General features: G+C 60.5%; 83 protein-coding genes, 4 tRNA genes and 3 pseudogenes (1 of these 90 cut by a window edge). 68 read left to right on the top strand and 22 right to left on the bottom strand.

Annotated features, from left to right (window positions below; translation table 11 throughout):
• The 5 genes and pseudogenes from bcsA (JS46_RS18995) to JS46_RS19015 form a co-directional block, all read left to right on the top strand.
• Window positions 1–1,940, top strand: the 3' portion of a protein-coding gene (gene bcsA, locus JS46_RS18995) for a UDP-forming cellulose synthase catalytic subunit (protein ID WP_051563683.1). Its footprint begins 160 nt before the window's first position; only the last 1,940 of its 2,100 coding nucleotides appear in the window; the start codon falls outside the window, past its left edge; its stop codon occupies window positions 1,938–1,940.
• Window positions 1,937–4,534 (top strand): annotated as a pseudogene (gene bcsB / locus JS46_RS22965) (cellulose biosynthesis cyclic di-GMP-binding regulatory protein BcsB). The gene bcsA (JS46_RS18995) and the pseudogene bcsB (JS46_RS22965) overlap by 4 nt, the downstream one beginning before the upstream one ends.
• A 5-nt stretch (window positions 4,535–4,539) precedes the next feature.
• On the top strand, window positions 4,540–8,352 hold the full coding sequence (locus JS46_RS19005) for a cellulose biosynthesis protein BcsC (protein ID WP_152560719.1): 3,813 nt from the start codon (window positions 4,540–4,542) through the stop codon (window positions 8,350–8,352).
• A complete protein-coding gene (gene bcsD, locus JS46_RS19010) occupies window positions 8,352–8,795 on the top strand; it encodes a cellulose biosynthesis protein BcsD (RefSeq protein ID WP_033754483.1) in 444 nt (147 codons plus the stop codon). The genes JS46_RS19005 and bcsD overlap by 1 nt, the downstream gene beginning before the upstream one ends.
• A gap of 12 nt (window positions 8,796–8,807) precedes the next feature.
• Complete coding sequence (locus JS46_RS19015) at window positions 8,808–9,812, top strand: glycosyl hydrolase family 8 (protein ID WP_033754486.1); 1,005 nt, start codon at window positions 8,808–8,810, stop codon at window positions 9,810–9,812.
• A gap of 761 nt (window positions 9,813–10,573) precedes the next feature.
• Here JS46_RS19015 and bcsG read toward each other — a convergent pair.
• Genes bcsG through bcsE form a run of 3 tightly spaced genes read right to left on the bottom strand, consistent with a single transcriptional unit; the run spans window position 10,574 to window position 13,967 of the window.
• Window positions 10,574–12,241: a cellulose biosynthesis protein BcsG gene (bcsG, locus tag JS46_RS19020; protein ID WP_033754489.1), complete on the bottom strand. Its 1,668-nt coding sequence runs from the start codon at window positions 12,239–12,241 to the stop codon at window positions 10,574–10,576.
• Complete coding sequence (bcsF, locus tag JS46_RS19025; protein WP_033754492.1) at window positions 12,241–12,429, bottom strand: cellulose biosynthesis protein BcsF; 189 nt, start codon at window positions 12,427–12,429, stop codon at window positions 12,241–12,243. The genes bcsG and bcsF overlap by 1 nt, the downstream gene beginning before the upstream one ends.
• Window positions 12,429–13,967: a cellulose biosynthesis protein BcsE gene (bcsE, locus tag JS46_RS19030; RefSeq protein WP_033754495.1), complete on the bottom strand. Its 1,539-nt coding sequence runs from the start codon at window positions 13,965–13,967 to the stop codon at window positions 12,429–12,431. The genes bcsF and bcsE overlap by 1 nt, the downstream gene beginning before the upstream one ends.
• 197 nt (window positions 13,968–14,164) lie before the next feature.
• Between bcsE and bcsR the strand changes: the two genes are divergently transcribed.
• The 8 genes and pseudogenes from bcsR (at window position 14,165) to JS46_RS19070 (ending at window position 28,883) form a co-directional block, all read left to right on the top strand.
• The gene (gene bcsR, locus JS46_RS19035) at window positions 14,165–14,362 is read left to right on the top strand and encodes a cellulose biosynthesis protein BcsR (RefSeq protein WP_033754498.1); all 198 of its coding nucleotides are present in this window, start codon (window positions 14,165–14,167) and stop codon (window positions 14,360–14,362) included.
• Window positions 14,362–15,093 carry a cellulose biosynthesis protein BcsQ gene (bcsQ, locus tag JS46_RS19040; RefSeq protein WP_033754500.1) on the top strand — a complete coding sequence of 244 codons (732 nt, stop codon included), beginning with the start codon at window positions 14,362–14,364 and terminating at the stop codon, window positions 15,091–15,093. The genes bcsR and bcsQ overlap by 1 nt, the downstream gene beginning before the upstream one ends.
• Window positions 15,090–17,702, top strand: coding sequence for a UDP-forming cellulose synthase catalytic subunit (gene bcsA, locus JS46_RS19045; protein WP_033754504.1), 2,613 nt, complete (start codon window positions 15,090–15,092; stop codon window positions 17,700–17,702). Before bcsQ ends, bcsA (JS46_RS19045) begins: the two co-directional genes overlap by 4 nt.
• Window positions 17,703–17,706: 4 nt before the next feature.
• Window positions 17,707–19,998: a cellulose biosynthesis cyclic di-GMP-binding regulatory protein BcsB gene (gene bcsB / locus JS46_RS19050; RefSeq protein WP_200879046.1), complete on the top strand. Its 2,292-nt coding sequence runs from the start codon at window positions 17,707–17,709 to the stop codon at window positions 19,996–19,998.
• Window positions 19,991–23,459, top strand: a pseudogene (bcsC, locus tag JS46_RS22970) (cellulose synthase complex outer membrane protein BcsC). Before bcsB (JS46_RS19050) ends, bcsC begins: the two are co-directional and overlap by 8 nt.
• Window positions 23,460–23,574: 115 nt before the next feature.
• Window positions 23,575–25,602, top strand: a complete 2,028-nt coding sequence (hmsP, locus tag JS46_RS19060; RefSeq protein ID WP_033754701.1) for a biofilm formation regulator HmsP — start codon at window positions 23,575–23,577, stop codon at window positions 25,600–25,602.
• Between the two features lie 268 nt (window positions 25,603–25,870).
• Entirely contained in the window at window positions 25,871–27,157 is a 1,287-nt protein-coding gene (locus tag JS46_RS19065; RefSeq protein WP_033754506.1) for a dicarboxylate/amino acid:cation symporter, read from the top strand.
• Between the two features lie 241 nt (window positions 27,158–27,398).
• Window positions 27,399–28,883 carry a pitrilysin family protein gene (locus JS46_RS19070; protein WP_033754509.1) on the top strand — a complete coding sequence of 495 codons (1,485 nt, stop codon included), beginning with the start codon at window positions 27,399–27,401 and terminating at the stop codon, window positions 28,881–28,883.
• A 4-nt stretch (window positions 28,884–28,887) separates the two neighbouring features.
• Here JS46_RS19070 and JS46_RS19075 read toward each other — a convergent pair whose 3' ends face one another.
• Together JS46_RS19075 and JS46_RS19080 are read right to left on the bottom strand one after the other, a co-directional pair.
• On the bottom strand, window positions 28,888–29,760 hold the full coding sequence (locus JS46_RS19075) for an alpha/beta hydrolase (RefSeq protein WP_033754512.1): 873 nt from the start codon (window positions 29,758–29,760) through the stop codon (window positions 28,888–28,890).
• A 334-nt stretch (window positions 29,761–30,094) separates the two neighbouring features.
• Window positions 30,095–31,027, bottom strand: a complete 933-nt coding sequence (locus tag JS46_RS19080) for a sugar kinase (RefSeq protein ID WP_033754514.1) — start codon at window positions 31,025–31,027, stop codon at window positions 30,095–30,097.
• Between the two features lie 280 nt (window positions 31,028–31,307).
• Between JS46_RS19080 and pdeH the strand changes: the two genes are divergently transcribed.
• Entirely contained in the window at window positions 31,308–32,081 is a 774-nt protein-coding gene (gene pdeH, locus JS46_RS19085) for a cyclic-guanylate-specific phosphodiesterase (RefSeq protein WP_033754516.1), read from the top strand.
• Window positions 32,082–32,144: 63 nt separating this feature from the next.
• Window positions 32,145–34,205: an AsmA family protein gene (locus JS46_RS19090; RefSeq protein WP_033754519.1), complete on the top strand. Its 2,061-nt coding sequence runs from the start codon at window positions 32,145–32,147 to the stop codon at window positions 34,203–34,205.
• On the opposite strand, the gene ppiC is transcribed toward JS46_RS19090, so the two are convergent.
• Window positions 34,206–34,487 (bottom strand): peptidylprolyl isomerase PpiC, encoded by a 282-nt coding sequence (gene ppiC, locus JS46_RS19095; protein ID WP_033754522.1) that lies wholly within the window; start codon window positions 34,485–34,487, stop codon window positions 34,206–34,208.
• Window positions 34,488–34,561: 74 nt separating this feature from the next.
• On the opposite strand from ppiC, the gene rep reads away from it, so the two are divergent.
• The 3 genes from rep (at window position 34,562) to JS46_RS19110 (ending at window position 37,256) form a co-directional block, all read left to right on the top strand.
• Entirely contained in the window at window positions 34,562–36,583 is a 2,022-nt protein-coding gene (gene rep, locus JS46_RS19100) for a DNA helicase Rep (protein WP_033754526.1), read from the top strand.
• Window positions 36,584–36,724: 141 nt separating this feature from the next.
• Window positions 36,725–36,979: a type II toxin-antitoxin system Phd/YefM family antitoxin gene (locus tag JS46_RS19105; RefSeq protein WP_033754529.1), complete on the top strand. Its 255-nt coding sequence runs from the start codon at window positions 36,725–36,727 to the stop codon at window positions 36,977–36,979.
• On the top strand, window positions 36,969–37,256 hold the full coding sequence (locus tag JS46_RS19110) for a type II toxin-antitoxin system RelE/ParE family toxin (RefSeq protein WP_033754532.1): 288 nt from the start codon (window positions 36,969–36,971) through the stop codon (window positions 37,254–37,256). The genes JS46_RS19105 and JS46_RS19110 overlap by 11 nt, the downstream gene beginning before the upstream one ends.
• 33 nt (window positions 37,257–37,289) lie before the next feature.
• Here JS46_RS19110 and gppA read toward each other — a convergent pair whose 3' ends face one another.
• Together gppA and rhlB are read right to left on the bottom strand one after the other, a co-directional pair.
• On the bottom strand, window positions 37,290–38,774 hold the full coding sequence (gene gppA / locus JS46_RS19115) for a guanosine-5'-triphosphate,3'-diphosphate diphosphatase (RefSeq protein WP_033754535.1): 1,485 nt from the start codon (window positions 38,772–38,774) through the stop codon (window positions 37,290–37,292).
• 8 nt (window positions 38,775–38,782) lie between these two features.
• A complete protein-coding gene (gene rhlB / locus JS46_RS19120; RefSeq protein WP_033754537.1) occupies window positions 38,783–40,075 on the bottom strand; it encodes an ATP-dependent RNA helicase RhlB in 1,293 nt (430 codons plus the stop codon).
• 117 nt (window positions 40,076–40,192) lie between these two features.
• On the opposite strand from rhlB, the gene trxA reads away from it, so the two are divergent.
• The 18 genes from trxA (at window position 40,193) to JS46_RS19210 (ending at window position 55,769) form a co-directional block, all read left to right on the top strand.
• Entirely contained in the window at window positions 40,193–40,525 is a 333-nt protein-coding gene (gene trxA / locus JS46_RS19125) for a thioredoxin TrxA (protein WP_033754540.1), read from the top strand.
• A gap of 344 nt (window positions 40,526–40,869) precedes the next feature.
• Window positions 40,870–42,129, top strand: a complete 1,260-nt coding sequence (gene rho, locus JS46_RS19130) for a transcription termination factor Rho (RefSeq protein ID WP_033754542.1) — start codon at window positions 40,870–40,872, stop codon at window positions 42,127–42,129.
• 280 nt (window positions 42,130–42,409) lie between these two features.
• Window positions 42,410–43,495, top strand: coding sequence for a UDP-N-acetylglucosamine--undecaprenyl-phosphate N-acetylglucosaminephosphotransferase (gene wecA, locus JS46_RS19135; protein WP_033754545.1), 1,086 nt, complete (start codon window positions 42,410–42,412; stop codon window positions 43,493–43,495).
• Window positions 43,496–43,511: 16 nt separating this feature from the next.
• Window positions 43,512–44,564, top strand: coding sequence for an ECA polysaccharide chain length modulation protein (gene wzzE, locus JS46_RS19140; RefSeq protein WP_033754547.1), 1,053 nt, complete (start codon window positions 43,512–43,514; stop codon window positions 44,562–44,564).
• Window positions 44,561–45,691: a non-hydrolyzing UDP-N-acetylglucosamine 2-epimerase gene (gene wecB, locus JS46_RS19145; RefSeq protein ID WP_033754550.1), complete on the top strand. Its 1,131-nt coding sequence runs from the start codon at window positions 44,561–44,563 to the stop codon at window positions 45,689–45,691. The genes wzzE and wecB overlap by 4 nt, the downstream gene beginning before the upstream one ends.
• Complete coding sequence (gene wecC / locus JS46_RS19150; RefSeq protein ID WP_033754553.1) at window positions 45,688–46,947, top strand: UDP-N-acetyl-D-mannosamine dehydrogenase; 1,260 nt, start codon at window positions 45,688–45,690, stop codon at window positions 46,945–46,947. Before wecB ends, wecC begins: the two co-directional genes overlap by 4 nt.
• Window positions 46,944–48,023: a dTDP-glucose 4,6-dehydratase gene (gene rfbB, locus JS46_RS19155; protein WP_033754704.1), complete on the top strand. Its 1,080-nt coding sequence runs from the start codon at window positions 46,944–46,946 to the stop codon at window positions 48,021–48,023. Before wecC ends, rfbB begins: the two co-directional genes overlap by 4 nt.
• 22 nt (window positions 48,024–48,045) lie before the next feature.
• Window positions 48,046–48,927: a glucose-1-phosphate thymidylyltransferase RfbA gene (rfbA, locus tag JS46_RS19160; protein WP_033754556.1), complete on the top strand. Its 882-nt coding sequence runs from the start codon at window positions 48,046–48,048 to the stop codon at window positions 48,925–48,927.
• The gene (rffC, locus tag JS46_RS19165) at window positions 48,905–49,612 is read left to right on the top strand and encodes a dTDP-4-amino-4,6-dideoxy-D-galactose acyltransferase (protein WP_033754559.1); all 708 of its coding nucleotides are present in this window, start codon (window positions 48,905–48,907) and stop codon (window positions 49,610–49,612) included. The genes rfbA and rffC overlap by 23 nt, the downstream gene beginning before the upstream one ends.
• Window positions 49,599–50,729 (top strand): dTDP-4-amino-4,6-dideoxygalactose transaminase, encoded by a 1,131-nt coding sequence (gene rffA / locus JS46_RS19170; protein ID WP_033754562.1) that lies wholly within the window; start codon window positions 49,599–49,601, stop codon window positions 50,727–50,729. The genes rffC and rffA overlap by 14 nt, the downstream gene beginning before the upstream one ends.
• On the top strand, window positions 50,729–51,979 hold the full coding sequence (gene wzxE / locus JS46_RS19175; protein ID WP_033754565.1) for a lipid III flippase WzxE: 1,251 nt from the start codon (window positions 50,729–50,731) through the stop codon (window positions 51,977–51,979). The genes rffA and wzxE overlap by 1 nt, the downstream gene beginning before the upstream one ends.
• Window positions 51,976–53,043: a TDP-N-acetylfucosamine:lipid II N-acetylfucosaminyltransferase gene (locus JS46_RS19180; RefSeq protein WP_033754566.1), complete on the top strand. Its 1,068-nt coding sequence runs from the start codon at window positions 51,976–51,978 to the stop codon at window positions 53,041–53,043. The genes wzxE and JS46_RS19180 overlap by 4 nt, the downstream gene beginning before the upstream one ends.
• Entirely contained in the window at window positions 53,040–54,383 is a 1,344-nt protein-coding gene (gene wzyE, locus JS46_RS19185) for an ECA oligosaccharide polymerase (RefSeq protein ID WP_033754568.1), read from the top strand. The genes JS46_RS19180 and wzyE overlap by 4 nt, the downstream gene beginning before the upstream one ends.
• Before the next feature lie 34 nt (window positions 54,384–54,417).
• Window positions 54,418–55,158 carry a lipopolysaccharide N-acetylmannosaminouronosyltransferase gene (wecG, locus tag JS46_RS19190; protein ID WP_033754570.1) on the top strand — a complete coding sequence of 247 codons (741 nt, stop codon included), beginning with the start codon at window positions 54,418–54,420 and terminating at the stop codon, window positions 55,156–55,158.
• 159 nt (window positions 55,159–55,317) lie between these two features.
• A tRNA-Arg gene (locus tag JS46_RS19195) sits at window positions 55,318–55,394 on the top strand.
• A 94-nt stretch (window positions 55,395–55,488) separates the two neighbouring features.
• Window positions 55,489–55,564, top strand: a tRNA-His gene (locus JS46_RS19200).
• Window positions 55,565–55,580: 16 nt separating this feature from the next.
• Window positions 55,581–55,667, top strand: a tRNA-Leu gene (locus JS46_RS19205).
• Window positions 55,668–55,692: 25 nt separating this feature from the next.
• Window positions 55,693–55,769, top strand: a tRNA-Pro gene (locus tag JS46_RS19210).
• Between the two features lie 779 nt (window positions 55,770–56,548).
• Here the strand turns inward: JS46_RS19210 and hemY are convergent.
• The 4 genes from hemY to hemC are packed head-to-tail and all read right to left on the bottom strand — an operon-like array spanning window position 56,549 to window position 60,586.
• On the bottom strand, window positions 56,549–57,745 hold the full coding sequence (gene hemY / locus JS46_RS19215; RefSeq protein ID WP_033754572.1) for a protoheme IX biogenesis protein HemY: 1,197 nt from the start codon (window positions 57,743–57,745) through the stop codon (window positions 56,549–56,551).
• 4 nt (window positions 57,746–57,749) lie between these two features.
• Window positions 57,750–58,883 carry a uroporphyrinogen-III C-methyltransferase gene (gene hemX / locus JS46_RS19220; protein WP_033754574.1) on the bottom strand — a complete coding sequence of 378 codons (1,134 nt, stop codon included), beginning with the start codon at window positions 58,881–58,883 and terminating at the stop codon, window positions 57,750–57,752.
• A gap of 24 nt (window positions 58,884–58,907) precedes the next feature.
• Window positions 58,908–59,648: a uroporphyrinogen-III synthase gene (hemD, locus tag JS46_RS19225; RefSeq protein WP_033754576.1), complete on the bottom strand. Its 741-nt coding sequence runs from the start codon at window positions 59,646–59,648 to the stop codon at window positions 58,908–58,910.
• Window positions 59,645–60,586: a hydroxymethylbilane synthase gene (hemC, locus tag JS46_RS19230; protein WP_033754707.1), complete on the bottom strand. Its 942-nt coding sequence runs from the start codon at window positions 60,584–60,586 to the stop codon at window positions 59,645–59,647. The genes hemD and hemC overlap by 4 nt, the downstream gene beginning before the upstream one ends.
• 318 nt (window positions 60,587–60,904) lie before the next feature.
• Between hemC and JS46_RS19235 the strand changes: the two genes are divergently transcribed.
• The 8 genes from JS46_RS19235 to corA all read left to right on the top strand — a co-directional run bounded on the left by JS46_RS19235 (window position 60,905) and on the right by corA (window position 70,492).
• Window positions 60,905–63,463, top strand: coding sequence for a class I adenylate cyclase (locus tag JS46_RS19235; protein ID WP_033754578.1), 2,559 nt, complete (start codon window positions 60,905–60,907; stop codon window positions 63,461–63,463).
• A gap of 131 nt (window positions 63,464–63,594) precedes the next feature.
• A complete protein-coding gene (locus JS46_RS19240; protein WP_033754710.1) occupies window positions 63,595–63,813 on the top strand; it encodes a lipoprotein in 219 nt (72 codons plus the stop codon).
• Between the two features lie 29 nt (window positions 63,814–63,842).
• On the top strand, window positions 63,843–64,667 hold the full coding sequence (dapF, locus tag JS46_RS19245; protein WP_033754713.1) for a diaminopimelate epimerase: 825 nt from the start codon (window positions 63,843–63,845) through the stop codon (window positions 64,665–64,667).
• Window positions 64,664–65,368: a DUF484 domain-containing protein gene (locus JS46_RS19250; protein WP_033754581.1), complete on the top strand. Its 705-nt coding sequence runs from the start codon at window positions 64,664–64,666 to the stop codon at window positions 65,366–65,368. Before dapF ends, JS46_RS19250 begins: the two co-directional genes overlap by 4 nt.
• On the top strand, window positions 65,365–66,267 hold the full coding sequence (xerC, locus tag JS46_RS19255) for a tyrosine recombinase XerC (RefSeq protein ID WP_033754584.1): 903 nt from the start codon (window positions 65,365–65,367) through the stop codon (window positions 66,265–66,267). Before JS46_RS19250 ends, xerC begins: the two co-directional genes overlap by 4 nt.
• The gene (yigB, locus tag JS46_RS19260; protein ID WP_033754586.1) at window positions 66,264–66,980 is read left to right on the top strand and encodes a 5-amino-6-(5-phospho-D-ribitylamino)uracil phosphatase YigB; all 717 of its coding nucleotides are present in this window, start codon (window positions 66,264–66,266) and stop codon (window positions 66,978–66,980) included. Before xerC ends, yigB begins: the two co-directional genes overlap by 4 nt.
• A 98-nt stretch (window positions 66,981–67,078) precedes the next feature.
• The gene (gene uvrD / locus JS46_RS19265; RefSeq protein ID WP_033754590.1) at window positions 67,079–69,241 is read left to right on the top strand and encodes a DNA helicase II; all 2,163 of its coding nucleotides are present in this window, start codon (window positions 67,079–67,081) and stop codon (window positions 69,239–69,241) included.
• A 297-nt stretch (window positions 69,242–69,538) separates the two neighbouring features.
• Complete coding sequence (gene corA / locus JS46_RS19270) at window positions 69,539–70,492, top strand: magnesium/cobalt transporter CorA (protein ID WP_033754593.1); 954 nt, start codon at window positions 69,539–69,541, stop codon at window positions 70,490–70,492.
• A 249-nt stretch (window positions 70,493–70,741) separates the two neighbouring features.
• On the opposite strand, the gene rarD is transcribed toward corA, so the two are convergent.
• On the bottom strand, window positions 70,742–71,650 hold the full coding sequence (gene rarD / locus JS46_RS19275; protein WP_033754595.1) for an EamA family transporter RarD: 909 nt from the start codon (window positions 71,648–71,650) through the stop codon (window positions 70,742–70,744).
• A gap of 47 nt (window positions 71,651–71,697) precedes the next feature.
• Window positions 71,698–72,168, bottom strand: coding sequence for a thioesterase family protein (locus tag JS46_RS19280; RefSeq protein ID WP_033754598.1), 471 nt, complete (start codon window positions 72,166–72,168; stop codon window positions 71,698–71,700).
• Window positions 72,169–72,354: 186 nt separating this feature from the next.
• Here JS46_RS19280 and pldA point away from each other — a divergent pair, with 186 nt between their 5' ends.
• From pldA to rhtC, 3 genes are read left to right on the top strand one after another with little or no spacing between them, the layout of a single operon-like run.
• Entirely contained in the window at window positions 72,355–73,227 is an 873-nt protein-coding gene (pldA, locus tag JS46_RS19285; RefSeq protein ID WP_033754601.1) for a phospholipase A, read from the top strand.
• Window positions 73,228–73,252: 25 nt separating this feature from the next.
• Window positions 73,253–75,082 (top strand): ATP-dependent DNA helicase RecQ, encoded by a 1,830-nt coding sequence (gene recQ / locus JS46_RS19290; RefSeq protein ID WP_033754603.1) that lies wholly within the window; start codon window positions 73,253–73,255, stop codon window positions 75,080–75,082.
• A 12-nt stretch (window positions 75,083–75,094) separates the two neighbouring features.
• A complete protein-coding gene (gene rhtC, locus JS46_RS19295) occupies window positions 75,095–75,718 on the top strand; it encodes a threonine export protein RhtC (RefSeq protein WP_033754606.1) in 624 nt (207 codons plus the stop codon).
• Window positions 75,719–75,927: 209 nt separating this feature from the next.
• Here rhtC and rhtB read toward each other — a convergent pair whose 3' ends face one another.
• Window positions 75,928–76,551 (bottom strand): homoserine/homoserine lactone efflux protein, encoded by a 624-nt coding sequence (gene rhtB, locus JS46_RS19300; RefSeq protein WP_033754609.1) that lies wholly within the window; start codon window positions 76,549–76,551, stop codon window positions 75,928–75,930.
• 115 nt (window positions 76,552–76,666) lie between these two features.
• On the opposite strand from rhtB, the gene pldB reads away from it, so the two are divergent.
• Window positions 76,667–77,650: a lysophospholipase L2 gene (pldB, locus tag JS46_RS19305; RefSeq protein WP_033754611.1), complete on the top strand. Its 984-nt coding sequence runs from the start codon at window positions 76,667–76,669 to the stop codon at window positions 77,648–77,650.
• A gap of 51 nt (window positions 77,651–77,701) precedes the next feature.
• Window positions 77,702–78,502 carry a sugar/pyridoxal phosphate phosphatase YigL gene (gene yigL / locus JS46_RS19310; protein WP_033754614.1) on the top strand — a complete coding sequence of 267 codons (801 nt, stop codon included), beginning with the start codon at window positions 77,702–77,704 and terminating at the stop codon, window positions 78,500–78,502.
• A gap of 33 nt (window positions 78,503–78,535) precedes the next feature.
• Here yigL and glpT read toward each other — a convergent pair whose 3' ends face one another.
• Window positions 78,536–79,879 carry a glycerol-3-phosphate transporter gene (gene glpT, locus JS46_RS19315; protein WP_033754617.1) on the bottom strand — a complete coding sequence of 448 codons (1,344 nt, stop codon included), beginning with the start codon at window positions 79,877–79,879 and terminating at the stop codon, window positions 78,536–78,538.
• A 318-nt stretch (window positions 79,880–80,197) separates the two neighbouring features.
• Between glpT and JS46_RS19320 the strand changes: the two genes are divergently transcribed.
• A complete protein-coding gene (locus JS46_RS19320) occupies window positions 80,198–81,052 on the top strand; it encodes a carboxylate/amino acid/amine transporter (RefSeq protein ID WP_033754621.1) in 855 nt (284 codons plus the stop codon).
• A gap of 180 nt (window positions 81,053–81,232) precedes the next feature.
• Here the strand turns inward: JS46_RS19320 and JS46_RS19325 are convergent.
• Both JS46_RS19325 and metR read right to left on the bottom strand, forming a co-directional pair.
• A pseudogene (locus JS46_RS19325) lies at window positions 81,233–81,697 on the bottom strand (DUF1456 family protein); the annotation flags it as partial.
• Between the two features lie 56 nt (window positions 81,698–81,753).
• Window positions 81,754–82,680, bottom strand: a complete 927-nt coding sequence (gene metR / locus JS46_RS19330) for an HTH-type transcriptional regulator MetR (protein ID WP_033754624.1) — start codon at window positions 82,678–82,680, stop codon at window positions 81,754–81,756.
• A gap of 142 nt (window positions 82,681–82,822) precedes the next feature.
• Here metR and metE point away from each other — a divergent pair, with 142 nt between their 5' ends.
• The gene (metE, locus tag JS46_RS19335; protein WP_033754626.1) at window positions 82,823–85,093 is read left to right on the top strand and encodes a 5-methyltetrahydropteroyltriglutamate--homocysteine S-methyltransferase; all 2,271 of its coding nucleotides are present in this window, start codon (window positions 82,823–82,825) and stop codon (window positions 85,091–85,093) included.
• A 63-nt stretch (window positions 85,094–85,156) separates the two neighbouring features.
• On the opposite strand, the gene JS46_RS19340 is transcribed toward metE, so the two are convergent.
• Window positions 85,157–85,984, bottom strand: coding sequence for a dienelactone hydrolase family protein (locus JS46_RS19340; protein ID WP_033754629.1), 828 nt, complete (start codon window positions 85,982–85,984; stop codon window positions 85,157–85,159).
• 302 nt (window positions 85,985–86,286) lie between these two features.
• Here JS46_RS19340 and udp point away from each other — a divergent pair, with 302 nt between their 5' ends.
• The 10 genes from udp (at window position 86,287) to tatD (ending at window position 95,607) form a co-directional block, all read left to right on the top strand.
• Window positions 86,287–87,042 (top strand): uridine phosphorylase, encoded by a 756-nt coding sequence (gene udp, locus JS46_RS19345; protein WP_033754632.1) that lies wholly within the window; start codon window positions 86,287–86,289, stop codon window positions 87,040–87,042.
• Between the two features lie 63 nt (window positions 87,043–87,105).
• Window positions 87,106–88,374: a lipopolysaccharide assembly protein LapB gene (locus JS46_RS19350; RefSeq protein WP_033754635.1), complete on the top strand. Its 1,269-nt coding sequence runs from the start codon at window positions 87,106–87,108 to the stop codon at window positions 88,372–88,374.
• Window positions 88,375–88,469: 95 nt separating this feature from the next.
• On the top strand, window positions 88,470–89,969 hold the full coding sequence (rmuC, locus tag JS46_RS19355) for a DNA recombination protein RmuC (RefSeq protein ID WP_033754638.1): 1,500 nt from the start codon (window positions 88,470–88,472) through the stop codon (window positions 89,967–89,969).
• A gap of 75 nt (window positions 89,970–90,044) precedes the next feature.
• Window positions 90,045–90,803, top strand: coding sequence for a bifunctional demethylmenaquinone methyltransferase/2-methoxy-6-polyprenyl-1,4-benzoquinol methylase UbiE (gene ubiE, locus JS46_RS19360; RefSeq protein WP_033754641.1), 759 nt, complete (start codon window positions 90,045–90,047; stop codon window positions 90,801–90,803).
• A gap of 12 nt (window positions 90,804–90,815) precedes the next feature.
• Complete coding sequence (locus tag JS46_RS19365) at window positions 90,816–91,421, top strand: SCP2 domain-containing protein (protein ID WP_033754644.1); 606 nt, start codon at window positions 90,816–90,818, stop codon at window positions 91,419–91,421.
• Window positions 91,418–93,055 (top strand): ubiquinone biosynthesis regulatory protein kinase UbiB, encoded by a 1,638-nt coding sequence (gene ubiB / locus JS46_RS19370; protein WP_033754646.1) that lies wholly within the window; start codon window positions 91,418–91,420, stop codon window positions 93,053–93,055. Before JS46_RS19365 ends, ubiB begins: the two co-directional genes overlap by 4 nt.
• 112 nt (window positions 93,056–93,167) lie before the next feature.
• Entirely contained in the window at window positions 93,168–93,422 is a 255-nt protein-coding gene (tatA, locus tag JS46_RS19375) for a Sec-independent protein translocase subunit TatA (protein WP_033754649.1), read from the top strand.
• Window positions 93,423–93,425: 3 nt separating this feature from the next.
• Window positions 93,426–93,968: a Sec-independent protein translocase protein TatB gene (tatB, locus tag JS46_RS19380; protein WP_033754652.1), complete on the top strand. Its 543-nt coding sequence runs from the start codon at window positions 93,426–93,428 to the stop codon at window positions 93,966–93,968.
• Between the two features lie 2 nt (window positions 93,969–93,970).
• A complete protein-coding gene (tatC, locus tag JS46_RS19385) occupies window positions 93,971–94,729 on the top strand; it encodes a Sec-independent protein translocase subunit TatC (RefSeq protein ID WP_033754655.1) in 759 nt (252 codons plus the stop codon).
• 95 nt (window positions 94,730–94,824) lie between these two features.
• A complete protein-coding gene (tatD, locus tag JS46_RS19390) occupies window positions 94,825–95,607 on the top strand; it encodes a 3'-5' ssDNA/RNA exonuclease TatD (RefSeq protein WP_033754657.1) in 783 nt (260 codons plus the stop codon).
• On the opposite strand, the gene rfaH is transcribed toward tatD, so the two are convergent.
• A complete protein-coding gene (rfaH, locus tag JS46_RS19395; protein ID WP_033754660.1) occupies window positions 95,604–96,092 on the bottom strand; it encodes a transcription/translation regulatory transformer protein RfaH in 489 nt (162 codons plus the stop codon). The two genes, tatD and rfaH, sit on opposite strands and share 4 nt — an antisense overlap.
• A gap of 197 nt (window positions 96,093–96,289) precedes the next feature.
• Between rfaH and pepE the strand changes: the two genes are divergently transcribed.
• The 3 genes from pepE to fre all read left to right on the top strand — a co-directional run bounded on the left by pepE (window position 96,290) and on the right by fre (window position 99,322).
• Window positions 96,290–97,015 carry a dipeptidase PepE gene (gene pepE, locus JS46_RS19400; RefSeq protein ID WP_033754662.1) on the top strand — a complete coding sequence of 242 codons (726 nt, stop codon included), beginning with the start codon at window positions 96,290–96,292 and terminating at the stop codon, window positions 97,013–97,015.
• A gap of 79 nt (window positions 97,016–97,094) precedes the next feature.
• Window positions 97,095–98,579 (top strand): 4-hydroxy-3-polyprenylbenzoate decarboxylase, encoded by a 1,485-nt coding sequence (gene ubiD / locus JS46_RS19405; protein ID WP_033754664.1) that lies wholly within the window; start codon window positions 97,095–97,097, stop codon window positions 98,577–98,579.
• Window positions 98,580–98,620: 41 nt separating this feature from the next.
• Window positions 98,621–99,322, top strand: a complete 702-nt coding sequence (gene fre / locus JS46_RS19410) for an NAD(P)H-flavin reductase (RefSeq protein WP_033754665.1) — start codon at window positions 98,621–98,623, stop codon at window positions 99,320–99,322.
• A 64-nt stretch (window positions 99,323–99,386) separates the two neighbouring features.
• Here fre and fadA read toward each other — a convergent pair whose 3' ends face one another.
• Both fadA and fadB read right to left on the bottom strand, forming a co-directional pair.
• Complete coding sequence (gene fadA / locus JS46_RS19415) at window positions 99,387–100,550, bottom strand: acetyl-CoA C-acyltransferase FadA (RefSeq protein ID WP_033754667.1); 1,164 nt, start codon at window positions 100,548–100,550, stop codon at window positions 99,387–99,389.
• 9 nt (window positions 100,551–100,559) lie between these two features.
• On the bottom strand, window positions 100,560–102,743 hold the full coding sequence (fadB, locus tag JS46_RS19420) for a fatty acid oxidation complex subunit alpha FadB (protein WP_033754669.1): 2,184 nt from the start codon (window positions 102,741–102,743) through the stop codon (window positions 100,560–100,562).
• 184 nt (window positions 102,744–102,927) lie between these two features.
• Between fadB and pepQ the strand changes: the two genes are divergently transcribed.
• The 4 genes from pepQ to hemG are packed head-to-tail and all read left to right on the top strand — an operon-like array spanning window position 102,928 to window position 106,908.
• Window positions 102,928–104,259, top strand: a complete 1,332-nt coding sequence (gene pepQ / locus JS46_RS19425; RefSeq protein WP_033754671.1) for a Xaa-Pro dipeptidase — start codon at window positions 102,928–102,930, stop codon at window positions 104,257–104,259.
• Window positions 104,259–104,876: an IMPACT family protein gene (locus tag JS46_RS19430; RefSeq protein WP_033754674.1), complete on the top strand. Its 618-nt coding sequence runs from the start codon at window positions 104,259–104,261 to the stop codon at window positions 104,874–104,876. The genes pepQ and JS46_RS19430 overlap by 1 nt, the downstream gene beginning before the upstream one ends.
• A gap of 25 nt (window positions 104,877–104,901) precedes the next feature.
• Window positions 104,902–106,353, top strand: coding sequence for a Trk system potassium transporter TrkH (gene trkH / locus JS46_RS19435; protein ID WP_033754677.1), 1,452 nt, complete (start codon window positions 104,902–104,904; stop codon window positions 106,351–106,353).
• Window positions 106,354–106,371: 18 nt separating this feature from the next.
• Complete coding sequence (hemG, locus tag JS46_RS19440; protein WP_033754679.1) at window positions 106,372–106,908, top strand: menaquinone-dependent protoporphyrinogen IX dehydrogenase; 537 nt, start codon at window positions 106,372–106,374, stop codon at window positions 106,906–106,908.
• Window positions 106,909–107,265 lie beyond the last annotated feature (357 nt).

Consider the following 107,265-nt stretch of genomic DNA (forward strand, 5'->3'; position numbering starts at 1 on the left):
TGGTGATGGTTATTCTCTCTGCCCTGATGTCCACCCGATATATCTGGTGGCGCACTACGGAGACGCTCCATTTTAATTCCGAAACGGAAGCGATCCTCGGCATCGGCTTATATCTTGCTGAAATCTATGTCTGGCTGATTCTAATTCTCGGCTTTCTGCAAACCACCTGGCCGCTAAAGCGCACCATCGAACCGCTGCCGGACGACGTCACCCTCTGGCCGACCGTTGATGTCTACGTGCCGACCTATAACGAAAGCCTCGACGTGGTGCGCGATACGGTGCTGGCGGCGCAGTGTATCGACTACCCGCGCGACAAGCTGAAGGTCTATCTGCTGGATGACGGCAAGCGGCCGGAGTTTGCGGTTTTCGCCGCCGACGTCGGCGTCGGCTATATTACGCGCGACGACAACAGCCACGCCAAAGCGGGCAACCTGAACCACGCCATGAAGATCACCAAAGGCGAACTGATCTGCGTGTTTGACTGCGACCACGTCGCCACGCGCACCTTTCTGCAGGCCACCGTCGGCCCATTCCTGTCCGATCCGAAGCTGGCGCTGCTGCAGACGCCGCACTACTTCTATTCGCCCGATCCCTTCGAACGCAACCTGCGCGCGGCGCGCACCATTCCCAACGAAGGCGCGCTGTTCTATGGCCCGGTACAGCAGGGCAACGACAACTGGAACGCCACCTTTTTCTGCGGCTCCTGCGCGGTGATCCGTCGCGCGGCGCTGGAGGAGATCGGCGGCTTTGCGGTGGAAACGGTGACGGAAGATGCCCATACCGCGCTGAAAATGCAGCGGCGCGGCTGGGGCTCGGCGTTTCTAGCGATCCCGCTGGCGGCCGGTCTGGCGACTGAGCGTCTGGGTCTGCACGTGGTGCAGCGTACGCGCTGGGCGCGCGGTATGACGCAGATTTTCCGCGTCGACAATCCGCTGCTGGGACGCGGCCTGAAGTGGCAGCAGCGCCTCTGCTACCTCAACGCCATGCTGCACTTTCAGTTCGGCCTGCCGCGGGTGGTGTTCCTGACCGCGCCGCTCGCCTATCTGCTGTTCAATCTCAATATCATTCACTCGTCGGCGTCGCTGATCTTCGCCTATGTGCTGCCGCACCTGGTGATGTCGCTCTACGTCAACTCGCGCATGAACGGCCGCTTTCGCTACACCTTCTGGGGCGAAATCTACGAAACTGTGATGTGTTTCCACCTGGTGATCCCGACGCTGCTGACTCTGCTGTCGCCCAGGCACGGCAAATTTAACGTGACCGACAAAGGCGGCCTGCTCGATCAGGGCTTCTTCGATTTTCACATTGTGCGTCCGCACGTCATCGTGGCGGCGCTGCTGGGCATCGGCATCGCCGCAGGCGTGGGGCGCGCGGTGATGCACGACTACTTCGGCGTCGACCCTTACGTGATTGCCCTGAACGTCGGCTGGGCGCTCTTTAGCCTGATTATCCTGATGGCGGCGATCGCGGTGGCGCGTGAAACGCGGCAGGTGCGTAAAACCATCCGCATCGAGGTAGAGATCCCGGCGATTATCCACTACGCCAGCGGCATTTCGTCGCGTACCCGCACCAGCGATCTCTCCATGGGCGGCGCGCAGCTGGATGCGCCGGATAACCGTCATGAAACCGATGAGATTGAAGAGATCGATCTGCTGCTGCAGTCGGGCGCTATTACCATTCCGGTGAGCAAAATTTCCGGCGACGACAAGTCGATTCGCCTGCGCTTCGCCGCGATGCCGCTGGCGCGTCGGCGCGAGCTGGTACGCGTTGTGCTGGCGCGCGCCGACGCCTGGCTTCAGCCGGAGTACAAAAAAGACAATGCGCTACTCTCGCTGGGCACCATTATTCGCACCGTGTTCGAGCTGTTCTGGCTGACCTGGAAGGATCGACGCGCCAAAGGCCGCGCGCCTGCCGCGGCAAAAGAGGACGGCGCAGCATGAAAATCATGACTCACTCTCTGCTGGCGTCATCGCTGGCGGCAGCGCTGTGGCTGAACGCAGGCTGGGCGGAAGCGCCCGATAATTCTGCCGCGCCGGTCAACAGCGCCGCGCCCGCCGCGCCGGAGCCGGCTGTGCCTGTCGCGCCGCAATTGAGCGCGCCTGCTGCGCCGCAGCCGACCGCGCCTGCTGCACCGGAACCGACCGCGCCCGCTGCGCCGCAATTGAGCGCGCCTGCTGCGCCAGAATCGAGCGTGCCTGCTGCACTGGAACCGACCGTGCCCGCCATACAGCAGGAGAGCGCGCTGACGGATCTGCCGCCGCCGGCGGGACTGGAGCAGGCCGATCCGCAGCTTTCGTCCGCCGCCGCCGCCGCGCCCTTTGTGCCGGGCCAGCCGGTAATTGCGCCTGCGCCAGCCGCAGCGCTGAACCAGCCGATCAGCAGCACCATTTCCGTCGCGCAGATGGGCCAGCAGCAGGGCATTATCCTGAGCGGCGGCCAGCTGCAGTCCGGCATCGTTTTTACCCTGCCGGGTGATGAGGTAATCACCAACGCGCACCTCAACTTGTCGCTGCGCGTCTCTCAGGCGCTGGCGGCGCGCAACACCTCGCTGCAGCTGATGCTCAACGGCCAGCCGCTCGGCACGCTGCCCCTTGGCGCCAGCGATAGCGACGTCAGCGACTAGCAGCTGGAGATCCCCGCCGCGATGGTGGTTGCCAGCAATAACCTCAGCTTTAAAATCAACGATGCGGATAAGCTGCTGTGCGAGAAAGAGAGCGCGCAGAACTATCAGGTCACGATCCTGCCGCAGACGACGCTGAGCCTGGAAGGGCAGCAGCTCAATATCGGCACGCGCCTGCGCAACTTCCCGCGTCCGTTTATCGATCCACTGCGCATGACGCCCGCGTCGGTCGCCATGGGCTTCGCCAGCAACGTCGCGCCGGACGCGATTAGCGCCGCCGCGCTGGTGGCGTCGTGGCTCGGCATTCAGAGCGACTACCGCACCATCCGCTTCCCGGTATCGCGCGGCGAGCTGCCCGAGCAAAACGGCATCCTGTTTGGTCATCCGGGCGATCGTATCGGCGCTCTGACTCTGCCGCAGGCGAGCGGCCCGCAGCTGACGCTAGTGGATAACCCTAATAACCCGGTCTATAAGCTGCTGCTGGTGACGGGCGAGGATGACGCCCAGCTGCGTCAGGCGGCGCTGCGCCTCACCACGCAGCCGCTGAATACCGACGCCAGCAGCCTCGCCGTTCAGCCGCAGCCTCTCGCCAGCCGCAAACCCTACGACGCGCCGCGCTGGATCAACACCAGCCGCCCGGTGCGTCTCAACGAACTGCTGGACCCGAATCAGAGCCTGACGTCGACCGGCCTCTGGCACGACGCGCTGCGCGTTAATTTTCGCGCCGCGCCGGATCTCTTCCTGTGGGACGGCGATACCGTGCCGGTAAACCTGAACTATCGCTTTCCGTCAGAGAGCTGGATCGACGAGAACAGCTCTTTCCTCAACGTGATGCTGAACGGCACCTTCCTGCGCAACCTGACGGTAAACAAAGTCGGCCTGCTCGAACAGGCGTGGCACCGTCTGGGCGGCGACGCGCGTCAGGAGCAGTATCAGCTGCATCTCGATCCCTGGCTGATCTACGGCGATAACCAGCTCTCGCTCTACTTCAATATCCGGCCGAAAGCGGACGCGCCCTGCGGCGTGCTGCTCAGCAACAACATCAAAAGCCGCATTGAAGAGGCGTCATGGATCGACCTGAGCCACACGCGCCACTTCACGCTGCTGCCAAATCTCTCCTACTTCGTCGGCGCTTCCTTTCCCTTTACGCGGCTGGCGGACTTCAGCCAGACCACGCTGCTGATGCCGGAGAAACCGAGCAATGCCGAAATCGCCACGCTGCTCGATCTGGCGGCGCGCGCGGGCAACGCCACCGGCGCGGCGCTGACGCAGAACCAGGTGATGTTCGGCCTGCCCAGCGGCGGCACTCACCTGGCGCGGCTGGCGAAGAGCGACGTGCTGGCGATCAGCACCACCGGCGACAGCCGCTTTAACCAGCAGATGCTGGCGCGGTCGCCGTTCGAGGCTAACGGCGCCACCTTCGGCGTGAAAACGCCCTCTACCCTGGACAACGTGCGCAGCTGGCTGACCGGCGACTGGTATCGCCAGCCGCTGGATGCCGATCGCTACTTCTCCTCGAACGAGGCGTGGCGCGGCTTTGTCAGCTACCGCTCGCCCTGGAATCCCGATCGCACCGTGGTAATGACGGTTGCGACCAGCGACGAACAGCTGCTGCGGCTGCATGGCGATTTGAACTCGGCGCGCATTAACGCGGCGATCCGTGGCGATACCGCCATCATCACCGACGAGAACGGCATTCGCAGCTTCCGCGTCGGCCCGCAGTATCCGAGCGGCGAGATGCCCTGGTACATGATGGTGGTGTGGTACGCCAGCCAGCATTCGGTGCTGATGGCGCTGGCGGCGCTGATCCTTGCCGGGCTGGCGGGCGCGGCGATTTTCGCCATGCTGCAGCGCCATGCGCGGCGTCGACTTACCCCGCCCAACGCGCGCGACTCCGGTAAGAGGTCAGGATGAACACAATGAAAACAACGATAAGCACCGGTATCCGTCGCGCGCTGCTGCTGGGCGGCGCGCTTTCTCTCTCTCTGCCGCTGCTGGCGGCGGAAAGCGCCAATCCGGCGCTGCAGGCGCTGTTCGATCAGGCGGCCTACTGGCATCAGAAAGCGCATGACGATTTAGCGAAATCCGCGCTGCAAAAAGTGTTGATGGTGGAACCGAGCAACGCGCAGGCGCTCTATCTGCTGGCGCTCTACTCGCAGCAGGGCGGCGACGTCGAAGGCGCGGCGCGCTACCGCCAGCAGTTGAGCAGCGTCTCGCCGCAGGACGCGCGCCTGAGCGAGCTGGATAACGCGCGCCAGCTGCAAACCATCCCGCAGGCGCAGCTGTCGCTGGCGCGTCAGCAGGCGCGCAGCGGCAATATCGCCGCGTCGCTGCAGACGTGGCGCAACACCTTTAACGGCAACGAGCCGCCCGCCAGCGTGGCGGCGGAGTACTACCTGACGATGGCGGGCGACCGCACCCTGCTGCCGCAGGCGGTCGACGCGCTGCGGCAGTTCTCGGCGGCGCATCCGCAGGATGTCAGCGCCAGGCTGGCGCTGGGCAAAGCCCTGACCTATCAGGACGCCACGCGCCGCGAGGGCGTGGATCTGCTCGGCACGCTGGCGGACGGCAGCGCGGAGGCCGATCGTTCGCTGCGCCAGGCGCTGCTGTGGCTCGGCCCGCAGCCGTCGGACGCCGCGCGCTATCAGAGCTGGCAGCAGCGCCATCCGCAGGACGTGGCGGTAATGGATTACTACCGTAAAAATGTCGGCGGCGCCGAGAAGGGCGCGGGTTTTAACGCGCTTAACAGCGGCGACGTCAGCGGCGCGCAAAACAGTTTTGAGAAAGTGCTGAGCGCCAGTCCGCAGGATGCCGACGCGCTGGCGGGCATGGGCTACGTCGCGCAGCGCGGCGGCCGCTACGGTGAAGCGGCGGACTACCTGCAACGCTCGGCCCAGCTTGGTGGCGAGCGCGGCGCCGAACGGCAGCAGCAGGCCAACGATGCGCGCTTCTATGCGCAGCTGGCGGCGGCGCAGCAGGCGCTGAAAAACGGCGACAGCGTCCAGGCGCTCTCGCTCAGCGCGCCGCTGACGCAGGCTGACGGGGAAAAAGGCGTCGCCGCGCAGCTGTTCCGCGCCGACGTGCTGCGCCGCGGCAGCCAGTTCAGCGAGGCGGAGCGCGCCTATCGCGCCATCCTGCAAAACGATGCGGATAACCGCAGCGCGAAAGAGGGGCTGTTCTATGTTCTGCGCCAGCAAAACCGCAGCGCCGAGGCGAGTACGCTGCTGGCGTCGCTGCCCGACAGCGTGCGCCAGAGCGTGGCGCCGCGCGTCAGCAATGGCGGCAGCGATCCGATTCGCCAGCAGGCGAAACGCGAGCTGAAGGCAGGCGACGCCAGTGCGGCGATCGCCACGCTGCAGCAAGGCATTCAGCGCTACCCCAGCGACGGCTGGCTGCGCCTGGACCTGGCGCGCCTCTACCGCGCGCAGGGCGACACGCCGCAGGCCGCAGGCGTGATGCAGTTTGCGATGCGCGATGGCGCGGGCGTCAGCGAGCGCTACGCCGCCGCTATCAACGCCAGCGAGAGCGGCGGCTGGCAGCAGGCCAGCGCGCTGCTGGCGCGTATTCCCGCCAGCGCCCAGACGCGCGACATGCGCGAGCTGGCACAGCGCGTTAACTTCAATCTGCAGATGGCGACCGCCGACAGCTATCTGGCGCAGGGCGCGAACGCCGCCGCTGTTAACACGCTAAAAGCGCTGGCGCAGACGCCGCCCGCTAATCCGGCGGATGCAGGCAATCTGGCGCAAAAGCTCGCCAGAGCGGGCGACGTCGCGACAGCCGTCGCGATCGTGCGCGGCAACATGCAGCGCGGCGTGCAGGGCAATGCAGGCGACTACGCGGCGCAGGTCGCCGTGCTGAACCAGGCGGGACTGGCCAGCGAAGCGCAGCGCTTCCTCGACGCGCCAGAGCTGCAGGCGCGCAGCACGCCGACGCAGCTGGCAGGTATTCGCAACGGCTACGTGATTAACGAGGTAGATCGCCTGCGCGAGCAGAAGCAGTACGCCGCCGCCTATGACAAGCTCATCGGCGCCCTGCAGCACGACCCGCAGAATCGCGATCTGATGTTCGCTATGGCCCGTCTCTATCAGGACGGCAAGATGAACAAAGAAGCGGGCGTGGTGTATGACTACCTGTTGACCCAGGACACCGCGACCCAGGACGCGCGCGTCGGCGCGATTAACGTGGCGCTGGCGCAGAACAACCTGGCGCGCGCCAACGATCTGTCGCGCGGTCTGCAGGCGCAGCAAACGCCAGAGCGCTTGCTGCTGCTGGCGCGCGTCGCCGATGCGAACGGCGATCGCGCCCAGGCGATGCGCTACCTTCGCAGCGCGCGCGGACAGCTGACTGGTTTGCAGGGCGCACAAAACGGCGAGACGCCGACCGTCGGCGGCCTGGCGCTGGCGGACAATCCCTTTATCGACCGCAGCGCCTCGCCGGTGGGACGCTCGCCATCCAGCTACGGCAGCGTGCTGCCGTGGCAGAGCGCACCGGCTGGCGTGACCAGCAGCGCCGAAGGCGTCGTCCTGGCGAGCGGCGATAACCTGCCGCTGCAGCAGGCGCGCACCCTGCATCAGATCGACAGCATGATGGAGGGGCTGCAGGAGAAAACCGGCACCTGGACGCAGGGTCAGGTGCAGGTGCGCGCGCGCGACGGCGAGTCGGGCCTCAGTAATCTGACCGAGGCGAAAGCGCCGCTGACCTTCTCAACCGTGCCCTTCGGCGACGCACGCTTCGATTTTATGATGACGCCGCTTTCGCTGACGGCGGGCAGCGCGGCAGGCGATGCATGGCGTCGCTTCGGCAGCAACGCGCTTGAGCAGGCGAAGGTGGTTGCCGCCGGCGGCGCGAAGGCCACCGACGTGCCGAGCGCCTCGACCGATTCGCAGCGAGCATCCGGCGTGGAGCTGAACCTGGCGCTGAAAGGCGACAGCTATAAAATCGACCTTGGCAGCACGCCGCTGGGCCAGGATCTCAGCACGCTGGTGGGCGGGGTGCAGTGGTCGCCGAAACTCACCGACTTCCTGACGCTGATCCTTACCGGAGAGCGCCGCGCGATGACCGACAGCCTGCTCTCTTACGTCGGCGTACAGGATAAAGCGAGCGGCAAACGCTGGGGCGGCGTCACTAAAAACGGCGGCAATGCGCTGCTGAGCTATGACAACGGCGATGCGGGCTTCTACGTCGGCGGCGGCGCCTACAGCTATATCGGCGAGAACGTGGCGAGCAACGACAGTCTCAACGCCACGGCGGGCGCTTACGTACGGCCTTTCCACCGCGACGACCGCGAACTGAAGGTCGGCATGAGCCTGTCGTGGATGGATTTCTCGAAAAACCTCAGCTATTTCAGCTACGGTCAGGGCGGCTACTTCAGCCCGCAGAACTATACGGCGGTGTCATTTCCCATCGATTTTACGCGCAAGTTTGATGACCTGAGCGTAAAGGTCGGCGGCTCGGTCGGCTATCAGTCTTACAGCCAGGATCGCAGCGCATACTTCCCGAACGATCCCGCTATGCAGGCGCAGCTGGAATCCTATGCGGCGAGCGGCGCGGTAAAGAGCGCTTACTATAGCGGCGACAGCAAAAACGGCATCGGCTACAACCTGCACGCCGGCGCGGATTACAAAGTGAATAAAGCGGTCACGGTCGGCGGCCAGCTGGGCTACGACACCTTCGGCGACTACAGCGAAAGCACGGCGCAGCTCTACTTCCGCTATCTGTTTGGAGACAACTAATGAGTGAGCATACGGGCGCGGCAAGCCATACGCATCAGCCGGGCTGGTTCGATCTGGTCAGCGTGATGATGGAGGGCATGCTCGCCAATGCGGGCAAAGAAGAGGCGGAGGCGTTTCTCTACGACATGGGCGATTCGCTGGCGGCGCGCTATCCTTTGCCTGACGCGCGCACCGTGCAGGATCTGGAGCGCGAAATGAATTTGCAGCTGGCTCGCTTTAACTGGGGTTTTGTTCAGCTGCAGCCGCAGGACGCGGCGATTTTACTGAAGCACCATGCGCTGCCTGCGGGCGACGGCGCGCTGGATGCGAAAAGCTGGCAGTCGGCGCTGGCCGCCGTGCTGGCGGGACTTTACGGCGGCTGGCTGCGCGCGCAGGGCGGCGGCGCGGCGGTTGCGGTGGCGCTGGAGCTTAACGACGGCAATACGCTGCACTATCGGTACTAACGGAGCGATAAGATGACAAAGCCAGCCTGGCTCAGATGGGTGATTTTTTTCATGGTGATGATGGTAAGCGCGCAGGCGTCGGCCGATGGCTGGAGCACCTTCAAGAGCCGCTTTTCAACGCCGGAAGGACGTATTGTCGATAACGCCAACAATAACGTCAGCCATACCGAAGGGCAGGGCTACGGCATGCTGCTGGCGGTGGCGAACGACGATCGCGCGACCTTCGATAAGCTGTGGAGCTGGACGCGCCAGCATCTGCTGAATACGCAAAACGATCTCTTCTACTGGCGCTATACGCCGGACGTCGCCGAACCGGTGGCAGACAAAAACAACGCCTCCGACGGCGACGTGCTGATTGCCTGGGCGCTGCAGCGCGCGGCCGATAAGTGGTCGTCGCAGGCCTATCAGCAGGCGTCGGATCGCATTCAGCGCGCCATCGTGAAACACAATGTGGTGACCTACGCGGGACGTACGGTGATGCTGCCGGGCGTGCAGGGGTTCAACAAGACCAGCTATGTAGTGCTGAACCCCTCCTATTTTATTTTCGAGGCCTGGCGCGAATTTGCCGAACACAGCCATCTCAAGGTGTGGAACGCCCTGATTGACGACGGCATGGATCTGCTGGGCGAGATGCATTTCGGCAAAACGGGCCTGCCGCTCGACTGGGTGGCGCTGAACGCGGACGGCTCGGTGGCGCCCGCGGTGGGCTACTCGAACCGTTTTAGCTACGACGCGGTGCGCGTGCCGCTCTATATCTGGTGGTACGACCCGCAGAGCCTGCGTCTGGTGCCGTTCCAGAACGTCTGGCAGCGCTACGGTCGCCTGACGACGCCCGCCTGGTTCGACGTGCTGGGCAACAGCAACGCCCCTTATAATCTCGATGGCGGCCTGCTGGCGATCCGCGATCTGACGCTGAACGAGACCGGCTATATCAGCGATCGGCTTGCGCCGGACCAGAATTATTTTTCCGCCAGCTTGCAGTTGCTGGTGTGGCTGGCGCTTCAGGAGAAGCGTTGACGGGTGAGGTTCGCCGCGGCGAACGTTCACCTGACAGCGGTGCGGGTTTCGTTCGCCTGACAGCGAGGGAGTTTCATTTCGCCCGCTGCGGGCGACCGAGCAGGGCCGGTAGGCGCCGGCCCTGCACCCGCGCCCCGGGCCAGCTCACCCGCCCGCTGCGCGGGTCCCTTCGCTCTCTCAGGATTTCTGACGGACCGGCTGGATTCGCCATCCCTGGCTCATGCCAGCCTCTTCGCGGCATCCCTGCCGCTCGTCCTGAAATCCTTCCTCCGCTCAGCGGCTGCGATGGCCCCCACAACCCCGCTGTACGTCCCGATTCCTGAAGGCGCAACTTCGTCGCTGAAAGCATGAGACATGCATTCAGACGACGCCGTCGTTAATAAAAAACAAGGGAACTCACAGGCGGGCAGTCAGAGGCATCCGACACGCTGAGGCGCGCACGGCGGCCAGGACGAGCCGACAGGACGTCGGCGAGAGCGCGGCATGAGACAGGATGTCGAATCCGCGCGGTCCGTGCGGCCGACGTAAGCAACGAAGGGACCGCGCGGAGCGCGGCGTGGAGGCTGCCGGAAGCCGGGATTGTTAAGGGGCTGGCGAGCCCCTTAACACGCACGCCAGCAGCGGAGCGGCTGAAACTCCCTGCCGCCTGGCGGGCGGAACCCGCTCAGAGCCCATTCGCGCAGCGAACCTTGCCGCCTGGCGGGCGGAAACCGCTCAGAGCCTGTTCGCGCGCTCAGCGCCGCCTGCGCAGCAGGCAAAACCTACTGCGGATAAGCAACCCAGTCGCCGCCGTTCAGCCGGATCCACGGCTTGCCCTGATACATCATCACCACGGCATTGTCATTCTCCGACACCACCGGCGTCTGCGGCAGCTTGTCCGCCAGCACCGACATATTGACGTTTGGCGCGTTAAACACCTGCCCATCCACCACGCGGGAAACCAGCTCGGAAATCGCCAGCAGGCTGGTCGGCGCGTCGATGGCCAGCGGCTGGCCCTGATGCGGCGCTTTCATGCCGACAAACTTAATGCCCACCGGCACATGCGTAATGCTCGGGCTGGGAATATCACGCAGGCCCGACATCTGCATCTTGTCGCCCTGCAGCGCCGCGCCGTGCTCCGGCACCACCAGCACCATCACGCGTCGACCCGACTTCTCCAGATTAGTCAGGAACGCGTCGAGCTGGTCGAACAGCAGCTGCGCGCGCGGCTTCCACGGCGCGGTTTTGGTGCTGCCAAGATCGCGCGTGCCATCATGCAGCGGGATCAGGTTATAGAACGTGGCGCTGCGCGCGTCGCTGCTCTTGCTGCGGTCATCCAGCCAGCGCTGCATCAGCTGCGCATCGTTAAATACCGGCGAGCCGTCGAACGAGGTCAGCTCCGGCGCAATGCCCGCCTGCGACATCAGCGGCGCCTGCATGTCACCGTCATCACGCAGCTCCTTGAGATAGTTACCAAACACACCGGTATGGTCCATCATCAGCTGCTCTTTAAAGCCCAGCTTCGCCAGATTTTGAAACAGATAGCAGCTTGTGTCGGTCGGTTTATAGAGATCGCTGTGCGACGTCTGGCCGCAGCTGGCGCGCAGCAGACGAATCCCCGCCGGGCCGCTGTAGCCGGTAGCGGAGTTGTAGTTGTTCAGCACGATATCGAAGTGGCGCCACAGCGGATGGCTGCGCAGTTGCGAAACGTCGATATCGGACCAGGCGAGTGAACAGATATTCACCACCAGAATATCGAACGGCTGCGAATCTGCAGGCAGGCTGTCGGGAAAATGGGTCACGCGCTTGCGTTCGCTGTCGTAAAAACGGTTCAGCCAGGCGGTCAGGTTGGCGCTGGTGGGCGGCGCCGACTGATCGAGGCCGTCCGGCGCGGCGGCGGCCGGGCTCTGTCCGGCCGCTGGCGTCTGGTTAAGCACCACCTCCGGCGTGGCGGCTTTGGTCGGCAGCAGCGACAGCGCGGGGCCGGCGATGGTCAGCACGTTAAGCCAGATCAGCATCAGCGAGACCAGCACCGTTACGCGGATCCACTGCGAAACAAAGAGATAGAGCACCAGCAGCGCAAAGGCGGCGCCGACCATCTGCCAGTTAATGAAGCGGTTAACCAGATCGAGCAAATAGGCGCCGGAGAAGCCCGCCAGCTGGTCGCCCTGGCTGAGAATGCTCTCCAGCCCTGGCAGCCAGGTGTCGTGCCAAAAGAGGCCGAAGCCGATGGGAATCGATATCCAGCTGCGCAGGCGGTGCAGGCGCGGCGAGGGCAGCGGGAACAGCAGCCAGGCCAGGAACACCAGATTGCTCAAGGCGTGGAAGTTGAGATAGCCGTACCAAAGCAGGCCGAACTTGAGCAAAAAGTAGAAGTTCCAGCCGCCCAGCCCGCGCCAGTAAGACCATAAGCGGGAAGAGTGAGCGGAAGTCGGTTGATCGTTATTCATTAATGATTTGCATCCTTTTTCGAGGATTTACGCTGCCAGTGGCCTTCAGACTTTAACGCGCGCGCAGGCAGCAGGCGATTCAACATGCCGTTCCAGCGACGCGGCAGCCATTGCCGATATAACGGCTTTAGAAACAGTAAGATGACTAACGTCAGCAGCGCAATCTGCACCCAGTCCATCAGGTTCATCAGCTTTTCATCTCCGGCAGTAAAGTAATCGGCTGCGGCGCGCTGCGTTCGCGCGTTTCCGCCGGTTCGTCAGCGCTCTGCGTCGGCTGGATCTGCGGTGTGATATCCTGCAGCGCATTCGGCGTCAGATTTTTTATGTTATTGATTTCGGCGAGAATTTGATTGTCCTCAAACCAAACCATCCTGTTTGCGAAAAGCTCGTCGTGCGGCAGCGAAAAGATAAATTTCAGCGCTTTATCGAGATCGTTATAGCGGCAGGAAGAGAGAAACAGGATGACGCGATCGTCCAGCACCGTCACCAGATCGCCGAAGCGGCGCGGCTTGCACAGCGTCAGGATCTGCTGCGGTCTGAGCTGCGGCACCGGCCGCAGCGCCACCAGCAGACCTTTGTCGTTATCCGGCAGCAGGGTGTTGCCGATCAGCTGTCCCACCGCCTGACAGAAGGCGTCGAGGCGCAAATAGCCTTTCTCATGCAGCGGCTGCAGCGCGGCGGTCAGCGCGTCCAGGTTAGCCGGCACGCGGCGGTTGAAAACCTGGCCCTGCAGGCCTTCCAGCGTGGTCAAAAAGCGCGACATGGTGGCGCTGGCGGAGACGATGGCGCTGACGCCGCACGCCAGCAGCAGACGTTCGTCGCTGTAGCGCAGGCTGGTGCCCATTTCGCGCACCACGATTTTTAAGCCGTTGCCGCGCGCGCGGCGCAGGCTGTGCACCATTTTCGCCAGCTCGCCGATCAGGTCGCTGCGGCTCAGGCTGAAAATCACCGTCGCGGCGCTCGCCTGCTGGGCGCGCAAAAAGACCTGTTCATTATCGTCAAACAACTGCCACTGACGCGAAAGGGGCGGTGCGCCCTCCAGCACTATTTTATCGGCAAGATATTGTTGCTCGTCGTTTAAGCTGAGCGGCTCCTGCTTTTCATTTTCATTTACGGCGTAAAAGCGATCGTCTTTGCAGTCAAGACGAATGGCGCGGTCGGCGAGCAACCGATCGCCGGCATACCACCAGTTAATTCGATATTGCCAGCTATCCTGTTGAAAGGCTAAATGCGCCAGGCCGTCAAGCTGTCGAAAATAACGCTGAAGATTATTACGCAGGTTAATTATCGTGGCGCCAGAGGTGACCATTAAAAGCGTCATCTGTTTTTTAATCAGCACCCGGCGCATGCGCTTTATCCACGAGGTTAACTCGGCGTCGTCGAGTTTATCCCACTGCGCCGCGCTGCTGTTAAAAATCACCAGCCCGTTTTTACTGCCGAGCTTGCGGGAAAAGTCGCTCTCCAGATGCAGCAGGCTGCTTTTGTTTTTAGGCAAAGAAAACAAGGGAATACGGTCAGGCCCGCCCGCCGGGTCAGGCGTCAGCAGATCGCGCGGCTTTTCATCTGCGCTGATAAGGGTGACGGATTGCTGCGCCAGGATCGCCTGACGAATAAAAGCGCGCGCATCTTCCTGACGCGCGCAGGTTACCCAATAACAGCCGGGCGTTTGCAATACCGTTAATTCAGGCTGAACCTGCAACAGCCCCAGCGCAAAGGAATTTTTCATATTGAATTCGCGATTTGTTCAGTCCAGGCTAGCTTATTATAGACAGGGCAAGATGCAACCTGAGAAATTTAAAAATACGTTATGACAGACGGGTTCGCATTGATCTATCATCGCGCCGATTCAGGCAGCGTCGATTTAACGCCTGCGTGAATATAACCACCTTTTACCCGACGTTGTTTTATCCGTGGCGAAAAGTAATGAAAAATGAAAATGCTTATACTCTGGTCGCGTCCGACGGCCAACGTCAGGATGATATTAGCGCCTTGCGCGACGCTTTTTCTCTACAGGCTTTTCGCTATATCGACATCGCTCGCGAAGAGCGGCTGGCGAACATTGTCGCGCGCTGGCCGCTGTTAGCCGAAACGTCGGCGGAACAGCCGGGACGGTCGCGCTAATGCCGCTGATCGCGCTGCAAGGCGTACGCGGCGGTACGGGCGCCACCTCTATCGGCGCCGCGCTCGGCTGGGCGCTGACGGCGCTGGGCGAAGGCGTACTGCTGATTGACGGCTCTCCGGTGAGCCAGCTCGGCGCGCACTTTAATCTGCCCGCGCTGCCGGAAAAAGGCTGGATGCAGGCGCTGCTCGGCGGCGACGCCTGGCAGGGCGCTGCGCTGCGCTATCCCGATGGTCCTGATCTGCTGCCTCATGGCTCGCTTACTCATCAGAAAGATTTTACTTTGCTGCGTCAGGACGCCGCGATCGCCGCGCCGCTGCTCGACGCGCTGGCGGATCTGCAGCGCCGCTATCGCTGGATAATTTTTGATCTGCCCGCGGATTCGTTGCCCTGGCATGAGGCTCTCTATCCGCGGCTCGATGGCGTAATGCGCGTGCTGACACCTGACGCCAACTGTCATCTCCGTCTCTGTCAGCACTCTTTTACGCCGCATACGCGCTTTCTGATCAACCAGTTCAACGCCAACAGCCGGCTGCAGCAGGATCTGCATCAGCTATGGGTCGCGTCGCTGAATAACCTGATCCCGCTGCTTATCCATCGCGACGAAGCGCTGGCGGAAGCGCTGATGATGAAGCAGCCGGTAGGGGAGTATCGTCCGCATGCGCTGGTCAGCGAAGAGATCACCACGCTGGCGAACTGGCTGCTGCTCCATTTGAACGGAGAACAGCCGTGAATCCGCTGCGCTGGCTGCTGACCGCGCCGGTCTGGCAGGCGCTGCGTTCGCGTTACGTCACGGCGCGCGAGCGCGGCGCGTCCCGCTTCGCCAGCGGCCTGAATCTGTTCTGGTGCGCGCTGGGCTGGGCGCTGCTGCGTTTTGAGACGCCGGGATGGCAGCGCATTATTCAGGATCGCCGCCGTCTCTATCCGCATATCTCGCCGGAGCGCCCGCGCCCGCTGGATATTGTGCGCTATCTGGTGCAGACGCTGTGGCTGGTAGTTATTCTGCCGCAAGATGACAGCGGCCGCAGCGAGCGTCAGCGTTTTAAAGGCTTCCTGCCGCTGTTTCGCTGGCGGCAGCGCGGCTATCAGTGGCTCGATACGCTCTCCGCGCGAGTTCAGAATGGCAATGTCGACGCGCGTCTCGAACAGCGGCTGCAGCGGCTCTCGCCGCTGGCGCGTCGCCTCTTTTTTATCGGCGCGGCGCTGTTCGCTTCACTGCTGGCGCTGCTCTGTATCAGCCAGCCGTTCGGGCTGCTGACGCAGTTTATCTTCGTGGTGCTGCTCTGGAGCCTGGCGATGCTGGTGCGGCGCGTGCCGGGCCGCTTCCCGACCATGATGCTGATCGTGCTGTCGCTGACCGTCTCCTGCCGCTATCTGTGGTGGCGCTATACCTCGACGCTCAACTGGGACGATCCGCTTAGCCTGATATTCGGGCTACTGCTGATTGTGGCGGAAACCTACGCCTGGGTGGTGCTGGTGCTGGGCTATTTTCAGACGCTGTGGCCGCTTAACCGTCAGCCGGTCTCGATGCCTGCCACGCTCGATCAGTGGCCGAGCGTCGATCTGCTGGTGCCGACTTACAATGAGCCGCTCAGCGTGGTGAAGCCGACCATCTATGCGGCGATGGGCATCGACTGGCCGAAAGATCGTCTCAATATCTATCTGCTCGACGACGGCAGCCGCGAAGAGTTTCGCGAATTCGCCGCCAGCGTTGGCGTGAACTATGTAGTGCGACCGACGCACGAGCACGCCAAGGCGGGCAATATCAACCATGCGCTGAAAACGCGCTGCCGCAGCGAATTCGTCTCGATATTCGACTGTGACCACGTGCCGACGCGCGCCTTCCTGCAGATGACCATCGGCTGGTTTATCAAAGATCCGAAGCTGGCGATGCTGCAGACGCCGCACCACTTCTTCTCACCCGATCCCTTTGAACGCAACCTGGGCCGCTTCCGCCGCACGCCGAATGAAGGCTCGCTGTTTTACGGCCTGGTGCAGGACGGCAACGATACCTGGGATGCCACCTTCTTTTGCGGCTCCTGCGCCGTGCTGCGCCGCAGCGCGCTGGATGAGATCGGCGGCATCGCGGTGGAAACCGTGACCGAAGATGCGCACACCTCGCTGCGCCTGCACCGGCGCGGCTACGCCTCCGCCTATATCCGCATTCCTCAGGCGGCGGGGCTGGCGACCGAGAGCCTGTCGGCGCATATCGGCCAGCGCATCCGCTGGGCGCGCGGCATGGTGCAGATTTTCCGTCTTGATAATCCCTTGTTCGGCAAGGGGCTGAAGTGGGTGCAGCGCCTTTGCTACGCCAACGCCATGCTGCACTTTCTCTCCGGCATTCCGCGCCTGATCTTCCTGCTGGCGCCGCTGGCGTTTTTGCTCTGCCACGCCTACATCATCTACGCGCCCGCGTTGGCTATCGCTATCTACGTGCTGCCGCATATGCTGCACACCAGCCTGACCAACTCACGCATTCAAGGGCGCTGGCGTCACTCTTTCTGGAGCGAGGTGTATGAAACCGTGCTGGCCTGGTATATCGCCCGGCCGACCACCGTGGCCCTGTTCAATCCGCACAAAGGCAAATTCAACGTGACGGCGAAAGGCGGCCTGGTAGAAGAGCACCATCTCGACTGGGTGATCACCAAACCCTATATGTTCCTGGTGCTGCTCAACCTGGCGGGCGTGGCGATGGCCTTCTGGCGCATGAACTACGGCCCGGCCAACGAGGTGCTGACGGTCTGGGTGAGCCTGGTGTGGGTCATCTACAACATGGTGATCCTCGGCGGCGCGGTGGCGGTTTCCGTCGAGGCGCGGCAAATCCGCGAGGCGCACCGCGTGGAGATCGCCATGCCCGCCGCTATCGCGCGCGAAGATGGCCATATGCTGCCCTGTACGCTGCGCGACTACTCCGACGGCGGCGTCGGCGTCGAAATGCGTGAATCGAATGCGTTGAAGGAAGATGAAAAAGTCTGGCTGCTGCTGCGCCGCGGCCAGCAGGAGTTCAGCTTTCCGTGCCGCGTGCAGCGCGTCTTCGGCCTGCGCGCCGGTATTCGTCTGCATCAGCTGACGACCCAGCAACATATCGAATTTATCCAGTGCACCTTCGCCCGCGCCGATACCTGGGCGCTGTGGCAGGACGGTTTCCCGGAAGATAAACCGGTGCAGAGCCTCGCCGATATCATGATCCTCGGTTTTAAAGGCTATCTGCGCCTGGCGGAATATGGTCCGCCGCAGTTACGTCGGCTGTTTAACCTGCTTACCGCTGGGGTGAGCTGGCTGGCCTCGCTGTTGCCGCAGGGCATCGGGCGGACGCCCGCTTCAAAAAACGTATTGAGTTGATGATATGACGATGACGAGAGTGAACGGTTGGTTTACCGCCCTGCTGCTGGGCACCGCAACGCTAAGCTGTGCCGCCGCGCAGGACGCCGCGTCGGCGAATCCTGTCGATGCGGCGCTGGTTCAGACCGCACCGCAGGATCCCGGCGCGCCGGTGCGCGACAGCCGGCTCGACTTTACCAGTCTGGCGCCGCCGCCGGGCAGCATGACGCTGCGCGGCTCGCAGCCGAGCGGCCAGATTGAGTTCGGCGTGCGCAGCGACGAGGTGGTGACCCGCGCGCTGCTGAATCTCAGCTATCGTCCTTCGCCCGCGCTGCTGCCGACGCTATCGCAGCTTAAGGTCTATCTCAACGACGAGCTGATCGGCCTGATTACCGTTACGCCGGAGCAGCTCGGCAAAGAGACCCAGACCCAGCTGGCGATCGATCCCCGCTTTATCAGCGACTTCAACCGCGTACGCTTTGAGCTGGTGGGCCACTACACCAACGTGTGCGAGAACCCCGCCAACAGCACGATCTGGCTCGATATCGGCAAAGAGAGCGGCCTCGATTTAACGCTGCAAAAGCTGCCGCTGAAAAACGATCTGTCGCACTTTCCCGAGCCCTTCTTCGACGCGCGCGACAAGCGTCCGCTGACGCTGCCGGTAGTCTTCGCCGCGCAGCCGGACGTGGCGCAGCAGCGCGCCGCTGCGATGCTCGCCTCCTGGTTCGGCAGCAAAGCCGCGTGGCGCGGCCAGAACTTCCCGGTGCTCTACAACAAGCTGCCACAGCAGCAGCACGCCGTGGTGTTCGCCACCAACGACGCTCGTCCGGACTTTTTGAAAGATCTGCCGCCGGTGAACAAGCCCACGGTGGAAATCGTCAGCCAGCCCGACAATCCCTATGAAAAAATGCTGCTGATTTTGGGACGCAACGATGAGGATCTGCTGACGGCGGTGCAGGGCATCGCCCAGGGCGAACTGCTGCTGCGCGGCGATACCTCGACCATCTACAGCGTCAACCTGCAGGCGCCGCGTAAAGCCTACGACGCGCCAAACTGGGTGCGAACCGATCGACGCACCACTTTCGCCGAGCTGACGCAGTATGAAAACCAGCTGCAGTCCGACGGCATGCAGCCTAACCCCATCGGCCTGACGCTCAACCTGCCGCCCGATCTCTTCCTGGTGCGCGCGCGCGGCATCGATATGGATCTGAGCTATCGCTACACCGCGCCGTTCCAGGCGGACGGCTCGCGGCTGGCGGTCAACCTGAACAACCAGTTCATCCAGGACTATCCGCTGCCGCCGAAGAATACCGCCGGCCAGCAGCTGCTGCGTATTCCGCTGATTCAGGGACTGCAGGACAACAACCGTCAGCTGACGATTCCGGCGCTGCGTCTCGGCGTGGTTAACCAGCTGCGTTTCGACTTCGACTACGCCAACACTATCATCAGCGGCACCGCTGACGGGCGCTGCGAGAACGTGACGCCGGTCAGCCATCACGTGGTGGTAGACGACAGCTCCAGCGTCGATTTCTCCGGCTACCGTCACTATATCGAAATGCCGTCGCTGCGCGCGTTCGCGGGCGCGGGCTTCCCCTTCACGCGCTACGCCGATCTGGCGCAAACGCTGGTGCTGGTGCAGCCGAAACCTGACGCGCAGCAGGTCGGCACGCTGCTGAACGCGCTGGGCAATATCGGCGCGCAGACCGGCTATCCGGCGCTGCGGGTGCAGTTCAGCGACGACTGGAGCAAGGCGAAGTCGCAGGACGCCGATCTGCTGATGATCGGCGACATCCCAAAAGATCTGCAGGATGACCGCCGGATCGCTGCGCTGGTCGACGCCGCGGGCAGCTGGATAAAAACGCCGAAGCGCCAGGCGGCCATTGATGCCGGCAGCGTCAGCGAAGGCGATCGCGCGCCAGAGAGCACCACCGCCATCGGTTCGCGCGGCCCGCTGGCGACGGTGATCGGCTTCCAGTCGCCGTTCAACGATCAGCGCAGCGTGGTGGCGCTGCTGGCCGACGGCAGCCCTCGCAGCTGGCAGCTGCTGAACGAGGCGCTGACCGACAGCGGCAAGCGCGCCGCGATTTTCGGCTCCGCCGCCATTATTCGCGAGTCGGGCGTCAACAGCCTGCGCGTCGGCGACAACTATTTCGTTGGCCATCTCCCCTGGTGGGAGCGCCTGTGGACGATGCTGGCGACCCATCCGTTCTGGCTGGCGCTCTGCGCGGTGTTTGTCGTGGTGCTGTTTGCGCTGATGACCTGGCGCCTGATGCGCATCATTACGCGCCGCCGTCTGCTTGACGATGAAGATGAATAAAGCGAGCGCGCTGCGGGCGAGCCTGTTGCTGAGCGGCGTGCTGGGCGCGCTGCCGTGTCTGGCCGCGCCCGGCGCCGGACCGGAAGTCTCGCCGGTAGAGTGGCTGCTGTCGCAGGTCCGTACCGGCGAATCGACCAATAAATACGATCTGGTGCAGCAGGCGCTCTACCGGCTGGAGAAGATCGATCCCGATAATCCGCAGGTGCTGGCGGCGCGTCTGCGCCTGGCATTGCATCAGGGCGACGTTGCCGCCGCACAGACCCTGCTGACGCAGCTGCAAAAGGTCGCGCCCGATTCGGCGGCGACGCGCGAGTCCGCCGTCGGCCTGGCGCTTATCTCCGCTGAGGGACGGCAGAAGCTGCAGGAGGCGCGCCTGCTCGCCACGTCCGGCCGCCTCGCGGAAGCGAAAAGCGCCTACGACGCGCTGTTCAACGGCGTCTTTCCCGATGCGAATATCGCGCTGGAGTACTGGCGGCTGCTGGCGCGTATCCCGGGCCAGGACGGCGTGGCGTATCAGCAGCTTCAGGCGCTGGAACAGCGCTATCCCGGCAATATCGGCGTTGAGCTGCAGCTGGCCCGCATGGCGTTCGATCGCCAGCAGCCGGCCCAGGCGGTCGAGCAGCTGAAGCAGCTGGCGAAAAGCAGCGCCGGACGCGACGCCGCGGCAGAACTCTGGCTACAGCAGATCAATAATCAACCGGTGAGCGATAGCAGCGTGGCGCAGCTGAAAGCCTATCTGGAGGTGTTCTCCGACGGCGACGCGCAGAAGCAGGGCCAGGAGGCGCTGGCGAAGCAGCAGGCGCTGCTCGCCGATCCCGCCTATCGCGAGCGTATGCGCGGCCTGGCGCTGGTGGATGCGGGCGGCGGCGCCGAGGCTATCGCAGCGCTGAACGCCGCGCTCAAGGCGAACCCCAACGATGCCGACTTGATGGGCGCGATGGGCCAGGCGCAGGCGCGCGCCAATAACCGCGCTGCCGCCGTTCTCTGGCTGGAGCGCGCGATTCAGGCGGGTCAGCAGAGCACGCAGGTGGGCAAGTGGCAGTCGCTGCTGCAGAGCAACCGCTACTGGCAGGCGATCGACGAAGGCGACAAAGCGCTGGCGCAGCACGATCTCGACGGCGCGGAAAGGCATTATCGCGAGGCGCAGGCGCTCGATAGCAGCGACAGCTACGCCCTGATCGGCCTTGGCGATGTGGCGCTGGCGCGCAACAACGCGGAGAGCGCCGAGCAGCTCTGGCAGCGCGCGCTGCGGCTCGACGCCAGCAACACTACCGCGGTTCGCCGCCTGGCGGGACTTTATCAGACCCAGTCGCCGGCGCGCGCCATGGCCTTTATTAACGGTCTGCCCGCCGCGCAGCAGCGCGCGCTGGCCGACACGCTGCGATCTTTGCGCAGCGACAGCCTGCGCGCCGAAGCTGACGCGCTGGCGCAGCAGAGCCGCTGGCGCGAGGCGGCGGAGAAATATCGCCAGGCGCTGTCCCTGTCGCCGGACGACGTCTGGCTCAGCTACCGTCTGGCCGGCGCGCTGCGCAACGGCGGCGCGCCGCAGCAGGCGGACGCGGTTATAGCGACGCTGCAGCAGCAGCATCCGCAGGACGCGACCGCGCTCTATGCGTCGGCGCTCTATCTTTCCGGCAATGATAACGACGAGGCGGCGCTGGCGACCCTGCACCGTCTGCCGGAGGCGCAGTGGAGCAGCAATATGCGCGAACTGGCGGATCGCCTGACGCAGAATAAGCTGTTCGCGCGCGCCGAGGCGCTACGCGCGGCAGGGCAGGAGAGCGACGCCATCGCGCTGCTGCGCCAGCAGCCCGCCTCCAGCCGCCGCGACTTGACGCTGGCTGACTGGGCGCTGGCGCGGCGACGCGCAGCAGGCGCTTGAGGCTTATCAGCAGGTGCTTGAGCGGGATGCCGACAACGGCGACGCGTCGCTCGGGCGTATCGAAGCGCTGGTGGCGCTGAAGCGCAACAGCGAGGCGCGCACGGCGCTGAAGGCGCTGCCGCCCGCGCAGGCAAGCCTGAACGGCGATCGCCGCGTGGCGCTGGCGTGGCAGGCAGTCGGCGACGTCACGCAGGCCGCCGCGCAGTTCACGGGCCTGAAGCAGCGCGCCGCGGCGCAGCCGCCTTCGCAGGACAAAGCGCTGGTGTTTCGCGATGCGGCGCGGCTGGAACGCATGCAGCGGCAGCCTGACGCCGCGCTGGCCGATTATCAGCAGGCGATGGTCGCCAGCGGCATCGGCGACAGCAAGAACATCAGCCGGTTGACGCGCAATAATTCGCAGGATGACTGGCTGAAGCGCAGCATCCGCAGCGACACTGCCGATCTCTATCGCCAGCAGGACACCACGCTGATGCTGGAGCAGGATTATTCGCGCAACAAGGGCACCGCCGGCGTCTCCGATTTTACCGCGCATACCACCATGCTGCAGGCAGAAACGCCGCTTGCCGACGGGCGCGGCTTCTTCCGGCTCGATCGCGTTCAGATCTCGGCGGGCACCTTCTCTACCACCAACGGCACCTTTGACGAAACCTTCGGCAGCTGCGACGACGCCAACTCAGGCGGCTGCAGCCGCTACGCCAGCCAGCGCGACGAAGGCACCGCGCTGGGCGTCGGCTGGGGCAACGACGTCTGGTCGGCGGACCTTGGCACCACGCCGCTCGGCTTCGAGGTCACCAACTGGGTCGGCGGCGTCAGCTGGAAAACCGACGTTAAAGAGCTTGGCGTGACGCTCACCGCCTCGCGGCGCCCCATCTCCAGCTCGCTGCTCGCCTATGCGGGCGCACGCGATCCGGCGGCCAACGGCGGTAAAACCTGGGGCGGCGTGGTGGCGACCGGCGGCAGCGTCGGGCTGAGCTACGATCGCGGCGGCGCGCACGGCGTCTGGGCTGATATCAGCGCGCATCAGATCACCGGCGAGAACGTGGCGGACAATAGCCGCGAGCGGCTGATGGCGGGTTATTACTATAAGGTGATCAATAGCGATAATCGCCGCGCCACGGTGGGCCTCAACACCATGCTCTGGCATTATCAGAAGGATCTCAGCGACTACACCTTCGGCCAGGGCGGCTACTACAGCCCGCAGGAGTATCTCGCGCTTTCCGTGCCCGTTACCTGGCGGCAGCGCACCGAGAACTGGTCGTTCAATCTGGGCGGCTCGGTCTCCTGGTCGCACTCGAAAACTGACGCGCAGCAGCGCTATCCGGTTAATCCCGGCTTTGCTCTGGCGAGCAATCCGACCTCGGCGAGCAGCAGCGGAGGCGGCGTCGGCTATACTGTACAGGCCGTGGTCGAGCGCCGCGTGACGCCGCACTGGTTTATCGGCGCAGGCGTCGATATTCAGCAGGCGAAGGACTATACGCCAAGCCACGGACTGCTCTATGTGCGCTACTCTGCCGCCGGCTGGGACGGCGATCTCGATATGCCGCCGGAGCCGCTAATTCCTTACGCAGATTTCAAATAATCGTCGGCCCGCGCAAAACTCGGACTCTGACAGGCAGTAAAAAAAGTGAGTTCCAGGATATACTTGCTGCGCATTTTCCTGTCTGATAGCTGTGCTTTTTAGCCTGGAGAAGATTTTGCGCGTCAGCCGTTCACTTACGATAAAGCAAATGGCGACGGTATCCGCGGTGGCGCTGATTACCGTTTCTATCTTTATCGTCATTCAACTGTTTCATTTTGTGCAGCAGCGCAGGATCGACTATGCCCAGCAGATGGAGAATATCGCTCATACGGTGCGCCAGCCGCTCTCCGAGGCGGTGTTAAAGGCGGATATCGCCCAGGCTGAGCGGATTCTGCAAACCCTGAAGCCCGCCGGCGTCCTGTCGCGCGCCGACGTGGTGCTGCCCAACGCCTTTCAGGCGCTGCACGCCAGTTTCGAAAACGAAAAGCCGATCCCGCTGTTTATCGCCCGCCTGTTCGAACTGCCGGTACAGATCACCCTGCCGCTCTATTCGGTGGAGAGCAGCGGCTCGCCCAAGCCGCTCGCCTATCTGGTGTTGCAGGCGAATTCGACGCGCGTTTACCAGTTTATCCTCAGCACCGTTTCCACCATGGTCACTACCTATCTGCTGCTGGCGCTGATCCTGTCGGTGGCGATCAGCTGGTGCATCAACCGGCTGGTGGTTCATCCGCTGCGCAGCATCTCGCGCGAGCTGCAGGAGCTGCCGCCGCAGGCGATCCTGACTCACAAACTGGCGCTGCCCGCCAGCCATCGCGACGATGAAATCGGCATGCTGATCCGCAGCTATAACCGCAACCAGCAGGTGCTGGAGTCGGTGCATGACGAGATGAGCCGGCTGACCACCCATTATGCCGTTACCGATCTGCCCAATCGCGCGCTCTTTCTGGCGCTGCTCGACCAGCATATCCGCAGCCACAGCAAAGGGTTCGGGCTGATGGTGATCCGCATTGAAACGCTGCAGGAAGCCAACGGCGTACTGAGCGACGAGCAGCGCGATACTCTGATGCTGACGCTGGTCGAGAAGATCCGCAGCACCGTCGACGACCATACGCTGCTGGCGCAAACCGGGCCGAGCGACTTCGCGCTGCTGATGAAGCGCGCCGGTACGCCGTTTCGCGCCATGCGCCTGGCGCGCAATCTGATGATCCGTCTGAATCAGCCGGTGACGCTGCACCAGCTGCAGCTGCGGCCCAACGCCAGCATCGGCCTGGCGCTCTATGACGAAGAGCCGCTTTCCGCCAACGAGCAGCTCGACCGCGCTACCTCGGCGATGATGTCGGCGCGCCATTTAGGCAAGAACCAGATCCTCTTTTTCGACGCGGCGCTCACCGAGCGGGCGCAAAAGCGCCTGACGCAGGAGCATGACATTCTGCAGGGGCTGCAGGACGAGCAGTTCCGGCTCTTCCTGCAGCCGCAAATCAATATGCAGACCGGCGAACTGGCCGGCGCCGAGGCGCTATTGCGCATGCGCATGCCGGACGGCAGCTACGGCCTGACGGAAGAGTTTATCGCCAGCGCTGAAGAGATCGGCGTTATCGCCGCCATCGGACGCTGGGTGTTCGAAGAGGCGTGTCGCATTCTCGCCGGCTGGCAGAAGCGCGGCATACTTATCCCGCTCAGCGTTAACATCTCCGCCGTGCAGCTGCGCGACGCCAGCATGGTGCATCATCTGCAGGGCCTGCTGCAGCGCCATCAGATTGCGCCCGGCAGCTTTGTGCTGGAGATTACCGAAACCGCGCAGATGGGCGATGCCGAAATGGCGATGGCGCTGCTGCGCTCGCTGCAAACGGTGGGCGTTGCGGTGGCGCTGGACGATTTCGGCATGGGCTACTCCAATCTTAACTACCTGCACCAGTTTAAATCGCTGCCGGTCAGCAAGCTGAAGATGGACCGCAGCTTCGTCGCCGCGCTGCCGGATGACGACACCATGGTGCGCATCGTGGCGGCCATCGCCGAGATTATCGATCTCGACGTCATCGCCGAAGGGGTCGAGACCGCCGAGCAGCGCGACTGGCTGCTGGCGCGCGGCATTCATATCGGTCAGGGCTATCTCTATGCCGAGGCGCTGTCGCTGGAACGCTTTACTCAAACCTGGCTGCCGGCGTCGGTCGACAGCGAGGATGCGCCCGCAGCCGAAGAGTAGCCGAACTTTTGTCCCCTTTCTACCCACTCACTCGCGGGCGTAGATCACCCTCTGATTCATTGATTTTTCGCGTTTTTTAGTTACAAAAGGTCGTGCTGAAGCGTTTCAGTTCATAGTTGCGTTTCCAGAAATCCCCCGGCCTTTGTAAGCCTGTATTAATCCCGTTAACAGGGTGTTATTTTTTGCCAACCGCCAGCGCCGGGGCGCGCGCTGCTTGCGGACACAATAAAACGACAACCTCACAACCCTGTTGTAGTGGACACCTGTTATGAAAACCTCACTGTTTAAAAGCCTCTATTTTCAGGTGCTGTTAGCCATCGGCATCGGCGTTCTGTTAGGCCATTTCTATCCGGAGTTAGGCACGCAAATGAAGCCGCTTGGCGATGGCTTCGTCAAACTGATCAAGATGATCATCGCGCCCGTGATTTTCTGTACGGTCGTGACCGGGATCGCCGGCATGGAGAGCATGAAAGCGGTGGGGCGTACCGGTGCGGTCGCGCTGCTCTATTTTGAAATCGTCAGTACCATCGCCCTGATTATCGGTCTGGTGGTGGTCAACGTTCTGCAGCCGGGCGTCGGCATGAACGTCGATCCGGCGACGCTGGATGCGAAAGCGGTCGCGGTCTATGCCCAGCAGGCGGAACAGCAGGGCGTCATCGCCTTCCTGCTGGACGTTATCCCAGGCAGCGTTATCGGCGCCTTCGCCAGCGGCAACATCCTGCAGGTGCTGCTGTTCGCAATTCTGTTCGGCTTCGCGCTGCATCGCCTCGGCAGCTCCGGCACGCTGATCTTCAACGTGATTGAGAGCTTTTCGAAGGTGATCTTCGGCATCATCAATATGATTATGCGTCTCGCTCCTATCGGCGCGTTCGGTGCCATGGCCTTCACCATCGGTAAATATGGCGTCGGTTCGCTGGTGCAGCTCGGCCAGCTGATTGTCTGCTTCTATATTACCTGCGCACTGTTCGTCGTCATCGTGCTTGGGCTTATCGCACGCGTCGCCGGCTTCAATATCTTCCGCTTCGTCGCCTATATCAAAGAGGAGCTGCTGATCGTGCTCGGCACCTCTTCCTCTGAGTCGGCGCTGCCGCGCATGCTGGATAAGATGGAGAAGCTGGGCTGTAAGAAATCGGTGGTGGGGCTGGTAATCCCGACCGGCTACTCGTTTAATCTCGACGGCACCTCGATTTATCTGACTATGGCGGCGGTGTTTATCGCCCAGGCGACCAACGCGCACATGGACATCTTCCATCAGATTACCCTGCTGGTGGTGCTGCTGCTCTCGTCGAAGGGCGCGGCGGGCGTGACCGGCAGCGGCTTTATCGTGCTGGCGGCGACGCTGTCGGCGGTGGGCCATCTGCCGGTGGCGGGTCTGGCGCTGATCCTCGGCATCGACCGCTTTATGTCCGAAGCGCGCGCGCTGACCAACCTGATCGGCAACGGCGTGGCGACCGTGGTCGTAGCGAAGTGGGTTGGCCAGCTTGATGAAAACCAGCTGAAAGCGACGCTTTCCAGCAAGGCGAAAGCGAAAAAACTGCCGGAAACCTCCGCTTAAGTACAGCTTTACAGCAAAATCCCTCTAAATGCCCGCTGTCGCTTGCCCTGACAGCGGGCATTTGCATAATAATGCCCACTTATTTTTTTCATGGTTTTTCACTTCGTTGCGCGACTTCCTGGCCTTCACGTGGTCAAAGACTCTGTTGTCGAAAAACGACGCGGCTAAAACGAGAAAAACTCACCGCGTATTACAACGGCGAAACGTGCCAGTGATAACGACTTTTAGATTAGAGGTTCACATGCAGGGCACCAGAATTCGGCTTTTAGTTGGGGGGTTAGCGTGGGTGGCCGCCAGTTTTGGCGCCTGGGCCGAAACGCTGCAGCCCGATCCAGCCTGGCAAGAAGGGAAACTGGATAACGGATTAAGCTGGCAGCTGCTGACAACGCCGCAGCGCCCCAGCGATCGCATTGAACTGCGTATGGTGGTGAATACCGGCTCGCTGGTAGAGACTACCCAGCAGACCGGCTTCAGCCACCTGCTGCCGCGTCTGGCGATGGTGCATAACGCCGCGCTCGACACCAACCAGCAGCGCGCACTGTGGCAGCAGGCCATGGACCCGCAGCATCCGCTGCCGCCCGCCATCGTTTCCTACGACTTTACCCAGTACAACCTTAGCCTGCCCAACAACCGCCCGGAGCTGCTGAAAGAGGCGCTTAACTGGCTGGCAGCGACGGCGGGCAAAATGTCCATTAACGAGCAGGTGGTCAGCACCGCGCTGAGCGCCTCCGATCCTGCCGCGACCTGGCCCGCCAATACCCAGGATGTGCTGTGGCGCTATCGCCTGAAGGGCTCGACCCTGCTGGCGCACGACCCGGCCGAGCAGCCGCGCGCGCCGATCGACCTCAACGCGCTGAACGCCTTTTACCAGCAGTGGTATACGCCGGACGCCATGACGCTTTATGTGGTGGGCAACGTCGAGAGCCGCAGCCTGGCGGAGCAGATCAACAAAGCCTTCTCCTCGCTGACCGGCAAGCGCAGCAATCCCGCGCCGTTGCCGACGCTGTCGCCGCTGCCGCATCAGCCGATTAATCTGGTCAACGGCGCGATGAGCCAGGATCGCCTGGCCCTGATTTGGGATACGCCCTGGCAGCCGATTCGCGATTCGCAGAATCTGCAGCGTTACTGGCAGAGCGATCTGGCGCGCGAGGCGCTGTTCTGGCATCTGCAGCGCACGCTGGGTGACAGCAAAGCGCAGAACCTGCAGATCGGTTTCGACTGCCGCGTGCTCTACCAGCGCGCCCAGTGCTCGGTTAATCTCGACGCGCGCAACGACGCGCTGGAGTCAGGCCTGAACCTGGTGTCGCGCGAGCTGGCTGTGGTGCGCGACAAAGGGCTGCCGCAGGAGGAGTTTGACGCGCTGATGGCGCAGAAGCTGCTGGAGCTGAACAAGCTGTTCGCCACCTATGCGCGCACCGATACCGATGTGCTGATGAGCCAGCGCCTGCGTTCGCAGCAGAACGCCGTGGTAGATATCGCGCCGGAGCAGTATCAAAAGCTGCGTCAGGCGTTTCTGAGCGAGCTGACACGCGATCGGCTGAACCAGGAGCTGCGTCAGCAATTGTCGCAGGAGGTTACGCTGGTGCTGATGCAGCCGGAAGGCGAAGCGGAGACCAACGTGAAGAGTTTGCAGGCGATATGGGACAAGGTGATGGCGCCGCCAGCGGCCGCCGACGCCGCGCCGCAGGAGAGCAGCGCCAGCGACAGCGCGCCGCCTTCCTCCTGATCCGTCAGGTTTTCGCCCTGAGCCACTCGGTCACCAGCATCGGCCAGCTGGCAAGGGGCAGATCCGCCACGCCGCGGATGCCGAATCCGTGGCCGCCTTTCTGATAAAAGTGCAGCTCCGCGGGCACCTTGTGTTCGCGGAGCGCGCTGAAAAACGCCATGCTGTTGTTTACCGAGACCGTTTCATCATCCGCCGCGTGGATCAGCAGCGTCGGCGGCGTCTGCGCGTGTACGCGCGTCTCCAGCGAATAGGCTTCGATGGTTTTCGCATCGGGCCAGGCTCCGAGCAGGCGCGTGCGGGAACCCTCATGCGCCACGCCGTCGCGCATGCTGATAACCGGATAGACCAGCACCATCGCGTCGGGACGCGGCGAGAAGCTATCTGCGGCGTCCTGCACCGGGTAGATTTTTTCGCCAAAGCGCGTGCCCAGGCTGGCGGCGACGTGACCGCCCGCCGAGAAGCCCGTCATCACGATATATTTGCCGTTCAGGCCGCGCTGGGCGCGATCGCGCAGCACGCGCACCGCACGCTGCGCGTCGGCCAGCGGCGCGTCCGCGCCTTCGTGATGGCCGTCGTAGGGCAGGCGATAGGTCATTACCGCCAGGGTGTAGCCCATCGCAGTGAAAAAGGTCGCCAGCGCGCTGCCTTCGCGGTCGATCAGTACGCGCTGATAGCCGCCGCCCGGCGCCACCAGCAGCGTGATGCCGTTGGACTCTTCGGGATGCCAGATGGCGATCTCCGGACAGCGCACGCCGGTCGCCGCGCGATCGTAAGGCTCATACTCTTTCGCCAGATCGACGATTTGCGGCTGCGCGCGCGAATCGCTGGCGCCTGGCGCGTCGCCATTGGGCCAGATATTGATAATTTCTGTGTGCATAAAACGGTCCTGATGCGAGGAATGTTGTCGTTTTTTTATCGCGGCCGGCTAAACAGCGTCCTGCTGTTATTGAGGAAAAGATGGTCTTTTTTGCGGCGGTCGTCCATCCGAAAAGGGCCCTGAGCGGCGGATTCAGACTATGCCTGGAGTAAAGAATAAGCGGGATTTCAGGTGCAGAAAGCAGCCTGATACAGGCATGGAAATCAGTGCCAGCGTTAATTTTTCTCTTAACGGCAACTGGTCGTAGACTGTCAGGCGTTAAGGCAAATTTAAGGCGGTTTCGGCCATGCGTTCGCCGGGGAGAAATCGCACGCCCCGCAAAGCGGGGCGGACGTTATGCCGGCATCGCCTCCAGCGGAATAATCGCGCCGCGATGCTGGATCACCGTGCTGGCGGTCAGGTGGCCGCGCTCGGCGGCGGCCTGCGGCGAGCCGCCCGTCAGGCGCTGCGACAGATAGCCGGCGCTGAAAGAGTCGCCCGCCGCGGTGGTGTCGATGATACGCGCCGCATCGAGACGCACCGCTGGCACGTCAATCAGCGCGTCGTCACCGATCGCTACCAGACAGGAGTCCGCGCCGCGCTTAATCACGATTTCGCTGGCGCCTGCGGCGTGGGTGCGCTCAATCACTGCGCTTAATGGATGCTCGCCCCATAGCAGATGTTCGTCATCCAGCGTCAAAAAGGCGATATCGGTGCGCTGCAGCATCGCCCGATAGGCCTGCTGCGCGCTCGCCTTGTCGGCCCACAGGCGCGGACGATAGTTATTGTCGAAAATGACCTGGCCGCCGTTGGCGCGGCAGCGATCCAGCAGCGCCATCAGCTTATCGCGACTGTCGTCAGGCAGGATCGCCAGCGAAATGCCGCTCAGGTAGAGATAGTCATAGCGCGCCAGCTCGTCGACGATAGCGGCGGATTGCGGAGCATCTAGCCAGTAGCGCGCGGCGGCGTCGCTACGCCAGTACCAGAAGGTGCGTTCACCTTTATCATCGGTTTCAATGACATACAGGCCGGGCATTTTGTTTTCCAGCCGCTGGATTAGGCGGGTGTTTACCTTCTCCTGCTGCCAGGCGGCGATCATCTGATCGCTGAAGGAGTCGATGCCCAGCGCCGTCACATAGTCGACGCTGAGCTGCGTCTCATCTACCTGCCGCGCCAGATAGACCGCCGTGTTCAGCGTATCGCCGCCGAAGCCGCGTTTAATGCTCTCACCCTTCTCGGACAGCTCAATCATGCACTCGCCGATAATGGCTATTTTTTTATGCGTCATGGTCTTTGGCCTGTAGTGAAATAGTGCCTTAGTCTCGCGTCTGGTATGGCAGACGTCAATGATTTTTAAAACGGTGTTTTAATTCCACTTAAGGTGAAAAAAGCCTGTCTTCGCGGCGATTTAACGGACAAAGGCGGGCTTTTTTTCACGATTGCGCCCGATACGGATTGGTACACTCTGTAGTCTTATGTGACCAGCAGGCGGACAGAGATAGGGCGGGCACAGCTGACACTCGCCGCCGCGCTGACACATGGCACTTGCCACCAACCAGGAAAAAACCATGGTGATGAAGAATATTAGTCATCGGCTACCTTCTTCAACTGACATCAACCCACAACAGGAAGCGCGTCTCTTCTGGCAGCAATGCCAACGATTCTACACTTTCCAGCCGATATACCAGGTATCGGGCCGGTTGCTGGCAATTGAAATCCTGACCGCGGTCACGCATCCGACCGCGCCGGAAAAGAAACTCTCGCCGGAGGAGTACTTTGAGGCGCTGGCGATTAATCAGCGTCTGCACGTAGTCCATGAGCAGCTGGCGCTGCTAAAAGAGTGGCAGCCCTTTTTTTGCGACAACCAGATCGTGGCGTCGGTGAATATTGACGGGCCGACGCCGATGGCGATTCAGCAGCATCCGCCGATTCGACGCCTGATTACCGAGCTGCCGTGGGTGCGCTTCGAACTCACCGAACATCACGCGCTGCCGCAGGAAGAGATGATCGCGCAGATGCCAGAGCTGGGGCCGCTGTGGCTGGACGATTTCGGTTCCGGTATGGCTAACTTTTCCGCGCTGACGGAGCTGAAGTACGACTACATCAAGCTGTCGCGCGAGCTGTTTATCCTGCTGCGCCGCACCGAAGAGGGCCAGGCGCTCTTCTCGATGCTGCTGGCGTTGATTAACCGTTACTGTAACGGCGTGATCGTCGAAGGCGTCGAGACTGAAGAGGAGTGGCGGCAGGTGTGCTGTTCGCCCGCAATGGCGGCGCAGGGTTACTTTTTTTCAAGGCCGGTCCCCTTTTCGCAACTTAATCATCTGCCGCTTCAGCTTGTCTGATGCCGTTCCACAACGTCTCGACTATCTTTAACGGAGACTGTGGACAGGCAAGGAGGAAGCGAGATGTCGCGCACGGGAAAAGTTGTTAGCTGGATAGTCGGGATTTTTTTGTTGCTGATCGTGGTGGTGGTGATCATCATCGCGACCTTTGACTGGAATCGTCTCAAGCCCACCATCAACCAGAAAGTCTCGACGGAACTGAATCGCCAGTTCGCGATTCGCGGCGATCTGGGCGTCGCCTGGGAGCGCAACCGCGATGAGCCGGGCTGGCGTAGCTGGATACCCTGGCCGCATGTGCATGCGCAGGACATTATATTAGGCAATCCGCCCGAGATGGCGGAGGTGACGATGGTGCATCTAGAGCGCGTCGACGCTACCCTGTCGCCGCTGGCGCTGCTGCATAAAGAAGTTTACCTGCCGTGGATCAAACTTCAGCAGCCCGATGCGCGGCTGATTCAAACCGCCGACAAAAAGAACAACTGGACCTTCAATCTCGCCGACAGCAAAAATCCTGATGCCAGTGCGGCGCCATCCGCCTGGTCATTCCGCCTCGACAATATTCTGTTTGACCAGGGCCAGCTGCGCTACCGCGATGCGGTCAATAAAGCTGACGTGACGGTAAAAATCAATCCGCTCGGCAAGCCGGTGCCTTATGGGCAGATTGCCGGCGGCAGCGACGCGCAGAAAGGCGCGGGCGACTTTGTTTTCGGCTGGGAGGCGCGCGGCACCTATAACAACGAACAGCTGGAAGGGGAAGGCAAAACCGGCGGCATGCTCTCGCTGCGCAGCAAAAACACGCCGTTCCCGATTCAGGCCGATATACGTAACGGCTCTACGCGCGTGCAGGTCACGGGCGGCATTCAGGATCCGATGAATCTTGGCGGCGTGAACGTGCGGCTGCGCTTCTCCGGCGATACGCTCGCCAATCTCTATGGGCTGACCGGCGTGCTCTTGCCCGATACGCCGCCCTATGAAACCGACGGTCACCTGACCGCCCGCTTCACCGGCAAAAAAGGGCCCGAATACCACTACGAAAACTTCAACGGCCATATCGGCGACAGCGATATTCACGGCACGCTCACTTATACCCAAGGCAAACCACGTCCGGCGCTGGTGGGCGAGCTGAGTTCGAAACAGCTGCGTATGGCGGATCTAGGGCCGCTTATCGGCGTCGACTCCGGCAAAGGCAGCGCGAAAACCGCGCAGGCGAAGGCGAAGCGCGGCGAAAAAGCGGCGCAGCCCGCCGATCGCGTGCTGCCGCATGACACCTTCGATACCAAAAGCTGGGACGTCATGGACGCCGACGTGAAGTTCACCGGCAAGCGCATCGAACATGGCAATTCGCTGCCGTTGAGCGATCTTTATACCCACTTACAGCTGAAAAATGGCGACCTGCTGCTCGATCCGCTGCGCTTCGGCATGGCGGGCGGCACGCTGAACAGCACGATTCGTCTGGAAGGGGATAAGTCGCCGATGCGCGGTCGCGCCGACATCCACGCGCGTCGTCTGCATCTGCGTCAGCTCTTCCCTAATGTCGAAGCGATGCAGCGCAGCCTGGGCCAGCTAAACGGCGACGCCAGCTTTACCGGCAGCGGCAACTCGGTGGCCGATCTGCTCGCGACCAGTAACGGCCAGCTGAAACTGCTGATGAATAACGGCTTAATCAGCCGCAGCCTGATGGAGATCGCCGGGCTGAACGTCGGCAACTATGTGGTTGGCAAGCTGTTTGGCGACGATGAGGTGCGTATCAACTGCGCCGCGACCGACGTGAAGCTGCAAAACGGCGTCGCGACGCCGAACCTGTTCGTGTTTGATACCGAAAATGCGGTCATCAACGTCACCGGCAACGCCAACTTCGCCAGCGAGCGTCTGGATCTCTCGATCAATCCAGAGAGCAAAGGCATCCGCATCGTGACGCTGCGTTCGCCGCTTTACGTTCGCGGCACCTTCAAAAATCCTGACGCCGGCGTTAAAGCCGGGCCGCTGCTGGCGCGCGGCGCGGCCGCCGTTGCGCTCGGCACCGTGGTCGGCCCTGCCGCCGCGCTGCTGGCGTTGATCAGCCCAAGCGACAATGAAGATAACCAGTGCAGCAACGTGCTGCAGCAGATGAAAAGTAAAAAGTGATCAGCTGCGGTAGAGCACTTTAATGATGTGATAGCCAAATGCGGTTTTCACCGGCCCGAAAGGTTTTATCAGCGGGCAGGTGAAGACCGCTTTATCGAAGGCCGGCACCATCTGGCCCTGTCGAAACTCGCCTAAATCGCCGCCGTTGCGTCCGGAAGGACAGGTAGAGTGTTTCTTCGCCAGCTGCTGAAAACTGGCGCCCTTTTCCAGCTTCGCCAGCAGCTCGTTAGCCAGCGCTTCCTCTTTCACCAGGATGTGTAAAGCCGCCGCGGTTTTCGCCATGATAGTCCTCTGATTGTGTATACTGACCGCCCATTATTTCATCCTCCTCTCTTTTTACTGAGCGATTTTTTACTATGCGTCTAAACCCCAGCCAACAACGCGCCGTCGAGTTTGTTACCGGCCCCTGTCTGGTGCTGGCGGGAGCGGGATCGGGCAAAACCCGCGTCATCACCAATAAGATTGCCCATCTGATCCGCGAGTGCGGCTATCAGGCGCGCCATATCGCGGCGGTTACCTTTACCAATAAAGCCTCGCGCGAGATGAAAGAGCGCGTCGCCCAGACGCTGGGAAAAAAAGAGGCGCGCGGCCTGATGATCTCCACCTTCCATACGCTGGGACTGGAGATCATTAAGCGCGAATACGCCGCGTTGGGCATGAAGTCCAACTTCTCGCTGTTCGACGATACCGACCAGCTGGCGCTGCTGAAAGATTTGACGCAGCCGTGGCTGGAAGAGGACAAGACGCTGCTGCAGCAGCTGATCTCGACCATCTCCAACTGGAAGAACGATTTGATCGATCCGCCGCGCGCCGCCGCGCTGGCGCGCAGCGAGCGCGACAATATCTTCGCTCACTGCTACAGCCTCTACGATCAGCATCTTAAATCGTGCAACGTGCTCGACTTCGACGATTTGATCCTGCTGCCGACGCTGCTGCTGCAGCGCAATCAGGAGGTGCGGGAGCGCTGGCAGCAGCGCATTCGCTATCTGCTGGTGGATGAGTATCAGGACACCAATACCAGCCAGTATGAGCTGGTGAAGCTGCTGGTGGGCGCGCGGGCGCGCTTTACCGTGGTCGGAGATGACGACCAGTCGATCTACTCCTGGCGCGGCGCGCGGCCGCAGAATCTGGTGCTGCTGAAAGAGGATTTTCCGGCGCTGGAGGTGATCAAGCTGGAGCAGAATTACCGCTCGTCGCAGCGCATCCTGAAAGCGGCGAATATCCTGATCGCCAACAACCCGCACGTATTCGAGAAGCGGCTTTTCTCCGAGCTCGGTCTCGGCAGCGAACTCAAAGTGCTGACCGCGAACCATGAGGATCATGAGGCGGAGCGCGTAACGGGCGAGCTGATCGCGCACCATTTCATCAATAAAACGCAGTATAAAGATTACGCAATTCTCTATCGCGGCAATCATCAGTCACGCGTGTTTGAAAAGATGCTGATGCAGAACCGCATTCCCTATCGCATCTCTGGCGGCACCTCGTTTTTTTCGCGGCCCGAGATTAAGGATCTGCTCGCCTATCTGCGCGTGCTTACCAACCCGGACGACGACAGCGCCTTTTTGCGCATCGTCAACACGCCGCGTCGCGAGATTGGCCCGGCGACGCTGCAAAAGCTGGGCGAGTGGGCGAACCTGCGCAATAAAAGCCTGTTTAACGCCAGTTTCGACGTCGGCCTTGGGCAGACGCTAAGCGGGCGCGGCCTGGAACATCTGCAGCGCTTTACCCACTGGCTGCAGGAGATCGTGCAGATGACCGAGCGCGAGCCGGTCAACGCGGTGCGCGATCTGATCCGCGGCATCGACTATGAAAGCTGGCTGTTCGAAACGTCGGGCAGTCCGAAAGCGGCCGAAATGCGCATGAAGAACGTCAATACGCTGTTTCAGTGGATGACGGAGATGCTTGAGGGCAGCGATATCGACGAGCCGATGACGTTGACGCAGGTGGTCACGCGCTTTACGCTGCGCGACATGATGGAGCGCGGCGAGAGCGACGAAGAGCTCGATCAGGTGCAGCTGATGACGCTGCACGCCTCGAAAGGGCTGGAATTTCCCTACGTCTTTCTGGTCGGCATGGAAGAGGGGTTGCTGCCGCATCAGAGCAGCATCGATGAGAACAACATCGAAGAGGAGCGCCGTCTGGCCTACGTCGGCATTACCCGCGCGCAGAAAGAGCTGACCTTTACGCTCTGCCGCGAGCGGCGCCAGTATGGCGAGCTGGTGCGTCCGGAGCCGAGCCGCTTTCTGCTGGAGCTGCCGCAGGATGATGTGGTCTGGGAAACCGAGCGCAAGGTCGTCAGCGCCGAAGAGCGGATGAAAACCGGGCAAACGCGGGTCGCCGGCCTGCGGGCGATGCTGGAGAAGGCGAAAAAGGGCTAAGCGTTCCGTTGCTTTGATTTGCTTTACCGGATGGTCACTGGCTAAATAAGATACTATTAGTAGTGCTTTTAAAGGTGCTATTATTAGTATCTTTAGAATTATCCTCTTTTAGTCCATGCTATTAGCTCAAGGGGTCAAACGATGCCTTTTACTATTCTGACCAATACAGCAGCCAGTATCACCGATTTGAAACGTGATCCTATGGGAACAATCCGTTCCGCTGAGGGCGAAACCATTGCCATACTCAATCGTAATGAACCTGCTTTCTACTGCGTACCGCCTGCTGTCTACGCTTATTTGATGGAGCTGGCGGAGGATGCCGAACTAGGACGTCTGGTTGACGAGCGATTGGCTGAGTTGCCTGATGCGAAAGAGATTTCGCTCGATGACTTATAAACTTAAATTCATTCCCTCCGCTGAAAAGGAGTGGAAAAAACTGGGTCATACCATTCGAGAGCAGTTCAAGAAAAAGCTGGCCGAGCGGTTAGTAAATCCGCGCATTCCTGCTGCTCAACTTCATGGCCGTAAAGATCAGTATAAAATTAAACTCAGGGCTACCGGTTACAGGCTAGTTTATTTGGTTGAGGATGAAACCATCACGGTCATCGTTTTGGGCATAGGGAAAAGGGATGGCGGCCAGGTCTATCTGAATACTGCAGATCGCTCAGTGTAAACGGCTATTTTGAATAACCGTAATAGCCATGCCTTAAGATATTTGCAGCAGCCAGTGCACGTAGGACTGGTAATGGCTCTCCTGACCCAGCAGCTCGGCGCGCAGCGGATGCGCTTCCAGCCAGCCTGCCGGCAGAGTGAGATGCAGCGTATCGTCGTCAGCCTGTAAGCGCACCGCAGGCAGCGTATCGTCGCGACGACGGCTGGAAAAGATGATCGCCAACCGCAGCAGACGGCAGAGGCGTTCGGCAAGACGCGGCGGAAGAGCGTTTTGCTGGGTCAGCAGTGCTAAATCGATGCTGCCGCTCTGGTTCTGCAGCAGGCAGGCCAGCAGTTTTTTCTGCGCGGGCGTAAAGCCGGGGAGATCGAGATGGCGCACCAGATAGGCGGCGTGCTGTGGAGCCTGGCGGAAATCGACGCTAAGGCCGATTTCGTGTATCGCGCTGGCGCTGAGCAGCAGCTCGCGGCAGCGCTGATCCAGTTTCCATACCGCGCTCACCTGACGGAAAAACACGTCGGCCAGCTGACGCACGCGCGCTGCCTGTTCCACATCGATAGAGAAACGACGCTGAACGTTGTGCAGCGTGCGGCTGCGGATATCGCGATCGACCGGCAGATGCAGCATGCCGTAAACCAGTCCCTCGCGCAGCGCGCCGCCGGCCAGCGTCATGCTTTCGATGCCGAGCTCCTGGAATACCGCAATCAGAATGGAAAGGCCGCTGGGGAAAACCAGCGCGCGCTCCAGCGTTAAGCCTTCGATCTCCAGCTCTTCCAGCTTGCCGCACTGAATGGCGCGCTGTTTGAGCTGCTGCAGCTTACTCAGGGTGATGCGTTCGTCCATGCCCTGCGCCACCATAATCTCCTGCAGCGCCTGGACGGTGCCGGAGGCGCCGACGCAGGCTTCCCAGCCGTGAGCGCGCAGCGGCGAGGCGATAGGGCGGATCATGTCGATCGCGGCCTGCTCGGCGGCGTCGAAATTCTCTTTTGCCAGATGACGGTCGCTGAAGAAGCGTTCAAGCCAGGTTACGCAGCCCATCGGCAGGCTAAACAGCACGGAGGCGTGCGAGCCGTCGCCGGTGGCCAGCTCGGTGCTGCCGCCGCCGATATCGACCACCAGCCGCTTGTCCGAGCCGCCAGTGGTATGCGCGACGCCCTGATAAATCAGGCGCGCTTCCTCTTCGCCGCTGATAACGTTAATCGTGCAGCCCAAAATCTGCTGTGCGGTAAACAGGAATTCGCTGGCGTTAGCCGCCAGGCGCAAGGTGGCGGTCGCGACCACGCGGATCTGTTCGGAAGGAATATCCTGCAGCTGTTCGGAGAAGAGCTTCAGACACTCCCAGCCGCGCGTCATCGCCTCGACGGAAAGATGGTTATTTTTGTCCAGGCCGGCAGCCAGACGCACCTTGCGCTTAATGCGCGCGACGGTCTGAATGCTTCCGGAAACTTCGCGCACCACCAGCATATGAAAGCTGTTGGATCCCAGATCAATCGCAGCATAAAGTGACGATGCGCTTAGCATAATGTGGATTAACCCGAACGTTTACGGTTGTTGTTACGCGGCGCTCCACGACGATTCGCGTTGTTGCCGCCGCGGCGCGGACCGTTGCCGGTACGGGCGCGAGCCAGACGCTTCGGCGGCGGCAGGTCGTCCATCAGCGCGTCGCTGTTGTACTTGCTCACCGGAATGCTGTGGCCGATATACTCTTCAATCGCCGGCAGATTCAGCGCGTACTCTTCACAGGCCAGGCTGATAGAGTGTCCGCTGGCGCCCGCGCGGCCGGTACGGCCGATACGGTGAACGTAATCTTCGCGATCGTCAGGCAGGTCGTAGTTAAAGACGTGCGTGACCGCAGGAATATGCAGGCCGCGCGCCGCCACGTCGGTCGCCACCAGGATATCGACGTCGCCTTTGGTGAAGTCGTCCAGAATGCGCAGGCGCTTCTTCTGCGGCACGTCGCCGGTCAGCAGGCCGACGCGATGGCCGTCCGCCGCCAAATGGCCCCAGATATCTTCGCAGCGATGCTTGGTGTTGGCGAAGACGATAGCGCGATCCGGCCACTCTTCTTCCAGCAGCGTCTGCAGCAGGCGCATTTTTTCTTCGTTCGACGGGTAGAAAAGCTCTTCTTTAATGCGATGACCCGTTTTCTGCTCTGGCTCCACCTCAACGTACTCGGCGTTGTTCATGTGTTCGAAAGCCAGTTCGCGCACGCGCCAGGAGAGCGTGGCGGAGAAGAGCATGCTCAGGCGCTGCGTCGCAGGCGGCATGCGGCGGAACAGCCAGCGGATATCTTTAATAAAGCCGAGATCGAACATGCGGTCGGCTTCGTCCAGCACCAGCACCTGAATCGCGCCGAGGTTAATGTGGTTCTGTTTCGCGTAATCGATCAGACGGCCGGTGGTGCCGACCAGGATGTCGACGCCGTCGGCCAGCACTTTTAGCTGCTTGTCGTAGCCGTCGCCGCCGTAAGCCAGGCCCAGCTTCAGACCGGTGGCCTGCGCCAGCGGTTCGGCGTCGGCGTGGATCTGCACCGCCAGTTCGCGCGTCGGCGCCATGATCAACGCGCGCGGCTGATTGATCTGACGGCCTTCCTGGGCAGGGTGAGTGAGAAGATGATGAAACGTCGACGTCAGAAACGCCATCGTTTTGCCGGTACCGGTTTGCGCCTGGCCTGCGACATCACGCCCTGAGAGCGTAAAGGGCAGAGCTAACGCCTGAATAGGCGTACAGTGATGAAAGCCTTTTTTATCAAGGGCTTCCACGACCAGAGGGTGCAGGGCGAAGTCGGAAAACTTCTGTTCTGTTAAGTGTGTTTTGCTCATAGTGTGGTAGAATATCAGCTTACTATCGCTTTACGAAAGCGTATCCGATGAAATAAAGTCAACCTTCGTTGGTAAACTTTACGCCAATTCGCCAGGCATAATCTTGTGGAGTAATACATGAGCAGCGATAAAATCGTTCACCTCACCGATGACAGTTTCGATGCAGACGTTCTGAAAGCAGAAGGTGTCACACTGGTAGATTTCTGGGCTGAATGGTGTGGTCCTTGCAAAATGATCGCCCCGATTCTCGATGAAGTTGCCGAAGAGTACGACGGTAAGCTCACTATCGCCAAGCTGAACATTGACGATAACCCGGGCACCGCGCCGAAGTACGGCATCCGCGGCATCCCGACGCTGCTGCTGTTCAAAAACGGTGAAGTCGCCGCGACGAAAGTCGGCGCGCTGTCTAAAAGCCAGCTGAAAGAGTTCCTGAACGCCAACCTGGCGTAAGGACGAGAACGTTCGGCGGTGGCGAATTTTCTTCCACTGCTGGACGTTCGCATTTTAGCGTGCTAAGTTACTTTCACTGCATTACGCACTTACCTTGTAGTTTGCATCTTAAAGATTTCCTTTGTTAAACCCTGAAGCACGTTCCGTATACAGCGGTTTAGCAATTCTGACGGTTAGCACCAACTTTGGCATCGCATTTCAACCGTCTCTCTCGCTTCCAGTCGCCATCCCTGACGATGATCGTCGAGAAGAGTTGAAAGCGCCATTAACAGGCATGGAATATTAAGCCATACCATTCACGACCAACATTTCGAGAATTACCCCGAGTTTAAGAACCCATCACTATGAATCTTACCGAATTAAAGAACACGCCGGTTTCTGAGCTGATTACCCTCGGCGAAAATATGGGGCTGGAAAACCTGGCGCGCATGCGCAAACAGGATATTATTTTCGCCATCCTCAAACAGCACGCGAAAAGCGGCGAGGACATCTTCGGTGATGGTGTGCTGGAGATATTGCAGGACGGATTTGGTTTCCTCCGCTCCGCAGACAGCTCTTACCTCGCCGGTCCCGACGACATCTACGTTTCTCCCAGCCAAATTCGCCGTTTCAACCTTCGCACTGGTGACACCATCTCCGGCAAAATCCGTCCGCCGAAAGAGGGCGAGCGTTACTTTGCGCTGCTGAAGGTTAACGAGGTTAACTACGATAAGCCTGAAAACGCGCGTAATAAGATTCTGTTCGAAAACCTGACGCCGCTGCACGCCAACAGCCGTCTGCGCATGGAGCGCGGCAATGGTTCGACGGAAGACCTTACCGCACGCGTGCTGGATCTGGCTTCGCCGATCGGCCGCGGCCAGCGTGGTCTGATTGTCGCGCCGCCGAAAGCGGGTAAAACCATGCTGCTGCAGAATATCGCGCAGAGCATCGCCTACAACCATCCAGACTGCGTGCTGATGGTGCTGCTGATCGACGAACGTCCGGAAGAAGTGACCGAGATGCAGCGTCTGGTCAAAGGCGAAGTCATCGCCTCTACCTTCGACGAACCGGCTTCACGCCACGTTCAGGTTGCCGAAATGGTAATCGAGAAGGCAAAGCGTCTGGTTGAACACAAGAAAGATGTGATCATCCTGCTCGACTCCATCACTCGCCTGGCGCGCGCCTACAACACCGTAGTGCCGGCATCAGGTAAAGTGCTGACCGGTGGTGTTGACGCCAACGCCCTGCATCGTCCGAAGCGCTTCTTCGGCGCCGCGCGTAACGTGGAAGAGGGCGGCAGCCTGACCATCATCGCGACCGCGCTGGTTGATACCGGTTCGAAGATGGATGAAGTGATTTACGAAGAGTTTAAAGGCACCGGTAACATGGAGCTGCACCTCGCACGTAAAATCGCTGAAAAACGCGTCTTCCCGGCGATTGACTACAACCGCTCCGGTACGCGTAAAGAAGAGCTGCTTACTTCCCAAGAAGAGCTGCAGAAGATGTGGATCCTGCGCAAGATTATTCACCCGATGGGCGAAATCGACGCGATGGAATTCCTCATCAACAAACTGGCGATGACCAAAACCAACGACGAATTCTTCGATATGATGAAGCGCTCGTAATTCCGCGCTGGCTAATCGAGACGGCGAAACCGACTTTTTTAGCCTAAATGCGCAGGAATTCGCCCTAACGCCACGTCTTAACGTGGCGTTTTTTATTTGTGCGCATTAGGATTACCGCTGGCAGGAGCATTTATAATGACTGCGGCGGCAGTGCGCAAAAAATAACCATGCGCGCGTGGTCGGAAGCAGAATTCGGACTCGGGATGAAAGGCAAAAACATGCAGTTTGTTTATCCTGTCCCTGATTTTAGCTGAGAGCGTTAAACGTGAATTTACTCACTATGAGTACTGAGCTGGGCCTTACTTTTCTATTTTCTTTAGTCTTTATCTTTTTTGCGCGCAAAGCGGCTAAAAAAATAGGTCTGGTCGACACGCCTAATTCCCGTAAACGTCATCACGGCGCCATTCCACTGGTCGGCGGCATTTCCGTATACGCCGGCATCTGTTTTATGTTTCTCATTACCCGCTTCTACCTGCCGCACGCCACGCTTTATCTTATCTGCGCCGGTCTGCTGGTGCTGGTCGGCGCGCTCGACGATCGTTTCGATATCAGCGTAAAAATCCGCGCCGTGGTGCAGGCCGCGGTAGCGGTGGCGATGATGGTGGGCGCCAAACTCTATCTGCTCAGCCTCGGCTTTATTATCGGCCCGGTTGAGCTAGTGGTCGGGCCGTTCGGCTACGTGCTGACGCTGTTCGCCGTCTGGGCGGCGATTAACGCCTTTAATATGGTGGACGGCATCGACGGCCTGCTGGGCGGCCTTTCCTCGGTCACCTTTGCGGCGATGGGCATTATTCTCTGCTTCGACGGGCAGTACAGCCTGGCCGTCTGGTGCTTCGCCATGATTGCCGCCACCATACCTTATATCTTGTTGAATCTTGGTTTTCTCGGTCGTCGCTATAAAGTCTTTATGGGCGATGCCGGCAGCACCATGATTGGCTTCACCATTATCTGGATCCTGCTGGAAACCACGCAGGGATTGAGTCATCCGATTACGCCCGTGACCGCGCTCTGGCTGATCGCCATTCCGCTAATGGATATGGTGGCGATTATGTATCGTCGCCTGCGCAAAGGCATGAGCCCTTTCTCCGCTGACCGGCAGCATATTCATCATTTGATCATGCGCGCTGGCTTCACCTCGCGCCAGGCGTTTGTGTTGATCACCGTAGCGGCCGCGATTCTCGCCGGCATCGGCGTGCTCGGCGAGTACCTCGCCTTTATCCCCGAGTGGGTGATGCTGGTGCTGTTTATGGTGGCGTTTATGTTTTACGGGTATTGCCTGAAACACGCCTGGCGCGTGGCGCGCCTGATCCGTCGTATAAAGCGTCGTTTGAACGCTCATCGCGACGCTAAGAAAAAATTACCCTGATAAGGATTGCCTTGTGATGACCTCTGAGGTTGCAGATAACGAACTGGATATTCGCGGCCTGGGCTGCGCGTTATGGCGCGGCAAGCGCTGGATTATCGGTCTGGCGCTGCTTTTCGCGCTGGTCGCGTGGCTGGCTTCGCTGCTGATGAAACAGGCGTGGAGCACCACGGCGATTACCGATCGTCCTACGGTGAATATGCTCGGCGATTACTACGCGCAGGAGCAGTTTCTGAATAATCTCGACGTGCGCAACAATACGCTCAATCTGGCGGCACCCTCGCCGACCATTATGGATGAGGTCTATCAGGAATTTATTATGCAGCTGGGCGCCTGGGATACGCGCCGCGACTTCTGGCAGCAGACGGAATATTACAAAAGCCGTCGCTCAGGCAACGCCCATAACGACGCCGCGCTGCTTGACGATATGGTCGCCAATATCCAGTTTCTGCCCGCCGACGCGGCGCGCAACACGCGCGACAGCGTTAAGCTCATCGCGGAAACCGCCGGGGACGCCAACAACCTGCTGCGCCAGTATATAGCCTTCGCCAGCGAGCGTGCGGCGCGCCACCTTAACGGCGAGCTGAAAGGCGCATGGCAGGCGCGCAGCGAGCAGCTGCAGGCGCAGGTGAAGCGTCAGGAAGATGTGGCGAACGCCGTTTTCCAGCGTCAGCAGCATCGTCTGCAGCAGGCGCTGAAGGTCGCCAGCCAGCAGGGCATCCATGAAAACCGCTCGCGCGACGCGCGCGAACCGATCGCCGACAGCGACCTCTTCCTGCTGGGCGAGCCGCAGCTGCAGGCGCAGCTGGAAACCCTGCAGGCGACCGGACCCAGCTACGATATCAGCTATGATCAAAACAGGGCGATGCTCACCACGCTGAGCGCCGGCCCGACGTTGAACCGCACCTTCCAGACCTACCGCTACCTGCGTACGCCGGAAGAGCCGGTTTCGCGCGACAGCCCGCGTCGCCTGTTTATGATGGTTATGTGGGGCGCGTTAGGCGCATTGACGGGCGCAGGCGTGGCGCTGGCGCGTCGTTCCGGCGTCAGATCAGCGAGAGAAACCGCGTGAAAGTGCTAACAGTATTCGGGACTCGCCCGGAGGCGATAAAAATGGCGCCGCTGGTGCAGGCGCTGGCGCAGGATCCTGCGTTTGACTCTCGCCTGTGCGTCACCGCGCAGCACCGCGAAATGCTCGATCAGGTTCTGCGCCTCTTTGCGCTGCAGCCCGATTATGACCTGAACGTGATGCGTCCTGAGCAAGGATTAACGGAGATCACCTGCCGCATTTTACAGGGCATGAAAACCGTGCTGCTCGACTTTAAACCCGACGTGGTGCTGGTGCATGGCGACACCACCACCACGCTCGCCGCCAGCCTGGCGGCATTTTATCAGCAGATCCCGGTCGCCCACGTCGAGGCGGGACTGCGCACCGGCGATTTGACGTCGCCGTGGCCCGAAGAGGGCAACCGCAAGCTGACCGGTCATCTTGCCCGGTTGCACTTTACCCCGACCGAGCGCTCGCGCCAGAATCTGCTGGCGGAAAATTTGCCCGACGCGCGTATCTTCGTCACCGGCAATACGGTGATCGACGCGCTGCTGTGGGTGCGCGATCGGGTTATCGCCGATCCCGGCCTCAACGCGCAGCTCGCCGGCCGCTATCCCTTCCTCGACAGCGAGAAGAAGCTGGTGCTGGTCACCGGCCATCGTCGCGAAAGCTTCGGCGAAGGTTTTGAGCGTATCTGCAGCGCGTTGGCGCGTATCGCCCGTCAGCATCCCGACGCGCAGATCGTCTATCCGGTGCACCTCAACCCCAACGTCAGCGAGCCGGTTAACCGCATCCTCAGCGGCATCGACAATATCGTGCTGATCGAGCCGCAGGAGTATCTGCCTTTCGTCTGGCTGATGAACCGGGCCTGGCTAATCCTCACCGACTCCGGCGGCATTCAGGAAGAAGCGCCTTCGCTGGGCAAACCGGTGCTGGTGATGCGCGACGCGACGGAACGGCCTGAAGCGGTCGACGCCGGCACCGTGAAGCTGGTCGGCACCGACGTAGAGAAAATCGTGGCTGAAGTCGGTCTGCTGTTGACCGACGAAACGGCCTGGCAAACCATGAGCCGCGCGCACAACCCTTACGGCGACGGCAACGCCTGTCAGCGCATTCTGCAAGCCTTAAAAGATACCCGAGTTGACCTATGAGTTTTGACACCATTTCCGTGATTGGACTGGGCTACATTGGGCTGCCGACCGCAGCCGTTTTCGCGTCGCAAAAGAAAAAGGTCGTGGGGGTCGATATCAACGCCCACGCGGTAGAGACCATTAACCGTGGGGCGATCCATATCGTCGAGCCCGCGCTGGACAAAGTGGTCCACGATGCCGTTACCCAGGGTTTTCTGCGCGCCACCACGCAGCCCGAAGCGGCCGACGCCTTTCTGATCGCCGTGCCGACGCCCTTTATGGCGGACCATCAGCCCGATTTGCGCTTCGTTAAGGCGGCGGCGGAATCGATCGCCCCGGTATTGAAGAAGGGCGATCTGGTGATCCTGGAATCGACCTCGCCGGTCGGCGCCACGGAGCAGATGGCGGAGTGGCTGGCGGTGACGCGTCCGGATCTGCGTTTCCCGCAGCACGGCGGCACGCCCGATATCTTTATCGCCTACTGTCCGGAGCGCGTGCTGCCGGGCAAAATCATGCAGGAACTGATTCACAACGACCGCGTGATCGGCGGCATGACGCCCGCCTGCTCGGCGCAGGCCAGCGCGCTCTACCGTATTTTTCTGCAGGGCGAATGCGTGGAGACCAACGCGCGCACGGCGGAGCTATGCAAGCTGACGGAAAACAGCTTCCGCGACGTTAATATCGCTTTCGCCAATGAGCTGTCGCTGATTTGCGCCGATCAGGGGATTAACGTCTGGGAACTGATTGCGCTGGCGAATCGCCATCCGCGCGTCAATATTCTGCAGCCGGGGCCTGGCGTCGGCGGGCACTGCATTGCGGTCGATCCCTGGTTTATCGTGGCGCAAAATCCGTCGCTGGCGCGGCTGATCCGCACCGCGCGCGAAGTGAACGACAGCAAGCCGCACTGGGTGCTGAATCAGGTCAAGGCGGCGCTGGCGGACTGCCTTACCCAGAGCGGCAAGCGCGCCGATGAGATTGTCATCGGCTGCTTCGGGCTGGCGTTTAAACCCAACATCGACGATCTGCGCGAAAGCCCGGCGATGCAGGTAGCGCAGATGATCGCCGAATGGCATCGCGGCCAGAGCTGGGTGGTCGAGCCGCATATCGCCGCGCTGCCCGCCGCGCTCGCCGACAAGGCTGCGCTGGTTTCCCGCGAGCAGGCGCTGGCGGAGGCCGACGTGCTGGTGATGCTGGTGGACCACGATCACTTCCGCGCCGTTGACGCGTCGCAGGTTACGCAAAGCTGGATTGTGGATACGCGGGGAGTATGGCGGTGAAACAGTTCTTAATCACCGGCGGCGCAGGTTTTATCGGCTCGGCGCTGGTGCGTTTTCTTATCGAAGAGACGGATCACCGCATCGTTGTGGTCGACAAGCTCAGCTATGCAGGCAATCTCGCCTCGCTGGCGAGCGTGATGCAGCATGCGCGCTTCGCTTTCGAACAGGTGGATATTTGCGATCGTCCGGCGCTGGATGCTGTTTTCGCGCGCTATCAGCCCGACTGCGTTATGCACCTGGCGGCTGAAAGCCACGTCGACCGCTCTATCGACGGCCCGATAGCCTTCGTCGAAACCAATATCGTCGGCACCTATCAACTGCTGGAGGCGGCGCGCAGCTACTGGAACAGACTTGAAGCAGCGCGACGCGAAGCTTTTATCTTCCACCATATCTCCACCGACGAAGTGTTTGGCGATTTGCAGGATCCGCAGGCGTTTTTTACCGAAACCACGCCCTATGCGCCAAGCAGCCCTTATTCAGCGACCAAGGCCAGCAGCGATCATCTGGTGCGCGCCTGGCTGCGTACCTACGGCCTGCCAGTTATCGTCACTAATTGCTCGAATAACTATGGCCCCTGCCATTTCCCGGAAAAGCTTATCCCGCTCACCATCATCAATGCGCTGGCGGGCAAGCCGCTGCCGGTTTACGGCAACGGTGAGCAGATCCGCGACTGGCTCTATGTCGAAGATCATGCGCGCGCGCTCTATCGCGTCGTGAGCAGCGGCAAGGTTGGCGAAACCTATAATATCGGCGGGCATAATGAGCAGCGCAATATCGACGTGGTCAACACTATCTGCGATTTACTGGAGCAAATGGCGCCGGAGCGAAAAGCCGCTGGCCTGACGCACTACCGCGATTTGATTACGTTTGTGGCGGATCGTCCCGGTCACGATCAGCGCTATGCCATCGACGCCAGCAAAATTGCGCGCGAGCTGGGCTGGACGCCACAGGAAACGTTCGACAGCGGCATGCGCAAAACCGTGCGCTGGTATCTGGAAAATCAGGCATGGTGGCAGGCTATTCTGGACGGGCGCTATCGCGGCGAGCGGCTAGGCCTGGCTGCGTCGCGTTCATGACGGCGTCAGAGGAGCGGAAGCGATGAAAGGTATTATTCTGGCAGGCGGCTCAGGCACGCGTCTTCATCCCATTACGCGGGCGATTTCTAAACAGCTGCTGCCCGTGTATGACAAGCCGATGATCTATTACCCGCTGTCGGTGCTGATGCTGGCGGGCATTCGCGACATTCTGCTGATCACCACGCCCGAGGATCGCGATCATTTTGTGCGCCTGCTGGGCGACGGTAGCGAATTCGGCATCCATCTCAGCTATGCGGTGCAGCCAAGCCCGGATGGACTGGCTCAGGCGTTTATTATCGGCGAGCGCTTTATCGACGGCGATCGCTGCTGTCTGGTATTGGGCGACAACCTCTATTTCGGCCAGGGCTTCAGTCCGAAGCTAAAAAAAGTCGCCGCACGCGAGCAGGGCGCGACGGTGTTTGGCTATCAGGTGATGGATCCTGAACGTTTTGGCGTTGTGGAGTTTGACGAAGCCTTCAACGCGCTCTCTATTGAAGAGAAACCCAGCGCGCCGAAATCGCGCTGGGCGGTAACCGGCCTCTATTTTTACGATAATCAGGTTGTCGAATTTGCAAAGCAGGTAAAACCTTCCGCGCGCGGCGAGCTGGAGATTACCGCCATCAACCAGATGTATCTGGCGCGCGGCCAGCTCTCCGTCGAACTCTTAGGGCGCGGATTCGCCTGGCTCGACACTGGCACGCACGACAGCCTGATCGAGGCCAGCACCTTTGTGCAGACGGTGGAGAAACGACAGGGTTTCAAAGTCGCCTGTCTGGAGGAGATCGCCTGGCGCAACGGCTGGCTGAGCGACGAGCAGCTGCGCGTCGCCGGAGAAGCACTGACGAAAACCGGCTACGGCCAGTATCTGCTGGATCTGTTACATGCCCGTCCACGTCAGTATTAATCCCCTGGCGTGGGAAAGCGCCTTTTTCGGTTGCAAGACGGCGCGACTCGATCTGGACGGCGACCTGCCGCTGAGCGAGGCGCTGCGCCAGCCAGCCGATCTATGGCAGATCAAAGTGCCCGCCGACCGACTTGAGGCGATCGACGCTCTCTGTCAGCAGGGATTTCAGCTGGCGGAAGGCGAAGCCGATCTGGCCATCAACATTAAACGCACCGAACGGCAGAGCGGCATCCGCATCGCCCGCGAGTCGCAAATCAGCGCGCTGCGCGCCGCCGCGGCGCAGATCTTCGTGCAGAGCCGCTTTCGCGCGCCCTGGTTCGAGGCAGACGCCAGCGCGCGCTTTTACGCCCAGTGGATTGAAAACGCGGTGCGCGGCACCTTTGATCATCAGTGCCTGATCGCCAGCGATGAGGCGGGCGCGCTGCTTGGTTTTATCTCACTGCGTGAGACGGAAGGTGAGGCGCGGGTCGGGCTGCTGGGCGTGCTGCCACATGCGCAGGGCAACGGCGTCGGGCAGCGCCTGCTGCTGGCAGGCGCAGACTGGGGACGCGTCCGCCAGCTCGGCCGTCTGCGCGTCGCGACGCAGCTCAGCAACCTGCCGGCGATGCGACTCTATTTACGCAGCGGTGCCCGGCTGGAAAGCACCGCTTACTGGTTCTACAGGAAAGGTCATGATCCCATTTAACGCGCCGCCGGTTGTCGGCAGCGAACTTGAATATATGCAATCGGCGATGGCCAGCGGCAAGCTGTGCGGCGACGGCGGTTTTACCCGCCGCTGTCAGCAGTGGATGGAGCAGCGCTTCGGCAGCAAAAAAGTGCTGCTGACGCCGTCGTGCACCGCTTCGCTGGAGATGGCGGCGCTGCTGATCGATCTGCAGCCGGGCGATGAAGTGATTATGCCGAGCTACACCTTCGTCTCCACCGCCAACGCCTTTGTGCTGCGCGGCGCGACCATCGTCTTCGTGGATATTCGTCCAGATACGCTCAATATCGACGAAAGCAAAATCGAAGCGGCGATCACCGAGAAAACGCGCGCCATCGTGCCGGTGCACTATGCGGGCGTGGCCTGCGAAATGGACGCCATTATGGCGCTGGCGGCGAAACATCAGCTCTGGGTCATCGAGGATGCGGCGCAGGGCGTGATGTCGCGCTACAAGGGACGCGCGCTGGGCACGATTGGCCATATTGGCTGCTTCAGCTTTCATGAGACCAAGAACTACACGGCAGGCGGCGAAGGCGGCGCGACCCTGATCAACGATGCGGCGCTGGTGGAGCGCGCCGAAATCATCCGCGAGAAGGGCACCAACCGCAGCCAGTTTTTCCGCGGCCAGGTGGATAAGTATACCTGGCGCGATATCGGCTCGAGCTATCTGATGGCGGATCTGCAGGCGGCCTATTTGTGGGCGCAGCTTGAAGCGGCCGATCGCATCAATCAGCAGCGTTTGCGCCTGTGGCAGCGCTATTACGACGCGCTGCAGCCGCTGGCGGCGCAAGGGCGTATCCAGCTGCCGTCGCTGCCCGCCGACTGCGAGCACAATGCGCATATGTTCTATATCAAACTGCGCGACAGCGACGATCGCCAGGCGCTGATTAGCTGGATGAAAGAGGCGGAGATCCTGACGGTTTTCCACTATATCCCGCTGCACAGTTCGCCCGCCGGCCAACGGTTCGGCCGCTTTCACGGCGAAGAGCGTTTCACTACGGCCGAGAGCGAGCGTCTGCTGCGCCTGCCGCTGTTTTACAACCTGACGGACAATAACCAGAATACGGTTATCAGTTCCCTGCTGAGTTTCTTCGCCTGATGTCGCTGGCAAAAGCGTCGGTGTGGACGGCATCGTCCACACTGGTGAAAATCGCTGCTGGTCTGCTGGTGGTGAAACTGCTGGCGGTGAGTTTCGGCCCGGAAGGGGTAGGGCAGGCGGGAAACTTTCGCCAGCTGATCACCGTGCTCGGCGTGCTGGCGGGCGCAGGCATCTTCAACGGCGTCACCACCTACGTTGCGAAGTATCAGCATCAGCCGGAGCCGCTACGCGCGCTGCTGGGCACCGCATCGGCGATGGTGCTGGGCTTTTCCACGCTGCTGGCGCTGGTTTTTCTGCTGGCGGCCGCGCCGATTAGCCAGGCGCTGTTTGGCCATACGCGCTTTGCGAATGTGGTGCGCATCATCGCCTTCCTGCAGTTCGGCATCGCCTGGGCCAACCTGGCGCTGGCGCTGCTGAAAGGCTATCGCGACGCGCGAGGCAACGCGCTGGCGCTGATCGTCGGCAGCCTTATCGGCGTCGCGGCCTATGTGCTCTGCTGGTGGACAGGCGGCTATGCGGGCGCGCTGGCGGGCTTTGCGCTGGTGCCTGCGCTGGTGGCTGTTCCGGCATTCATTTTGCTGAAGAAACGCGTGCCGCTGCCGCTCGCCTGGCTGAAGCCGCAGTGGCAGCCGGAACTGGCGCGCAGCCTGGCGAAATTCACCCTGATGGCGCTGATTACCTCGGTGACGCTGCCGGTCGCGTGGATAATGATGCGCAACCTGCTGGCGCAGCACGACGGCTGGGCGCAGGTCGGCCTGTGGCAGGGCGTTACCAGCATCTCCGACGCCTGGCTGCAGTTTATCACCGCCACCTTCAGCGTCTGGCTGCTGCCGACACTGGCGCGGCTGGAGCAGAAACGCGATATCGCGCGTGAAATCATGCGCGCGCTGCGCTTTGTCTTGCCCGCCGTAGCGGCGGTCGGCTTTTGCGTCTGGCTACTGCGCGACGTGGCGATCTGGCTGCTCTTTTCGCCGGCGTTTCACGCCATGCGCGATCTCTTCGTCTGGCAGCTGTGCGGCGACGTGTTCAAGGTCGGTGCCTATGTTTTCGGTTACCTGGTGATTGCTAAGGCGTCGCTGCGCTTCTATATTCTGGCCGAAATCAGCCAGTTCGCGCTGCTGACGCTCTTTTCGCGCTGGCTCATCCCGCTCTCGGGCGTAACCGGCGCGGCGCAGGCCTATATGGCGACCTATCTTGTTTATTTCGCGCTCTGCTGCGGCGCTTTTATGATTTATTACCGAAAAAAATGACGTTAATCCACGTTCTGGGATCGGATATCCCCCATCACAATCAGACGGTGCTGCGCTTTTTCAACGAGGTGTTGAGCGTTGAGCTGCCTGCCGATCGGCCGCGCCGATTTATGGTGGTGACGCAGCAGCCTGCCGCGCTCGCTGCCTTCAGCCATCTCGACATTGAGACCTTCGCGTCGAAAAAGGCGCTGGCGCAGGCGCTGACGGCGCGGGCGAAAACGCGCGAGCAGCGTTTTTTCTGCCACGGGCAGTTTAATCCGGGCATCTGGCTGGCGCTGCTGAGCGGTAAGATCCGCCCCAGCCAGATCTACTGGCACGTCTGGGGCGCCGATCTTTACGAAGAGTCGCGCAGCCTGAAGTTCCGCCTGTTCTATCTGCTGCGCCGCATCGCGCAGGGGCGCGTCGCACGGGTTTTCGCCACCCGCGGCGATTTACACCACTATCAGCAGCGGCATCCGCGCGTACCGTCCCAACTGCTCTATTTTCCGACGAGAATGCCTGCCGCCGCGCCGCAAAGCGCGCCGGACGCGCGCTTTACCGTGCTGTTGGGCAACTCCGGCGACGCCAGTAATCGCCATATTGACGGCCTCAAAGCGATTCGCGCGCAGTTTGGCGAGGAGACGCGCGTCGTGGTGCCGCTGGGCTATCCGCCTGACAATGACGCCTACATTAGCGAGGTTGAGAAAGCCGCCGCGACGCTGTTTCCTGCTGGGCAGGTCGAGCTGCTGCGCAGCAATCTCGCCTTTGACGACTATTTAGCGCTGCTCGCCCGCTGCCATTTAGGCTATTTTATGTTCGAACGCCAGCAGGGCATCGGAACGCTCAGCCTGCTGATTCAGGCTAACGTGCCTTTTGTGCTGAACCGGCGCAATCCGTTCTGGCGCGATATCAGCGAGCAAGGCTTGCCGGTGCTGTTTAGCGGCGATGCGCTGGATCGCGCGAGCGTCGCGGAAGCGCGCCGACAGCTGGCGAGCTGCGATAAACAGGCCATCGCCTTTTTCGCGCCGGGCTATGTGGCGGGCTGGCGCGAGGCGTTGCGCCAATGTGAAAGGGAGTCCTTATGAACCTCATGCAGTTCAGCGGTCTGCTGGTGGTTTATCTGCTGTCGCTGGGTTTTATTCTGACCCTCACCTGGCGGGAGTTCAGGCGCGTGCGCTTTAATTTCCACCTCTTTTTTACGCTGCTGTTTTTACTGACTTTCTATTTCGGTTTCCCGCTAACCAGCGTGCTGGCGTTCCGCTTTAACGTCGAGGTAGTGCCGCCGGAGTATCTGCTGCAGGCGCTGCTGTCGGCGACGGCGTTCTACGCTGTTTACTACGTCAGCTATAAGGTGCGGCTGCGCCCTGCGACGGTGCCGCGCGCCCGGCCGTGGCTGCAGATGAACCGCGTCGAGACGCACCTGACCTGCGTGCTGCTGGCGCTGGTGGCGATCGGTACGGTAACGGTCTTTTTCCTGCACAACGGCTTTCTGCTGTTCCGTCTGACCGCCTATAACCAGATTTTCTCCAGCGAAGTCTCCGGCGTGGCGCTGAAGCGCTTTTTCTATTTCTTTATCCCGGCGATGCTGATCCTCTATTTTCTGCGGCCGACGCAGCGCAACTGGCTGCTGTTTCTGGTGGTTACGGTGGCATTCGGCCTGCTGACCTACGCGCTGGTGGGCGGCACGCGCGCCAATATTATTATCGCGTTCGCTCTGTTCCTGTTTATCGGCATTACGCGCGGCTGGATCAGCCTGTGGATGCTGGCGGCGGCGGGCGTGCTGGCGATAGGCGGCATGTTCTGGCTGGCGCTGCGACGCTATAACCTCAACGTGTTCGGTGAAGAGGCGGTTTACACCTTTCTTTATCTGACGCGGGATACCTTTTCGCCCTGGGAGAATCTGGCGCTGCTGCTGGAGAACTACTCAAAGATCGAGTTTCAGGGACTGGCACCCATCTGGCGCGACTTTTATGTCTATATACCCGGCTGGCTGTGGCCGGGCAGGCCGTCGATGGTGCTCAACAGCGCCAACTACTTTACCTGGGAAGTGCTAAACAACCATTCCGGCCTGGCGATTTCGCCTACCCTGCTGGGTTCGCTGGTGGTGATGGGCGGCGCCTGGTTTATCTTGCCGGGCGCGGTGGTGGTCGGGTTGATTATCAAAGGCTTCGATACGCTCTATTTGCGCGGGCGCGACGCCGACAATCGCTATAGCGGCGCGATCATGCAGAGTTTCTGCTTTGGCGCGGTGTTTAATATGATTGTGCTGGCGCGCGAGGGTCTGGACGCGTTCGGCTCGCGCGTGGTCTTTTTCGCTTTGATTTTTCTGGCCTGCCTCGGCGTGGCGAAGATGCTTTACTGGCTGCTGGATCGCGCCGGGCTGATTCGACGTCGCGGCGGCCAGGCTGTACATAGCCTCACTTAACGCCTCTGGCATAACAGGAAGATAGAACTCAACCATGACAAGGTTACCGGAAGCGCCGCAGTATGAGATTCGCGGCGTGTCGCTGTATGGTTTCGACAGTATGTCCGCCTTTGTGGATTTTTTGCTGCCGGGCGAGACGGCGCGCAGCGGAACGCTAGTGGCGCTCAATGCCGAGAAGATGCTGACGGCGGAGCACGACGACGCGCTGCGCGCGCTGTTGCAGGAGGCGGAATTCAAATATCCCGACGGCATCAGCATCGTGCGCTCTGTCCGTAAAAAGTATCCCCAGGCCGAGGTGCAGCGTATTGCGGGCGCCGATTTATGGGAGGCGTTAATGGAGCGCGCCGGACGGCAGGGCACGCCGGTGTTCTTGATCGGCGGGCGTCAGGCGGTGCTGGATGAGACCTGCGATAAGCTGCGCCGGCAGTGGAATGTCAATATCGTCGGCGCGCAGGACGGCTATTTCGCGCCTGCCGATCGCGACGCGCTTTTTACCCGCGTCGCCGCCAGCGGCGCGCGTATCGTGACTGTCGCGCTGGGCTCGCCGCGTCAGGAGCTGTTGATGCGCGACTGTCGCGCGCGCTGGCCGCACGCGCTCTATATGGGGGTAGGTGGCACCTACGACGTGTTTACCGGTCACGTGAAGCGCGCGCCGAAGATTTGGCAGCGTCTGGGGCTGGAATGGCTCTATCGCTTGATTCGACAGCCCAGTCGGCTGCGTCGCCAGCTAAAATTGCTGAAATATTTGCGCTATCACTGGCGTGGCGATCTCTGATATTACTGATTACTTCGGCCTTTTTTCGCTGCGGAAATAGCCAGAGTGCTGCATTACTCGACGAAATGCACAAAGCGTAATCAAACGCGTTTTTTTATTAAAAAAGCACTGGACAGCATCACCCCAAGTCCGTAGTATGCCCATCCGCAACGGCGCTACGCGCCCGTAGCTCAGCTGGATAGAGCGCTGCCCTCCGGAGGCAGAGGTCTCAGGTTCGAATCCTGTCGGGCGCGCCATTTAGTTTGTGCGCAGGAGCTGCGGTGGTTACATTACCGCGTTAGTAAAGAGTTACATGGTGTAGGTCGGTGGCTTGCAACATAACGAATTGTGGTGGCTATAGCTCAGTTGGTAGAGCCCTGGATTGTGATTCCAGTTGTCGTGGGTTCGAGTCCCATTAGCCACCCCAGATTTTGCTGGGATACGCGAAGGTGGCGGAATTGGTAGACGCGCTAGCTTCAGGTGTTAGTGTCTTAACGGACGTGAGGGTTCAAGTCCCTCTCTTCGCACCAGGCAAAACAAAACAATAAAAATTATCGGCGAGTAGCGCAGCTTGGTAGCGCAACTGGTTTGGGACCAGTGGGTCGGAGGTTCGAATCCTCTCTCGCCGACCATTTTATAAACCTGCTTGAAAAAGCAGGTTTTTTTTCGTCTGCATGAAATAAGCATCGTTAAAAAAACCGGCACTGTGGATTTGAGTGCTTACGTGAATGACATGGACGAATCGCAAAGTCGCTGTACGCATCCCTGCGCGCTCGGCCCGCGCGAGTACGCACCTCATCCCTGAGGTGCGCCCGTAAACGGGCCAACGCTACGCGCTGTTCAAAAACGCTCCCGGCGTTTTTGTCCCTGTCGCGGGACGCTTTGCGTTACCTACTTTTAAACACCTTTTCTTTTGTGGAATAGACACAGAAGAGGATTGTCTCTGTCTGGCGACTATTAATTTATTGATTTTAAATGAGTTAATAGTAGTGGTCTTTCATCGTCTCCAAAAAGAGACAGCAAGCGGGCCAGTTGTCGTCTAAGGCAGACAAGATCGGCGCGCCAGAGAATAGCGTAATAATTTATCCTGATGAAAATAAAGAATTTAATCTATTTTCTGCAGCCTGGCACGCTCTGTGCAATACTTAGCGCGTAGATGCTCATTCCACCTCTTATGTCTGCGGATGCTGCATAAACCTGGGAATGACGCAGAGCCACTTTTGGGTATCCGTTGTCTGCCTGCCTGCATCGCTAACCCCTTGCAGGGCCAACAGACATACCGTTGAGTCGGATACCTCAGGGTTGTCTTACCGACCTGATTTTACACCTGCCTCTGGCAGGTGTTTTTTTTGCGGCGGATAAAGGGCAAAAAAAAGCCGGGCAAGCCCGGCGTAAACAAGCAACAACAACATTAAGCATTCGGGTTGTTTTTCAGCGTCAGCAGTAAGCCCTCGCGGCGCATTTTCGCTGCCTCTTCCGGACGGTGCATGCGGTCGTAGGCATCCGCCAGCCACGCATAATCGAACGCATCGGGGCGCTGCGCCAGCGCCTGCTGGAACGCTTCGACAGCCTGCTGCCATTCGCCATGGCGCATCAACAACTGCCCCAGCGTGCTGTGCAGCAGCGGCGTCGCGCCATGTTGCTTGATCTGCTGGCGCAGCGCTTTCTCCAGCGCTTCCGGGTTGCTGCTTTTAATGCGCGGCATCAGCAGCACCAGACGATCGTCATAGTGGCGTTTCAGGCCGTCCAGCACGATATCCTGCGCGGTCTGGTGATCGTCGCACTCAATCAGATGGTCTGCCATCGCCACCTGCAGCGCCGTTTGCTGACGCGTTTTACGGCTCAGATTCGACCACCAGCGCTTCAGGCCGTCGCTGCCCTGATCGGCCATCGCCTGATTCATCAGGCCTAGCCACGCCTGCTGCTGCAGGTGCGCGCGATGCTCTTCATCGCCTACCTGCGATTTTTCCATCGCAGGCAGAATATCAATCAGCGAACTCCATGCGCCGGTGCGCACGTAAGCCTGCTCCGCCAGGCGCAGGACTTCCGGATGGCGCGGCGCGACCTCCAGCAAGCGGTCGATGCCGTGACGCGCGGCGTGATCTTCGTTGCGTGCCAGCAGAATACGCGTGCGGGTGATCTCAACCGGAATCACGTCATTGTCCGAGAGTTCGGCAGCGCGCTCCAGATGCTGGTTGGCGCGGATCTCATCGCCGCGCTGCTGCGCCGCTTCGGCGGCCAGCAGATAGTTGGCCACCGGCACTTCGGCGTGATCGGCGTCTTTCGACAGCAGCTTCTCTACCTGGCGGTGATCGCCTTCGGCCAGCTTCATCAGCGCGGTCTGGGTGTGACGCTGCGCGCGACGGCGTTTGCGGCCGGTAAACCAGCCGCGGGTGCGGGCGCCGGTGCGAAACAGACGACGCAGCAGCCATTCGACGCCGAGAATAACCAGCAGGCTAACGATCAGAATGATCGCCAGACCGGTGACGCTGGTTTCTACATTCCAGTTATCGGTCTGAATCAGCACATAGCCCTGATGGCCGGCAATCATCGGACCGACCACAATACCGGCGATCAGCAGGATGAACAGGATAAATACCTTAAGCATGCGCTTAGCCCCCTTGCTGGTCAGCGGCGACGGAAGGCTGCGCAATCAGGTTGCGCACGCGCGTCTGCATCAGCTTATCGATAAGCGGCTGGCTTTCCAGATTGTCCGGCAGGTTCATATTGATGCTCTGCTGGCTCAGTTCATCCAGCTGCGCCAGGAAGGCTTTGGTCGCGGGATCGTTGGTGTCGTACCAGGCGCGCACCCAGCTGGATACGGTATCAATAGACTGTTTATAGATTTCGTCCTGATGACGCGGCACCGCCTGCGCGGCGATCAGCAGACGCGAGCGGATGTTCTCGCGCAGATAAACGTCCTGGTTCGGCGCCAGCAGCGGCTGCGCTGTATTGTCGCGGCGGCGGATAGTAATGAAGTCATCCATAAAGTTATGCCAGCTTTTCACCAGGTTCTGACGCCATTCGCGCAGCGAAGAGGTCAGCTCGCCGCCATCGCTGTCCATCGGCGCGTCGTCGCTGTCGTTATCCGCCAGACGCAGGTTGTCGACGCCGTTAGAGAGCTGATTCAGCTTCAGAATAATGCCGTCGTAATCGATTTGATCGATGGACGAAAGGGTGCTGATATCCTGCGTCAGCGCGCGACGCACGCTGGTGACGCTCGGATCGTTCATATCAGCCAGGCTGGCGTCGGCGCTTTTCAGCAGCGCTGCCGCCGTGGTGACATCCTGGTCGCTCCAGAGCTTGCGGCCCGCCAGTTTCACCAGGTAGTCAGCCTGCGACACCAGCCAGGCGTTCACGTCATTGCTGGAAATAGTCGCGACCTTTTCACGCAGGGCTTCCAGCTCTTTCGCCGTGGCGGCCTGCTGGGTACGCGCGTCGTTCAGGGCGCTTTGCGCGCTGCTGAGCTGCTGAGTCAACTGCTGTTTGTCGCTGCCCGCTTGCTGCTGCAAGGCGTTCAGCTTGTCGCTCAGGCTCTGATTCGCCTGCGCCTGAAGTTCAGCCTGATGTTTCCCGTTAAGGTATAAACCCGCGCCGGTCGCAAGGGCGATGACAATCGCCACCGCGCCCAGCACCATGCCGCCGCTCTTTTTATCGCGCGGCGGTTGCGGGCGAGAAGAGGGCGAAGTGTCTGCCGCTGGCGTAGTCTCTTCGACCGTGGCGGAGGTCGCTTTTTGTTCCGTCATCTGTGGCACATCCCATGATTAAGTTCAGCGTAACGCGCGCAGCAGCGCGTCGTTATCGGCACCATCGGCTACCTGAATATCCTGCCAGCCCAGTTCTCCGGCAAGCGTAGCCAAACGTTCACTGACGACAACCAGTCGACAGCGCAATAACCATTCCTCGCGATCGATCGCGGGGAACAGAGAAAACAGCTGTTGTAACATTTCACCGCTGCTGACCACCAGCGTTGTGATGCCGCGGTTGCGCCAGCGTCGACCTTCAACTGGGCCGTCGTAGTGCTTCTGGCAGCGATGATAGCACTGGCTAAATGAGACTTCCGCCCCGCGAGCGGTCAGCGTTTCCGCCAGCAGTTCGCGTCCCGGATTTCCGCGTAAAATCAGCGCTTTCTTACCGGATACGCGCTGTAGCGCCGCCAGGTTTATCAGCGCTTCGCTGGTCTCCTGCGCGTGCGGATAATCGACGTGGCGACCGCTGGCGGTGTGAAACGCCAGCGCGGTACTGCGACCAATTGCATAATAGTCTACGTCCGCAGGCCACGCTGCGTGATGACGGATTAGCGCAGGCTGCGCATAGTGGATCACCTGCTGAGAAAGCAGGAAAACCAGGTCGCCGCCGCGTAGCGCGGCAAGCTGCTGCGGCAGACGATCGAGGTCGCTGCCCGGCGCAAACTCAATCAGCGGCAGGCTCCAGGCCTGACGGCCAAGGCTGCGCAGGCGAGTCACCAGCGCGCTGGCGGCGGGTTCCGGGCGAGTGACCAGGATAGTCATACCGGCGGCTGCCCCTGGTAGACCTCGCGCAGAATGTCGCGCGCGCCCTTGCCGAGCAACTCTTCGGCGAGAGAGATGCCCATCGCTTCCGCCTCGGCGCGCGGGCCGCGACGTTCGCCGCGCACCATCACGCTGCCGTCCGGCGCGCCGACCAGGCCGCGCAGCCACAGCTTGTCGCCTTCCAGCAGCGCGAAGCTGCCGATTGGCACCTGGCAGCCGCCTTCCAGCCGGGTGTTCATCGCGCGCTCGGCTTTGACGCAGACGGCGGTATCGTCGTGATTGAGCGCCTGAAGAAGGTTAATCAGTTCGCTGTCGTCGAGGCGGCATTCGATGCCTACCGCGCCCTGGCCGACGGCGGGCAGAGAGATTTCTGCCGGCAGCGGCTGACGAATGCGTGACTCTAGCTCCAGACGCTTCAGTCCGGCGGCCGCCAGAATAATGGCGTCATACTCGCCGGCGTCGAGTTTCGACAGGCGCGTTCCGACGTTGCCGCGCAGCGAGCGGATCACCAGATCCGGGCGGCGTTCACTAATCTGGCTCTGACGGCGCAGGCTGGACGTGCCGACTACCGCGCCCTGCGGCAGCGCGTCGAGCGAGTCGTAGTGGTTTGAGACAAAAGCGTCGCGCGGGTCTTCACGCTCGCAAATCGTGACCAGCCCTAATCCTTCGGGGAATGCGACCGGCACATCTTTCATCGAATGGACCGCGAGATCGGCGCGATCTTCCAGCATCGCCAGCTCCAGCTCTTTAACAAAGAGTCCTTTACCGCCGACTTTCGCCAGCGGCGTGTCGAGGATGACGTCGCCTTTGGTGACCATAGGCACCAGCTCCACACGCAGGCCCGGATGCGCGGCCATCAGGCGTTGCTGGACATAATGTGCCTGCCAGAGCGCGAGAGGACTTTGTCTTGTAGCAATTCTGAAAATTTTGTCTAACATGCTGTTAACCATTTTGATCGTTCACCGAATATCCTATCATTGTCGGCTGATGGCTGACAGTTTCAACGGATTATTTGACCGGGCTGGCGGGAGGATTCGCCAGTGAAAAGAGGATGAAGCGGACCGCCGGTGTCCGAAAGCGCAGGAAGCGAACAGGAACGTGCTAAACTGTTAGGTAGCGCAACTTTCTTTACGGTCAATCTGCCAGGTGTTAGATTGATCACGTTTCCAGCAATAATTCGTCCAACTTTTTCGATTACTAAGCGGCGGATTGAGGAAACAGGTTGCTTAAACACTGGGACAATCAGGCGAAACGTCTTGTACCTCTACATTGAGACACTGAAACAGAGACTGGATGCCATTAATCAGCTGCGTGTCGATCGCGCGCTGGCTGCGATGGGACCTGCTTTCCAGCACGTATACAGTCTGCTGCCGACCTTATTACATTATCATTATCCGCTGATGCCGGGTTACTTCGACGGTAACGTTCCCCGCGGCATCAGTTTCTTCACGCCTGAAGAAAATCAGCTTCTGCTAATGCGCGAACTGGCGGGCAGCCGCGAGCTGACGCTGGACGTATCGCCCACCGGCGAGATGCCGATTACCGGCATCTACTCCATGGGCAGCACCTCATCGGTTGGTCAGAACAGCGTCTCCGACCTGGATATCTGGGTCTGCCATCAGTCATGGCTGGATAACGAAGAGCGCCTCAACCTGCAGCGCAAATGCACGCTGCTGCAGAAGTGGTGCGTGTCGATGGGCGTGGAAGTCAGCTTCTTCCTGATTGATGAAAACCGCTTCCGCCATAACGAAAGCGGCAGTCTTGGCGGAGAAGACTGCGGCTCGACGCAGCATATTTTGCTGCTCGACGAGTTCTATCGCACCGCCGTGCGCATGGCGGGCAAACGCATCCTGTGGAATATGGTGCCGTGCGAAGAAGAGCATCACTACGACGACTATGTGATGTCGCTTTACGCACAGGGCGTGCTGACGCCTAACGAGTGGCTCGATCTCGGCGGGCTGGGCACGCTGTCGGCGGAAGAGTACTTCGGCGCCAGCCTGTGGCAGCTCTATAAAAGCATCGACTCGCCCTATAAAGCGGTGCTGAAAACGCTGCTGCTGGAGGCCTACAGCTGGGAGTATCCCAACACCCAACTGCTGGCGATGGATATCAAACAGCGCCTGCACGACGGCGAAATCGTCAGCTTCGGCCTCGATCCCTACTGCATGATGCTGGAGCGCGTGACGCACTATCTGACCAGCGTGGACGATCGGCCGCGCCTCGACCTGGTGCGCCGCTGTTTCTACCTGAAAGTGTGCGAGAAGCTGAGCGCCGACGAAACCAGCAGCCGCTCGGGCTGGCGACGCGAGATCCTGTCGCAGCTGGTAAAAGAGTGGGGCTGGGACGAGGAAAAACTGGCGATTCTCGACAACCGCGGCGGCTGGAAAATCGAACGCGTGCGCGAGGCGCACAACGAACTGCTGGATGCGATGATGCAGAGCTATCGCAACCTGATCCGTTTTGCCCGTCGCAACAATTTAAGCGTCAGCGCGAGTCCGCAGGATATCGGCGTGCTGACGCGTAAACTGTACGCCGCTTTTGAAGCGCTGCCGGGCAAGGTCACGCTGGTCAATCCGCAGATTTCGCCTGACCTCTCGGAAGAGAACCTGACCTTTATTCACGTTCCGGCGGGCCGCGCCAACCGTTCAGGCTGGTATCTCTATAACCAGGCGCCGGACATGAGCTCGATCATCAGCCATCAGCCGCTGGAATATAACCGCTATCTGAATAAGCTGGTGGCCTGGGCGTGGTTCAACGGCCTGTTGACCAGCAAAACGCGGCTGCATATCAAAGGCAACGAGATCTGCGATCTGGCGCGCCTGCAGGAGCTGGTGAACGACGTCTCGTCGCACTTCCCGCTGCGCCTGCCTGCGCCGACGCCGAAAGCGCTCTACAGCCCGTGCGAAATCCGCCATCTGGCGATTATCGTCAACCTTGAGCACGATCCGACCTCCGCTTTCCGCAATCAGGTGGTGCACTTCGATTTCCGCAAGCTCGACGTCTTTAGCTTCGGCCAGCAGCAGCAGTGCCTGATCGGCAGTATCGATCTGCTCTACCGCAACTCGTGGAACGAAGTGCGCACGCTGCACTTCAGCGGCGAGCAGGCGATGATCGAGGCGTTGAAAACCATTCTGGGCAAAATGCATCAGGACGCTTCGCCGCCGGACACGGTAGAAGTCTTCTGCTACAGCCAGCATCTGCGCGGGCTGATCCGCACGCGTGTTCAGCAGCTGGTTTCCGAATGCATCGAGCTGCGTCTCTCCAGCACGCGTCAGGAGCCGGGCCGCTTTAAAGCGCTGCGCATGGCGGGCCAGACGTGGGGACTGTTCTTCGAGCGCATGAGCGTGTCGGTGCAGAAGCTGGAAAACGCGGTGGAGTTCTACGGCGCCATCTCCAACAACAAGCTGCACGGCCTGTCGATCAAAGTGGAATCGAACCAGACGCCGCTGCCGCCGGTGGTGAACGGCTACGCCAGCGAAGGCATTATTCAGTTCTTCTTCGAAGACACCACCGACGAGCAGGGTTTCAACATCTATATCCTGGATGAAACCAACCGCGTCGAGGTCTATCACCATTGCGAAGGCAGCAAAGAGGAGCTGGTGCGCGACGTCAGCCGCTTTTACTCCTCTTCGCACGATCGCTTTACCTACGGCTCCAGCTTTATCAACTTCAACCTGCCGCAGTTCTACCAGATCGTGAATACCGGCGACCGCTTCCAGGTGATCCCGTTCCGCAGCCAGACGCTGGCCCAGCTTTGCGCCACGCAGCCGGATAACGACAACGGCGACTATCAGCCGCGCTACCAGGTACACTGACGCCGCGCTCGCCGCGCGGCTCTTTCCTTAGAACGTCACCGCGCGCACGCGAATTGCGGGGATTTCCTGTTGCTTTTCCATCTTCAACTGCGATGATAAGCAACCAGGTTAAGGACAAAAGAGCAGAAGAGATGAAGAGAGTAAAAAGCCTGTTGGCAATGGCGCTGGCGCTGACGAGCCTGGCAGGCTGTGGACTAAAAGGACCGCTTTACTTCCCGCCCGCCGACCAGCCAAAAACGCAATCTCCACAGCAAGCTGAGCAGCAGAAAAAGCAGCAGCAACAGCGTGCGGCTCAGGCAGACACGCACGGACTGGTGAGCGGCGGCAACGCCAGCATGTCAGCAGAATAATTGTAATGGCGCACCCGGCGGAGCAAAAAATGCAGTTCTCCAAAATGCACGGACTCGGCAACGATTTCATGGTTGTGGATGCCGTGACGCAAAACGTCTTTTTCTCGCCGGAGCTGATTCGCCGGCTGGCGGATCGCCATCTGGGGATCGGTTTCGATCAGCTGCTGATCGTCGAGCCGCCTTACGATCCCGATCTCGATTTCCACTATCGTATCTTCAATGCCGACGGCAGCGAAGTGGCGCAGTGCGGCAACGGCGCGCGTTGCTTCGCCCGCTTCGTCAGGCTGAAAGGGCTGACCAACAAAAGCGAAATCCGCGTCAGCACGCAAACCGGACGGATGGTATTGAGCGTGACGCCGGACGAACTGGTGCGCGTCAATATGGGCGAGCCCAATTTCGAACCGCAGCAGGTGCCGTTCCGCGCCAATAAAGCGGAAAATCTCTATCTGCTGCGTGTCGCCGAACAGACCGTCATGTTCGGCGCGGTGTCGATGGGCAATCCGCACTGCGTGATCCAGGTCGACAGCGTGCAGACCGCCGCGGTCGAGACCGTCGGCCCGGCGCTGGAAAGCCACGAGCGCTTTCCCGAACGCGTCAACGTCGGCTTTATGGAAGTGGTGTCGGCGGAGCATATTCGCCTGCGCGTTTACGAGCGCGGAGCGGGCGAAACCCAGGCGTGCGGCAGCGGCGCGTGCGCCGCGGTAGCCTGCGGCGTTCAGCAGGGCATTCTGGCGCCGAAGGTGCGCGTCGATCTGCCGGGCGGCACGCTGCATATCGCCTGGAAAGGAGCTGGTCAGCCGCTGTTTATGACCGGACCCGCCACACACGTTTACGATGGGTTTATTCATCTATGAAAAATATCGAAGAGCAGGCTGACAATACGATCCTGCTGGACGATCAGGCCGTTAACGATTATCTGCAGCAAAATCCTGATTTCTTTATCCGCAACGCCCGCCAGGTTGAACAGATGGCGGTGCCGCATCCGGTGCGCGGCAGCGTGTCGCTGGTGGAGTGGCATATGGCGCGTCAGCGCAACCATATCCAGCGGCTGGAAGAGGAGATCACCCTGCTGATGGAGCAGGCCAGCGCCAACCATGAGCTGTTCGATCGGCTGCTGGCGCTGCAGGGCCATCTGGCGTCGGCCGATTCGCTGCAGGAGATGCTGAACCGCCTGCACCGCTGGGCGCGCGATCTCGGGCTGGCAGGCGCCAATCTGCGCCTTTTCGCCGACAAATGGCGGCTGGGCGCGCCCTCGGAATTCGTGCAGCTTAGCCTGTCGCGGCAGGCGTTCGAGCCGCTGCGCATCCAGCGCTTCGGCCAGCAGCACCATTTTCTTGGCAGCCTGAACGGCCCCGAACTGCTGCTGCTGCTGCCGCAGGCTAAAGCGATCGGGTCGGTCGCGATGTCGCTGATGGGCGAGCGCGGCGAGCTGGGCGTGCTGATCTTCAGCAGCCGCGACAGCCAGCACTATCAGGCCGGCATGGGCACGCTGCTGTTGCAGCATCTGGCGCAGATGATGCCGGAGCTGCTGTCGCGCTGGGTGGAACGCGCATGAGCGCGCTGCAGGCCGCCGTCGACGAATTCCTGCGCTACCTCCGGGTGGAGCGTCAGCTCAGCCCGCTGACGCAGGAAAACTACGCGCGCCAGCTGGCGACGCTGAGCGAAATGGCCGAAGAGATGAAGCTGGAGAGCTGGGCGCAGCTGGAGCCGGCGCAGGTGCGCAGCATGGCGTCGCGCAGCCGTCGCGCCGGATTAGGCGCCAGCAGCCTCGCGCTGCGTCTGTCGGCGCTGCGCAGCTTTCTCGACTGGCAGGTCAGCCAGGGCAAACTCTCCGCCAATCCCGCCAAAGGGATCACCACGCCGCGCAACGCGCGCCATCTGCCGAAGAACATCGACGTCGACGAAGTGAATCAGCTGCTGGAGATCGACCTTAACGATCCGCTGGCGGTGCGCGACCGCGCGATGCTGGAGGTGATGTACGGCGGCGGACTGCGCCTGTCGGAGCTGGTGAATATGGACTGCCGCCACGTCGATCTCGATGCGGGCGATGTCTGGGTAGTAGGCAAAGGCAGCAAAGAGCGCCGCGTGCCGATCGGACGCACCGCCGTCACCTGGCTGGAACAGTGGCTGCCGCTGCGCGCCGCTTTTGGCAGCGAGGATGACGCGCTGTTTCTCTCCAGCCGGGGACGCCGCATTTCGGCGCGCAACGTGCAAAAGCGCTTCGCTGAATGGGGCGTGAAGCAGGGCGTCGCCAGCCATATTCATCCGCACAAGCTGCGTCACTCGTTCGCCACGCATCTGCTGGAGTCGAGCGGCGATCTGCGCGCGGTGCAGGAGCTGCTGGGCCACGCCAATCTCTCCACCACCCAGATCTATACCCATCTCGACTTCCAGCATCTGGCGACGGTGTATGACGCTGCGCATCCCCGCGCCAAACGAGGAAAGAACGAATGAAGTTTTACCGTCCGCTACGCGCCGTGAAAGCGATGACTTTCGATCTCGACGATACGCTTTACGACAACTATCCGGTGATCCGCAAAACCACCGCCGAATCGCATGCGGCGCTGCAGGCCTATCATCCGTCGCTGCGCGAATTTACGCCGCTCGATTATCAACGGCTGCGCGACGAACTGCTGGTGCGCGAGCCCGATATTTATCACGACGTATCGGAATGGCGTCGACGCTCGGTCGAGCTGGCGCTGCTGAACGCCGGTCTCTCCTTGCAGGAAGCGACGGCGGGCGCTGATGAAATCATGGGCGTCTTTCACCACTGGCGCAGTCAGGTCGAGATGCCGGAAGAGACGCATCAGACCCTGAAGGCGCTGGGCGAAAAAGTGCCGCTGGTGGCGATCACCAACGGTAACGCCCGCCCGGAACAGCTCGGCATCGCCGACTATTTCCAGTTCGCGCTGCGCGCCGGACCGGATGGCCGCGCGAAGCCTTATCAGGATATGTATCATCTCGCCGCGCAGCGGCTCGGCATCGCGCCGGAGCACATTCTGCACGTGGGCGACGACCTGACCACCGACGTGGCCGGCGCGCTGCGCTGCGGCCTGCAGGCGTGCTGGATTAACCTGCGCGGCGGCAACCTGATGCAGGTGGCCGATGCGCGGCTGGTGCCGCACGTAGAAATTTCGCGATTGGCATCCCTGAGCTCACTGTTATAATGGCTGTAGATTTATCCAGTCGTGCCCTGAATCATGCCTCTTGCTGCAAGCCGAATGATTCAGGGTTCGCTTTTTGTTTTCTTTAGTGAACGGTGCCTATGGACGTTTCTGATCTGCTCAACGGTTTGAATGACAAACAGCGCGAAGCCGTGGCGGCGCCGCGCGGCAACCTGCTGGTGCTGGCAGGCGCGGGCAGCGGAAAAACGCGCGTCCTGGTGCACCGCATCGCCTGGCTGCTCTCGGTAGAGAACTGCTCGCCCTATTCAATTATGGCGGTGACCTTTACCAACAAAGCGGCGGCGGAGATGCGTCACCGTATCGAGCAGCTAATCGGCACCAGCCAGGGCGGCATGTGGATCGGCACCTTCCACGGTCTCGCCCATCGCCTGCTGCGCGCGCACCATCTTGACGCTGGCCTGCCGCAGGATTTCCAGATCCTCGACAGCGAAGATCAGCTGCGCCTGCTGAAGCGCCTGATTAAGGCGATGAACCTGGATGAGAAGCAGTGGCCTGCGCGTCAGGGCATGTGGTACATCAATGGCAAAAAAGATGAAGGGCTGCGCCCGAAACATATCGAAAGCTACGGCAATCCGGTGGAGCAGACCTGGCTGCGCATCTATCAGGCGTATCAGGAAGCGTGCGACCGCGCCGGACTGGTCGATTTCGCCGAGCTGCTGCTGCGCGCCCATGAGCTGTGGCTGCACAAGCCGCATATTCTCAACCACTATCGCGAACGCTTCAGCAATATTCTGGTGGATGAGTTTCAGGACACCAACAACATCCAGTACGCCTGGATCCGCATGCTGGCGGGCGACAGCGGCCGGGTAATCATCGTCGGCGACGACGATCAGTCGATCTACGGCTGGCGCGGCGCGCAGGTCGAGAACATTCAGCGCTTCCTGCAGGATTTTCCGGCGGCGGAAACTATTCGCCTTGAGCAGAACTACCGCTCTACTAACAATATCCTGAAGTCGGCCAACGCCCTGATCGCCAACAACAACGGCCGTCTCGGCAAAGAGCTGTGGACCGACGGTAGCGACGGCGATCCTATTTCGATCTATTGCGCCTTTAACGAGCTCGACGAAGCGCGCTTTGTGGTCAACCGCATCAAAACCTGGCAGGAGAACGGCAACGCCCTGCAGGATTGCGCCATTCTCTACCGCAGCAACGCCCAGTCGCGCGTGCTGGAAGAGGCGCTGCTGCAGAGCAGCATGCCCTATCGCATTTACGGCGGCATGCGCTTCTTCGAACGCCAGGAGATCAAAGACGCGCTCGCCTATCTGCGCCTGATCGCCAACCGCAACGACGATGCCGCCTTTGAGCGCGTGGTGAATACGCCGACGCGCGGCGTGGGCGATCGTACGCTCGACGTGGTGCGTCAGACCGCCCGCGAACGCCAGATGACGCTGTGGCAGGCGACGCGCGAACTGCTGCAAACCAAAGCGCTGGCGGGGCGCGCGGCCTCTGCGCTCCAGCGCTTCTGCGAGCTGGTCGATTCGCTGGCGAGCGAAACTGCCGAGATGCCGCTGCATGTGCAGACCGACCGCGTCATCAAAGATTCCGGCCTGTGGGTGATGTATGAGCAGGAGAAAGGCGAAAAGGGCCAGGCGCGTATCGAAAACCTTGAGGAACTGGTGACGGCGACGCGCCAGTTCAGCTACCAGGACGAAGATGAAGATCTGATGCCGCTGCAGGCGTTCCTGTCGCATGCGGCGCTGGAAGCGGGCGAAGGCCAGGCCGATAAGTGGCAGGATGCGGTGCAGCTGATGACGCTGCACTCGGCGAAGGGTCTGGAGTTTAGCCAGGTCTTTATCGTCGGCATGGAAGAGGGGATGTTCCCAAGCCAGATGTCGATTGATGAAGGCGGCCGTCTGGAAGAGGAGCGGCGTCTTGCCTATGTCGGCGTGACGCGCGCCATGCTGAAGCTGACGCTGACCTACGCCGAGTCGCGGCGGCTCTACGGCAAAGAGGTTTATCACCGCCCGTCGCGCTTTATCGGCGAGCTGCCGGAGGAGTGCATCGAAGAGGTGCGCCTGCGCGCCAGCGTCAGCCGGCCGGTCAGCCATCAGCGCATGGGCGCGCCGATCTCGAAAAGCGACAGCGGTTTTTCGCTGGGCCAGCGCGTGAAGCATGCGAAATTCGGCGAAGGCACCATCATCAACCTGGAAGGCAGCGGCGAGCACAGCCGCGTGCAGGTGGCGTTTCAGGGCCAGGGCATCAAGTGGCTGGTGGCCGCCTATGCGAAGCTGGAAACCGCTTAGTCATCGGTTGACGACTTTTTCGTCTCAGCGTAACATGCGCGCACTATTATCAAGAGAGGACAAAGCCTTGGATACGCCCAGTCGATGCTGGCTCAGTCACCTGGTTACCAGGAATAACATCTAAGGCTTCCTCTTTTAGCGGGTAGCCTTAGCGGTTATCAGCGACCTCCCTTTTTTATCCCGTCGCACGAGTCAGCACTGATTCACCTTTTGAACGAGCGTTTCCGTGTTCAGGCGTTGCCGTGGCCGATCGGCCAACGGCCTTGTCCCATTTAGTCTGCAATGGGGAGTATTGCTATGCTGAGCGCATTTAAACTGGATCGCAGCCGCCTGACGCGTCTGGAGCTGGAAGACGAAAACGACAAACTGACCACCTCGGTGTGGGTCGATCTGATCGAGCCGGAAGAGGGCGAGCGCGACCGCGTGCAGAGCGAGCTGGGGCAAAGCCTGGCGACGCGTCCCGAGCTGGAGGATATCGAAGCCTCGGCGCGTTTTTTCGAAGATGAAGACGGTCTGCATATTCACTCTTTCTTCTTTTATGAAGATGCGGAAGATCACGCCGGCAACTCTACCGTGGCTTTCACCATTCGCGAAGGGCGGCTTTATACTCTGCGCGAACGCGAGCTGCCCGCATTTCGCCTTTACCGCATGCGCGCCCGCAATCAAACGCTGATCGACGGCAACGCCTTTGAGCTGCTGCTGGATCTGTTCGAAACCAAAATCGAACAGCTGGCGGATGAGATCGAGAATATCTATAGCGCGCTGGAGAAGCTCAGCCGCGTGATTATGGAAGGGCAGCAGGGCGAAGAGTATGACCAGGCGCTGTCGCGTCTCGCCGAGCTGGAAGATATCGGCTGGAAGGTGCGGCTCTGCTTGATGGATACCCAGCGCGCGCTCAATTTCCTGGTGCGCAAGGCGCGGCTGCCGAACAACCAGCTGGAGCAGGCGCGCGAGATCCTGCGCGATATCGAGTCGCTGCTGCCGCATAACGAATCGCTGTTTCAGAAGGTGAACTTCCTGATGCAGGCGGCAATGGGCTTTATCAACATCGAGCAGAACCGCATTATCAAGATCTTCTCGGTGGTGTCGGTGGTGTTTCTGCCGCCGACGCTGGTGGCCTCCAGCTATGGGATGAACTTCGAGTTTATGCCGGAGCTGAAGTGGAGCTTTGGTTATCCGGCGGCGATTGGTTTGATGATCCTCGCCGGCCTGGCGCCTTATCTCTATTTCAAACGCAAGAACTGGCTGTAACGTCTCAAACCGCACGGCCTAATCTTACAGGCCGCAGAGACGTTAACTAGCGAATGGCCTGGCCCGAAGAGCAAAGCGTCCCGCGACAAGGACAAAAACGCCGGGAGCGTTTTTGAACAACGCAAAGCGTTGGCCCGGACACGGGCGCACCTCAGGGATGAGGTGCGTATACGCGCGGGCCGAGCGAGCAGGGATGCCATGGACTTTGCGATCGGGCCAGGCCATGCGCGCAGGCACTAAACTAACGGACTAAGCAGTCCGCTTTATCGCGCGTCGACTACGCAGCGTCGCCACCACCGCATCAAAAATAAACACCGCCAGCGCCAGCCAGATAAAGGCGAATGTCACCATCTTGTCGGGCGTAATAGTCTCGCCGTAAAACAGCACCGCCAGCAGGAACATCAGCGTCGGGCCGAGATACTGGAAAAAGCCGACGGTAGAGAGGCGCAGCCGCGTGCAGGCGGCGGCAAACAGCATCAGCGGAATCGTCGTCACGATGCCCGCCGCCACCAGCTTCAGGTTCAGGCTCAGCGGGTTAGCGCTCAGATGACTGGTCGGCGTGTCAGCCACGCCAAAGAGATAGATCGCCGCCAGCGGAAACAGCCACAGCGTCTCAATCAGCATGCCGCTCTGCGCATCGACCTGAATCTTTTTGCGCACCAGTCCGTAAAAGGCGAAGCTCAGCGCCAGGCCGAGCGCGATCAGCGGCACCGAGCCGAACTGCCACAGCTGCACCAGCACGCCGATGGCCGCCAGCAGCACCGCCAGCCACTGCAGCCGTCGAAAGCGCTCGCGCAGAAACAGCATGCCGAGCACCACGTTAATCAGCGGGTTAATAAAGTAGCCGAGGCTCGCTTCGAGCATATGCTGGTTATTCACCGCCCAGATAAACAGCAGCCAGTTGCCGCCGATCGTCACGGCGGTCAGCGCCAGCAGCAGCACCTTCTTCGGCTGCGCCAGCACGCTGCGCACCTGTGACCAGCTGCGGCTCAGGCTAATCAGCACCAGCATAAAAAGCGCCGACCAGATAACGCGGTGCGTCATGATCTCCGTCGGCGGAACGGTTTTAACCAGCTTGAAATAGGCTGGGGCGATGCCCCAGATAAAGTAGGCGCCGAGCGCGAAGCCAATGCCCTGGCGAGTTTGTTGCGTATCCATAGAGAGAAAGCGTCCGGAAAAAGTCGATTTTCGCACGGCGTCCGCGATTAACCAATCAAATAGGTCGCCGTCGCCGTGGCAATATAGTCGCCCTGCTGGTTATGCAGCTCGACGCGCGCCACCGCCACCTTGTTTCCGGCGCGCAGCAGGCTGCTGGTGGCGGTAAAGCGCTCGCCGCGGCCGGGCCGCAGATAATCGACGCGCATATCAATGGTGCCCATGCGCGACAGGCGCTGACGCAGCTCCTCCTCGCTGATGCTCTCCGCGCGCGTCAGGGCGTTGCTGACGCAGACCATTCCGGCGGCGACGTCCAGCACCGAGGCGATAACGCCGCCGTGCAGGATCTGCTGCGCCGCGTTGCCGATCAGCATAGTTTTGCTGGCGAAGCTGATTTCGGCATAGTCGCTCTCCAGCCGATCCAGCTCCAGGCCGAGCGCCTGATTGAAGGGCATATGGTAAACAAAAATTTCGCCCACCATCTGACGGGCTTCCTGCTGAGACAGCAGCAGTGATGACATAGCGGCAATCCTGCAAATACGCCTTTAACGGCGTAAAATGTTAACGAGTTGTGTATTCTAAGCCGCGCGCGAGAGGGTTTCCAGTTTCGGAAATCAGCGCTCATCTTCACCGCCTTTTGCGTGTAGAATGGCCTCCTTTTTATGACTCCCCATTCATTTGACACGCAGCCTTCATCGGAGAAAGTTATGCGCAAGCATCGCGCCTTGTTAGCAGCCGCCCTGTTACTCCCTGCGCTCGCGCAGGCAGAGGAAGCCACCGTTAAAGAGGTCCACGATACGCCTCAGGTGCGCGGCAGCATTATCGCCAACCTGCTGGAGAAGCACGACAATCCGTTTGTGCTCTATCCGTATGAGAGCAACTATCTGCTCTATACCTACACCAGCGACATCAATAAAGAGGCGATTTCCTCCTATAACTGGGCAGACAACGCGCGCAAAGATGAAGTGAAATTTCAGCTCAGTCTGGCATTTCCGCTGTGGCGCGGTATTCTGGGTGACAACTCCGTGCTGGCCGCCTCCTATACGCAGCGTTCCTGGTGGCAGCTGTCGAACCGCGGCGAGTCGTCGCCGTTTCGCGAGACCAACTACGAGCCGCAGATTTTCCTTGGCTGGGCCACGGATTACGACTTCGCCGGCTGGACGCTGCGCGATGTGGAAGTGGGCTTTAACCACCAGTCCAACGGCCGCAGCGACCCGACTTCGCGCAGCTGGAACCGCGTCTATGCGCGCCTGATGGCGCAGAACGGCAACTTCCTCGCCGAAGTCAAACCCTGGTACCGCATACCGGACAGCGAAGACGATAACCCGGATATCACCAAATATATGGGCTATTACCGTCTGAAGCTGGGTTATGTCGCCGGCGAGAATATCTTCAGCGTGGAAGGCAACTACAACTGGAATACCGGCTTTGGCGGCGCGACGCTGGGCTGGAGCTATCCGATCAGCGAACACGTTCGTTTCTATACCCAGGTGTTTAGCGGTTATGGCGAGTCGCTTATCGACTATAACCATCGTCAGACGCGTCTCGGCGTCGGCGTCATGCTGAACGATCTGTTCTGACTCTCCGGAAAACAACAGGAATACAGTGGCAATCTCGGTAGTACATAATCAGGAAGCGCTGGCGCAGCAGGTATTGCAGGATACCTTCGGCTATCAGCATTTTCGTCCCGGTCAGCAAACCATCATTAATGCGGCGCTGAGCGGACGGGATTGTCTGGTCGTTATGCCCACCGGCGGCGGCAAATCGCTCTGTTATCAGATCCCCGCGCTGGTGCAGGAAGGCCTGACGCTGGTGGTGTCGCCGCTGATTTCGCTGATGAAAGATCAGGTGGATCAGCTGCTGGCGAACGGCGTCGCGGCGGCGTGCCTCAACTCCACCATGACGCGCGAGCAGCAGCAGCAGGTGATGGCGGATTGCCGCACCGGCCGCGTGAAGCTGCTCTATATCGCGCCTGAACGTCTGATGATGGATAACTTCCTCGAGAGCCTGGCGCACTGGCAGCCTGCGATGCTGGCGGTCGACGAAGCGCACTGTATCTCGCAGTGGGGCCACGACTTCCGTCCCGAATATGGTGCGCTGGGGCAGCTGCGTCAGCGGTTCCCGCAGCTGCCGGTAATGGCGCTGACCGCCACCGCCGACGAAACCACGCGCAACGACATCGTTCACCTGCTGGATATGCAGGACCCGCTGATTCAGATCAGCAGCTTCGACCGTCCTAACATTCGCTATACGCTGGTGGAGAAGTTCAAGCCCACCGAGCAGCTGCTGCGCTACGTTCAGGATCAGCGCGGCAAAAGCGGCATCATCTACTGCAACAGCCGCGCGAAGGTGGAAGACACCGCCGCGCGTCTGCAGAGCCGCGGGCTGAGCGTCGGCGCCTATCATGCCGGCATCGACAGCGCGCAGCGTGCACGCGTGCAGGAGGCGTTTCAGCGCGACGATCTGCAGATCGTGGTCGCGACGGTGGCGTTCGGCATGGGCATCAACAAGCCCAACGTGCGCTTCGTGGTGCACTTCGACATACCGCGCAATATCGAATCCTATTATCAGGAAACCGGCCGCGCCGGACGCGACGGGCTGCCGGCCGAAGCGATGATGCTCTACGACCCGGCGGATATGGCGTGGCTGCGCAAATGTCTGGAAGAGAAAGCGCCCGGCCCGCTGCAGGATATCGAACGCCATAAGCTCAACGCCATGGGCGCCTTCGCCGAAGCGCAAACCTGCCGACGTCTGGTGCTGCTGAACTATTTCGGCGAAGGACGTCAGCAGCCGTGCGACAACTGCGACATCTGTCTCGATCCGCCCAAGCGTTACGATGGCCTGGTGGAAGCGCAGAAAGCGCTCTCCTGCATCTATCGCGTCGGGCAGCGTTTCGGCATGGGCTATGTGGTCGAGGTGCTGCGCGGTGCCAACAACCAGCGCATCCGCGACCAGGGCCATGACAAAATGCCGGTTTACGGCATCGGCCGCGAGCAGAGCCACGAGCACTGGGTCAGCGTGCTGCGTCAGCTTATCCACCTTGGGCTGGTGACGCAGAATATCGCCATGCACTCCGCGCTGCAGCTGACGGAAGCGGCGCGTCCGGTGCTGCGCGGCGAAGTGCCGCTGATGCTGGCGGTACCGCGTCTTAATGCGGCGAAGCCGAAAAGCAGCAGCTCGCCGAAAATTTACGGCGGCAATTACGATCGCAAGCTGTTCGCCAAGCTGCGCAAGCTGCGTAAAGCGATTGCCGACGAAGAGAATATCCCGCCTTACGTGGTGTTTAACGACGCCACGCTGATTGAGATGGCGGAGCAGATGCCGGTAACGGCGTCGGAAATGCTGAGCGTCAACGGCGTCGGCCACCGCAAACTGGAGCGCTTTGGCAAACCCTTCCTGGTGATGATCAAAGAGCATCTTGATGATGAAGAGTAAAGGACACTACCTATGCTGATGTTATTTGCCACGGTCGCGCTGGTGCATCTGGTCGCGTTGATGAGTCCCGGCCCGGACTTCTTTTTTGTTTCGCAAACCGCCGCCAGCCGCTCGCGCAAAGAGGCGATGATGGGCGTGCTCGGCATTACGCTGGGGATCGTTATCTGGGCGGGCGTCGCGCTGATGGGGCTGCACCTGATCCTGGAGAAGATGGCGTGGCTGCATCAGATCATTATGGTCGGCGGCGGTCTCTATCTGCTGTGGATGGGCTGGCAGCTGCTCAGCTCGGCGCGTCAGCGCCATAAGCAGCCGGTACAGGATGCGCCGGTGGTGGAACTGCCGAAAAAGGGCAGAAGCTTTCTTAAAGGCTTTCTCACCAATCTCTCTAACCCGAAAGCGATTATCTATTTCGGCAGCGTCTTCTCGCTGTTCGTCGGCAACGACGTCGGCGCGCTGGAGCGTTGGGGCTTGTTTCTGCTGATCGTCGGCGAGACCTTTGCCTGGTTTACGCTGGTGGCGGCGATTTTCGCGCTGCCGTGGATGCGCGATAAGTATCAGCGCGCGGCGAAGTGGGTCGATGGCGTGGCGGGAGTTTTATTCGCCGGTTTCGGCATCCACCTCATCCTTACTCGTTAAGGCCTGGTTTACTTGCCATTTCGGCACCGGGCAGTGCTCGTCATCCTCACGTACTGTAGTACGCTCCGGTGACTGCGCGCTGGCCGGCACCGAACTGGCTGCGACACCGACGGCCTTAAGCATCGGTGCGCTTATTCTTTTTCGTTAGAGCGCACTGTCCGCCCGCAATCTGGCTGCGCCGCCGACGGCTCTAAACATCGGCGTGCTCTTCAGGCTATTCTTCTGGCGCTGGCTAACAGCGCGCCGACCGCCATAAACAGTCCGCCAAAGATACGGTTCAGCAGCTTCATCTGCTTTGGCCCTTTAATCCAGGCCGCAATGCGCGTCGCCAGCGTGGCGTAGCCGATCATCACGATAATATCGACGACAATAGTGGTGGCGCCCAGCACCAGGTACTGCATCGCCTGCGGCTGGTGCGGCAGGATAAACTGCGGAAACAGCGCGGCGAGAAACACGATGCTTTTCGGATTGGTCAGGTTCACCAGCACCGCGCGCTTGAACAGGCGGCGGCGCGGCGTTGCTTTGGCCACCGCATCGAGATCGATGGCGCCCGCAGAGCGCCACTGCTGAATGCCGAGCCACACCAGATAGGCCGCGCCCGCCCATTTCAACACTTCAAACGCCAGCAGCGACTGGGAAAAGAGCGCGCCCAGCCCGATCCCCACCAGCACGATATGGATCGCCAGGCCAAGCTGCAGGCCGCTGATCGAGGCCGCTGCGCCGCGATAGCCGTGGCTGATGCCGGTGCTCATGGTATTAATCGCGCCGGAACCGGGCGAAAGGCTGAGGATAGTGGTGGTGAGAAGGTAAGTCAGCCACCATTCAGTGGTCATGGGTTGCGCTCCCTGTCTGGGCGGAAATATGACACAATACGCCAGAAACAAGCGTGACGCTACGGGCCGCATGCGCGGCTCGCGACAGGCCTGTCGCGCGTCTGCAGGGGGATTGATGGAACGACATAAAGCGAGCTGGCTCAACCGGGAAAAAGCCTTTGCCGCCTTTGCGCACGGTCCGCTGCTCGACTTCTGGCACCGGCGCGAAGAGCGTGAATTCGTCGGCGTGGAAAACGTCACGCTGCGCTATGTGCGCTTCGCCGCGCCGCACCATAAGCGCGTGATTCTTATCGTGCCTGGGCGCATCGAAAGCTACGTCAAATACCCCGAACTGGCGTACGACCTGTTTCACTGCGGCTTTGACGTGGTGATCCTCGACCATCGCGGGCAGGGACGATCCGACCGGCTGCTGCAGGATACCCATCGCGGTCATGTAGTAGAGTTCACGCACTACGTCGACGACTTAGAGACGCTCTATCTGAAAGAGATTGTCGGCGGGCACTACCAGCACCGCTACGCGCTGGCGCATTCGATGGGCGGCGCCATCCTGACGCTGTTTCTGGCGCGCCAGCCGCAGGCGTTTCATGCCGTGACGCTGGTGGCGCCGATGTTCGGCATCGCGCTGCCGATGCCCTCTTTCCTGGCGAACCGTATCCTCGACTGGGCGGAGAAGCGCCCGGCTATACGCGATGGCTATGCGCTCGGCACCGGACGCTGGCGCGCGCATCCGTTCGGCATCAATCGCCTGACGCACAGCGCGGAGCGCTATCGCCGCAGCCTGCGTTTTTACGCTGACGATCCCGCTATCCGCGTCGGCGGACCGACCTATCACTGGGTGCGCGAAGGCATTCACGCCGGGCGCAATATCCTGAGCCTGGCCAGCACCATTACCACGCCGCTTTTGCTGCTGCAGGCGGGCGAGGATCGCGTGGTGGACAACCGTTCGCAGGATCTTTTTTGCGCGGCGATGGCGCAGGCGGGCCATCCTTGCGAGACGCGCGTCATCAAAGAGGCGCGCCACGAAATTCTGTTTGAAAAAGATGGCATGCGCGCCGAAGCGCTGAATGCGCTGATCGATTTCTTCGAGGCGCATCCCTGATTCGAAAAATTATCTTACCGGCTACGGCCTATAACAATACCTGAGGTTTTCATGTTTCAAATCGTCGCATCCGATCTGGATGGCACGCTGCTCTCTCCTGAACATCGGCTAACGCCTTACGCCCACGATATTCTGCAACAGCTGGTGGCGCGCGAGATCCACTTTGTTTTCGCCACCGGCCGTCATTATATCGACGTAGGGCAGATGCGCGACAAGCTGGGCATTCCCGCTTATATGATCACCTCTAACGGCGCGCGCGTGCACAACGCCGAGGGCGAGCTGGTGTTCAGCCATAACCTCGACGAAGATATCGCGCTGGAGCTTTACGAGCTGCACTACGCTAATCCCGCCATCCTGACGCACGTCTATCGCGATGACGAATGGTTTATGAGCCGCACCCATCCGGCGGAGCAGGACTATTTCCGCGAGTCGGTATTCACATATCAGGTCTATGAGCCAGGCATGCTGCCGGGCGACAATATCAGCAAGGTCTTTTTCACCAGCGACGATCCCGAGGCGCTGATCCCGCTCGAACTGGCGCTGCAGGCGCGATGGGGCGATCGCGTGAACGTCAGCTTTTCGCTGCCGACCTGTCTGGAGGTGATGGCGGGCGGGGTGTCGAAGGGGCATGCGCTGGAAGCGGTGGCGAAACAGCTGGGGCACTCGCTCAAGGCGTGCATCGCCTTCGGCGACGGCATGAACGACGTAGAGATGCTGAGCATGGCGGGCAAGGGCTGCATTATGCGCAACGCCCACCAGCGGTTAAAGGATACGCTGCCGGATCTGGAAGTGATCGGCAGCAATGCGGATGATGCCGTGCCGCATACGCTGCGCACGCTGTTTTTATCCTGACGCAAGAGGCCGGCGCGATGCCGGCCTCTTTCTTTATGACGCCAGCTGCTGCTTGTGCTTGCGTTCGTTAATCATGGTCAACAGCAGCAGGATCACCGCCAGCACGCAGCCTACCACCATTACCAGAAAACCGCCGTTCCAGCCGAAGAAATCGACGGTATAGCCGACGATGGCGCTGGCTGCGACCGAACCGCCAAGATAGCCGAACAGGCCGGTAAAGCCTGCGGCGGTGCCCGCCGCTTTTTTCGGCGCCAGCTCCAGCGCATGCAGGCCGATCAGCATCACCGGACCGTAAATCAGAAAGCCGATGATAATCATGCAGGCCATATCCACGCCGGGATTGCCCGCCGGGTTAAACCAGTAGACTACCGTGGCGATGGTCACCAGCGTCATAAAGAAGACGCCGGTCGCGCCGCGATTCCCCTTAAACACCTTGTCCGACATCCAGCCGCACAGCAGCGTGCCGGGAATGCCGGCGTATTCGTACAGGAAGTAGGCCCAGGAAGATTTATCCAGCGTGAAGTGCTTCACCTCTTTCAGGTAGGTGGGCGACCAGTCGAGAATGCCGTAGCGCAGCAGGTAGACGAAGACGTTCGCCAGCGCGATATACCACAGCAGCTTGTTGGGCAGCACATACTGGGTGAAGATCTGCTTCGCCGTCAGCTCCTCTTCGTGCGTGGCGCTGTAGTCCGGCGGATAGTCGTGCTTGTACGCCTCAATAGGCGGCAATCCGCAGGACTGCGGCGTATCGCGCATCAGCGCGAAGGCGATCAGCGCCACGGCGATGGCGGCGAAAGCGGGCATATAGAGCGCCGCTTTCCAGTCGTTGAACCAGGCCATGCCGAGCAGGAACAGCAGCGGCGGCAGGCCGCCGCCGACGTTATGCGCGCAGTTCCACACCGAAACGATGCCGCCGCGCTCTTTCTGCGACCACCAGTGCACCATGGTGCGCCCGCAGGGCGGCCAGCCCATACCCTGAAACCAGCCGCAGGCAAACAGCAGCGCGAACATCACCATAATGCTGGAGGTTGCCCAGGGCACGAAGCCCATAAACAGCATTACCGCGGCGGCGAGGATCAGTCCGGCAGGCAGGAACACGCGCGGATTCGAGCGATCTGAGACCGAACCCATAATAAATTTTGAGAAGCCGTACGCAATCGAGATGCCGGAAAGCGCAAAGCCGAGGTCGCCGCGCGAAAAGCCCTGCTCGACCAGATAGGGCATCGCCAGCGCGAAGTTTTTGCGTACCAGATAGTAGGCGGCGTAGCCAAAGAAGATACCGAAGAAGATCTGCCAGCGCAGGCGGCGATATAAAGGATCAACCTGATCTTCCGCCACCTGCGGTCGATGCGGTGCGGGTTTAAAGATGCTCAGCATAGCTGCCCTCCCAGGCGTATTGTCGTTGTAATGGAAATGCGCGGTGCGTTCCAGAGGTCGCCGCGATGTTCCTTTTCGCGTCTATTCTGGCGCTTTTCGCGCATGGCAGCTGTGATAGTTGACACATTTGTTACACTTTTATGACAATAACGGCAGGTTAATTTCACAAAGTGGTGTTATTCGCGCATCGCTTATAAAATATTCATCCAGGCCCGAACTGAGCGATGATTTAGTGAGCGCTTGTCAACCAGAAAGCGCCGCGTCGCCGCAGCACATTGATTAAACTAGCCGCCTCTCTTTTTTTGCAGGATCGAAGCTGTGCTGTTACTGATCGTTACCACTATTCTTTGGGCGTTTTCCTTCAGCCTGATTGGAGAATATCTGGCGGGGCAGGTGGATTCCTGGTTCTCCGTTTTGATGCGTCTGGCGCTGGCGGCGCTGGTGTTTTTGCCTTTTCTGCGCTGGCGCGGCTATCGTCCATCGACGCTGCTGCTCTATATGCTGGTAGGGATGCTGCAGCTCGGCATCATGTACCTGATTAGCTTCGAAGCCTATCTCTACCTCAGCGTCTCGGAGTTCCTGCTATTCACCGTCATGACGCCGCTCTACGTCACCCTGATTTATGATGTGATCAGCAAGCGTCCGCTGCGCATCGGCTACGCCTTCAGCGCGCTGCTGGCGGTGGCGGGCGCGGCGATTATTCGCTACGACAAGGTTAGCGATCATTTCTGGTTCGGCCTGCTGCTGGTACAGCTGGCGAATATCTGCTTTGCCGTGGGTATGGTGGGCTATAAACGGCTGCAGGAAACCCGGCCGATGCCGCAGCACACCGCCTTTTCCTGGTTTTATCTCGGCGCGGTGCTGATTGCGATTATCGCCTGGTGCCTGTGGGGCAACCCGGCGAAACTGCCGACCACCTCGCTGCAGTGGGGCATTCTGGTCTGGCTGGGCGTGGCGGCGTCAGGGCTGGGCTACTTTATGTGGAACTACGGCGCCACCCAGGTGGATGCGGGCACGCTGGGCATTATGAACAATATGCATGTCCCGGCGGGGCTGCTGGTAAATCTGGCAATCTGGCAGCAGAAGCCGCACTGGCCCAGTTTTATCGCCGGCGCGCTGGTGATTTTCGCCTCGCTATACGTGCATAAGCGCTGGGTGATACGCAGTCGCTGAGGCGCATATAAGTCATCAGGACGGCGATTGCCGCCCTGATGGCTGTCGCGCTAAGCGGCGCTACTATTTTTTGTCTTTCGGCGGCTGGGCCGGGCGAGGTTTCGCCGTCTTTGACGGGGCGGATTTCGCTGCCTGGGTCGGGCTGGTTTTCGTGGCCTGCGACGGCGCGCTTTTCGCCGGCTGCGTCGGGCGCAGCGTCATGGTCAGGCCCTTTAAAAAGTTGCGCATAATCTGATCGCCGCATTCGCGGTAGTTTTTATGATCCGGCTTGCGGAAGATGGCGCCGATTTCCGCCTGAGAAACCGAAAAGTTCGCCTTTTCCAGCACCGCCGGAATATCGGTGGTTTTCAGATCGAACGCGATACGCAGTTTTTTCATAAAAATGTTGTTGTTCATGCGGCGCTCGATCGAGGGCGCTGGCATCTCTTCGCTTTTGCCGCGACGGAAGAAAATCAGGCCGTTGAGAAAATAGCCCATCAGCACGTCCGGCAGCGGTTTAAACGCGGCGTCGTCCTCTTTTTTCAGCCAGGCCTGCACGTCGCTCAGCGCGACTTCACAGTCGGTCAGTGCGAAAATCTCCACCACTTTGGCATCGCTTAAATTCAGCATAAAGCGCACGCTGCGCAAAATATCGTTATTGGTCATGGTGAGATTTTCTCATGGTCGTTTAACAGGCTGCGCATTATAGGGGAATTTGCGGTTCAGCGTTGCAAAATCGCGCCAGGAAGCGCCGCGTCGCGCACGAAAGGCAGGTGTTCGCAGGCGTGCTGCCGCGCGAAGCGGGTAAAGGCTTCCAGCACCGGCTGACGCTGCTCGCCGTCGCGCACGGCGGCATAAAGGCGACTCCACAGCCCTTCGCCCAGGGTTTTCGTCACGATTAATCCCTGCTTTTCAAAGCTCTCTACTACCCAGTGCGGCAGCGCGGCGATGCCCATGCGCGCCGCCACCATCTGAATCAGCAGCAGCGTGTTGTCGACGCTCTTCAAGGCCGGGCTGACGCCTGCCGGCTGAAGAAAGTGTCGCCAGATATCCAGCCGCTGGCGCTGCACCGGATAGATCATCAACACCTCCTGCGCCAGGTCCTCGGGGGTAATGCGCTCGACCTGCGCCAGCGGATGATCGGGCGCCAGCACCAGGCGCACTTCGAAGTCGAACATCGGCGTGTAGTGCAGGCCGCTGCGCGGCAGGATATCGGAAGTCAGCACTACGTCCAGCTCGCCCTGCTGCAGCGCAGGCTGCGGATCGAAGGTCACGCCCGATTTAAAATCCATCACCACCTGCGGCCAGCTCTGACGAAAGTTGTCCAGCGCCGGCGTCAGCCACTGAATGCAGCTGTGGCACTCAATGGCGATGCGCAGCGTCACCTGATAAGGCTCGTGGCACGCCTGCAGTGCCTGCTGGATTTGCGGCAGCACCTGCTCCGCCAGCTGCAACAGAATTTCGCCCTGCGGCGTGAAGCGCAGTGGCTGGCTTTTGCGTACGAACAGGCGGAATCCCAGCCGCTGCTCGAGATCGCTGAACTGATGCGACAACGCGGATTGCGTCTGGTGAAGCTGCGCGGCGGCGGCGGCCAGCGAGCCGGTATTACGCAGAGCCTGAAGCGTCCGCAGGTGCTTAAGTTCGATCATGAGCGTCCTTCACATGGAGATTGAACAATTTGCGCTTGAGGAACATACACTACCCGCAGAATATAGCGGTGTAAACATCTGGACGGCTAAACATCTTTGGCTGCCAGACGAAGCCAAAGAGAAATTATCGGGAGAACAGCATATGACCATTCTGAACCACAGCCTCGGCTTTCCCCGCGTCGGCCTGCGTCGCGAACTGAAAAAGGCGCAGGAGAGCTACTGGGCGGGCAAAGCGACTCAGCAAGAGCTGCTGGCCGCCGGACGCGAACTGCGCGCCCGCCACTGGCAGCAGCAGAAAGAGGCGGGCGTGGATCTGCTGCCGGTGGGCGACTTCGCCTGGTACGATCATGTGCTGACCACCAGCCTGATGCTGGGCAACGTTCCGGCGCGCCATCAGAATCAAGACGACACCGTCGACCTCGATACGCTGTTTCGCATTGCGCGCGGTCGGGCGCCGACCGGCGAACCGGCCGCCGCCGCCGAGATGACCAAATGGTTTAACACCAACTATCACTACATCGTGCCGGAGTTCACAAAAGGCCAGACATTTAAACTCGCCTGGACCCAGCTGCTGGACGAAGTGGACGAAGCGCTGGCGCTGGGCCACAAGGTGAAGCCGGTGCTGCTCGGCCCGGTGACCTATATCTGGCTGGGCAAAGTTAAAGGCGAGCCGTTCGACCGCCTGTCGCTGCTGAATGATATTCTGCCGGTTTACCAGCAGGTGCTGGCCGAGCTGAAAAAACGCGACGTCGAGTGGGTGCAGATTGACGAGCCGGCGCTGTCGCTGGAGCTGCCGCAGGCGTGGCGCGAAGCGTTCAGGCCCGCTTACCAGGCGCTGCAGGGCAACGTGAAGCTGCTGCTGACCACCTATTTCGACAGCATCGGCCAGAACCTTGATGTTATTCGCGCGCTGCCGGTGCAGGGGCTGCATGTCGATCTGGTGCACGGCCGCGACGACCTCGCGCAGCTACACCAGCAGTTGCCGGCGGCGTGGCTGCTGTCGCTTGGCGTTATCAACGGCCGCAACGTATGGCGCGCCGACCTGAGCCGCTGGTTCGAACGCCTACAGCCGTTGATTGGCCAGCGTCGCCTGCTGTGGGTCGGCACCTCTTGTTCGCTGCTGCATAGCCCGATCGATCTGCGCGCAGAGACCCGCCTCGATGACGAAGTAAAAAGCTGGTTCGCCTTCGCGCTGCAAAAATGCGGCGAACTGAAGCTGTTAAGCGACGCGCTCAACCATCACGACGCGGCCTCGCTGGAGGCCTGGAGCGCGCCAGTTCGCCATCGCGCCCACTCCAGCCGCGTGCACAACGCGGCGGTCGGCAGGCGTCTGGCGGCGATCTCCGCGCAGGATACCGAGCGCGCCAGTGCTTACGCCGTCCGCGCCCGCGCGCAGCGCAGCCGCTTTAATCTGCCGGCCTGGCCGACCACCACTATCGGCTCCTTCCCGCAGACCACCGAGATCCGCGGCCTGCGGCTCGATTTCAAAAAAGGCAATATCGACGGCGCCAGCTACCGCACCGGCATCGCGCAGCATATCAAACAGGCGATCGCCGAACAGGAGCGTCTGGGCCTCGACGTGCTGGTGCACGGCGAAGCGGAGCGTAACGATATGGTGGAGTATTTCGGCGAAAACCTGGAGGGTTTCGTCTTCACCCAGAACGGCTGGGTGCAGAGTTACGGCTCGCGCTGCGTCAAGCCGCCGGTGATTATCGGCGACGTCAGCCGCCCGCGGCCGATTACCGTGAAGTGGGCGACCTATGCGCAGTCGCTGACCAGCAAGCCGGTGAAAGGGATGCTGACCGGCCCGGTAACCATTCTCTGCTGGTCTTTCCCGCGCGAGGACGTGTCGCGCGAAACCATCGCGAAGCAAATCGCGCTGGCGCTGCGCGACGAGGTCGCGGATCTCGAAGCGGCCGGCATCGGCATTATCCAGATTGACGAGCCGGCGTTGCGCGAAGGCCTGCCGCTGCACCAGTCCGACTGGGCCGCCTACCTGAAGTGGGCGGTCGACGCCTTCCGCCTTAACGCCGCGGTGGCGAAAGACGACACCCAGATCCACACCCACATGTGCTATTGCGAATTCAACGACATCATGGCGTCCATCGCGGCGCTGGATGCCGACGTCATCACCATCGAAACCTCGCGTTCCGATATGGATCTGCTGGAAGCCTTTAAGGCATTTGAGTATCCGAACGAAATCGGCCCCGGCGTTTACGATATTCACTCGCCGAACGTGCCGAGCGTCGAGTGGATAGAGAATCTGCTGCGTAAAGCGGCGCTGTGCATCCCGAAAGCGCGTCTGTGGGTCAACCCGGACTGCGGCCTGAAAACGCGCGGCTGGACGGAAACCCGTCAGGCGCTGGCGAATATGGTGGAGGCGGCGAAGAAACTGCGCGGCGAAAACGCCTGAGTTTAGGATGTGTTGCTATTGAGGATGGGGCGCTGCGGCGCCCCTTTTTTATTACGTGCTTAATCAGACGACGCCGAACTGCTTAAACCACGTCAGCATACGCGCCCAGCCATCCTGCGCCGATTCGGCGTGATAGCTCGGACGATAGTCGGCGTTGAAGGCGTGGCCCGCGTCGGGATAGACAACAATCTCCGCCTTGGCGTTAGCGGCGTGCAGCGCCTGACGCATCTGCTCCACGCTCTCCAGCGGAATGCCATCGTCCTGGCCGCCGTAGAGGCCCAGCACCGGCGCGCCTAAATCTACGGCGATATCGATCGGATGCTTTTGCTGCTTCATGGTTTTCTCGCCGATGAGGCGACCATACCAGGCGACGGCAGCGCGCAGCTGCGGATTGTGCGCGGCGTAAAGCCAGCTGATGCGGCCGCCCCAGCAGAAGCCGGTAATGCCCATGCGACGGATATCGCCGCCGTTGCGGCCGGCCCAGTTGGCGGCGTGGTCGAGATCGGAAAGCACCTGGCTGTCCGGCACTTTGCTGACCAGCTCGCTAAACAGGGTAGGGATATCGTTGTAATCATTCGGGTCGCCTTCGCGGAAATAGAGTTCCGGCGCCACGGCCAGATAGCCCTCCAGCGCCAGCCGACGGCAGATATCGCGAATATGCTCGTGCACGCCAAAGATCTCCTGCACCACCAGCACCACCGGCAGCGGACCGTTCGCCTCTTTCGGTCTGGCGTAGTAAGCGGGCATATTTTCGCCCTGGCTCGGCACCGAGGTTTCGCCCGCCTGAATATCCTGGCTGTCGGTATGAATCGTGGTTGAGGCGGTCGGCTGTACTGCAGGTGCAAAACCGCCCGTCGATGATTTTTGTGCCATATTGTCTTCGGTTTTCATTTTTTTCTCCGTGCTGGCAGTAGCGCAATCACGTAACTATAGCCTGGCCAGATGACGTCTGGACCAGAGACCGGGAACAGAGTAGGGAGCAAGCAAAAACACTCTCCTCTTTAACATTGCTGCGAAGCCCGACGCACACAGCTTGTAGCAATGGCGTTCTGAATGGCTTGGTTATGTGACCAAGATCGCATTGTTACCTATGTAAAATGTAACATTCATTTTTGATAGTGATTGTTATCACACAAATTTGCGCTGCGCTGACGTAGAGTGGCGCGCTTCACTTCCCTGTTCAGGAGTTTGCTATGTCTGACGTTTTCCACCTTGGCCTGACCAAAGCCGATCTGCAGGGCGCGACCCTGGCTATCGTTCCCGGCGACCCGGAGCGCGTAAAGAAAATTGCCGGACTGATGGCGGACGCTCAGCCGCTGGCGTCGCACCGGGAATTCACCTCATGGCTGGCGAAGCTGGACGGCAAGCCTGTCGTCGTTTGCTCTACCGGCATCGGCGGCCCGTCGACCTCTATCGCGGTAGAGGAGCTGGCGCAGCTTGGCGTGCGCACCTTCCTGCGCGTCGGCACCACCGGCGCTATTCAGCCGCATATTAACGTCGGCGACGTGCTGGTCACCACCGGCGCGGTGCGCCTCGACGGCGCCAGCCAGCACTTCGCGCCGCTGGAATTTCCCGCCGTAGCAGATTTCGCCTGCACCACTGCGCTGGTTGCAGCAGCAGAAGCGAGTGGCGCGACTACCCATATCGGCGTTACCGCGTCGTCCGACACCTTCTATCCAGGTCAGGAGCGTTACGACACCTTCTCCGGCCGCGTGGTCAGCCGCTTTCAGGGCTCGATGAAGGAGTGGCAGCAGATGGGCGTGCTTAACTATGAGATGGAGTCTGCCACGCTGCTGACGATGTGCGCCAGCCAGGGGCTGCGTGCGGGCATGGTAGCGGGCGTCATCGTCAACCGTACCCAGAAAGAGATCCCGGATGCGGCCGCCATGAAGCAGACCGAGAGCGATGCGGTAAAAATTGTGGTCGAAGCGGCGCGCCGTTTGTTATAACGCTTTCAGGCAGCGCCTCTGCGCGCTGCCTCTGCTCTTTACAGCAAAAGCGAGGATCGCCCGATGCGCCACACGCCGCCACGACAGAAATCCGCCTTAACCGCTTCTCCCGCCGCCATGCAGGCGCGCCTTGAAAACGCCGCCGCGCGCTTTCGCCAGCATATGGCGCAGCAGGATTACGCCGCCGCCGCCAGCTGCTGCGAAGAGGTGCTGCGCATCATGCCCAATCAGATGCAGGTGCTGAGTGACTACGCGCTCTGTCTGCTACGGCTCGGCCACTACAGCAAATCTTACCGCGTCTATCAGAAAATCTATCAGGCGCCGCCCGCCGTGCGCGCGACCGCTTCGGAAACCTGGCTGGATGGACTGGCGGAGCTGTGCGGCTGGATGGGCAAGCGAGAGGAGCTGGCGAAATATGGCCTGGAAGCGCTGAACGGCGCAGACGCGCGTTTTCGTCAGGGTCAGCGTTACCCCTTTCCGGCGGCGCGGCCGGAACCGATCGATCTGACGAAACCCGAACAGAACGTAATCGCCTTCAGCCTCTACGGCGGTCAGCCGCGCTACTGCGAAACCCTGATTAAAAACGTCGAGGTGGCGCAGCAACTCTATCCCGGCTGGCGCTGCCGTATTTATCTCGATCAGAGCGTGCCGCAGCACGTGTGGCAGCGTCTCAACCAGCCGCACGTCGAGCTGATCGATATGTCGCAGGAAAAGGCGATCTACCCGACGCTGTGGCGTTTTCTGGTGATGGACGATCCCGGCGTCAAACGCTTTATTATCCGCGACGCCGACTCGCTGCTGTCGGAGCGCGAAGCGGCGGCGGTCGACGCCTGGCTCGCCTCGCCGTACTGGTTCCACCATATGCGCGACTACTTTTCCCATACCGAGCTGCTGCTGGCGGGCATGTGGGGCGGCTGCAACGGCGTCTTTAGCAACATGGCGCAGGCGATGCGCGACTTTATCGCCCGCTACAGCGGCAACGCGCGCTTTACCGATCAATATTTCCTGAAGGCCGCGCTGTGGCCGACGGTGCGCGAAAGCCTGCTGAGCCACGATGAGATTTTTCATTTTCATCAGGCGCAGCCCTGGCCGCCGCACGCGCCGGTGCGCTGGCGCATGGAGAACTTCCACGTCGGCAGCAACGCCGGCTTCGCCAGCATGGCGGGCAAGGCGACGGTGAAAGAGGGGGAGACGCAGTCCGTGGAGCTCACCTGGGGCGGCAACGTCTTTGTTTATCCGGCGCGGGTAAAAGGGGATGAATGGCTAATGCCGATGCCGTTTTTTCTCACCGACGCGTGGAAAGCGGGCGAGCTGCAGGTCAAAGCGCTGTAGCGCCTGCTCTGGGTTGAAAACCGCCCTAAAATAGTCTGGACATTCATACAGGCCGACTTTACCTTTTCCCGAGCAATGCGCGTCGCGAGGGAATCATGGATCAGCAGATTATTATCAGCGCCTGTCTGGCGCTCGCCGGACTGGGCATCGGCTGGATGCTGGCACAGCTGCGCGCCGGCCATCAGGCCGCCAGCTTTGCCACCGAACGGCGTTTGCAGCAGGAGACGCAGCAGCGTCAGCAGCAGCAGCTTGAACAGCTGCAGCAGCAGCTGCAGCAGCGCGAACAGGAGCTGCGCCAGCTGCACGGCGCGCTGAGCGGCGCGCAGGAGCGGCTGCAACAGCTCGATTACTGGCGCGGCGAATGCGAGCAGCTCAACCGCGAGCTGCGCAACCAGCTAGAGGTCAACAGCGCGCAGGAGGCCGAACTGCGCGAGGTAACCATCCGCCTTGAAGAGACGCGCTTCGCCGCCGAAGAGAAGCAGCGCCTGCTCACCAGCAGCGAGCAGCGCCTCAGCGCGCAGTTCGAAAATCTCGCCAACCGCATCTTCGAAAACAGCGGCCGCCGCGTCGACGAGCAGAACCGCCAGAGCCTGAACAGCCTGATCGCTCCGCTGCGCGAGCAGCTGGACGGCTTTCGTCGTCAGGTGCATGACAGCTTCGGCCAGGAGGCGCGCGAGCGTCACACGCTGGCGCACGAAATCCGCCAGCTACAGCAGCTGAATGCGCAGATGGCGCAGGAGGCGATCAACCTCACCAAAGCGCTGAAAGGCGACAATAAGATTCAGGGCAACTGGGGCGAAGTGGTGCTGAGCCGCGTGCTGGAGGCGTCAGGCCTGCGCGAAGGCCATGAGTATCAGACGCAGGTCAGTTTGCAGTCGGAACAGCAGGGTAGAATGCAACCGGATGTGATCGTACGTCTGCCGCAGGGCAAAGACGTGGTGGTCGACGCCAAGATGACGCTGGTGGCCTACGAGCGCTACTTCAACGCGGAAGATGACGTGATGCGCGAGCAGGCGCTTCAGGAGCATGTCGCCGCGGTGCGCAGCCATATTCGCCTGCTGAGCCGTAAAGATTATCAACAACTGGCCGGTTTACGCTCGCTCGATTATGTGTTGATGTTCATTCCGGTCGAGCCGGCCTTTTTGCTGGCAATCGACCGCCAGCCGGAGTTGATCAGCGAGGCGCTACAGCAGAACATCATGCTGGTGAGCCCGACGACGCTGCTGGTGGCGCTGCGCACCATTAACAACCTGTGGCGCTATGAGCATCAGAGCCGCAATGCGCAGCGCATCGCCGACCGCGCGGCGCGCCTCTATGACAAGATGCGGCTGTTCGTCGATGATATGAGCGGCATCGGCCATAATCTGGATAAGGCGCACAACAGCTACCGCGAGGCGATGAAAAAGCTGGCGGAAGGGCGCGGCAACCTGATCGCGCAGAGCGAGGCGTTTAAATCCCTGGGCGTTGAAGTTAAACGCTCAATCAATCCGCAGTTAGTCGAGCAGGCGATGCCGGAAAAGGCATGGGACGACGAGGAGACGCCTGACGACGTCACCGACACCCTGGAGGCACGCGTGAGGCGGCTCCACGAATAAGCGGGTCGTCGCGTGCCTGACTACCCTGACTCTGATACACTTCGGGAAGTATTGTTTGTGGAACAGGTAAAACCGATGGCAGATGAATCACAGCAGGAAACTACCCATTTTGGCTTTCAGACGGTCGCCAAAAGCGAAAAAGCTGACAAAGTCGCGGACGTGTTTCACTCCGTAGCGGCGAAATATGACCTGATGAACGATCTGATGTCCTTTGGCATCCATCGCATCTGGAAGCGTTTTACCATCGACAGCAGCGGCGTGCGTCGCGGACAGCGCGTGCTGGATCTGGCGGGCGGCACCGGCGATTTGACGGCGAAATTTTCCCGTCTGGTCGGCGACACCGGTCAGGTGGTGCTGGCGGACATCAACAGCTCCATGCTGAAAATGGGCCGCGACAAGCTGCGCAATCTCGGCGTGGTCGGCAACGTCAGCTACGTACAGGCCAACGCCGAAGCGCTGCCCTTCCCGGATAACTATTTCGACTGCATCACCATCTCTTTCGGCCTGCGCAACGTGACCGACAAAGAGAAGGCGCTGGCGTCGATGTTCCGCGTGCTTAAGCCGGGCGGACGCCTGCTGGTGCTGGAGTTCTCCAAACCGGTGCTCGATCCGCTCAGCAAGGCGTACGACGCCTATTCGTTCCATATTCTGCCGCGCGTCGGTCAGCTGGTGGCGCAGGACGCCGAAAGCTACCGCTATCTGGCGGAGTCGATCCGCATGCATCCCGATCAGGAGACCCTGAAGGCGATGATGAACGACGCCGGATTCGAGAACACCACTTATTACAACATGACCGGCGGCATCGTCGCGCTGCATCGTGGATTTAAGTTTTAACCGGATATGGTGATGCGCTTGACGCCCTTGATTACCGCCGGTCTTGAGACCGCGCTAAACCGCATGCTCTATCGCGATCGCAGCCTGAAAGCCGCGCGCCAGCGACTGGTGGGACAGGTGCTGACGCTGCGTCTCGAGGAGCTTTCCCATCCGCTGGTGCTGGTCTTCAGCGAACAGCAGCTCGACGTGCTGAGCGACTGGCAGGACAGCAGCGACTGCACCGTGATTACGCAGCTGAAAACCCTGCCGAAGCTGCGCGATCGCCAGCAATTGACCAGCCTGATCCGCAGCGGCGAGCTGCAGGTTGAAGGCGATCTGCAGGTGGTACAGCGCTTTTCCGCGCTGATCGATCTGGCGGAGCTGGACCCCGCCGAATATCTCGCGCCCTGGATCGGCGATATCGCCGCGCAGGGCGTCAGCCAGGCGGCGCAGCGCGCCCTGCGGCTGCTACGCGGCGAGGTCGCGCGTCGTCAGGATTATCTGGGGCAGGCATTAACCGAAGAGTGGCGCGTCGCGCCGGGCGCGCTGGAACTGGCGTGGTTTTCTGAGGAGGTAGACGCGATGGAACGTTCGCTTGATGCGCTTACGGCGCGTTTAGCGCAGCTGGAGGCGAAATGACGTTTGGAGAGATTCGCCGTTTATATTTCATCATCAGGATCTTTTTGACTTACGGTCTTGATGAATTGATCCCCCGCATGCGCCTTACCATTCCGCTGCGCCTCTGGCGCCGCACGATTTTCTGGCTGCCTAACCGCCATAAAGACGAAGAGATCGGCGTGCGTATGCGCCTGGCGATGGAGCAGCTCGGTCCGGTCTGGATTAAGTTCGGGCAGATGCTCTCTACGCGTCGCGACCTTTTTCCGCCCGTGATCGCCGACCAGCTCGCCATCCTGCAGGATCGCGTTGCGCCCTTCGACGGCGTAAAGGCTAAAGAGCAGATTGAAAAATCGATCGGCGGCCCGGTAGAAACCTGGTTCGATGATTTCGATATCAAACCGCTGGCGTCGGCGTCGATCGCGCAGGTGCATACCGCCACCCTGAAGGCCACCGGCAAGAAGGTGGTGATCAAGGTGATTCGCCCTGACATTCTGCCGGTGATCCGCGCGGATATGAAGCTTATCTATCGCCTGGCGCGCTGGGTGCCGCGTCTGCTGCCGGACGGGCGTCGTCTGCGTCCCATGGAAGTGGTGCGCGACTACGAGAAGACCCTGATCGACGAGCTAAACCTGCTGCGCGAAGCGGCCAATGCCATTCAGCTGCGCCGTAACTTCGAAGATAGCCCCATGCTTTATGTGCCAGAGGTCTATTCGGACTACTGCAGCGAAACCATGCTGGTGATGGAGCGCATTTACGGCATTCCCATCTCCGATGTGGTCACGCTAGAGCAGCACGGCGTCAACATGAAACTGCTGGCCGAGCGCGGCGTGCAGGTCTTCTTTACCCAGGTGTTCCGCGACAGCTTCTTCCATGCTGATATGCATCCCGGCAATATCTTCGTCAGTTACGACCATCCGGAAGATCCGCAATATATCGGCATCGACTGCGGCATCGTCGGCTCGCTGAACAAAGAGGATAAGCGCTATCTGGCGGAAAACTTTATCGCCTTCTTCAACCGCGACTACCGCAAAGTGGCGGAGCTGCACGTCGATTCAGGCTGGGTGCCGCCCGATACCAACGTCGAAGATTTCGAGTTCGCTATCCGTACCGTGTGCGAACCTATCTTCGAGAAGCCGCTGGCGGAGATCTCTTTCGGCCATGTGCTGCTTAACCTGTTCAGCACCGCGCGCCGCTTCAATATGGAAGTGCAGCCGCAGCTGGTGCTGCTGCAAAAAACGCTGCTCTACGTCGAAGGCATCGGCCGTCAGCTCTATCCGCAGCTTGATCTGTGGAAAACCGCTAAGCCGTTCCTGGAAGACTGGATCAAAGATCAGATTGGTCTGCCGGCTATCCTGCGCGCGGTGAAAGAAAAAGCGCCCTTCTGGGCGGAGAAGCTGCCGGAGCTGCCGGAGCTGTTTTATGAAAGCATGCGGCATCATAAACTTTTGCAGCACAGCGTCGATAAGCTGACTAAGGATATGCACGCCCAGCGGACGCAACATCATAAAGCGCGCTATCTGTTCGGCGTCGGCGCGACCCTGCTGCTCAGCGGCACTGCGGTATTGCTGAGCCGCCCGGACTGGGATTTCTTCCCGGCCCTGTTAATGGCGGCGGGTTTCGTCACCTGGCTAATCGGCTGGCGTAAGACAAACTAATTGTCAGCCACGCCTGAATCGCGGTAATGTCGCAGCCTTAAGCCCGGCGTCATCAGGGCTTTTGGCTGACATTACTCTTCTCAATCTCTCGCAACATCAGAGGCACTATCTCATGGGCGGTATCAGTATCTGGCAATTATTAATTATTGCCGTCATCGTTGTACTCCTGTTTGGCACTAATAAGTTAAAAAACCTGGGTTCCGATATCGGTTCCTCTATCAAGGGCTTTAAAAAAGCCATGAGCGATGAGGATGAGAAAAAGGATCATCCAAACCAGCAGGACGCTGATTTCAATGCCAAAACGCTGGCGGATAAACAGCAAACTTCGGCTAACAAAGAAGACGTCAAAAACGACAAGCAGGTGTAAACCGTGTTCGACATTGGTTTTAGTGAACTGGTACTGGTGTTCGTGATCGGGCTGATTGTTCTCGGCCCGCAGCGACTGCCGGTTGCGGTAAAAACCGTAGTGGGCTGGATTCGGGCGATGCGCTCGCTGGCCGCCAACGTGCAGCATGAGCTGGCGCAGGAGCTGAAACTGCAGGAGCTGCAGGACAGCCTGAAAAAGGTGGAAGAGGCGAGCCGCGGCGCCATGTCGCCGGAGCTGAAGGAGTCAATGGAAGAGCTGCGCAAGACCGCCGATTCGATGAAGCGTTCGGTTCAGCAGAGCATCGACATCGAAAAAGCCGAGGACGAAGCCAATACCATTCATGCGCCGCAGCAGCGTGCGGCGGAATCTGTGACGCCAGCAACGGCCCACACGCATGCCAGCGCGCCGGCGCAGGCGCCGGAAGCGGCGGCAGAGGCCGTTGAAACCGCTAAAACCGATGCGAACCCGCAAGCGGCGGTTGTTAATCCTGCGCCGGCCGCGCCGCGCAGTCCGGCAACAACCTCTTCTGCAAGTGATGAACGATAACCATGGCCGTTGAAGATACCCAACCGCTTATCAGCCACTTGATTGAGCTGCGTAAGCGTCTGCTTTACTGCATTGTCGCAGTGTTTGCGATTTTCATGGCGCTGATCTATTTCGCCAACGACATCTATCATATGGTCGCTTCGCCGCTGATCAGCCAGATGCCGGCCGGCGCCAGTATGATCGCCACCGACGTCGCCTCGCCGTTTTTTACGCCGATTAAGCTCACCATCATCGTGTCGGTATTTCTCGCGGTGCCGGTGATCCTCTATCAGGTGTGGGCTTTCGTCGCGCCGGCGCTCTACCGGCATGAACGCAGGCTGGTAATGCCGCTGCTGTTCTCCAGCACCCTGCTGTTTTACGTCGGCGTCGCCTTCGCTTACTTCATCGTCTTTCCGCTGGCTTTCGGCTTCTTCGCCAAAACCGCGCCGCAGGGCGTGACCATCGCAACCGATATCACCAACTATCTCGACTTCGTCATGACGCTGTTTATGGCGTTCGGCGTGGCGTTCGAGGTGCCGGTGGCGATCGTGCTGCTCTGCTGGACCGGCATCACTACACCGGAAGATCTGAAAAAGAAACGCCCCTATATTCTGGTCGGCGCGTTCGTTGTTGGGATGCTGCTCACACCGCCGGACGTTTTCTCGCAAACTTTGCTCGCTATTCCGATGTACTGCCTGTTTGAAGTCGGCGTATTCTTTTCCCGTTACTACGTCGGGAAGGGACGGCGGGCGCAGGAAGAGGAACAGCATACCGATTCCTGACCCGTTATCAGTACGTTTCCCGCGCCTGGCGGGTAGACCCTGTTACCGAACCGCCCATCTGGGCGGTTTTTGTTTAATAAGCTATGGGAAAGATTATGTTTGATATCGGTGTAAACCTGACCAGCACGCAGTTCGCCGCCGACCGCGACAAGGTGGTAAAGCGTGCGCGTGAAGCGGGCGTCACCGGCATGTTAATCACCGGGACCAATGCGCTGGAGAGCCAGCAGGCGCAGCGGCTGGCCGAGCGTCAGCCCGACTTCTGCTGGTCGACGGCGGGCGTGCATCCGCATCACGCCAGCGAATGGTCGAATGAGACGGCCAATACGCTGCGGCGCCTGGCAGAGCGGCCGCAGGTGGTGGCGATTGGCGAGTGCGGCCTCGATTTCAACCGCAACCTTGCCGCGCACGAGCAGCAGGAATACGCCTTCGACGCGCAGCTGGCGCTGGCCGCCGAACTGAATATGCCGGTCTTCCTTCACTGTCGCGAAGCGCACGACCGCTTTGCAGCGGTGCTGGCGCCGTGGCTGCCAAAGCTGCCGGGCACGGTGGTGCACTGCTTTACCGGCACGCGCGACGAGCTGGAAGCCTGTCTGGCGATGGGGCTGTCGGTTGGCATTACCGGCTGGGTCTGCGATGAGCGTCGCGGTATGGCGCTGCGTGAGATGCTGCCGCTAATTCCGGCGGAGCGGCTGCTGCTGGAGACGGACGCGCCCTATCTGCTGCCGCGCGATATGCATCCGCGGCCGACGTCGCGACGTAACGAACCCTGCTTTTTGCCGCATATCGTGCAGCAGGTGGCGAAATGGCGTGGAGAAGAGCAGGAGGCGCTGGCAGAGCAGGTGGATCGTAACGCGCGCGCGCTGTTCCGACTGCCCTAAAGCTTGCGGAACTGCTTGTTGTCTACGCTGCGCATCACCTGTTTATTCAGCAGGTTAAGCAGCAGCATAGAGCGCGTTTCGCCATCGGGTTCGGCGAAAATGGCGCGCAGGCCTTCAAAGGTCCCTTCGGTGATGATGACCTCATCGCCGACCTGCGGCGTTTCCGGATCGATCAGCGTTTGCGGCACGTCGGTTTGCAGCGCTTCGATAACGGCGGAAGGCACCGTCGCAGGCAGCGTGCCGAAGCGCACGAAGTGGCTGACGCCGCGCGTGCTGCTGATGGTGGTGGTATGAATCGCTTCCGGATCGAATTCGATAAAGAGGTAGTTAGGAAACAGGGGCTCACTCACGGTGGTCCGTTTGCCGCGCACCACTTTTTCCAGAGCGATCATCGGGCTGAGGCAATGCACCTCCTGCCGCTCAAGATGCTCTTTCGCGCGCAACAGCTGTCCACGTTTGCAATAGAGTAAGTACCAGGATTCCATAAATGCTCCCATTGAATGGACGCTAAGAATAGCAAACCTGCTGCCAGAGTTATAGCGCATCGCAGCGTGGAAAGATGCCGAAGCGGACAAAGTGGCCGAGGTTTCCGCAAACTGCCCGACACAAGCGGGAAAATTGACGAGCGGCGGTGCGCTGGTTCAGACTCGGGACTCATAACGTTTGCGAAAAGGATCTGCTGATGGAACTGTTTTTATTAAGCAACGGCAAGCTGGCCGACGATGCGCCGCTGCTTGGCTACGCGCAGCCGCAGCTGCATGCGATGATCGCCCAGCGCGGCATCCGTTCGGCGGTGCTGGTGCCTTACGCCATTATTCGCGGTGACCATCAACAGCGCGCCGCCGAGCTGAGCGCGTCGCTGGGCGTTACCGTGCGCTGCGTACAGGATTTCGCGACGCCGGTGGCGGCCATTGAGCAGGCAGAGCTGATTCTGGTCAGCGGCGGCAATACCTGGCTGCTGAATCAGATGCTGCACGAGAGCGGTCTGATTGTGGCGATCCAGCGCGCCGTACGCGAACGGGTAGTGCCTTACGTCGGATGGAGCGCGGGCTGCAACGTAGCGACGCCCTCGATTCGCACCACCAACGATATGCCGGTGCGCAGCAGCGTAGTATTGCCTGCGCTGGGCCTGTTTCCGGTTCAGATCAATCCGCACTACCTTGACGCGCACGCCAGCGGACATATGGGCGAAACCCGCGACGAACGCCTGGCGGAGTTTTGCGCCGTTAATCCCGAAGAGTCGGTGATTGCGCTGCGCGAAGGCAGTTTTCTGCATGTGCATGAAAACCAGCTCTCTTACTTCAGCGTGCGCGGCGAGGATTTTAAAGTATTCCGCCATAATCAGCCGATTCAGGCCTGCCGCGACGCCACGGCGCTGCAGGCGCTGGTTCCCTTTCGCTGCGACTGAGGTTGCTGCATAAAATCCAACACGCCTTAAGAATCGGCCCTATAATGGCCGATTCACTTTGGCTGGAAGCGAAGGCCGCATGAAATATCACGATTTACGAGACTTCCTCACGCTGCTGGAACAGCGCGGCGAGTTAAAGCGCATTAGCCACTCTATCGATCCTGAGCTGGAAATGACGGAAATTGCCGACCGCACGCTGCGCGCCGGCGGACCGGCGCTGCTGTTTGAAAATCCCAAAGGCTACGACATGCCGGTGCTGTGCAACCTGTTCGGCACGCCGAAACGCGTGGCGATGGGCATGGGTCAGGAAGAGGTTAGCGCGCTGCGCGAAGTCGGCAAGCTGCTGGCGTTTCTGAAAGAGCCGGAGCCGCCGAAAGGCTTTCGCGATCTGTTCGACAAGATGCCGCAGTTCAAACAGGTGCTGAACATGCCGACCAAACGGCTGCGCAACGCGCCCTGCCAGGAGGTGGTGTTCAGCGGCGATGAGGTCGACCTGTCGCGCATTCCGGTGATGAAGTGCTGGCCTGACGACGCCGCGCCGCTGATTACCTGGGGGCTGACCGTTACGCGCGGGCCGCACAAAGAGCGGCAGAATCTGGGCATCTATCGCCAGCAGGTGATTGGCAAAAACCGCCTGATTATGCGCTGGCTCTCCCATCGCGGCGGCGCGCTCGACTATCAGGAGTGGTGCCAGACCCATCCTGGCGAACGCTTCCCGGTTTCCGTCGCCCTCGGCGCCGATCCCGCCACTATTCTCGGCGCGGTAACGCCGGTGCCGGATACGCTGTCGGAGTACGCCTTCGCCGGTCTGCTGCGCGGCAATAAAACCGAAGTGGTGAAGTGCCTCTCTAACGATCTGGAAGTACCCGCCAGCGCGGAGATCGTGCTGGAAGGTTACATCGAGCCGGGCGATATGGCGCCGGAAGGGCCCTATGGCGATCATACGGGCTACTACAATGAAGTGGATAACTTCCCGGTTTTCACCGTCACGCACGTTACGCAGCGGCAGAACGCCATTTATCACTCCACCTATACCGGCCGTCCGCCTGATGAGCCGGCGGTGCTGGGCGTCGCACTGAACGAAGTGCTGGTGCCGATCCTGATTAAGCAGTTCCCGGAGATTGTGGATTTCTATCTGCCGCCGGAGGGCTGCTCTTATCGCCTGGCGGTGGTGACGATGAAAAAACAGTACGCAGGACACGCAAAGCGCGTGATGTTCGGCGTCTGGTCATTCCTGCGGCAGTTCATGTACACCAAATTTGTTATTGTGTGTGACGACGATGTTAACGCACGCGACTGGAACGATGTGATCTGGGCCATTACCACCCGTATGGATCCGGCACGCGACACGGTGCTGGTGGAAAACACGCCTATCGACTATCTGGACTTCGCCTCGCCGGTTTCCGGCCTGGGTTCCAAGATGGGTCTGGACGCCACCAATAAATGGCCGGGTGAAACCCAGCGCGAGTGGGGACGACCGATTGTGAAAGATCCCGCCGTAACGGCGCGCATCGACGCGATCTGGGATGACTTAGGCATCTTTACTCAGCCGCCGCAGCGCTGACGGCGCGTACAACCCTAATGACGACCCGACAGAGGGAACGCATGACGATTTTAAGCTGTAAAGTAACTTCAGTTGAAGCGATTACCGATACCGTATATCGCGTCCGCCTGATACCCGAAGCGGATTTTACCTTTCGCGCCGGGCAGTATTTGATGGTGGTGATGGACGAGCGTGACAAGCGTCCGTTCTCGCTCGCCTCAACACCAATGGAAAAAGAGATTATCGAGCTGCATATCGGCGCCTCCGATCTCAATCTCTACGCCATGGCGGTAATGGATCGCATCCGCGACGACCGGCAGATCACCGTGGATATTCCGCACGGCGACGCCTGGCTGCGGGAAGAGAGCACGCGCCCGATCGTCCTGATCGCTGGCGGTACTGGCTTCTCCTATGCGCGCTCTATCCTGCTGACCGCGCTGGCGCAGCAGCCGGATCGCGAAATCGCTATTTACTGGGGCGGCCGCGAACTGCAGCACCTTTACGATCTTGACGAGCTCAATGCGCTGGCGGTGAAGCACCCTAATCTGCGCGTGGTGCCGGTGGTCGAACAGCCGGAAGAGGGCTGGCATGGTCGCTCCGGCACGGTGCTGACGGCGGTGATGCAGGATTTCGCTACGCTGGCGGAGCATGATATCTATATCGCCGGCCGCTTTGAGATGGCGAAGATCGCTCGTGACCGCTTCTGCGCCGAGCGCGGCGCAAAAGAAGCGCAGATGTTCGGTGACGCGTTCGCCTTTATTTAAGGCGTCAGGCAGAAAAAACCCGCCCCTGATGGGCGGGAACTGACTTCCAACGTGATCCAACGTATTACAGACGCTCAAATACGGTTGCAATGCCCTGGCCTAAGCCGATGCACATGCTGGCCAGGCCGAACTGGGCATCGCGTCGTTCCATAATGTTCAGCAGCGTAGCGCTGATGCGCGCGCCGGAGCAGCCAAGCGGGTGACCGAGCGCGATGGCGCCGCCGTTCAGGTTCACCTTATCGTCCAGCCGATCCAGCAAACCGAGATCTTTAATGCAGGGCAGGGTCTGCGCGGCGAACGCTTCGTTCAGCTCGAATATGTCGATATCCTCCACGCTTAATCCGGCGCGCTTCAGCGCCAGCTTGCTGGCGGGCACCGGACCGTAGCCCATAATCGACGGATCGCAGCCGATGGCCGCCATGCTTCTGACGCGCGCGCGCGGCGTCAGCCCCAGTTCACGCGCGCGGCTTTCGCTCATTACCAGCAGCGCGGCGGCGCCGTCGGAGAGCGCCGAAGAGCTGCCCGCCGTGACCGTGCCGTTCACCGGATCGAACGCCGGCTTCAGCGCCGCCAGCCCTTCGAGGCTGGTCTCCTCGCGGATCACCTCGTCAAAATCGTAGCGCTTCAGCACGCCGTCGGCGTCGTGTCCGTAGGTCGGCACGATCTCCCGGCGAAAGTCGCCGCGCTGCGTCGCGGCCCAGGCGCGCTGATGAGAGCGCAGCGCAAAGGCGTCCTGCTGTTCGCGGCCGATATGGTGCATATGCGCCAGCATTTCGGCGGTCAGACCCATCATGCCCGCCGCTTTTGCGACCGTGCGGCCCAGTCCGGGATGAAAATCGACGCCGTGGCTCATCGGCACGTGACCCATATGTTCGACGCCGCCGACCAGGCAGGCGTGCGCGTCGCCGACCATAATGGCGCGCGCCGCATCGTGCAGCGCCTGCATCGACGATCCGCACAGGCGATTGACGGTGGTCGCCGGCACGCGATGGGGAATTTCCGCCAGCAGCGCGGCGTTGCGCGCGATATTAAAGCCCTGCTCCAGCGTCTGCTGCACGCAGCCCCACACGATGTCGTCCAGCGTGGCGGGATTTAGCGCCGGATGGCGGCTTAACAGCTCGCGCATCAGATGCGCAGAGAGATCTTCCGCGCGCACCTGACGAAAGGCGCCGCCTTTGGAACGGCCCATCGGCGTGCGGACCGCGTCAATAATCACCACATTTTCCATCTTCTGTCCTCAGGCGCTTTGCAGCGCCGCTTCGTCGATAGGTTGAACCGCCGGATACCAGCTTTCGCGCTGATGCGCCTTCTGCAGCAGCAGGTCAGGCAGCTGGTAGAGCGCGCCAAGATCGCCGTAGCGTCTGGCCTGATCCACCACGTTGCCGTTGCCGAGCGTGTCGAGATAGCGCAGCGCGCCGCCGCGGAACGGCGGAAAGCCGAGGCCGTAGACCAGCGCCATATCGGCTTCGGCCGGTGAGGCGACGATCTTCTCCTCCAGGCAGCGCACGACTTCGTTCAGCATCGGGATCATCATGCGATTGAGGATCTCTTCATCGCTGAAGACGCGCGTAGCGGCGCAAACAGGGTTAAGCAGCGCATCCACCTCGGGCTCGACCGCTTTTTTCGCTTTGCCTTTGCGATCCGTCTCCCAGCGGTAAAAGCCTTTGCCGTTCTTCTGGCCATAGCGTCCCGCATCGAACAGGACGTCGATAGCGTCGCGGTAATCTTTCTGCATGCGCGTCGGAAATCCTTCCGCCATGACGCGCTGCGCGTGATGCGCGGTATCGATGCCGACTACGTCCAGCAGCCACGCCGGGCCCATCGGCCAGCCGAACTGCTTCTCCATCACTTTATCGATCTGGCGGAAGTCCGCGCCGTCGCGCAGCAGCAGACCGAAGGCGGCGAAGTAGGGAAAGAGCACGCGGTTGACGAAGAAGCCGGGACAGTCATTGACGACGATCGGCGTCTTGCCCATTTTGCTCGCCCAGGCCACCACTTTGCCGATGGTGGCGTCGCTGCTCTTCTCGCCGCGCACCACCTCTACCAGCGGCATACGCGGCACCGGGTTGAAGAAGTGCATGCCGCAGAAATTTTCCGGACGCTGCAGCGCCTGAGCCAGCTGGCTGATGGGGATGGTCGAGGTATTGGAGGCGAGTACCGCATCCGCGCGCAGATGCTGTTCGGTTTCCGCCAACACTTTCGCTTTAACCTGCGGATTTTCGACCACCGCTTCGACCACGATATCGGCGCGCTCGAAACCGGCATAGTCGAGCGTAGGCTGGATCATAGCGATGGTGCTGGCCAGCTTGCCGCCGTCGATCTTGCCGCGCTCCAGCTGTTTATTCAGCAGCTTGCTCGCCTCGTTCATGCCCAGCGTCAGCGCCTGCGGCTGAATATCCTTCATCTTCACCGGCACGCCTTTCCACGCCGACTGATAGCTGATGCCGCCGCCCATAATGCCCGCGCCCAGCACTGCCGCCTGTTCCGGCGCGCTGCTGGCGCTGGCGTACTTTTTCGCCAGCCCTTTGACATACTGATCGTTAAGGAAAATACCGACCAGCGCCCGCGCTTCATCGCTCTGCGCCAGCGGCACGAAGGCGGCGGTTTCCAGCTTCAGCGCATCGTCGCGCCCCAGCGCGGCGGCGGCCTCAATGGTTTTGACCGCAGCGAGCGGTGCGGGATAGTGTTTGCCTGCGGTTTGCAGCACGACGTTTTTAGCCACGGTAAAGCTCATGGCGGCTTCAATCGGGCTGAGGCGCAGCGGCGCCAGCTTCGGCGCGCGGCGCGCCTGCCAGTCGCCCTGTGTGATAGCCTCCTTCAGCATGGCGAGCGCGGCGGCGCGCAGCTTATCGCTGCTGACCACCGCATCGACCAGCCCGAGCTTAAGCGCGCTGGCGCCGTCGACATCTTTTCCGGCGGCGATAATCTCCAGCGCGGCGTCGGCGCCCAGCAGGCGCGGCAGGCGTACGCTACCGCCGAAGCCCGGCATAATACCCAGCCGCGTTTCCGGCAGACCGATGCGCGCGCCAGGCGTAGCGACGCGCAGATCGGTCGCCAGAATGCATTCGCACCCGCCGCCCAGCGCGTAGCCGTCTATCGCGGCGATGGTCGGCACCGGCAGATCTTCCAGCCGGTTAAAGATGCTGTTGGCGAAAGCGAGCCACTGGCTGAGCTTTTCCGTCGGCGCGTCGAACAGCGAGAGAAATTCGGTAATATCGGCGCCGACGATAAAGGCGGGCTTAGCCGAGCTTAGCAGTACGCCGCGCAGCGAGGTTTGCTGCTCCAGCACGCCAATCGCTTCGCCAAGGCTGGCGACGGTGCGGGTGTCGAGCTTATTGACTGAGCCGGGGGCGTCGAACTGCAGCTCAGCGACGCCGTCTTCGAGCCAGCGCAGGGAAAGGGTATCGCCTTGGTAGAGCATGTGCGTCTCCTGATCGCGAAAGGGGATCTGGTCATACCAGATGATCAGGAGTGTGGGATTCGTGTTAATTTTTTGCAAACCAAAGTTTGGTTATTTGCTAACAGGATCACAGCGTCGGGAACGCGGCGTTCAGGCGGCGGCTGTGCTACACTGCGGCGATTTTCGCGACACGGGAGAGCGAGCAATGGATTCACTGAAAACGCTGTATCAGACGCATATCGCCACGCTGCAACAGCGGGCGCAGCAGGTGCTGGCGCGCAATAAACTGGATGCGATGTTGATTCATTCCGGCGAACTGCTAACGGTTTTTCTCGACGATCATGACTATCCCTTTAAGGTGAATCCTCAGTTCAAAGCCTGGGTGCCGGTCACGCAGGTGCCGAACTGCTGGCTCTGGATCGACGGCGTCAATAAGCCGAAACTCTGGTTCTACTCGCCGGTTGATTACTGGCATAACGTTGAGCCGCTGCCGAACAGCTTCTGGACCGAAGCCGTCGACGTGGTCGGGCTGAAAAGCGCCGACGAGATTGGGCAACTGTTGCCCGAGCAGCGCGAGAATGTCGCCTATATCGGGCCGGTGGTGCAGCGCGCCGCGCAGCTCGGCATCAGCGCCGACAACACTAACCCGAAAGCGGTGATCGATTTTCTTCACTACCACCGCAGCATTAAAACCGATTACGAGCTGGCCTGCATGCGCGAGGCGCAAAAGCTCGCCGTCGCCGGACACCGCGCCGCGAAAGAGGCCTTTTTCTCTGGCCTCAGCGAGTTCGATATCAATCAGGCTTACCTGACGGCGACCGGCCATCGCGATATCGACGTGCCCTACGGCAATATCGTCGCCCTTAACGAACATGCCGCCGTGCTGCATTACACCCGGCTTGATCACCAGCCGCCGGCGAAGCGTCACAGCTTCCTGATCGACGCGGGAGCGGAATACCTTGGCTACGCCGCCGATTTAACGCGCAGCTACGCAGCGCAGAAGGATTCGCTTTACGCCAGCCTGGTTGCGGCGATGAACAGCGAAGAGCTGGCGCTGATCGGCACGCTGAAAGCGGGCGTGCGCTACACCGACTACCATCTGCAGATGCATCAGCGCATCGCGAAGCTGCTGCTGAAGTTCGACCTGGCGCAAGGCATAAGCGAAGAGGCGCTGGTGGCGGAGAACATCACCGGGCCCTTTATGCCGCACGGACTGGGCCACCCGCTCGGGTTGCAGGTTCATGACGTCGCGGGCTTTATGCAGGATGAAGCGGGCACCCATCTCGCGGCGCCGGCGCAGTATCCTTATCTGCGCTGCACGCGCGTGCTGGAACCGGGTATGGTGCTGACCATCGAGCCAGGCTTCTATATCATCGAGTCGCTGCTGGCGCCGCTGCGTGAAGGTCCGTTCAGCCAGTATCTTAACTGGCAGGCGATTGACGCGCTGAAACCTTACGGCGGCATCCGCATTGAAGACAACGTGGTGGTGCATGCCAACCGCATTGAGAACATGACGCGCGATCTGCACCTTGCCTGATGGACGCTTACGATATTCCCGCTGATGCCGTCAGCATCAGCGAGGAGACCATTAAGAAAAGCCGCTTTATTACGCTGCTGGCTCATACCGACGGCGTAGAGGCGGCGCGTGCCTTTGTTCAGCAGGTGAAAAGCGAGCATCCTGACGCGCGCCACCACTGCTGGGCCTGGGTCGCGGGCGCGCCGCACGATTCGCAGCAGCTGGGCTTCTCCGATGACGGCGAACCCTCCGGCACGGCGGGAAAACCGATGCTGGCGCAGCTGATGGGCGCGGATATCGGCGAGATCACCGCGGTGGTGGTGCGTTACTATGGCGGCATCATGCTCGGCACCGGCGGGCTGGTAAAAGCCTACGGCGGCGGCGTACAGCAAGGACTCAGGCAGCTGGCGCGCACGCGCAAAGTGCCGATGAAGCGCTATGCGCTAAAGTGCGACTATGCTCAACTCGGCGATATCGAACGTCTGCTGGGCAGGTTCGACGGCCGCATCGATGAGATTGTTTACCTTGACCACATCGCGCTGACGCTGGCGCTGCCCTATGCGCACATCGAGGCGTTCAAACAAACGCTTTCTGACTTTAGCCGGGGCGCGCTGAGCCTCGATCCGTTAACACCCTGACAACTCTTTTCTAAGGAACGGCTGAATGCATTTTCGCGCCATTACTCGCATTGTCGGTCTGCTGGTAATCCTCTTTTCCGTCACCATGATTGTGCCGGGACTGGTGGCTTTGATTTATCGCGACGGCGCCGGGCGCGCGTTTAGCCAGACCTTTTTGATGGCGCTGGCGATCGGCTCGCTGCTGTGGTGGCCGAACCGCAAACAGCGTACCGAGCTGAAGCCGCGCGAAGGCTTCCTGATCGTAGTGCTGTTCTGGACGGTGCTCGGCAGCGTGGGGGCGATGCCTTTTATCTTCGCCGAGCAGCCACATCTCTCCGTGACCGACGCGTTCTTCGAATCCTTTTCCGGCCTGACTACCACCGGCGCGACCACGCTGGTGGGACTCGACAGCATGCCGAAAGCCATTCTCTTTTACCGGCAGATGCTGCAATGGCTGGGCGGGATGGGGATCATCGTGCTGGCGGTGGCGATCCTTCCTATTCTGGGCGTCGGCGGCATGCAGCTCTACCGCGCGGAAATGCCGGGGCCGCTAAAAGACAATAAGATGCGCCCGCGAATTGCGGAAACCGCCAAAACGCTGTGGCTGATCTATGTGCTGCTGACGGTCGCCTGCGCGGTGGCGCTCTGGCTGGCGGGCATGCCGCTGTTCGATGCGATAGGGCACAGTTTCTCTACTATCGCCATCGGCGGATTTTCAACGCACGACGCCAGCATCGGCTATTTCAACAGCGGCACCATCAATACCATTATCGCTGTCTTTCTGCTGATCTCCGGCTGTAACTACGGCCTGCACTTTTCGCTACTCAGCAATCGCAACTTGCGCGTCTACTGGCGCGACCCAGAATTTCGCACCTTTATCGGCGTGCAGCTGACGCTGGTGGTCATCTGCACGCTGGTGCTCTGGTTTCATAACGTTTACGCCAGCGGCTGGCAAACGCTTAATCAGGCTTTCTTCCAGGTGGTTTCGATGGCGACTACGGCGGGATTCACCACCGACAGCATTGCGCGCTGGCCGCTGTTCCTGCCTGTGCTGCTGCTCTGCTCCGCTTTTATCGGCGGCATGGCGGGCTCGACCGGCGGCGGCCTGAAAGTGATTCGCATTCTGCTGCTCTGCAAGCAGGGCTCGCGTGAGCTGAAGCGTCTGGTGCACCCGAATGCGGTCTATACCATTAAGCTCGGCAACCGCGCGCTGCCGGAACGTATTCTGGAAGCGGTGTGGGGATTCTTCTCGGCCTATGCGCTGGTGTTTCTGGTCAGCATGCTGGCGATTATCGCTACCGGCGTCGATGACTTCTCTGCCTTTGCGGCGGTTGCGGCAACGTTGAACAACCTGGGGCCTGGCCTGGGCGTAGTAGCGGATAACTTTACGTCGATGAATGACGTGGCGAAATGGATCCTGATCTCGACCATGCTGTTCGGGCGTCTTGAAGTCTTTACCTTATTAGTCCTCTTTACGCCGACCTTCTGGCGTGAATAAGCAAAACAGGAAGTCACGATGAAAGCGTTAATTCTCTTTTCCAGCCGCGACGGGCAAGCGCGCGAAATCGCCTCTTATATTGCCAATGAGATGAAAGCGCGGCAGGCGTGCGACGTCCTCAATATTTTACATGCCGATTCGATTGACTGGGCGCAATACGATCGCGTGCTGATCGGCGCCTCAATCCGCTACGGCAATTTCCATCCGGCGGTGGCGAAATTCGTTAAGACGCATCTGCGCGAATTGCAGATGCGCGTAAGCGGCTTCTTTTGCGTGAACCTGACCGCGCGCAAGCCGGAGAAGCGCTCGCCGCAGACCAATGCCTATACGCGCAAGTTTTTACAACAGTCGCCGTGGCAGCCTGACTGCTGCGCGGTGTTCGCCGGCGCGCTGCGCTATCCGCGCTACCGCTGGTTCGACCGGGTGATGATTCAGCTGATTATGCGCATGACCGGTGGGGAAACGGATAAGACGAAAGAGGTGGAGTATACCGACTGGCATCAAGTGGGGCGCTTTGCGCAGGAATTCGCTCAATTGCCCGCCAAATCGGCGTGATTAACAGCGATCTGCTGAAAATTAATGCGAACGAGAATTTTTTTTAAATTAGCACTTGTCAGCCCGGAAGAACTCCCTATAATGCGCCTCCACTGACACGGCACAACGGCTTACGGAATGCGGTGTTCAGGAGATTCGGTTCGCTGAGTCGCCGGATAAAATCCCTGAAAAAAGGGGTTGACTCCGAAGGAGAGTAGCGTAATATACGCCACCTCGCAGCAGCAGGCTCCGCCGCTGACTGCACCGCTCTTTAACAATTTATCAGACAATCTGTGTGGGCACTCGGGAGCAGATATCAAAGCCTTCGGGCTTAAAAAATATCAAGCCTCACGAGTGGACACATAATGACATTCATTA

Source organism: Pantoea sp. NGS-ED-1003 (assembly GCF_000738765.1).
GTDB classification, from domain to species: domain Bacteria; phylum Pseudomonadota; class Gammaproteobacteria; order Enterobacterales; family Enterobacteriaceae; genus Pantoea; species Pantoea septica.

What these genes read in the sequence shown, in the direction of transcription:
- rhtC (WP_033754606.1), top strand. Translation starts at nt 75,095, where the DNA reads ATGCTGATGTTATTTGCCACGGTCGCGCTGGTGCATCTGGTCGCGTTG.
- JS46_RS19015 (WP_033754486.1), top strand. Translation starts at nt 8,808, where the DNA reads ATGACAAAGCCAGCCTGGCTCAGATGGGTGATTTTTTTCATGGTGATG.
- ppiC (WP_033754522.1), bottom strand. Translation starts at nt 34,487, where the DNA reads ATGGCGAAAACCGCGGCGGCTTTACACATCCTGGTGAAAGAGGAAGCG.
- fre (WP_033754665.1), top strand. Translation starts at nt 98,621, where the DNA reads ATGACGATTTTAAGCTGTAAAGTAACTTCAGTTGAAGCGATTACCGAT.
- pldB (WP_033754611.1), top strand. Translation starts at nt 76,667, where the DNA reads ATGGAACGACATAAAGCGAGCTGGCTCAACCGGGAAAAAGCCTTTGCC.
- bcsB (WP_200879046.1), top strand. Translation starts at nt 17,707, where the DNA reads ATGACGATGACGAGAGTGAACGGTTGGTTTACCGCCCTGCTGCTGGGC.
- hemX (WP_033754574.1), bottom strand. Translation starts at nt 58,883, where the DNA reads ATGACGGAACAAAAAGCGACCTCCGCCACGGTCGAAGAGACTACGCCA.
- yigB (WP_033754586.1), top strand. Translation starts at nt 66,264, where the DNA reads ATGAAGTTTTACCGTCCGCTACGCGCCGTGAAAGCGATGACTTTCGAT.
- rho (WP_033754542.1), top strand. Translation starts at nt 40,870, where the DNA reads ATGAATCTTACCGAATTAAAGAACACGCCGGTTTCTGAGCTGATTACC.
- JS46_RS19070 (WP_033754509.1), top strand. Translation starts at nt 27,399, where the DNA reads ATGCAGGGCACCAGAATTCGGCTTTTAGTTGGGGGGTTAGCGTGGGTG.
- tatC (WP_033754655.1), top strand. Translation starts at nt 93,971, where the DNA reads ATGGCCGTTGAAGATACCCAACCGCTTATCAGCCACTTGATTGAGCTG.
- bcsE (WP_033754495.1), bottom strand. Translation starts at nt 13,967, where the DNA reads ATGAAAAATTCCTTTGCGCTGGGGCTGTTGCAGGTTCAGCCTGAATTA.
- JS46_RS19065 (WP_033754506.1), top strand. Translation starts at nt 25,871, where the DNA reads ATGAAAACCTCACTGTTTAAAAGCCTCTATTTTCAGGTGCTGTTAGCC.
- uvrD (WP_033754590.1), top strand. Translation starts at nt 67,079, where the DNA reads ATGGACGTTTCTGATCTGCTCAACGGTTTGAATGACAAACAGCGCGAA.
- metR (WP_033754624.1), bottom strand. Translation starts at nt 82,680, where the DNA reads ATGATCGAACTTAAGCACCTGCGGACGCTTCAGGCTCTGCGTAATACC.
- JS46_RS19075 (WP_033754512.1), bottom strand. Translation starts at nt 29,760, where the DNA reads ATGCACACAGAAATTATCAATATCTGGCCCAATGGCGACGCGCCAGGC.
- rmuC (WP_033754638.1), top strand. Translation starts at nt 88,470, where the DNA reads ATGGATCAGCAGATTATTATCAGCGCCTGTCTGGCGCTCGCCGGACTG.
- xerC (WP_033754584.1), top strand. Translation starts at nt 65,365, where the DNA reads ATGAGCGCGCTGCAGGCCGCCGTCGACGAATTCCTGCGCTACCTCCGG.
- bcsQ (WP_033754500.1), top strand. Translation starts at nt 14,362, where the DNA reads ATGCCGCTGATCGCGCTGCAAGGCGTACGCGGCGGTACGGGCGCCACC.
- JS46_RS19350 (WP_033754635.1), top strand. Translation starts at nt 87,106, where the DNA reads ATGCGCCACACGCCGCCACGACAGAAATCCGCCTTAACCGCTTCTCCC.
- pdeH (WP_033754516.1), top strand. Translation starts at nt 31,308, where the DNA reads ATGGTGATGAAGAATATTAGTCATCGGCTACCTTCTTCAACTGACATC.
- bcsD (WP_033754483.1), top strand. Translation starts at nt 8,352, where the DNA reads ATGAGTGAGCATACGGGCGCGGCAAGCCATACGCATCAGCCGGGCTGG.
- JS46_RS19090 (WP_033754519.1), top strand. Translation starts at nt 32,145, where the DNA reads ATGTCGCGCACGGGAAAAGTTGTTAGCTGGATAGTCGGGATTTTTTTG.
- rarD (WP_033754595.1), bottom strand. Translation starts at nt 71,650, where the DNA reads ATGGATACGCAACAAACTCGCCAGGGCATTGGCTTCGCGCTCGGCGCC.
- JS46_RS19080 (WP_033754514.1), bottom strand. Translation starts at nt 31,027, where the DNA reads ATGACGCATAAAAAAATAGCCATTATCGGCGAGTGCATGATTGAGCTG.
- JS46_RS19110 (WP_033754532.1), top strand. Translation starts at nt 36,969, where the DNA reads ATGACTTATAAACTTAAATTCATTCCCTCCGCTGAAAAGGAGTGGAAA.
- hemY (WP_033754572.1), bottom strand. Translation starts at nt 57,745, where the DNA reads ATGCTTAAGGTATTTATCCTGTTCATCCTGCTGATCGCCGGTATTGTG.
- ubiD (WP_033754664.1), top strand. Translation starts at nt 97,095, where the DNA reads ATGAAATATCACGATTTACGAGACTTCCTCACGCTGCTGGAACAGCGC.
- rep (WP_033754526.1), top strand. Translation starts at nt 34,562, where the DNA reads ATGCGTCTAAACCCCAGCCAACAACGCGCCGTCGAGTTTGTTACCGGC.
- fadA (WP_033754667.1), bottom strand. Translation starts at nt 100,550, where the DNA reads ATGGAAAATGTGGTGATTATTGACGCGGTCCGCACGCCGATGGGCCGT.
- fadB (WP_033754669.1), bottom strand. Translation starts at nt 102,743, where the DNA reads ATGCTCTACCAAGGCGATACCCTTTCCCTGCGCTGGCTCGAAGACGGC.
- hemD (WP_033754576.1), bottom strand. Translation starts at nt 59,648, where the DNA reads ATGACTATCCTGGTCACTCGCCCGGAACCCGCCGCCAGCGCGCTGGTG.
- corA (WP_033754593.1), top strand. Translation starts at nt 69,539, where the DNA reads ATGCTGAGCGCATTTAAACTGGATCGCAGCCGCCTGACGCGTCTGGAG.
- wzxE (WP_033754565.1), top strand. Translation starts at nt 50,729, where the DNA reads ATGTCGCTGGCAAAAGCGTCGGTGTGGACGGCATCGTCCACACTGGTG.
- ubiE (WP_033754641.1), top strand. Translation starts at nt 90,045, where the DNA reads ATGGCAGATGAATCACAGCAGGAAACTACCCATTTTGGCTTTCAGACG.
- bcsG (WP_033754489.1), bottom strand. Translation starts at nt 12,241, where the DNA reads ATGAATAACGATCAACCGACTTCCGCTCACTCTTCCCGCTTATGGTCT.
- rffC (WP_033754559.1), top strand. Translation starts at nt 48,905, where the DNA reads ATGCCCGTCCACGTCAGTATTAATCCCCTGGCGTGGGAAAGCGCCTTT.
- trkH (WP_033754677.1), top strand. Translation starts at nt 104,902, where the DNA reads ATGCATTTTCGCGCCATTACTCGCATTGTCGGTCTGCTGGTAATCCTC.
- JS46_RS19180 (WP_033754566.1), top strand. Translation starts at nt 51,976, where the DNA reads ATGACGTTAATCCACGTTCTGGGATCGGATATCCCCCATCACAATCAG.
- JS46_RS19005 (WP_152560719.1), top strand. Translation starts at nt 4,540, where the DNA reads ATGAAAACAACGATAAGCACCGGTATCCGTCGCGCGCTGCTGCTGGGC.
- metE (WP_033754626.1), top strand. Translation starts at nt 82,823, where the DNA reads ATGACCATTCTGAACCACAGCCTCGGCTTTCCCCGCGTCGGCCTGCGT.
- wzyE (WP_033754568.1), top strand. Translation starts at nt 53,040, where the DNA reads ATGAACCTCATGCAGTTCAGCGGTCTGCTGGTGGTTTATCTGCTGTCG.
- JS46_RS19340 (WP_033754629.1), bottom strand. Translation starts at nt 85,984, where the DNA reads ATGAAAACCGAAGACAATATGGCACAAAAATCATCGACGGGCGGTTTT.
- wecA (WP_033754545.1), top strand. Translation starts at nt 42,410, where the DNA reads ATGAGTACTGAGCTGGGCCTTACTTTTCTATTTTCTTTAGTCTTTATC.
- pepQ (WP_033754671.1), top strand. Translation starts at nt 102,928, where the DNA reads ATGGATTCACTGAAAACGCTGTATCAGACGCATATCGCCACGCTGCAA.
- JS46_RS19250 (WP_033754581.1), top strand. Translation starts at nt 64,664, where the DNA reads ATGAAAAATATCGAAGAGCAGGCTGACAATACGATCCTGCTGGACGAT.
- rffA (WP_033754562.1), top strand. Translation starts at nt 49,599, where the DNA reads ATGATCCCATTTAACGCGCCGCCGGTTGTCGGCAGCGAACTTGAATAT.
- yigL (WP_033754614.1), top strand. Translation starts at nt 77,702, where the DNA reads ATGTTTCAAATCGTCGCATCCGATCTGGATGGCACGCTGCTCTCTCCT.
- JS46_RS19105 (WP_033754529.1), top strand. Translation starts at nt 36,725, where the DNA reads ATGCCTTTTACTATTCTGACCAATACAGCAGCCAGTATCACCGATTTG.
- udp (WP_033754632.1), top strand. Translation starts at nt 86,287, where the DNA reads ATGTCTGACGTTTTCCACCTTGGCCTGACCAAAGCCGATCTGCAGGGC.
- JS46_RS19240 (WP_033754710.1), top strand. Translation starts at nt 63,595, where the DNA reads ATGAAGAGAGTAAAAAGCCTGTTGGCAATGGCGCTGGCGCTGACGAGC.
- rfaH (WP_033754660.1), bottom strand. Translation starts at nt 96,092, where the DNA reads ATGGAATCCTGGTACTTACTCTATTGCAAACGTGGACAGCTGTTGCGC.
- wzzE (WP_033754547.1), top strand. Translation starts at nt 43,512, where the DNA reads ATGACCTCTGAGGTTGCAGATAACGAACTGGATATTCGCGGCCTGGGC.
- tatD (WP_033754657.1), top strand. Translation starts at nt 94,825, where the DNA reads ATGTTTGATATCGGTGTAAACCTGACCAGCACGCAGTTCGCCGCCGAC.
- gppA (WP_033754535.1), bottom strand. Translation starts at nt 38,774, where the DNA reads ATGCTAAGCGCATCGTCACTTTATGCTGCGATTGATCTGGGATCCAAC.
- rhlB (WP_033754537.1), bottom strand. Translation starts at nt 40,075, where the DNA reads ATGAGCAAAACACACTTAACAGAACAGAAGTTTTCCGACTTCGCCCTG.
- JS46_RS19365 (WP_033754644.1), top strand. Translation starts at nt 90,816, where the DNA reads ATGCGCTTGACGCCCTTGATTACCGCCGGTCTTGAGACCGCGCTAAAC.
- JS46_RS19430 (WP_033754674.1), top strand. Translation starts at nt 104,259, where the DNA reads ATGGACGCTTACGATATTCCCGCTGATGCCGTCAGCATCAGCGAGGAG.
- dapF (WP_033754713.1), top strand. Translation starts at nt 63,843, where the DNA reads ATGCAGTTCTCCAAAATGCACGGACTCGGCAACGATTTCATGGTTGTG.
- rhtB (WP_033754609.1), bottom strand. Translation starts at nt 76,551, where the DNA reads ATGACCACTGAATGGTGGCTGACTTACCTTCTCACCACCACTATCCTC.
- hemC (WP_033754707.1), bottom strand. Translation starts at nt 60,586, where the DNA reads ATGTTAGACAAAATTTTCAGAATTGCTACAAGACAAAGTCCTCTCGCG.
- bcsR (WP_033754498.1), top strand. Translation starts at nt 14,165, where the DNA reads ATGAAAAATGAAAATGCTTATACTCTGGTCGCGTCCGACGGCCAACGT.
- ubiB (WP_033754646.1), top strand. Translation starts at nt 91,418, where the DNA reads ATGACGTTTGGAGAGATTCGCCGTTTATATTTCATCATCAGGATCTTT.
- wecG (WP_033754570.1), top strand. Translation starts at nt 54,418, where the DNA reads ATGACAAGGTTACCGGAAGCGCCGCAGTATGAGATTCGCGGCGTGTCG.
- bcsF (WP_033754492.1), bottom strand. Translation starts at nt 12,429, where the DNA reads ATGAACCTGATGGACTGGGTGCAGATTGCGCTGCTGACGTTAGTCATC.
- trxA (WP_033754540.1), top strand. Translation starts at nt 40,193, where the DNA reads ATGAGCAGCGATAAAATCGTTCACCTCACCGATGACAGTTTCGATGCA.
- rfbA (WP_033754556.1), top strand. Translation starts at nt 48,046, where the DNA reads ATGAAAGGTATTATTCTGGCAGGCGGCTCAGGCACGCGTCTTCATCCC.
- pepE (WP_033754662.1), top strand. Translation starts at nt 96,290, where the DNA reads ATGGAACTGTTTTTATTAAGCAACGGCAAGCTGGCCGACGATGCGCCG.
- JS46_RS19280 (WP_033754598.1), bottom strand. Translation starts at nt 72,168, where the DNA reads ATGTCATCACTGCTGCTGTCTCAGCAGGAAGCCCGTCAGATGGTGGGC.
- wecC (WP_033754553.1), top strand. Translation starts at nt 45,688, where the DNA reads ATGAGTTTTGACACCATTTCCGTGATTGGACTGGGCTACATTGGGCTG.
- pldA (WP_033754601.1), top strand. Translation starts at nt 72,355, where the DNA reads ATGCGCAAGCATCGCGCCTTGTTAGCAGCCGCCCTGTTACTCCCTGCG.
- tatA (WP_033754649.1), top strand. Translation starts at nt 93,168, where the DNA reads ATGGGCGGTATCAGTATCTGGCAATTATTAATTATTGCCGTCATCGTT.
- glpT (WP_033754617.1), bottom strand. Translation starts at nt 79,879, where the DNA reads ATGCTGAGCATCTTTAAACCCGCACCGCATCGACCGCAGGTGGCGGAA.
- hemG (WP_033754679.1), top strand. Translation starts at nt 106,372, where the DNA reads ATGAAAGCGTTAATTCTCTTTTCCAGCCGCGACGGGCAAGCGCGCGAA.